Below are 115343 nucleotides of genomic sequence, written 5' to 3'. Positions count from 1 at the left end.
TTAACCAGCTTGAGGTGCATCTGCATAACGCGAAGGGCGACGAAGTCACTGAAGTGAAGCGCGATCTCAACGGCGGCGATCTGGCGCCTACGGCAAGCTAAAAGGCGGTGGGCCGCGCGCTTTATGAGTGCGCGCGGCGCCGCTAATGCGAAAGCGTAGAAAGCTCTTCCGGCGTAATGCCGGTGACGCTGGCGATGAGCCCAGGTTCCAGCCCGTTGGCAAGCATTTTGCGGGCAATAGCGCGCGCTTCGGCCTCACGGCCTTGTGCTAACCCTTGCTCAAGGCCTTTTCGCAACCCTTCCGTTCGGCCTTTTTCTTCCAGCCATTCCGCTATTGTCATCAGTTGTTCCTTATACTGCGGCGCGCCCTGCGCCAGTTGACGAATCAGCGCCCTGGGTTCTGTGGCGTTTCCTGCTTTCAACATATAGTTGATCAGCACACTGAGCTGTGTGTCCGTCAAATGATCCTGCGTTAAAAGCGTGATAAGGGGGTCGAGCAGTTCGCTTAAATCGCGTTGACGAATATGTTTTTGCAGGAGCTCTAACATCGCTATCCGCCGATGCTGCAAAAGCTGATTATCCGGCATTATCGTCAGGTCGACCAGCGCAAATTCGCAGCTGTATAAGGCCTTCGCCATATCCGGTTTCACAAACATATTATGCCAGTTAAGGCTATAGGGCCACGGGCTTTCCGGACCGTGATAAAAGAGGATTGGTACCACCAGCGGCAAGGTATCATGACCGGCATCCAGATGACGCTGCATGGCGGCAATGGCGTAACGCATCAGGCGAAAAGCCATCAGCCGGTCTGATTTGCTCTGATGTTCAATGAGCGCGTAAACATACCCGGGGCCGTGTTGGGTATGCAGAGAGTAGAGGATATCTGAATAGCGGCTGCGTAAATTGTCTTCAACAAAACTCCCTGACTCCAGCTTCAGTGAATCCAGATCGCAGATTGCAAGAAAGTCTTCTGGCAAGTGGATAGCCAGAAAGTCGCGGGCGACCTCTTTTTGCATCAGCATCTGTCGAAATACCGCATCGTGCGGCGTGGTGGGGAGACGTTCCATGACCCGTCCCTTGTTGCCTGACTGTAGCGACCACTCTGTCAGCGACAACGAGGACAAACCAGAGGGCAATTACTCTGTTTGCGAGTCGTCTTCCGTACTTTTTAACTTGTTTTCATAATCACGCATAACTATTTCCAGCGCGCGTAGCACCGTTCGTGCCGGTAAGCGATTCTCTTCAAGCAGCACAATTAAATCCACGGCCAGTTTGACTTCATCAGGGGCATTTTCAAGCGACATACTTTCTCCAGGATTAACGGGTTAAACGCGCCAGTACGTTTTCTATTTTCTCCAGCGCATGTCGGCAGCGCGCCAGCCGTCCTTCATAGATCTCGACTTCCTTTTGCAGCGTTTGTTGTTCGACAAGGCTGGTCGCCTGCGCCAGACGAATTTTGCGCTCCTGTGTCATCGCCAGTAGTCGACGTTCAAACTCCTGATGCTGTATTCGTCTGCGCTGCCAACGGCCAAGCCCTGGCGCGGCGGTGTCCCACTGGCGCAGCGACCAGGCGGCGGTTTCACGCGATATCGCCTCCAGTTGCGAAGCCAGATGTTCCGCCAGCCAGGCGACTTGCGGCAGTTGCTCATGTTTTACCGCCTGACGCAACGTGGCGAGATTGGCGTCAGCCTCTTCCAGATATCCCTGCAACAGAGTACTGCGGGTACGGAAAAGATGTCGGTCAAAGCGCGCGCTTAACGTCGCATGTTGCGCCAGCGGCGCGCAGCGTTGGCGTAGCGTCGCCAGCCTCTCTTCCAGCGTCTGTAACAGCATAGCGGTTTTCAATTCAACACCCCGATGAAAATAAGACAGGCTGTGCTACAGTAGCCTTCTGTTTGATAACGATTCGCATTATGCAACGTACTATTTTAATCATCATTGGCTGGCTGGCGGTAGTATTAGGGACATTGGGCGTGGTTTTGCCCCTGTTGCCGACTACGCCGTTCATTTTACTGGCGGCCTGGTGTTTCGCCCGCTCGTCGCCGCGTTTCCATGCCTGGTTGTTATACCGTTCATGGTTTGGCGGTTATCTGCGCCACTGGCAGCGCTATCGGGCCATGCCGCCGGGAGCGAAACCGCGAGCGATCGCGTTGATATTGCTGACCTTTGGTATATCGCTGTGGCTGGTGAATATGATGTGGGTGCGGGTGCTGCTGTTGGTTATTTTGGCCTGTCTGCTGATTTTTATGTGGCGGATACCGGTGATTGATGAAAAGCAACAAAAGCGCTGAAGCACACGAATCGCTGTTGCAATTGTCGTTCACAGCCAGTAAATTCGACCGTTTTCGAGCACAGGCGCAGGCGGTCAAAGAGTAACCGAGCGTTACCCCTGACCGAAAAGTATTGCGCCGTGAGTAACACCGTACTTAGCAGGCATATATCCATGACCGCGACTGCACAGCAGCTTGAGTTTCTCAAAAACAGCATCAAAAGCATTCAGGATTACCCGAAACCGGGCATTCTTTTCCGTGATGTCACCAGCTTACTGGAAGACCCGAAAGCCTACGCGCTCAGTATTGAACTGTTGGTTGAGCGTTATAAAAATGCGGGTATCACCAAAGTGGTCGGCACCGAAGCGCGTGGCTTCCTGTTTGGCGCGCCGGTTGCGCTTGGGCTGGGCGTTGGTTTTGTTCCGGTACGTAAACCGCGCAAATTACCGCGTGAAACTATTGCCGAGACCTATGAATTAGAGTACGGCACCGATCAGCTGGAAATCCATGTCGACGCGATTAAACCTGGCGACAACGTGCTGGTCGTGGATGATCTGCTGGCGACTGGCGGCACCATTGAGGCGACCGTGAAGCTGATCCGTCGTCTGGGCGGGAAAGTCACCGATGCGGCGTTCATCATCAATTTGTTCGATCTGGGCGGCGAGCAGCGTCTGGAAAAGCAGGGGATTACCTGTTATAGCCTGGTGCCGTTTCCAGGGCATTGATTCAGGCTATCCGCACTGCTATTTTAGCCAGAGAGACAACCTCGCTGTATCGGCGAGGTTGTGTTAGCATTACCCTTCTATGAATCCACCTTCCAGCGTTTCAGAGCCTGCCAATGAGTTATCAGGTCTTAGCCAGAAAATGGCGCCCACAAACCTTTGCTGACGTCGTCGGCCAGGAACATGTGCTGACCGCACTGGCGAACGGCTTGTCGTTAGGGCGCATTCATCACGCATATCTTTTTTCCGGCACGCGCGGCGTCGGTAAAACCTCTATCGCCCGACTGCTGGCGAAGGGGCTGAACTGCGAAACCGGTATTACCGCGACGCCGTGCGGCGTTTGCGATAATTGTCGGGAAATTGAGCAGGGGCGTTTTGTCGATCTCATTGAGATTGACGCCGCATCGCGTACCAAAGTCGAAGACACCCGCGACCTGCTGGATAACGTCCAGTACGCGCCTGCGCGCGGTCGCTTTAAAGTCTATCTGATCGATGAAGTCCACATGCTGTCGCGCCACAGCTTTAATGCGTTACTTAAAACGCTTGAAGAGCCGCCAGCGCATGTGAAATTTTTACTGGCGACCACCGATCCGCAGAAGCTGCCGGTGACCATTTTGTCGCGCTGCCTACAGTTTCATCTCAAAGCTCTGGATGTTGAACAGATTCGCCATCAGCTTGAGCATATTCTCAATGAGGAACATATCGCTCACGAACCCCGCGCGTTGCAGTTGTTATCACGTGCGGCTGACGGCAGCCTGCGCGATGCATTAAGTCTGACTGACCAGGCGATCGCCAGCGGCGACGGGCAGGTTTCGACGCAGGCGGTAAGCGCCATGCTCGGTACGCTGGACGACGACCAGGCTTTGTCATTAGTCGAGGCAGTGGTTGACGCTAACGGCGAACGCGTCATGTCGCTTATCAACGAGGCGGCGGCGCGCGGTATTGAATGGGAAGCGCTGCTGGTCGAAATGCTTAGCCTGCTGCACCGTATTGCGATGGTGCAACTTTCGCCTGCCGCGTTAGGCAGCGATATGGCGGCTATCGAGCAACGGATGCGCGAACTTGCCCGGACGGTGCCTCCCGGCGATCTTCAGCTCTATTATCAGACGTTGTTGATTGGTCGCAAAGAATTGCCCTGGGCGCCGGACCGGCGGATGGGCGTTGAAATGACGTTACTGCGTGCGCTGGCGTTTCACCCGCGTATGCCCTTGCCGGAGCCTGAAACGCCGCGGCAGTCTTTTGCGCCCGTGGCCCCAACGGCGGTAATGACGCCGCCACAGGTGCAGCAGCAGTCGGCGCCCGCGCCGCAGACATCGCCAGCGCCGCTGCCGGCGTCTACCAGTCAGGTGCTGGCGGCGCGCAATCAGCTACAGCGCGCGCAGGGAGTAACCAAAACAAAAAAGAGTGAACCGGCAGCCGCATCCCGCGCGCGGCCGGTGAATAACTCTGCGCTGGAGCGGCTGGCCTCGGTTTCGGAGCGCGTACAGGCGCGCCCGGCGCCGTCTGCGCTGGAAACGGCGCCAGTAAAGAAAGAGGCTTATCGCTGGAAGGCCACCACGCCGGTAGTACAAACCAAAGAAGTGGTGGCTACGCCAAAAGCGCTTAAGAAAGCTCTGGAGCATGAAAAAACGCCGGAGCTGGCGGCTAAACTGGCGGCGGAAGCGATTGAGCGCGATCCGTGGGCGGCGCAGGTAAGCCAGCTTTCTTTGCCTAAGCTGGTGGAGCAGGTGGCGCTCAATGCCTGGAAGGAGCAGAACGGCAACGCGGTTTGTCTGCATCTGCGCTCGACGCAGCGGCACCTCAATTCCAGCGGCGCGCAGCAAAAGCTGGCGCAAGCGCTCAGCGATCTGACGGGAGAGACGGTTGAACTGACCATCGTTGAAGATGATAATCCCGCGGTGCGTACGCCGCTGGAATGGCGTCAGGCTATTTATGAAGAGAAACTCGCGCAAGCGCGTGAGTCAATTATCGCGGATAATAACATTCAGACGCTGCGTCGATTCTTCGACGCCGAGCTGGATGAAGAGAGTATCCGCCCCATTTGATCGTAAGCCTGGCTTGCGATTGTGAACCATCAAGAGAGAGAGCTTATGTTTGGAAAAGGCGGTCTGGGCAATCTGATGAAACAGGCCCAGCAGATGCAGGAAAAAATGCAGAAAATGCAGGAAGAGATTGCGCAGCTGGAAGTGACCGGCGAATCCGGCGCGGGTCTGGTGAAGGTTACCATCAACGGCGCGCATAACTGCCGCCGCGTGGAAATTGACCCAAGCCTGCTGGAAGATGACAAAGAGATGCTGGAAGATCTGGTCGCTGCGGCCTTCAACGATGCGGCGCGCCGCATTGAAGAGACGCAAAAAGAGAAGATGGCTTCCGTCTCTTCCGGTATGCAACTGCCGCCAGGCTTTAAGATGCCATTCTGATGCAAACCAGTCCGCTGTTAACTCAGCTTATGGAAGCGTTGCGCTGCCTTCCGGGCGTCGGCCCTAAGTCGGCGCAGCGGATGGCGTTTACCCTGTTGCAGCGCGATCGCAGCGGCGGAATGCGCCTGGCGCAGGCGCTGACCCGGGCGATGTCGGAAATCGGCCACTGCGCCGACTGCCGCACCTTTACCGAGCAGGATGTTTGTAATATCTGCTCGAACCCGCGGCGTCAGGAAAACGGCCAGATTTGCGTGGTGGAGAGTCCTGCGGATATCTACGCCATTGAGCAGACCGGGCAATTTTCCGGGCGGTATTTCGTGCTGATGGGCCACCTGTCGCCGCTGGACGGCATCGGGCCGGATGATATCGGTCTCGATCGTCTGGAACAGCGGCTGGCGTCAGAAAAAATCAGTGAGCTGATCCTCGCGACCAACCCGACGGTTGAAGGGGAGGCTACCGCGAACTATATTGCCGAGCTGTGCGCGGAGGCCGGCGTCGAAGCCAGCCGTATCGCCCACGGCGTGCCGGTTGGCGGCGAACTGGAGATGGTCGACGGTACGACGCTGTCCCACTCGCTGGCGGGACGCCATAAGATTATTTTCTGAACAAACGGAGGCGGCATTCGCGGCCTCCGCTTGAAATCACACCCGCTTGTCCCCATCTCACCCTCAACGTATTTTTACCATTAAAAATGGCATTGTTGAGGTCTATCCACATGAAAGGACAAGAAACGCGTGGTTTTCAGTCAGAAGTTAAACAGCTTCTGCACCTGATGATCCATTCTCTTTATTCCAATAAAGAAATCTTCCTGCGTGAACTCATCTCTAACGCCTCAGATGCGGCGGATAAGCTGCGTTTCCGCGCTCTGTCAAACCCGGACCTGTATGAAGGAGATGGCGAGCTGCGTGTGCGCGTCTCTTTCGATAAAGATAAGCGTACGTTGACCATTGCCGATAACGGCGTGGGGATGAATCGTGATGAGGTGATTGACCACTTAGGCACCATTGCCAAGTCCGGCACCAAATCTTTCCTCGAATCAATGGGGTCCGATCAGGCGAAAGATAGCCAGCTCATCGGTCAGTTTGGCGTAGGCTTCTATTCCGCGTTTATTGTGGCCGATAAAGTGACCGTACGTACTCGTGCGGCAGGCGACAAGCCGGAAAATGGCGTGTTCTGGGAATCGGCAGGCGAAGGCGAATACACCGTTGCCGATATCACCAAAAATGACCGTGGTACGGAAATCACCTTACACCTGCGTGAAGGCGAAGATGAATTCCTCGATGACTGGCGCGTACGCTCGATTATCAGTAAATATTCCGATCACATCGCATTGCCGGTAGAGATTGAAAAACGGGAAGAAAAAGACGGCGAAACCGTGATTTCCTGGGAGAAAATCAACAAGGCCCAGGCGCTGTGGACCCGTAACAAGTCGGAAATTAAAGACGACGAGTACAACGAGTTTTACAAGCACATCGCGCATGATTTCACCGATCCGCTGACCTGGAGCCACAACCGCGTGGAAGGTAAGCAGGAGTACACTAGCCTGCTGTATATCCCGTCGCAGGCGCCGTGGGATCTGTGGAACCGCGATCACAAACATGGTCTGAAGCTGTACGTACAGCGCGTGTTCATTATGGACGATGCCGAGCAGTTCATGCCGAACTATCTGCGCTTCGTGCGCGGCCTGATTGATTCTAACGACCTGCCGTTGAACGTCTCCCGTGAAATCCTGCAGGACAGCACGGTAACGCGTAATCTGCGCAGCGCCCTGACCAAACGCGTTCTGCAAATGCTGGAAAAACTGGCGAAAGACGACGCGGAAAAATATCAAACCTTCTGGAAACAGTTCGGTCTGGTGCTGAAAGAAGGCCCGGCGGAAGATCACGCCAACCAGGAAGCGATCGCCAAACTGTTGCGCTTTGCCTCCACCCATACCGACTCTTCCGCCCAGACTGTGTCGCTGGAAGATTACGTCTCCCGGATGAAAGAAGGGCAGGAAAAAATCTACTACATCACCGCAGACAGCTATGCGGCGGCGAAAAACAGCCCGCACCTGGAGCTGCTGCGTAAGAAAGGCATCGAAGTGCTGCTGCTCTCCGATCGCATCGACGAGTGGATGATGAACTACCTGACCGAGTTTGACGGTAAAGCATTCCAGTCGGTCGCTAAAGCCGATGAGTCCATCGAAAAACTGGCGGATGAAGTCGACGAAAACGCGAAAGAAGCGGAAAAGGCGCTTGAGCCGTTCGTGGAGCGTGTCAAAACCCTGCTGGGCGATCGCGTGAAAGAGGTGCGTCTGACGCACCGTTTAACCGACACGCCGGCGATTGTCACCACCGATGCGGATGAAATGAGCACCCAGATGGCGAAACTGTTCGCCGCGGCCGGTCAGTCCGTGCCGGAAGTGAAATACATCTTTGAGCTCAACCCGGATCATGTGCTGGTCAAACGCACTGCCGATACCGAGGATGAAGCGCAGTTTAAAGAGTGGGTCGAGCTGCTGCTGGATCAGGCGCTGTTCGCTGAACGCGGTACGCTGGAAGATCCGAACCAGTTTATCCGCCGTATGAACCAGTTGCTGGTGTCCTGATAACGCTCATCTGATTGCCGGATAGCGACGCGAAACGTCTTATCCGGCCTACGGGCGAGTACTGTTTTGTGACTGCCGGATGGCGACGCGAAGCGTCTTATCCGGCCTACGGACGAGTACTGTTTGTAGGCCGGATAAGCGCCAGCGCCATCCGGCATTTTTTATAATACCTTCTCTTTTCTGGATTTCTCTTCGTTAACCGTTTCAGCATCAGGCGGCTTCCTTGAGCGAAATGCGTGATGGTGGTATCGTTTAGCGCTTTTTAAAAAATATCGACAACCTTTGAGGGGATTTTCGTAATGCGTATTATTCTGCTTGGCGCTCCGGGCGCGGGTAAAGGAACTCAGGCTCAGTTCATCATGGAGAAATATGGTATTCCGCAAATCTCCACTGGCGATATGCTGCGCGCCGCAGTGAAATCAGGCTCCGAGTTGGGCAAACAGGCGAAAGATATCATGGACGCCGGTAAACTGGTGACCGATGAACTGGTGATTGCGCTGGTTAAAGAGCGTATCGCCCAGGAAGACTGCCGTAACGGTTTTCTGCTGGACGGTTTCCCGCGCACGATCCCGCAGGCTGACGCGATGAAAGAAGCGGGTATTGTCGTGGATTACGTGCTGGAATTCGACGTACCGGACGAACTGATCGTTGACCGTATTGTGGGTCGTCGCGTACACGCCGCCTCTGGCCGCGTTTACCACGTAAAGTTTAATCCGCCGAAAGTGGAAGGCAAAGATGACGTCACCGGCGAAGATCTGACCACCCGTAAAGACGATCAGGAAGAGACCGTTCGCAAACGTCTGGTGGAATATCATCAGATGACCGCGCCGCTGATTGGCTACTACCAGAAAGAAGCGGAAGCGGGCAACACCAAATACGCTAAAGTTGATGGTACGCAGGCCGTTGCCGACGTGCGCGCAGCGCTGGAAAAAATCCTCGGTTAATTTTTTCGCGTAGTGAACCGCTTATCAGGCCTGCCATTATCCCGCAGGCCTGATAAGCGTAACGCCATCAGGCAATCGGTGCCGGATGCGGCCTGAACGCCTTATCCGGCCTACTGGTATCGTTAGCGCCATTCGGCAAATTCTCGTCTTACCTCTCGCAGCAATTAGTTCTTCTTTATCACTTTTCCGCTACAATTATCAACAATTTGAATAGATAAGAGGCGGCAATGCGTCAGACGAAAACCGGTATCCTGCTGGCTAACCTTGGCACGCCAGATGCCCCAACTCCCGAAGCGGTAAAGCGCTACCTGAAACAATTTTTAAGCGACAGACGCGTGGTGGATACTCCTCGTCTGCTGTGGTGGCCGCTGCTGCGTGGCGTTATTTTACCGCTGCGTTCGCCGCGCGTCGCGAAACTCTATCAATCTATCTGGATGGATGGCGGTTCGCCGCTCATGGTATATAGCCGCGAACAGCAACAGGCGCTGGCCGCGCGGTTGCCAGACACGCCCGTCGCGCTGGGGATGAGCTACGGCTCGCCCTCGCTGGAAAGCGCTGTCGATGAACTGTTAGCAAGCGACGTCGACCATATCGTCGTGCTGCCGTTGTACCCGCAATACTCTTGCTCAACGGTGGGCGCAGTCTGGGACGAACTGGGGCGGATACTGGCGCGTAAACGTCGTATTCCCGGTATCTCATTTATTCGCGATTACGCGGATGACGGCGCTTATATCGATGCGCTGGCGAAAAGCGCGCGTGAGTCGTTCGCCAGACACGGCGAGCCGGATGTGCTTCTGCTCTCCTATCACGGCATTCCACAACGTTATGCGGATGAAGGCGATGACTACCCGCAGCGCTGTCGCGATACCACGCGCGAACTGGTTTCCGCATTGGGACTGCCGCCGGAAAAGGTAATGATGACGTTCCAGTCACGCTTTGGCCGTGAACCGTGGCTGACGCCGTACACCGATGAAACGCTAAAAATGTTGGGTGAAAAGGGGACTGGTCATATTCAGGTTATGTGTCCGGGATTTGCCGCGGATTGTCTGGAGACGCTGGAAGAGATAGCGGAACAGAACCGCGAGATTTTCCTTGAAGCGGGCGGTAAAAAATATGCGTACATTCCGGCGCTGAACGCGACGCCGGAACATATTGATATGATGCTGAAACTCACGGCACCGTACCGTTAACGCGGCGTCTTCATCCTCGCCATAAAGAAGCGTGCGCCGTCCTGCAAGGCATCGTCGGCGATTGTCATCATTCGCGAATAGTGCAGAAAGGCGTGCAGCGTGCCGGGATACATTTTGTATTCGCAGGGCTGCTGGTGCGCCTGTAATGTCTGGTGCAGCAAGCGGCTGTCATCAATGAGCGGATCAAACTCCGCGCTGGCAATAAAGCAGGGCGGCACATCGTGCGTGAGATCGTTATTAAACAGACAATACCAGGGCGATTCCCGATCTTCATCGTTACGCAGATAGGCCTTTTCGTACGTGTCCAGATCTTCACGCGTCAGGCCGTCCCACGCGCCGCCGAACAGACGGCGGCTTACCGAGTCCTGCAACCCATACAGCCCATACCACAATAGAATCGCGATAACGTTACCGCAGCGAATGTGCTTATCACGTAACCAGAGCGCGCTGGCAAGCGCCAGCATGGCGCCTGCGGAATCCCCGGCGAAACCGATTTTCTCTACGTTGAGCGAGTATTCATCGGCATGTTGAGAGAAGTAGCTGCATACCGCGACGGTTTCTTCAATGGCCTGCGGATAACGCGCTTGCGGCGACAGCGAATAATCAATACCGATCACGGTGCAGCCGGTATAACGCGCCAGCAGACGCATTATCCGGTCATGCGTATCCAGGTTACCGAGGATAAATCCGCCGCCGTGCAGATAGTATAAGGTGGCCTGGCTGGTCGGCTGCGGCGAGTAGAGCCGAGTTGTTACATCGCCATAAGGCGTAGGGACGACGCAGGTGCGGGTGGTCATGGACGGCGCGTCGGCATTCCAGAAACGGCGCTCAAGAAGATAATACTGACGCTGGGTCTCAATATCGCCATCGGCAGGCCAGGGAGGAAGGTCTGGTTGCTGGAAGTTTACGACGGCTGTCATTTCGTCTGACAGTCGGGTGAGTACGGGAATTTTATTTTCCGGCTTCATAAAACGCTCCTTGTGAAAGTGAACCATTGTAAAAAACGCGGCTGGAGAAACTGCGATCTCGTCGTCCGATATTGAAACGCCATCGTCCGTCGCGCGCAGCAGGGGGAATGTGCTACCATGCAGCGCTCCGTTATTCATCCGTAAGCACAATCATGAAATTTCCCGGTAAACGTAAATCCAAACACTATTTTCCCGTCAATGCGCGTGACCCGTTGTTGCAACAAATTCAGCCAGAACAGGAAACTAACGCCTCCTGGGTCGTCGGTATCGACCAGACGTTGGTGGATATTGAGGCGAAAGTGGATGATGATTTTATTACACGCTATGGATTAAGCGCCGGGCATTCTCTGGTGATAGAAGACGAGGTGGCGGAGAAGCTGTATCAGGAACTGACGCGGGAAAATCTGATCACCCATCAGTTTGCTGGCGGTACCATAGGCAATACGATGCATAATTACTCGGTACTGGCGGATGACCGTTCGGTGTTACTGGGCGTGATGTGCAGCAACATTGAGATTGGCAGCTACGCTTATCGTTACCTGTGTAATACTTCCAGCCGTACCGACCTGAATTATCTGCAAGCGGTAGATGGCCCGATTGGCCGCTGTTTCACGCTGATTGGCGAATCCGGCGAGCGTACCTTCGCTATCAGCCCCGGCCATATGAATCAGTTACGGGCGGAAAGTATTCCGGAAGCGGTGATCGCTGGCGCTTCCGCGCTGGTGTTGACCTCATATCTGGTGCGCTGTAAGCCTGGCGAACCGATGCCTGACGCGACGATGAAAGCGATCGAATACGCGAAAAAGCATAACGTGCCGGTTGTCATGACGCTGGGCACCAAATTTGTGATCGCCGATAATCCGCAGTGGTGGCAGGCGTTTCTCAAAGAGAATGTCTCGATTCTGGCAATGAATGAAGAAGAAGCGGAAGCGCTGACCGGCGAAAACGACCCGCTGCTGGCGGCGGATAAGGCGCTGGACTGGGTCGACCTGGTGTTATGCACCGCCGGACCGATAGGGTTATATATGGCAGGCTTCACCGAAGAGGAAGCAAAACGTAAAACCCAGCATCCGCTGCTGCCGGGGGCTATTGCTGAATTTAACCAGTATGAATTTAGCCGGGCAATGCGCCATAAAGATTGTATTAATCCGCTGCGCGTTTATTCGCATATTGCGCCGTATATGGGCGGGCCGGAAAAAATCATGAACACCAACGGCGCGGGCGATGGCGCGCTGGCGGCGCTGCTGCACGATATTACGGCGAACAGTTACCATCGTAGCAACGTACCGAACTCCAGTAAGCACAAATTCACCTGGCTGACCTATTCGTCGCTGGCGCAGGTGTGTAAATATGCTAACCGTGTCAGTTATCAGGTACTGAACCAGCACTCTCCGCGTCTGACACGCGGGCTGCCGGAGCGTGAGGACAGCCTGGAAGAGTCATACTGGGATCGCTAATCTGGCTTGCCCGATGGCGCTGCGCGCATCGGGCCGTCCGGCAAACCCTTAACTGGCGACGACTTCACCCGCGGGCGGCGTTTCAAGCAGTTCCAGCATCGCCCGGGCAATTTCTCGCTCGCCCATCACTACCTGATTAGCTCCCCGCTCGGTAATATATTTCACTTCATCATCATAGTGCGCGCGGGCGATTATCTCGATATCAGGACTTTTTTCCCGCGCTGAGGCGACAATCTCACCGGCTTCGTAACCGTTGGGGATGGTCAACAACAGCCAGCGGGCGCAGTCCAGATGCGCCAGATTCATGATTTCTTCGTTAGCGGCGTTGCCCAGCACGGCGCGAATCCCGCGTTCGCGCAGTTCATCCACGCGGGTACGGGACGTTTCGATAACCACCAGCGGAATCCCCGCCGCCAGTAGTTTTTCTCCCAGCAGACTGCCTACGCGGCCAAAACCCACCAGCAGGGCATGATTACAGATATCCACCGGAATTTGCTTCTCTTCTTCGATAGCCTCTTCCAGAGTTTGCTCTTCCAGCGTTTCGGTTTTCGCCAGATACTTCTCCAGCAGGGTAAACAGTACGGGATTAAGCATAATCGACAAAATAGCGCCAGCCAGCACCAGGTTCTGTCCCGCTTGCGGCAGCAGGTTAAGCGCCATGCCGAGTCCGGCGAGAATAAAGGCGAACTCGCCGATTTGCGCCAGGCTGGCGGCAATGGTCAGCGCGGTTCGCGGCGAGTGGCCGAACATACGCACCAGGAAAAACGCAGCGATCGATTTACCAAAGACGATAATGGCAAGCGTCGCCAACACCGCCAGCGGCTGTTGGATCAAGACTAACGGATCGAACAACATGCCGACGGAAACAAAAAACAGGACGGCAAAGGCGTCGCGCAGCGGCAACGTATCGTGCGCCGCCCGGTGACTCAGTTCCGACTCATTAAGCACCATTCCAGCGAAGAACGCGCCCAGCGCAAAAGAGACGTCAAACAGTTCTACCGCGCCAAACGCAATGCCTAACGCCAGCGCCAGTACGGAAAGGGTAAATAATTCGCGCGAGCCGGTGGCGGCGCTGCGGGCCATAATCCACGGCACCAGGCGGCGTCCGACCAGCATCATGATGGCGATAAACGCCACCACTTTACCAATGGTTATCCCCATATCGACTGCCAGCGAGGCTATGCCGACATCGCCTTTTTCCACCATGCCGGCAACGGCGGGCAGCAAGACCAGCGTCAGCACCATCACCAGATCTTCGACAATCAGCCAGCCGATGGCGATTTGCCCGCGCTGGCTATCAAGGAGTTGTCGCTCCTCAAGCGCGCGCAGCAGGACGACGGTACTGGCGGTAGACAGACAGAGCCCAAAAACGATGCCGGTCATTAATGACCATCCCAGCACGGCGGAAAGCGCCATACCCAGCAGCGTCGCCACCGCTATCTGAGCGACAGCGCCGGGAATGGCGATAGACTTTACCGCCATCAAATCCTTCAGCGAAAAATGCAGCCCGACGCCGAACATCAATAGAATCACGCCGAGCTCCGCCAGCTCCGGCGCCAGTTTGGTATCCGCAACAAAACCAGGGGTAAAAGGTCCCGCCAGAACGCCCGCTAACAGATATCCCACCAGTGGAGAAATACGCAATTTGTTGGCAATCATGCCGAGAATAAAAGCGAGCACAAGGCCGCCGACAATGGTGGTGATAAGCGGGGTAGCGTGATGCATTCCGTCTCCTTTGGTTGCTGGACTCCAAAACTCCGGGTAATAGTTTATGACAATTTCAATCAGGATGTTTATAAAAAATGGTTGTGTTTTATAAAAAGATACGATCTGAAGGCAAAAAGAGCACGGAACGTAAAAGTGATAAGTATGGGATGGACAAAGCAAGATGGCATCAGGATGTACAGGCGGTTAAAGCGTACCTTTAACCGCCATAAAATCACGCTTTATGTCGATTATCAGGTAAGAATATGGTCAGTATCCCCAGAAGCGGCAGGAAAGCACAGATTTTATAAACTAAATAGATACTGGTATGGTCGGCAATCAGCCCCAACACCGCTGCGCCCAGGCCTCCCATTCCGAAGGCAAACCCGAAAAACAGGCCGGAAACCATACCGATGCGTCCTGGCAGCAGCTCCTGGGCATACACCAGAATGGCGGAAAACGCCGACGCGAGAATAAAGCCGATAATCACCGTTAAAATCCCCGTCCAGTACAGCGTGGCGTAGGGTAAAACAAGGGTAAACGGCGCGACGCCGAGAATAGAGCCCCAAATCACATATTTTCTGCCGATTTTATCGCCCACCGGCCCGCCGATTACCGTCCCGGCAGCCACCGCAAACAGGAAGGCAAACAGATGGAGCTGCGCGTTTTGTATTGATAATCCGAATTTTTGCATCAGATAAAAGGTGTAGTAGCTACTGATGCTCGCCATATAAAAATATTTCGAGAAAATGAGTAGCAATAATACGCTGACCGCCAGCACGACTTTATTGCGCGGCAGCGGGTTAGCGATTATCGCTTTTGGCTTGCCTTTCGCTATCCGGTGCTGGGCTGCATACCAGCGGCTGATCTGCGCCAGCACCACGATCGCCAGCAGCGCGGCCAGCACAAACCAGGCGACATTCCCTTTGCCATAGGGCGCGATAATCACGGCGGCCAGCAGCGGGCCCAATGAACTGCCGAAGTTACCTCCGACCTGGAAGATAGACTGCGCCAGACCATGACGTCCGCCGGAGGCCATGCGCGCCACGCGGGACGATTCCGGGTGAAAAACGGACGAGCCGGTACCCACCAGCGCCGCAGCGAGCAATACGCCGCCAAAACTTCCCGCCATTGCCAGCAGTACCAACCCGCTCAGGGTAAAACACATGCCGACAGGCAGCGACCACGGCATGGGATATTTATCCGTCCAGTAGCCGACGACCGGTTGCAGTAGCGATGAGGCGAGCTGGAACGTCAGGGTGATCAAACCTATCTGGACGAAAGTCAGTGAGAACTCCGCCTGCAACAGGGGATAAATGGCTAAGATTAGCGACTGAATCATATCGTTCAGCAGATGGGAAAGACTGATCGCGCCCAAAATACCAAACGAAGTACGTGCTTTAGCGGCCGCTGCGGGCGCGCCGGCTAACGGCTGGGTTGGTTCACTCATGGCCATAGAAAGTCACTTAAATTTTATGCGATGTTGGAGATAGTAGGATGTGTAATTATTACTTGCCTAACATACCTGTGAAATGTGTTTGAAGGAAGTCTCAATTCTGAAAACATATTTGTCTATTATTGCAAGGAAAGGTAATTTCTGCGGTTGATATTGAGTCAGGGAGAGAAAGATGAAATTTTTGAAACGGGGTGTGGCGCTAGCGTTACTGGCGGCGTTCGCGCTGACGACTCAGCCTGCACAGGCTTACGAAAAAGATAAAACCTATAAAATTACTATCCTGCATACCAACGATCACCACGGTCACTTCTGGCGCAGCGAATATGGCGAATATGGTCTGGCAGCGCAAAAAACGCTGGTGGACAGTATCCGTAAAGAGGTGGCGCAAGAGGGGGGAAGCGTCCTGTTGTTATCCGGCGGCGACATTAATACCGGGGTGCCGGAATCCGATCTCCAGGATGCGGAGCCCGATTTCCGCGGGATGAATCTGATTGGCTACGACGCTATGGCCGTCGGTAATCATGAATTTGATAACCCGCTCACCGTATTGCGCCAGCAGGAAAAGTGGGCGAAGTTTCCCTTTCTTTCCGCCAATATTTATCAAAAAAGTACCGGCGAGCGTCTGTTTAAGCCGTGGGCTATTTTTACACGCCAGGATATAAAAATCGCGGTAATTGGCTTAACCACCGATGACACGGCGAAAATAGGCAACCCGGAATATTTCACCGATATTGAGTTTCGTAAACCTGCTGAAGAAGCAAACGTGGTGATTCAGGAACTTAATATGAATGAAAAACCGGACGTGATTATCGCGACCACGCATATGGGACATTATGACAACGGCGATCACGGTTCGAATGCGCCGGGCGACGTCGAGATGGCGCGTAGCCTGCCTGCCGGTTCGCTGGCGATGATTGTGGGCGGTCACTCACAAGACCCGGTATGCATGGCGTCGGAAAATAAAAAACAGGTGAATTACGTACCGGGAACGCCCTGCGCGCCGGATAAGCAAAATGGTATCTGGATCGTGCAGGCGCATGAGTGGGGTAAATATGTGGGCCGCGCGGATTTCGAATTCCGTAACGGCGAGATGAAAATGGTTAACTACCAGCTTATTCCGGTAAATCTCAAGAAAAAAGTGACCTGGGATAACGGGAAAAGCGAGCGTGTACTTTACACGCCGGAAATCGCCGAAAATCCGCAAATGCTCTCGTTATTAACGCCGTTCCAGAATAAAGGTAAAGCGCAACTGGAGGTGAAAATTGGTAGCGTGAATGGCCTTCTTGAAGGCGATCGCAGTAAGGTCAGATTTGTCCAGACCAATATGGGACGGGTGATTCTGGCTGCGCAGATCGCGCGCACCGGCGCCGATTTTGGCGTGATGAGCGGCGGCGGTATTCGCGACTCGATTGAGGCGGGAGATATTACCTATAAAAGCGTGCTCAAGGTACAGCCGTTCGGCAACATTGTGGTGTATGCCGATATGAGCGGCAAAGAGGTGGTTGATTATCTCACCGCCGTAGCGCAGATGAAACCGGACTCCGGCGCTTATCCACAGTTCGCCAATGTGAGCTTTGTCGCCAAAGCGGGCAAGCTCACCGATCTGAAAATCAAAGGCGAGCCTGTTGATCCGGCCAAAACCTATCGCATGGCGACGCTGAGTTTCAACGCCACGGGCGGCGATGGTTATCCGCGCATCGATAACAAACCGGGATACGTGAATACCGGGTTTATTGACGCGGAAGTGCTGAAAGAGTTTATTCAGCAAAATTCACCGCTGGATGCGGCGGCGTTTACGCCAAAGGGTGAGGTGAGCTGGCTGTAGCGGTACGGATAGCCATTTCTGCCTGATGGCGCGCAGCCTTAAGGCCTACGGATTCTGTATGCTGTAGGCCGGATAAGGCGTTTGCGCCGCTATCCGGCAATGTATTTTACGCAGGCTTAATCCCGACGCGCGATATCAGCGAATTTAGCACCCAGTATGGCGGCCAAATCGTCAGCCGCCAGTTCAATATCCAGCCCGCGTTTACCACCGGAAACATAAATAGTGGCAAACGTGCGGGCTGGCGCGTCAATCAGCGTGGGCAGCCGTTTCTTCTGTCCCAGCGGACTGATCCCGCCGACCAGATATCCCGTGGTGCGTTGCGCCACCATCGGGTCGGCCATATCGACCTTTTTCGCGCCCAGAGCTTTGGCGACTTTTTTCAAATCCAGCTGCCCGGCTACAGGCGTCACGGCGACGGCCAGTTGCTTCATATCGCCATTCACGGCAACCAAAAGCGTTTTATACACCTGATCGGCGTTTAGCCCGAGCTTACGCACCACTTCATCGCCAAAGTTAGTTTCATTCGGATCGTGATCGTAGGTGTGAATGTTAAACGGAATCTTATTCTTTTCGAGTAACTTAACTGCGGGTGTCATAACGTTCCTTCTTACTACAGACGTGATTTGCCATCAGCATACGCCCGAAAGCGGACTAAAAAATAGTATAATCTTGTGCATTAGGTCTTGGCAGTTGCGGCAACTTTGAGCGACAATCTGAAGATCCGAAGCGAAAGCGTCGGGATAATAATAACGATGAAATTCCTCTTTGACGGGCCAATAGCGATATTGGCCATTTTTTTATTTCAATATTTGCGGTAGGTTGCCTTCGCCGTACAGATGTAGCGCCCCTACGGCTACCACGTAGCGTCCCGGCGGCAGTGCCAGCAGCGCGTCGCGCCAGGCTTCATTGCGTTTCACCATCAGTACATCATACAGCGGTTGGCTAAACGTTCTGGGGAGCGAAGCGCCGACGCTGGTCGGCGGCTGTTCAAGCCACCAGCCGATCATCACCTGCAAAAGCCGTGCGTTGGTGTGCCAGTGCGTCAGCGTGTCGTCGAGCAGCGCCATCCCGCCATCGGGCAGATCGCATAGTAGTTCGAGCTGGTGTTTCGCCCCTTCCAGCTCTTGCACCGGCAGCGACACTTCGCGGGCAGCCTGTAATAGCTGATAATCAATGCCATAGTCCGGGCGCAATCCCAGCCGTTGCGACTGCGTGGCCTGTAGCACCATAGCTATCTGCCATAAAGGTTGATTATCAAAATGGATCAGCGGCATACCCAACTCGCTGACCCGTTTTTCCAGTGCGCTTAGCTGCCCGGCGCTGAGACGTTCGACCAACGGCGGACATTTGGGGAGATTGCTGAATGGCGTTTCGTTACCGGAAATATCCGCTTCAACGACCAGCGCGTCGGCCTGGCGTAGCTTTTTCACCAGCTTTGCTGGAAGAGGAGCCATATCGCGCGTCCCCATATGAATACTGCCAACCAGATGCAGATGACGACCGCCGGGCAGGGAGAGATCGATAGCAGGCCAACTATTTGAGGTACCACGCAGCGCGCGCCATAAACGTTTAAGTTGATTTAATAGCTCCATACGCGCTCCCTTTGAAAAAGCTCATGCTAGCGCGTTGGAGAAAAGGGCGCAATGCGCCCTGACGGGACGTCAACGATCGGTCGGGTTATTCGCTGCCGTCGAGATAGGCCGTTCTGGCGATGGTCATTTCAAGCTGGCATTTATAAATACTGATGCGCTTTTCAGCAGGTAAGGCCTCGGATTTTGCATCGCTAAGTTTGCCGCACTGCTGCTCTTTTTTTGTCACCCAGACTCGCTGCTCTTGTTTTAATGCCGTTCGGGCAGAGGCGGGTAGTGAATTCCAGACCTGATTAAGCTCGCGATCTCTACTCTCAAATTTCTTTGCTGCGATTTCAATCAGTGAGCTATTTTTTTTCTTTATGAGGTTATCACCAGATACCGTCATTCTTGCCATTACATAAATAGACCACGTCAATTTATAAATTTTTTTCACAGGGGTGACGACAATATCTTTGTTGTTGTCAGCAAGCTGGATATTGTAGTTAACCTCTTTCCAGGTCATCGTATTATTTATTACCTGGCTGTTTTCTTGTGAAATATAGGATAGAGTATCTGGTAAGTCTTTCATTAATTTAAGAAATGGCTGAGGAATACCTATGGTGACGGTAGCCGAGCAAGTTCGTAGGTTAGCATTTTCTGGTTGAGGGTTCTGCGTTATTACATCACTGAATTGAACAGGAATAGCCCGGAGTTGCTGCTCGTACTGAGTCTGGGGGATATCGAAGAAAAGCGTGGAGGGCGCTTTAATATAGCTTTGCTGTAAACGACCTAATGCTTCATTATAGATCCACTCTTTTGCCGCCGTGACTGCATTATCGTTGCCGCATTTTAACTCTGGACTGGAATCAAATAATCCTGCATAACTAACTGCGGGAGAAAGCAGGAAAAGAAGAGTAACTGCTTTTCTAAACATAAATAACACATCCTTATGATTCAAAAAAACATTATAAAATGTTGTTTTTTATTTTTCTATAGGATGTGAGGTTAAATTTTTATATATTGATACGGTAAATTACTGATGGCTTAATAATATATCAGGCAGCTGATGCTGCCTGATATATACCCTTCATACTTCAAGTTGCTTATGTGTTGGCTACGCTCGCTCACCCCAGTCACATAGTTATCTATGCTCCTGGGGACTCACTCCCTTGCCGCCTTTAAGCAACTCGAATTATTTTGGGTATAGACTTTTTACGCTTTCGGTTTAAAGCGCAATAGCCGGTTGGCATTGCTCACGACGGTAATGGAAGACAGCGCCATTGCCGCACCCGCTACTACCGGGTTTAACAAGGTACCGGTAAACGGCCACAGAATACCGGCGGCCACCGGGATACCAATGCTGTTGTAGATAAATGCGCCAAGCAGGTTTTGCTTCATATTGCGCAACGTCGCGCGCGAAATGGCCAGCGCATCCGCCACGCCCATCAGACTATGGCGCATCAGCGTAATCGCCGCGGTTTCAATCGCCACATCGCTGCCGCCGCCCATCGCGATACCGACGTCCGCCTGCGCCAGCGCGGGCGCATCGTTGATACCATCGCCGACCATCGCAACCTGACGACCCTGGCTTTGCAGACGTTTAATCGCATCGGCTTTGCCATCCGGCAGAACGCCCGCAATGACTTCGTCAATACCCGCTTCTTTGGCAATCGCGTTAGCCGTCGTTGGGTTATCCCCGGTGAGCATTACCAGACGGTATCCGGCGTTGTGCAGGCGTTCAAGCGCGGCAATACTATCGCTGCGCAATGGATCGCGTACCGCCAGTAACGCCGCCGCTTTACCGTCAATCGCCAGCAGGACCGGAGTCGAGCCTTGCGAGGCCTGCGCGGTGATTTCCGCCGTCATATCATCCGTGGCGACGTGCTGTTCGTTCAGCAACGCCTGGTTCCCCAGAAGCAGTTGATGGCCTTCCGCTTCACCGCTGACGCCCAGTCCGCGCAGAGTTCTGAAACCGTTCACCTGCGGCAGTTTATCGTCGCCGGCTTTTTCCAGAATCGCATGGGCCAGCGGGTGGCTGGAGCCTTGTTCGAGCGCGGCTGCCAGACGTAATGCCTGAGCTTCCTCAACGCCGTTAAAGGTTTTTACCGCCACCACTTGCGGCTTGCCTTCCGTCAGCGTCCCGGTTTTATCAAAAACGAGGGTATCCAACGTACTGGCGCGTTGCAGGGCATCGGCGTCGCGTACCAGCACGCCGAATTCGGCAGCGCGGCCTACGCCGGAAATAATCGACATTGGCGTCGCCAGGCCTAATGCGCAAGGGCAGGCGATAATCAGTACGGTGGTGGCGATGACCAGCGTATAAACAATTTGCGGCGCCGGCCCGAAGAAATACCAGATAGCGGCGCTGAACAGCGCAATGGCCACGACTACGGGAACGAATACCGCAGAGATTTTATCGGCCAGTTGGCCAATTTCCGGTTTACTGCTTTGCGCCTGGCGTACCATGCGAATAATGCGTGACAGCGTGGTATGACTGCCCACCGCGCTGGCGCGGAACAGGACGCTGCCGTCCTGGACGACGGTACCGGCATGAACGCTGTCGCCTTCGCCTTTTTGCTGCGGAATGGGTTCGCCGGTCAGCATGGCTTCATCAAGCCAGGCTTCGCCCTGGGTAATTTCGCCATCCACCGGCACGCGATCGCCGGTAGTGAGCCGCAGTAGCATCCCTGGCTGAACGTCCGCCAACGGGACGCTTTTTTCGCCGTCTTCTGTCACGACGCGTGCGGTGGGCGGGGTGAGATCGAGTAATTTTTCCAGCGCTTTTGAGGAACGCTGACGGGCGCGCGCTTCCAGCATGTGTCCGAGATTAATCAGACCGATAATCATCGCGCTGGCTTCGTAATAAAGGTGCCGCGCTTCCATCGGGAACCACTGCGGCCACAGGTTGACGCTCATGGAGTAGAGCCAGGCGACCCCGGTGCCGAGCGCCACCAGCGTATCCATCGTCGCCGTGCCGTTCAGCAGGCTTTTCCACGCGTTACGGTAAAAATGACCGCCCGCAAAGACCATCACCGCAAGCGTGATCAGGCCAATAGCCAGCCACAGGCTGCGGTTGTCGCCGGTCACCATCATGTTATCGCCGATCATCCCCCAGACCATGACCGGTATACCGACCGACAGAGCGACGATGGCCTGCCAGCGAAAACGTTTCATGGTGGCGATGGCGGTTTCCTGCTGGCGCTCGCGGCGTTTGATGTCATCTTCAATCGCCTCTGCGCCGTAGCCGGCTTTTTCCACCGCCTGCACTAAATCAGCGGCGGACGCGCTGCCCATCACCAGCGCAGTGCGTTCCGCCAGGTTTACCCGTGCCTGCGTGACGCCCGGTACGCTTTGTAGCGCATGTTGTACGCGGGTGACACAACTGGCGCAGCTCATGCCGCTTAACAGCAACTGTTGGCTTTCTTCATCGGCCGTCGCTACCGGAAGCTCATGAGGAACCGCTGCCAGTGCTTCCGACGGGATTGATGACTCCGTCAGCGGTTTAGCCTTTGGGTGGCTTAACGTCGCGCCATACCCGGCTTGTTTGATGGTTTCAATTAACGCGTCCGCACTGGCGGTACCGGTAACGTGCGCTTCGGTTACGGTGACGTCCGCCAGCTCAACATCCGGACGTTGTTCAAGACTTTCTTTCACGCGTTTAACGCAATGACCGCAGGACAAACCGTCCAGGGTCAGGTCGATAGTTTGAGACATAGTAAAAACTCCTTTATGATTGGTCATCAATTCATTGACCTTAGTAATCGTAGTGACTCACTGTGATAAAGGTTAAACCTTCCAGCAAGGTTAAGGTCAAGGGGGAAATATGAATATTAGCGATGTGGCGAAAAAAACCGGTTTAACCAGCAAAGCCATTCGGTTTTATGAAGAGAAAGGGCTGGTGACGCCGCCATTACGTAGCGAAAATGGTTATCGCACCTACACGCAGAAGCATTTAAACGAGCTGACGTTGCTGCGACAGGCGAGGCAGGTGGGGTTTAATCTGGAAGAGTGTGGCGAACTGGTCAATCTGTTTAACGATCCGCGACGCCATAGCGCAGATGTGAAAAAGCGGACGCTGGAAAAGGTCGCGGAGATCGAGCGCCATATCAGCGAGCTGCAATCAATGCGCGATCAATTGCTGGCGCTGGCGGAGAGTTGTCCCGGCGATGACAGCGCCGACTGCCCGATTATTGATAATCTTTCCGGCTGCTGTCATCACAAGGCGCAAAAGCCACGTTGATTAAACGGCGCGAATGCGTAGGGTGATGCCTTCCACGGCGATCACTTCGACATGCGTACCTGCGCGCAGGTCTTCGTCAGCGCATACCGGCCACGAGCTGTCGCCGACACGCATATGACCCCGTCCGTTCACTAACGCGGCATCAAGCATAAACCGGCGGCCTACCAGTTGTTGTCCGCGTTGGTTAAGGCGGCTGTCGGTCGGCTTTTGTTCCCGCACGCGACGCGCCAGCCAGCGCCACCAAAGCCAGGCCGCCAGTAACGTTAAGGCCGCAAACAGCACGCCCTGCCATTCCCAGCCGAGCGGTAAGAGCCAGACGGTTAAGCCGGTAATCACTGCCGCCACGCCGCTCCACAGCAAATAGCCGTTACCGCCGAGCATTTCCGCAGCCAACAACAGGCCGCCGAGGCTAAGCCAGAAGATATGCGGATGCACCAGAATCATCGCTATCATGCTTTTTTCCGTTCGCTGGCGCTGTCCTTAACCAGCTCGCTGATCCCGGCGATAGCGCCCATCAGACTGCTGGCATCCAGCGGCATCATGACCACTTTGCTGTTATTCGCCGAGCCGATTTGCTGTAACGCTTCGGTGTATTTCTGCGCCACGAAGTAGTTTATCGCCTGAATATCCCCGGCGGCGATGGCTTCAGACACCATCTGCGTAGCGCGGGCTTCCGCTTCGGCGGAACGTTCGCGGGCTTCCGCCTGCAGGAAAGCGGACTGACGTTCGCCTTCGGCTTTCAGAATCTGCGACTGTTTTTCCCCCTCGGCTTTCAGTATTTCCGCCTGACGTACCCCTTCGGCCTCAAGGATATAGGCGCGTTTGGTACGTTCCGCTTTCATCTGGGCGTTCATCGAGGAGATCAATTCCGCGGGCGGGCGGACATCGCGAATTTCGATACGGGTAACTTTAATTCCCCACGGATTGGTGGCTTCATCGACAATATGCAGCAGCCGCGTGTTGATGCTGTCGCGCTGGGAGAGCATTTCATCCAGCTCCATCGAACCGAGCACCGTACGGATATTGGTCATGGTCAGGTTAATGATCGCCAGTTCCAGGTTACTGACTTCATAAGCGGCGCGCGGTGCATCGATAACCTGAATAAAACAGACCGCATCGATAGTGACGTTGGCGTTATCTTTTGAGATCACCTCCTGCGACGGAATATCCAGCACCTGCTCCATCATATTGATCTTGCGGCCAATTCTGTCCATAAATGGTACAACAAGGCTTAATCCCGGCTGCAGGGTTTTGGTGTAACGTCCAAAGCGCTCCACCGTCCACTGGTATCCCTGCGGAACGATTTTGACGCCCGCGCCGACGATCACCAGCGCGACGAAAATGAGAATAGGGATAAGAATGAGCATAGCTAAACCTCCTGTTGCGTTGTCCATAAACCGATTTTGCTGACGAATTAAGCGAATTATACCTGATTCAGTAAAGCATGTTCCCCCCTTATTAATTACAGGGATACACTATCGCTATAAAAATATGAACAACGGATGCGCAATAAATGACAGAACGTAGCATGTTGCTTGAGTTAAAGCAGGTCGGTTACCGGACTGCGACGACAAAAATAGTGAATAACATCAGTTTTACGCTGCAACGCGGCGAATTTAAGTTAATTACCGGTCCTTCTGGCTGCGGAAAAAGTACGTTGTTGAAAATGGTGGCCTCGTTAATAAGCCCTGATATCGGCGTGATTCTTTTTGAGGGGCAGGATATTACTACTCTGAGTCCGGAAGCCTATCGCCAGCAGGTTTCTTATTGCGCTCAGACGCCAGCGCTATTTGGCGATACGGTTTACGATAACCTGATTTTTCCCTGGCAAATTCGCCATCAGCGCCCGCAGCCGACAGCCTTCGCAGACGATCTGGCGCGTTTTGAACTGCCGGAGACGATTCTGCAAAAACCGATTGCCGCACTTTCCGGCGGGGAAAAACAGCGTATTGCTCTAATTCGTAATCTACAGTTTCTGCCGAAAATACTGTTACTCGACGAAATAACCAGCGCGCTGGATGAACATAACAAACGGAATGTGAATGATATTATTCATCGCTATGTTCGCGATAAGCAGGTCGCTGTCTTGTGGGTAACGCATGATAAAGATGAAATTCAACACGCGGATAAGGTGATAACGTTAACGCCATCTGCCGGAGAGATGCAGGAGGCGCGTTATGAACGAGCATAATATTACCAATACCTCGCTGGCGTTATCGATGCTGCTGGTGGTGGTCGCGATGCTCATCAGTCACAAGGAAAAGCTGGCGCTGGAAAAAGATATTCTGTGGAGCGTATGCCGGGCGGTGATACAGCTCATTATTGTCGGCTATGTACTGAAATACATCTTTGGCGTTAATCATGCCGCCCTGACGCTACTGATGGTGCTGTTCATCTGTTTTAACGCCGCATGGAACGCGCAAAAGCGCAGTAAATATATCGATAAGGCATTTCTCTCCTCGTTTATCGCCATCACCGTCGGCGCCGGACTAACGCTGACGGTACTGATGCTTACCGGTTCGATTGAATTTGCGCCGATGCAGGTGATTCCCATCGCTGGCATGGTCGCCGGCAATGCGATGGTGGCGGTAGGACTGTGCTACAACCAACTGGGGCTGCGTTTTCACAGCGAGCAGCAGCAAATCCAGGAAAAGTTAAGTTTGGGCGCAACGCCGAAAATGGCCTCCGCCGGGCTTATCCGCGATAGTATCCGCGCATCGCTTATCCCGACGATCGACTCGGCAAAGACCGTTGGGCTGGTGAGCCTGCCGGGGATGATGTCCGGGCTGATTTTTGCCGGGATCGATCCGGTAAAAGCGATTAAATATCAAATTATGGTAACGTTTATGCTGTTGTCGACAGCCAGCCTGTCTACCATCATTGCCTGCTATTTAACCTACCGGAAGTTCTATAATTCGCGTCATCAGTTGGTAGTGATGCCGCTCAAGAAATCATGATAGTGGCCGGATGATGGCGCAAGCGCCTTATCCGGCCTGAGGACGACAGGTAGGCCAGATAAGCGCGCCATCAGGCAAGAGAGGATTAATACAGTAGCGCGTACAACTGGCGGCGGTATTTCGACGCCAGCGCGTCGCCGGTGCCGAGCGCGGCAAGGATCTCCTGGAAGGTTTTGCGCGTTTGTCCCTCGGCGGCGGCAAGATCTTTTCTCAGATGGCTGAACAGCAATTCCAGCGCTTCTTCATTACGTCCGACCTGGTGCAACTGCAACGCCAGTTGCGTTGCCAAAGCCGCATCCTGCGGATTCTCCGCGACTTGCTGCTGAAGTTGCTGAATTTCCGGCGTATCCGCCGCCTGTTTAAGCAGTTCGATCTGCGCAACCAGCCCCTGATAACGGGTATCCTGATCCTGTAGCGGGATAGTTTTTAACACCGCTTCGGCCTCTTCAGAGCGGTTCAGCGCAATTTGCGCTTCCGCCAGTAACAGGCCAATCTCACTGTTCTGCGAAGAGAGCTGCCAGGCGTCTTTGAGCAACGGCAGCGCGTCAACATAGTTGCCCTCCTGCATTAACTGCATCGCTTGTTGCGCTTTTAGCTCTTCTTCACGCGGCAGTACTTTATCCAGCAGAGCGCGGATCGCCTCTTCCGGCTGCGGTCCCTGGAAACCATCGACCGGTTGGCCATTCTGGAACAGATAGACTGTCGGGATGGCGCGCAGACCAAACTGAGCGGCGATCATCTGTTCGGCGTCGCAGTCCAGCTTTGCCAGAATAAACTGACCGTGGTACTGGGCAGCCAGACTTTCCAGCACTGGCGTTAATTGCAGACAGTGTTGGCTGCGTTCAGACCAGAAATAGAACAGTACCGGCGTGGTCATGGACTGCTCTAAGGTCTGCTGCAGGTTGGATTCATTAATATTGACAATGTTCTGTACGGACATGGCGTCGCTCTCTTTTGTCTGTGTCACGTTTACATGGGGGCTGACGGGCGCGCTTCAACTCAGCTTTGTAAAATTTTATCCAGCATCCGGCCCGGCAATAGGCGTTTCAGCGCCATCACTGCCCAGGTGACCAGCGTAACGGGATAGCGCAGCCTGGGTTTATCGCTTGCAAAAGCATGACGCACTTTCGCTACTACCGCGTCAGGATCGCGGGTGAAACGTGCGGCGATGCCGGGATTTTCTACCGGTTTATCACGCTGCGTCTGGTTAACGTTATCCGTAAAACGGGTACGAATTGGTCCCGGTTCTATCAGACTCACTTTAATGCCTGTGTGCCGTAGCTCCATACGTAGCGCGTCAGACCAGGCTTCGAGCGCATATTTGCTGGCGGCGTAAGCGCCGCGCCCTGGGGTGGAAATCAGCCCCATCACCGATGAGGTCATCACAATGCGTCCTTCGCCATGCGGCAACATGGCGGGAAGTAAGCGCATAGTAAGCTGATGCGCGCCGAAGAAATTACTGGAAAACTGTTGCTCCATCTGCTCACGGCTGATGGTGGAAAGGGGGCCATACACGCCGTAGCCGGCATTGTTAAAGATCCCATACAGACGATTATCGGTCAGGGCGATCACTTCATCGGCGGCACGATCCACGCTTTCAGGGGAGTCGAGATCGATCAACACGCCGGTAAATCCCATACTGTTCATCCGGGCGACATCATCAGGTTTGCGGCAGCCCGCCAGGATTTGAAAGCCCTGGCGTTTAAGTTCAAGCGCGCTGTCCAGACCGATTCCGCTGGAACATCCTGTTATTAAGACCGATTTTTGCATAACTTTACCTGTCAGGATCTCCGTTGATTTAAGAGTCGTGGTTAACTATATCCGTCATACTTCAAGTTGCCTGTGCGTTCGTTTACTCCAGTCACATAGGTATCTATGCTCCTGGACATTCTCTTACGTGCCGCCTTCATGCAACTCGAATTATTCAGGAGAGAAAAGGGGTCAACTGCTTCGCCATCCAGTCGGCAATAAACGGCTGGGCGTCGCGGTTGGGATGAATGCCGTCATCCTGCATCCACTGCGGTTTCAGATATACCTCTTCCATAAAAAACGGTAACAGAGGAATATCGAACTCTTTGGCGAGCTTAGGATAAATGGCGCTAAAGGATTCATTATAACGGCGACCGTAGTTAGCGGGCAGATGAATTTGCATCAGTAACGGTTGGGCATCGGCGGCTTTCACCGTCTGAATGATTTTACGTAGCGTCTGTTCGGTTTGCGCAGGCGCAAAACCGCGTAGGCCATCGTTGCCGCCAAGCTCCACCACTACCCAGCGCGGGTGATGCTGTTGCAACAGTGCCGGCAAACGCGCCAGTCCCTGCTGCGAGGTATCTCCGCTTATACTGGCATTAACGACCGACGTTTTGTTTTGCCATTTATCATTAAGGAGCGACGGCCATGCCGCGCTGGCGGCCATACGGTAACCGGCGCTGAGGCTATCGCCCAGAATTAATAAGGTGTCTGCGGCGGCGGCACGGAAAGTTAACAGGATCAAAAACAGGAAGGGCAAATGCCAGCGGAAAACAGTGTTGAAGTTCATCGTCTCAGGAAGTCCGTCGGTCAGGGTGAGCATGAGCTTTCCATCCTTACCGGAGTTGAACTGGTTGTCAAACGCGGCGAAACCATTGCGCTGATTGGCGAATCAGGATCGGGAAAATCTACGCTGCTGGCGATTCTCGCCGGACTGGATGACGGCAGTAGCGGAGAGGTCAGTCTGGTCGGGAAACCGCTTCACCAGATGGACGAAGAGGCGCGGGCGCAGCTTCGCGCTCAGCATGTCGGTTTTGTTTTTCAATCCTTCATGCTTATTCCTACGCTTAACGCGCTGGAAAACGTTGAGCTACCGGCCCTGCTACGCGGTGAAAACAGCGGTCAGAGTAAGGCGGGGGCGAAAGCGCTGCTCGAACAACTGGGACTGGGAAAACGGCTTGACCACCTTCCGGCACAGCTTTCTGGCGGCGAACAGCAGCGCGTAGCGCTGGCGCGCGCGTTTAACGGGCGTCCTGATGTGCTGTTTGCCGATGAGCCGACGGGCAACCTTGACCGTCAGACCGGAGATAAAATCGCCGACCTGCTATTTTCGCTTAACCGCGAACACGGCACCACGCTGATTCTGGTGACGCACGACCCGGCGCTGGCGGCGCGCTGCGACCGGCGGCTGCGGTTGGTCAACGGTCAGTTACAGGAGGAGGCATGATAGCTCGCTGGTTCTGGCGCGAATGGCGCTCGCCGTCGCTGATTATTGTCTGGCTGGCGTTGAGCCTGGCGGTGGCCTGCGTACTGGCGCTCGGCAGTATCAGCGACCGGATGGAAAAAGGGTTAAGTCAGCAAAGCCGCGATTTTATGGCAGGCGATCGGACGCTGCAAAGTTCGCGGGAGGTACCGAAAGCCTGGCTTGAAGAGGCGCGTAAACGCGGTCTTAACGTGGGCGAGCAGTTAACCTTTGCGACCATGACGTTTGCCGGCGATACGCCGCAACTGGCCAGCGTGAAGGCGGTAGATAGCGTTTATCCGATGTACGGCGAATTGCAAACCCGTCCTGACGGAGTGAAACCGCAGCCGGGTAGCGTACTGCTGGCGCCGCGTCTGATGGCGCTGCTTAATTTGAAAACGGGCGATACCATTGATGTCGGCGACGTGACCTTGCGTATTGCCGGTGAAGTGGTGCAGGAGCCGGATTCCGGGTTTAACCCTTTTCAGATGGCGCCGCGTCTGATGATGAATATGGCCGATGTGGCAAAAACCGGTGCGATACAGCCGGGGAGTCGCGTGATGTGGAGGTATAAATTCGGCGGAACGCCGCAACAGCTTGCTGGCTATGAAAGCTGGCTGTTACCGCAGCTTAAACCGGAACATCGCTGGTACGGACTGGAGCAGGATGACGGGGCATTGGGGAAATCGCTCGAACGTTCGCAGCAGTTTTTGCTGCTTTCGGCGTTATTAACGCTACTGCTGGCGGTAGCTGCCGTCGCGGTGGCGATGAGCCATTACTGCCGTAGCCGCTACGATCTGGTAGCGATTTTAAAAACGTTGGGCGCGGGCCGGGCCCAGTTGCGTAAACTTATCATCGGACAGTGGTTGATGGTGCTGGGGCTTTCCGCCGTCACGGGAGGCGCGATTGGGTTACTGTTTGAAAACATATTGCTGGTGCTGCTAAAACCGGTATTGCCCGCCGATTTGCCGCCCGCCAGCCTGTGGCCCTGGCTGTGGGCGCTGGGTGCGATGACGGTCATCTCTCTGCTGGTCGGTTTACGACCTTATCGATTGTTGCTGGCGACCCAGCCGCTACGGGTGCTGCGCCGCGATGTTGTCGCTCGCGTCTGGCCGTTAAAAATTTATTTGCCTGTCGCCTGCGCCGTCGTGGTGGCGCTGCTCGCCGGATTGATGGGCGGAAGTATGCTGTTGTGGGCGGTTCTGGCGGGTGCAGTGATACTGGCGCTGCTGTGCGGTCTGGTGGGCTGGATGCTGCTTAACGTGCTGCGCGGCATGACGTTGACGTCGCTACCGCTGCGTCTGGCCGTCAGCCGACTTCTGCGTCAGCCGTGGTCAACGTTGAGTCAGCTTTCGGCGTTTTCGCTTTCGTTTATGCTGCTGGCGCTCTTGCTGGTGCTGCGCGGCGACCTCCTTGATCGCTGGCAACAGCAGCTCCCGCCGGAAAGCCCGAACTATTTCCTTATCAATATTGCTTCAGAGCAGGTCGCGCCGCTGAAAGCCTTTTTGGCGGAACATCAGGTGATTCCGCAGACGTTTTATCCGATTGTGCGGGCGCGGTTAACCAGGATAAATGGTAATCCGACGGAAGGTCAGCAGGATGAGTCGCTCAACCGTGAACTGAATTTGACCTGGCAGGATACGCGCCCGGCGCATAATCCGCTGGTCGCCGGTCACTGGCCGCCAAAACCGGGCGAAGTCTCTATGGAAGAGGGGCTGGCGAAGCGGTTGAACGTCAAACTCGGCGATAGCGTAACCTTTATGGGCGATACCCAGGCATTTAGCGCTAAAGTCACCAGCCTGCGTCAAGTGGACTGGGAAAGCCTGCGTCCCAACTTTTTCTTCATTTTTCCTTCCGGGGCGCTGGACGGGCAACCACAAAGCTGGTTGACCAGTTTTCGCTGGGAGAATGGCAACGGCATGTTAACGCAGCTTAACCGCGAGTTTCCTACCGTCAGCCTGTTAGATATCGGGGCGATCCTGAAACAGGTGGGACAGGTGCTGGAGCAGGTCAGCCGGGCGCTGGAGGTGATGGTTGTGCTAGTCACCCTCTGCGGCATGTTGCTATTACTGGCTCAGGTGCAGGTCGGGATGCGTCAGCGTCATCAGGAGCTGGTGGTGTGGCGCACGTTAGGAGCCGGAAAGAAACTGTTGCGTACCACACTCTGGTGCGAATTCGCCATGCTGGGATTAGTTGCCGGGCTGGTCGCCGCGATTGGCGCGGAAACGGCGCTGGCGATCTTACAAATCAACGTTTTTGATTTCCCCTGGGAGCCGGACTGGCGTTTATGGGGCGTACTGCCGTTTTGCGGCGCGCTGCTGCTTTCCGTATGCGGCGGCTGGCTTGGCGTTCGTTTGCTGAAAGGCAAAGCGCTATTCCGCCAGTTTAGCGGATGATTCATGATGTGAATAATTTCGCGCCGGTTTTTAAAACGGCGCGTACTTTTTTAGTCGCACAAATTGATAACTCCTTGATTTTTAGTAGCACAAATCATTAAAAAATACACAACACGTAAGGTTTTATAACAGTTATTATTTGCCTGCTAAATGATTTGGATTGGCTATCTATCAAGGAAAATATAATGACAATTAAAATAACAGCGTTGGCGGCATCGATCGGCGCGGCAGTGGCTTTCATGCCTTTCGCTACTCAGGCGGAAATCACCGTTTTAAAACAAGATCCCCAGGCGGGTAATCCACTCAGCCGACTCAATTTCACCGTTGGCGGGAGTATTCGTCCGCAGTTCCAGAATATGACCGGCAATGACGGCGCGAACGGTTATAAACGTAATGGTTTTGATGGCGGGACGCGTTTCCGCTTCGCCGCGGATTACTATCTGTTTGATGATATCAGTTGGATTAGCTATTACGAGCTGGGCGTCAATATCCCTGCGGTATTTGACTGGGATAACCATTATGCGAAGGGCGCGACTGATACCACTCGCCGTATGCTGTATACCGGCTTCAAGAGCGCGACGTGGGGAACGCTGACCTTCGGTCAACAGAACAGCATTTATTACGATGTGGTGGGCGCAAAAACCGATATCTGGGATTACGACATGATAGGTCAGGCGCCGGGCAACGGGATTAACGGCGACTACGATGGTTCTTATCGCACGCGTAAATCATTGAAGTATAAGAAAAGCATTGGTAATGTCGATCTCTACGCGTCTTATCTGTTCAGCGACGATTATAATGCCAATAACGGCCTGAATTACAAACGTAAAGGCGGCGGTTCTTTAGGCGCGGATTACCATCTCACCGACGATCTGACCTGGGGGACGGCATGGAACTATACCCGTGCGGAGATGCGCGGCAACGGCAATAAAACTTACGATCAAAATATTGTCGGTACCGCGTTAAGCTGGACGCCGGAAAACTGGACTATCGCCGCAGGCGGCGGTTGGTATCAGAACTTTATGACGACCAAAAAAGTGTCTGTGAATGATTACTTTGCCGGCGATGCGTGGGGTCTGGAATATTTTGTCGGTTACGCTTTCCCGATTGGTCAGTATGCCGTGAAAGCTATTCAACCGTACTTTATGGGCGACCGCATTGAATATGTGAATGGCCGCGACTATCTGCGCACCGATAACGGCGTGGGGATCACCTTCCAACTAGATTATGGTTTCCGCGTTGATTATGAACATGTTTTCACCTCCAGCACTGACAATCTGGGCGATATGAACCTGGTGCGTCTGCGTTACGATTTCTAAAGCGTTTTCCTCTGCCGGATGTTGGCGTTAAGACCTCTTATCCGGCATTTCCCTTTACGCCATTCCCGCCTGACACACGCCTGAGCGCCTGCCTCGTACATTTAACGACACACCAGGAAACATCATGAAATAATTTCAAGGACAGCAGGCTGTGATCTGTGTCATGTTAAGAAATAGCCTTTCGTTTGGGCCAAAACAGACGATGCCGCATGAACGGCATCCGGCACAGCATCACACTATTTAAAATGGAGAAATTATGGGATTGCGTCAGAGTTTACGCATTGCGGCCAGCACGCTATTACTGGCCTGCGGATTACAGTTTGCCCATGCCGATAGTTCCCCGCAAACGATCGTATTTGGCGTCGCGCCAGGGCCGTATGGCGACATGGTGAAGCAGGCGATTGCGCCGACATTAAAAGAAAAAGGGTATAAGGTCGTGGTGCGCGAGTTTAGCGACTATGTCCAGCCCAATATGGCGTTAGCTAACGGCAGCATTGACGCCAACCTCTTTCAACATACCCTCTATTTTGACAAATTCACCGCTGACAAAGGGTTGAAGCTCAGCAAACTTATTGTGGTACCGACCGCCGGGATGGGCTTCTATTCACGTAAAATCAACAGTCTGGATGCGCTTAAAAAAGGGGACATTATTACCCTCTCCAACGATCCGACCAACCTGGCGCGCGGCCTTCGCTTCCTGCAATCGTTGGGGCTGATCACGATTAAGGACAATATCGATCCGACCAAAGCCTCTGAACGAGATATCGCCAGCAATCCAAAAGGACTGGTTTTCAAACCGCTGGAAGCCGCACAGCTACCGCGCACGCTGGATGGCGTGACCGGCGCGCTGGTTAACGGGAACTTTGCGGTGGCGGCAGGACTCGATCTCTCCAGCGCGATTAAGCAGGAACACCTGGATGAGAATCTGAAAAATATCATTGCGGTACGCAGTGAAGATGCCGATAAGCCGTTTGCCAAAGATATTGTCGAGGCGGTGAAATCGCCGGCTTATCGCGCGGTCATCGACGATCCAAAGAATATTTATAGCGCCTTCCAGAAACCGGAATGGATGACCGCGACACCCTGATCGCAGCGGTGGCCATCCCCAATTTCTGAGGTGAATATGATTGAAATAGAAAAAGTCTGCGTCGATTTTACCGCCGGTCGCGGTACCCCCACGCGCGCGGTGGATGATGTGAGCCTGCATATCGCCGCGGGCGAGATTTTTGGCATTGTTGGTACCAGCGGCGCAGGAAAAAGCACTCTGCTGCGTACCCTGAACGCCTTAACGCGTCCCAGCCAGGGGCGCGTCAACGTCAACGGCGTGGAAATCTCGGCGCTGGACGGAAAAGCGTTACGCCAGGCGCGGCAGCGTATTGGTATGATTTTCCAGCATTTTAACTTAATGCATACCCGGACAGTGGCGCAAAACGTTGCGTTTAGCCTGAAAGCGGCTGGCTGGGAACGCAGCAAAATCGCGCCGCGGGTGGCGGAAATTTTAACGCTGGTGGGCCTTGCCGATAAAGCGAACCGTTTTCCGGTACAGCTCAGCGGCGGGCAAAAACAGCGGGTGGGGATAGCCCGCGCCATCGCTAACCATCCGGATGTGTTGCTATGTGACGAACCGACTTCCGCTCTGGATCTGGAAACTTCCGCCACGATTCTGGCCCTGCTCAGACAGATCAACGCACAGCTCGGGATTACTATTGTGCTGATCACCCATGAAATGAACGTGATCAAATCTATTTGCGATCGCGTGGCGGTGATGTCGGGCGGTAAGGTTGTGGAATCGGGCGAGGTGTTTGATGTGTTTGCCCACCCGCAACACGCTTTCACACAGCAACTGGTGTCTCATACCCTTAATTTGACCCTGCCGGAACGTTTACGGGAACACCTGCCCGGGCAGTTGCTGAAAATTTTGTTTATCGGCGATTCGGCGGAGCAGCCGGTACTGTCGGAGGTGGCGATCACGTTTGGCGTCGCGGTCAATATCCTGCATGGCAAGATTGAATATATCGGCGAACGCGCGTTGGGCATTCTGGTGGTGCAATTAACCGCGCCGCATAATCCAACGGCGGTGGCCGCCGCCGTGGAGCATATCCGTCAACGTACCGCACAGGTGGAGGTGATCCGTGGATGATTTATTGCCGGATTTAACGCTGGCGTTCAATGAAACTTTCCAGATGTTGAGTATTTCAACGGTGCTGGCGATTCTTGGCGGTCTACCGCTCGGTTTTCTGATTTTTGTCACCGATCGTCATCTGTTCTGGCAGAACCGTTTTATTTATCTCGTCGCCTCGGTTCTGGTGAATATTATCCGCTCGGTGCCATTTGTTATTTTACTGGTGCTGTTACTGCCGCTAACGCAGCTTTTGCTGGGTAATACGATTGGCCCGATTGCAGCCTCCGTCCCGCTGTCGGTGGCCGCAATCGCGTTTTATGCACGCCTGGTAGATAGCGCGCTCCGTGAAGTTGATAAAGGGATTATTGAGGCGGCGCTGGCATTCGGCGCTAGTCCGATGCGTATTATCTGTACCGTACTGTTGCCGGAAGCCAGCGCAGGGCTGCTGCGCGGCCTGACGATTACATTGGTAAGCTTAATCGGCTACTCGGCGATGGCCGGGATTGTCGGCGGCGGCGGGGTAGGCGACCTGGCGATTCGCTATGGCTACTACCGTTACGAAACCGAAGTGATGGTTGTTACCGTAGTGGCGCTGATTGTGCTGGTTCAGGTCGTTCAGATGCTGGGCGACTGGCTGGCAAAACGTGCCGACAAGCGCGACAGACACTAAGCCGGCTCAATGTAGCGTCAGCCGGCAATAAAAATAAGCTATTGCGCTTTTAGCCAGTTGGCAACGTCTTGCCATGTGCCGCGAAAAACGATATTCGCGGCTTTTTTCTCCAGTTGATAGCGATACATTGGGTCGTAATATTCGTTAAGTAGCGGAACCAGCCATGCCATATGGCCGCCGGTGCTGCCGCTGGATAATTGCTCCGCCAGCGCCCTATCCAGCGTGTCCGTCAGTTCGGCAAAGCGTTGCAACCCCAGACGGCGGCGAATAGCGAACAGTCCATGATGAAGATATTCACTATACGCCTGCCAACCGGCTTCATCGCCGTAGGCGTGGGTGAAGTCGTGATGCATACGGATGAAATACTCTTCACGCAGTCGTTCCAGACGAAGCGAAAACGGATCTTCCACTACCGCAATAGGGGCCTGCACCATTCTTTCGCGTAAACACTCAGGCAGATGGTTGGCGCCGATCGTTCGCCCTTCATCTTCCAGTACCCACCTTTTTAGCGTCTGACGCGCGTTAATTTTCAGCAATTCAACGGCAAGTTTGTTTTCAAAACTGGCCTGGCTGAGCTGGGGTTTCAGCGTGCGGCCAAAAGAGGAGCCGCGATGACGCGCGAGACCTTCCAGATCCACGCCGTTGGGCTGTTGTCGCACCAGTTGCGTTTTGCCGCTGCCCGTACAGCCGCCAATTAAAAGTATCGGTTTTTGCGCCAGTTGCCAGGTCGCCTGAATTGCTGTCTGACGCAGCGCTTTATAGCCGCCTTCAATAAGCGGGCAGTCAATCCCTGTTTCTTGCAGCCAACGTTGTACGATATGTGACCGCTGACCGCCGCGCGCGCAGCACAGATACCCATTGGGGAAACGTTGATACGCGGCTTTCCAGGCCTCAAGCCGCTGCTGGCGAATGTCGCCGCAAACCAGCCGATGCCCCAACGCTAACGCCGCATCCGCGCCCTGACGTTTGTAGCAGGTGCCGACGGCGGCTCGCTCGTCGTCCATCATCAATGGCAGGTTGATGGCGCCCGGCATGGCGCCCTGTTCAAACTCAATCGGCGCGCGTACATCAATTAAAGGCGTATCGGCAAGGAGGAGCGCGCGATAGTCCGTTCCATCGTTCATGTGTAATCCCGAAAAACAAAACAGCAATAGCGAGATTTTACGCGCTGAGGGAGGAGCCGGGAAAGGGGAAGATCATTCTCCCGGCATTTTATGTGTTATTTAAGCTTACTTTGCGCCCAGATAATGCCGCTGGCGTATTCGCCCGGCAGGAGCGGAGAGAGCGCTTCCAGGGTGGCGCTAAGACGTGACGTATCGCTGTCGGTCAGATTCAGATGGCCGACTTTTCGCCCCGGGCGTACCGCTTTATCATACCAGTGCAGATGTACCAGCGGCAGCTTCAGCCAGTCGTAATTCAGCTCGCTGCCGATCAGATTGATCATCACCGACGGGGCGTTAATCACTGGCGCGGGCAACGGCAGGCCGGTAATCGCGCGCAAATGCAATTCAAACTGACTGATGCTGGCGCCATTTTGCGTCCAGTGTCCGCTGTTATGCACGCGCGGCGCCAGTTCATTGATTAACAGGCCTTCCGGCGTGATAAAACATTCCATCGCCATTACGCCGACGTAGTTCAGCGCCTGCATAATTGCTGACAGCATTAATTCCGCCTGCTCCTGCTGTTCGGCGTTCGCCTGTGGGAACGCGACGCTGGTCCGCAAGATGCCGTCCTGATGCAAATTGTGCGTCAGCGGGTAAAACACGGTACTGCCGTCATGAGCGCGCGCGCCGACTAACGACACTTCGCCGGAAAAATGGATGCCGCGCTCAACAATACATTCGCCATAGCAGTCATCCGGCAGTTGCCCGGTTTCGTCCGCGCGTAGACGCCACTGCCCGCGACCGTCGTAGCCGCCAACGCGACGCTTAATAATCGCCAGTTCGCCCAGACGGTCAAAGATGCCGGACCACTCGTCGGCGCTGGTCAGCAGCTGCCACGGCGCGGTCGCGAGTCCCAGTTTATCGAAAAGCTGTTTTTGTGTCAGACGGTCGGCGATGATCGGAAATACATCGCGATTGACGAATGCCGGGTGGCGTGCCAGCTCGCGGGTAAGCGCGGTTTCCGGCCAGCGCTCAATCTCTGCGGTAATGACGCTCTGCTGTACCGGAACAGCAGTAGGCTCTGCATCCAGACCAACCGGCCAGACGGCGATACCCAGCGGTTCGCCCGCCTGGCGCAGCATTCGGCCCAGTTGTCCGTTGCCGAGAACGCAAACTTGCTTCATAGCGTCCCCCGCGGATCGGGGTTTTCCAGAACTTCATCGGTTTGCGCTTTGCGCCAGTCAGCGATGCGCTGATGCAGTTCCGCGTCGTGTTGCGCCAGAATCTGCGCGGCGAGCAGGGCGGCGTTAGCGGCACCGGCTTTACCGATCGCCAGTGTACCCACCGGAATGCCGCGCGGCATCTGCACAATGGAGTAAAGGCTATCCACGCCGCTTAGCGCAGCGCTTTGTACCGGCACGCCGAGTACCGGGACCAGCGTTTTTGCCGCAATCATTCCCGGCAGGTGCGCCGCGCCGCCCGCGCCGGCAATAATCACTTGATATCCGTTCTCTTCCGCCGTTTCGGCGAAGCTGAACAGCTTATCGGGGGTGCGATGAGCGGAAACCACTTCTACATGGTGCGGGACATCCAGAATTTCAAAAATTTCGGCGGTGAATTGCATGGTAGCCCAGTCGCTTTTGGACCCCATCACGATGGCGACACGCGCCGGATTATTGCGGGAAGACATGCGTCTTAAAACTCCTGTGGTGCGGGACACGCTGCTTTTGAGGTGTCAGAGAATAGCATGATAATCAGGCAAGGAAAACGGTTGCGTGTGCGCCGTAACGGACGATTCGACGAACATTTACAGGGGGAAGGCGATTAACTCCACGTTGTCCGGCGTGACTTTTACCATTGAACCTTCATGATGCCATGCGCCTAACACCACGCGGAATGCGGGCTGGTCGTTGGCGGAAAGTTCATGCACTGCCGGGCGGTGGGTGTGACCGTGAATCAGCCACTGTACGCGGTGTTTTTCCATTTCGGCGACGACGGTCTGCGCATTGACGTCCATAATATCCAGCGATTTGCTGCTGTTGGCGGCTTTACTGCCGGCGCGCATTCTGGCGGCGATACGGCGGCGGATAAACAGCGGCAGGGTAAGGAATAGTCGTTGAACCCACGGATTATGGACTTTGGCGCGAAACGCCTGATATCCGGCATCATCGGTACAAAGCGTATCGCCGTGCATAATCAACACGTTGCGGCCATACAGGTCGAGCACCTTTTCCTGCGGCAGTAGAATCATGCCGCTTTCGCGGGCAAATCGCTTGCCAATCAGGAAATCACGGTTACCGTGAATAAAGAAGCAGGGGACGCCGGAATCAACCAGCGATTTAATGGCAACGGCCATTTCACGATGTAGCGGGTTGGGGTCGTCGTCGCCAATCCAGGCTTCGAAGAGATCGCCAAGAATATACAGCGCGTCGGCCTGACGGGCTTCTACGGCTAAAAAACGCAGAAAACCGGCGACGATCGCCGGTTCTTCCGTTTGCAGATGCAAGTCTGCAATAAACAGTGTCGCCACGATTACTCGCTGACGGTCACGTTTTCAATGATGACGTCTTCTTTTGGTACGTCCTGGTGCATACCGCTACGCCCAGTGGCGACGCCTTTGATTTTATCTACTACGTCCATACCTTCTACGACTTCCGCAAAGACGCAGTAGCCCCAGCCTTGCAGACTTTCGCCGGAGAAGTTCAGGAAGTCGTTGTCTGCCACGTTGATGAAGAATTGCGCGGTAGCCGAGTGTGGCGCCTGAGTACGCGCCATTGCCAGCGTACCACGGGTATTTTTCAGACCATTGTTGGCTTCGTTTTTGATCGCCTCTTTGGTGGCTTTCTGTTTCATGCCCGGCTCAAAGCCGCCGCCCTGAATCATAAAACCGTTAATCACACGGTGGAAAATGGTGTTGTTGTAAAAACCTTCGCGGCAGTAGTCCAGGAAGTTTTTAACTGTTTCAGGCGCTTTATCATCAAAGGTTTTGATTACGATATCGCCGTGATTAGTGTGGAAAGTAACCATTTTTGCATCCTGTTCCAAGAGAGTGGTGCTTTAGCCCGCAATGGGGCACATATAGGGGCTTGTTATAGCATAACCGTAAGCTGCGATCACCTTGCAAAGTGTGCTGCTTCGATTACGAATAATATGTATCATACGGAGATTATTACCCACACACGTCTATACGGAATCTTCGATGTTAAAAATTTTTAATACACTGACGCGCCAAAAAGAGGAATTCAAACCCATTCATGCCGGGGAAGTCGGCATGTACGTGTGTGGTATCACCGTTTACGATCTCTGCCACATTGGCCACGGACGCACGTTTGTCGCTTTTGACGTTGTCGCGCGCTATTTGCGTTTTCTCGGTTATAAGCTGAAGTATGTGCGTAACATTACCGATATCGACGATAAAATTATTAAACGCGCCAATGAAAATGGCGAAAGTTTTGTCGCGCTGGTCGACAGAATGATTGCGGAAATGCATCAGGACTTTGACGCGCTGAATATTCTGCGTCCGGACAGCGAGCCGCGTGCGACGCACCATATTCAGGAAATTATCGAGCTCACCCGCACCTTAATCGAGAAAGGGCACGCCTATGTGGCGGATAACGGCGATGTGATGTTCGATGTACCGACCGATCCGACTTATGGGCAGCTTTCCCGTCAGGATCTTGAGCAGCTTCAGGCGGGCGCGCGCGTGGATGTCGTTGATGTGAAGCGTAACCCGATGGATTTCGTGCTGTGGAAAATGTCGAAAGAGGGCGAGCCGAGCTGGCCGTCGCCGTGGGGCGAAGGGCGTCCGGGCTGGCACATTGAATGTTCGGCAATGAACTGCAAGCAGTTGGGCAACCATTTTGATATTCACGGCGGCGGTTCTGATCTGATGTTCCCGCACCATGAAAACGAGATTGCCCAGTCTACCTGCGCGCATGACGGCGAATACGTCAACTACTGGATGCACTCCGGTATGGTGATGGTGGATCGCGAGAAGATGTCCAAATCGCTGGGCAACTTCTTTACCGTGCGCGACGTGCTGAAATACTACGATGCGGAAACCGTGCGCTACTTCCTGATGTCCGGGCATTACCGTAGCCAACTGAACTACAGCGAAGAGAACCTCAAGCAGGCGCGCGCCTCGCTGGAGCGGCTATACACTGCATTGCGTGGAACGGATAAATCAGCGGCCCCGGCGGGCGGCGAGGCGTTTGAAGCGCGTTTCGTGGAGGCGATGAATGACGATTTCAATACGCCGGAAGCCTACTCCGTCCTGTTTGATATGGCGCGTGAAGTCAACCGTCTGAAGGGCGAAGATATGGCCGCCGCGAATGCGATGGCGTCTCATCTGCGGAAGATTTCCGGCGTGCTGGGACTGCTGGAGCAGGAGCCGGATGTTTTCCTGCAAAGCGGCGCGCAGGCGGATGACGGTGAAGTTGCGGAAATTGAAGCCTTGATTCAACAGCGTCTGGATGCCCGTAAAGCGAAAGACTGGGCGGCGGCGGACGCGGCGCGCGATCGTCTCGCTGAAATGGGTATTATTCTGGAAGATGGCCCGCAGGGCACCACCTGGCGGCGTAAGTAAGCGCTTTTACAGGCCGCTCTATTTGCATAGAACGGCCTGTTTTTTATTTTTTCGCGCCGGGCGAAAGATAAACACACACTGACTCCCCCAGATTCTGATGTTCACACTTGGGTATTGCCCGGCTGTAACGGGCAATAAAGCGGATGACGCTGTCGCCGCTGTTTAGCCCCACATTTCCTTTTCGCAGCAATTCTGCTGGCTGATCGTCGGTGAAAACGTTAGGGGTGAACAGTTTTGCGCCTAATCGTTCAAAAGTGCCAGCACTAACGATAGAGGGTTGATAACCCTGAAGCTGCAACCAGCGGCGGGCATCATTACGTGACCAAATCTGCGCATCGTTTGCTCGCGCAAACACTTCGAGAAGCCAGCCATTCGAATTCTGATAAGGGCCGGAAAAAGGCCACGCAATCAGGTTGTAGCGGGGACTGTGGAAGAGATTGAGTTTGATAGCGCTATGTAAGAGCGTTTGTAATGCCGTCGCGATATCTGAACGCGGGCGCAAAACGGCAATGCTCTGATTCACCAGGTCATCAGCCAGAAACTCATACAGACCTTGTATATAGAGCGCTGATTCAGCGGTTCCGCAAGTATTCAGATTATGGTAAACCCGCCAGTCTCCGTTTGGCTGGCGCATGGCATAGCCAGCATGTGACCAGGTTAAATGTCGGCTCGACATATCTTGCCCCTGGCGAACCAGAATGACGACCGGATCGGGTTGACTGTTAAGCTGTTGTTTGAGTTGTAACGCCTGATCCATTGTCGCTGCGATGCTCTCCGGCGTGTTTGCTTTTTGGTGGCAGTTAGCACTGTCTGCATAAGCGTTGAGCGAGATTGCGCTGAGCCACAGGGCAAACGCGAATCGCTTCATTTGGCCGGTACCGTCTGGTTGCTGGAAAGTCCTGCGTCGTCCTGATTTACCATATGGGCAAGGACTTTGCCCTCTTTTTTCAAATAAGCGCCGGTGCCTTCCTGCGTTTTTTCCAGAGTGACTTTATCACCTGCTTTGAGGTTGCCTTCTTTGACGACATGTAGCGGAACTTGCATTTTAATGTCTTTGTTATCGGGAGACTTAGTGGTTATCAGCGCGGTTTTTTGCTTTTTATTTTCGACAACAGATCCAATGATCAGGTTGAGCGGCAGCAGTACGGGGGAGAGTATAATTCCGCTAACCAGTGCGGAACTGCCCACGCTGACAACCGCAGACGATGCCGCATACCAGCCAGTGGCAGACATTTCTTCGCTATAGCTGGCGTGGGAAAATGAGAAACAGACGACCGCGGCGGCGAATGTCATTTTATTCATATTGATTCCTTTTAATATGCGTTTTAAGTACCCATAGAAATAACACTAAAATACTTCCCGGCAACCACACCCACAGCAATTCTGAGAGAATGACCTGATGTCCATACGGCGTGATGTAGCTTGAAAGCGCGAACGGCGCGACTTTAATCACCTGCCAGGGCGCAAAAAAACGTTCATCTGACCACGGCCACAGCCAGCCGACGCCTTTACCACCCGTGGTTATCGAATCCAGCAGGCTGTGCGACAACAATGAAACGGTTAAAAACAGCCAGCAGCGCACCTGCCCAGCTCGAAACCATCGTCGTCCCGCGAGTACGCACAACAGGGGGAGGACGAATGCGAAAAGTAAAGAGTGGGTAAATCCGCGATGGCCGAAAACGTTGCCGTAGGCGATGCCAAATTTAAAGGCCAGCACGTCGGCATCGGGGAGCATCGCCAGCACAACACCGGCAAACAGCAGGCGAGGAGGGATAACTTTCAGGCCTAAGCCTGCGCCAAAACACAGGGGAACGGCGGCGTGGGTGATAACGGTAGGCATAGCGATGGTTCACAGGGAAATAGCCATGCTAGCAGTTGGAACGCAGAGGATTAAGTGGATGATTATCTGAAAAGACAGCGTAATCAGGCCGGATAAGACGCTTTGCGTCGCTATCCGGCACTCTGTATCAGGCCACGACGTTCACACTTTGGCCTTCAAAGCTAACGGTTTGCCCGGCGACAATTTTGCAGCGTTTACGCGTTTCAACCGCGCCATCAACCTTCACCAACCCGTCGGCAATGGCGATTTTCGCCTGTGCGCCGCTTTCGCTCCAGCCTTCCAGCTTGAGCAGATCGCACAGCTCGACGTGCGGGTGCTTGCCTAAAGAGAATGTCGCCATGTTATTTTCCTTGTGGATCGTGATATTCAATGCACGCCTGCAGCGTGTTTTCGATAAGCGTAGCGACCGTCATCGGGCCGACGCCGCCCGGAACTGGCGTGATGTATGACGCGCGCGCCGCGGCTTCGTCAAACACGACGTCGCCAACGACCTTGCCATTTTCCAGACGGTTAATACCGACATCAATCACAATTGCGCCTTCTTTAATCCATTCGCCGGGAATAAAGCCCGGTTTACCTACGGCGACAATGAGCAAATCAGCATGCTCGACATGGTGACGCAGATCTTTGGTAAAGCGGTGCGTAACGGTAGTCGTACAGCCAGCCAGCAGCAGCTCCATGCTCATTGGGCGTCCAACGATATTGGACGCGCCAATGACCACCGCATTCAGGCCGTAGGTATCAATGTTGTAACGCTCAAGCAGGGTCACAATACCGCGGGGCGTACAGGGACGCAGGCGCGGCGCACGCTGGCACAGACGACCGACATTATAAGGATGAAAACCGTCTACGTCTTTATCTGGCGCGATACGCTCCAGCACTTTAACGTTGTCGATGCCTGCCGGTAAAGGCAACTGCACCAGAATACCGTCGATCGTGTTATCTGCATTCAGAGTATCGATAAGCGCCAGCAGTTCGGCTTCGCTGGTGGTTTCTGGCAGGTCATAGGAGCGGGAGACGAATCCCACTTCGTCGCACGCTTTACGTTTGCTTGCGACATAAATCTGTGAGGCCGGATTGCTGCCGACCAGCACCACAGCCAGGCCGGGAGCGCGAAGACCTGCTGCGACGCGTGCCTGAACTTTTTGAGCAACCTCAGATCGCACCTGCTGCGCAATCGTTTTACCGTCAATAATCTTTGCTGCCATCAGAGAGAAGATTCCATCTGTTACTTCAAGTCAAAGGGGATGACGCTATTTTGTCAGAAGCGGGCCTCGCTGTCAGTTAACGTTTGTGTTTCCGATGCAAACGCGACGTCTCCCCCGTCTGTTGACGATACTGAGACGTGACCAGTAAGCGAGCCATGATTAACCAAAAAGAAACAATTCATCACCCTGGTTATGGTTACCGTAATCCCTCGCCGTTAATAGCATCGGGCGGCATAATGCGACATTTTATACAAAATAAGATTAGACCCTTCTTATATCCCAATAAGAATTAGCTTAGGTCATTAAAAGAGTTTGCGGCTATTTTTTATTTAGCGAAATGTTTAATTTATTACCGTGACGAAATGTCATATTCGCAAAGATTAATTACTGCGTCTGATACTCAGGGGAGAAACAGAAAACTAATTAATCCGCGATATCTATCTTTACAGGATGAAGAGATAACTTTTCTGACATGCTATGTCGATAATAATTCAAACGGAGCCGACAGGATGCCGAAACCGGGTGTGTGTAATTCAAGGGAAATCCATGAAACATAAATTAATGACCTCTACTATTGCGAGTCTGATGTTTGTCGCTGGCGCAGCGGTTGCGGCTGATCCTACTCCGGTGAGCGTGAGTGGCGGTACTATTCATTTCGAAGGTAAACTGGTTAATGCAGCCTGTGCCGTTAGCACTAAATCCGCCGATCAAACGGTGACGCTGGGTCAATACCGTACCGCCAGCTTTACGGCGATTGATGATACGACCGCGCAGGTGCCTTTCTCCATCGTCCTGAATGACTGCGATCCGAAAGTGGCGGCTACCGCTGCCGTGGCTTTCTCTGGTCAGGCAGATAACACCAACCCTAATTTGCTGGCTGTCTCCTCTGCGGACAATAGCACTACCGCAACCGGCGTCGGGATTGAGATTCTTGATAACACCTCCTCACCGTTGAAACCGGACGGCGCGACCTTCTCGGCGAAGCAGGCGCTGGTTGAAGGCACCAATACGCTGCGTTTTACCGCACGCTATAAGGCAACCGCCACCGCCACGACGCCAGGCCAGGCTAATGCCGACGCCACCTTTATCATGAAATACGAATAATCCCGTCTGGGAACGCCAGGGAAGGGAGGCGCCTCAACGGAAGAGGCTATCGGGGATAAAAGAGAACATAGCAGATGATAAGGAAAGGCGCGGCGCTAGTGGGGCTTATTTTGATGTCGCCCGTCATTGCGCAGCCGGTAATGGTAGAGAGTGGGCGTATTCACCTGCGCGGACAACTGGTCAATGGCGGCTGCGCTGTCGCCACTGAAAGCCAGGATTTGCGCGTACTGATGGGACAGTACCGCACGAATGCGTTTACCGGTCCTGGCAGCTTCGCTCCCGTCAGCGTTCCATTTTCGTTACGGTTAATCTCCTGTAGCGCGGAGGTCTGGCGTCATGTCGGCATTGCGTTTGCCGGCGTTACGCCTGCGGAAGATCCCCATGTTTTTCTGGCCAGCGGCGAGGGTATCGGTAATGCCGGAATCGGCCTGGCATTATTTGATGACCAGCAGCGGCAAATCATACCTAACACGTTACCGCTTCATTATACGCCCATTTTAACGTCAGAAATGACTTTGCATTTTACTGCCCGCTATCGGGCAATTTCAGAAAATATGACGCCGGGACGAATTCATTCAGAAGTGTGGTTTACGCTGGTTTACCCATGAATTTTCTTGCCGACGTGACTCAATGCAAAAGGTATTTTTTACCATGCTGAATAGTATAAAATTAGGCTTTATTGTTCTTCTCACGTTATTTACTTCGCTGAACGTACAGGCGGCGGGGGGGATTGCATTAGGCGCCACGCGCGTTATTTATCCCTCGGCGGCGAAACAGACTTCTCTGGCAATCAGTAATAGCGATACTCAAGAACGTTACCTCGTCAATTCATGGATCGAAAATAGCGCCGGGCAGAAAGAAAAAACGTTTATCGTTACGCCGCCTTTATTCGTCAGCGAACCCAAAAGCGAAAACACGCTGCGTATTATCTACGCCGGGCAACCGCTACCCGGGGATCGGGAGTCGTTGTTCTGGATGAACGTGAAAGCCATCCCGTCGGTCGATAAAAGTCATATTGAAGGAAAAAACGTTCTGCAACTGGCGATTCTGTCGCGCATCAAACTGTTCGTGCGTCCGGCGAATTTGCCGCAGACGCCGGAAGATGCGCCGACCTTGCTGAAATTTTCCCGTGTCGGCAACCATCTCAAGATAACCAACCCATCTGCTTATTACCTCACGCTGGTCAATATCAGCGTGGGCGCGAAAAAGATTGATAACGTGATGATCGCGCCAAAAAGCGACATGCAAATTCCCTTACCGACTGGCGCGCAGGGCAGCGTGACATTTCAGACCGTCAATGATTACGGCGCATTGACGTCGGCGACAACGGCCAGTCTCGGTTAAGCAGAGAGCGTGAAGCCACACGAGAACACGATGAAGAAGACAACCTGGTTTGCAGGGCGATTTCCCGGCTATGTATCACCGTTAAGCGGCGTGGCGCTGTCGGTGTTGGCGGCGCTGTGTCCGCTGACGAGCCGCGGCGAAAGTTATTTCAACCCTGCGTTTTTGTCGGCGGATACCGCGTCTGTGGCGGATTTATCTCGCTTTGAAAAAGGTAATCATCAGCCTCCCGGTATTTACCGGGTGGATATCTGGCGTAACGACGAATTCGTAGCGACGCAGGATATCCGTTTTGAGGCGGGCGCCGTGGGCGCCGGCGATAAATCCGGCGGCCTGATGCCTTGTTTTACACCGGAGTGGATTAAACGGCTGGGCGTGAATACCGCGGCGTTCCCTGTCTCAGATAAAGGCGTCGATACCACGTGTATTCACCTTCCTGAGAAAATCCCGGGCGCGGAGGTCGCGTTCGATTTCGCGTCGATGCGCTTAAATATTAGCTTGCCGCAGGCGTCATTGCTCAACAGCGCGCGTGGCTATATCCCGCCGGAAGAGTGGGATGAAGGGATACCCGCCGCACTCATTAATTACAGTTTTACCGGTAGCCGCGGAACAGACAGCGATAGCTATTTTTTGAGTCTGTTGAGTGGTTTGAACTATGGCCCCTGGCGGCTGCGTAATAACGGAGCCTGGAACTATTCGAAGGGGGACGGCTATCATTCGCAACGCTGGAACAACATTGGCACCTGGGTACAGCGCGCCATCATTCCGCTAAAAAGCGAACTGGTCATGGGGGACAGCAATACCGGGAACGATGTTTTCGATAGCGTCGGCTTTCGCGGAGCGCGGCTGTACTCTTCTGACAATATGTATCCCGATAGCCTGCAAGGCTACGCCCCCACGGTCAGAGGGATCGCCCGGACGGCGGCAAAGCTGACGATACGACAGAACGGGTATGTTATCTACCAAAGCTATGTGTCGCCGGGCGCGTTTGCGATTACCGATCTTAATCCTACCTCTTCCAGCGGCGACCTTGAGGTGACGGTAGATGAAAAAGACGGTAGCCAACAACGTTACACGGTGCCTTACTCTACCGTTCCGCTATTGCAGCGTGAGGGCAGGGTGAAGTATGACCTGGTGGCCGGGGATTTTCGCAGCGGCAATAGTCAGCAGTCTTCGCCATTCTTTTTCCAGGGAACGGTGATTGCCGGCCTGCCTGCGGGGCTGACGGCTTACGGCGGTACGCAACTTGCCGATCGTTACCGTGCCGTGGTGATCGGGGCGGGGCGAAATTTGGGCGGCTGGGGTGCCGTGTCGGTCGATGTCACACATGCGCGTAGCCAACTGGCAGATGACAGCACCCATCAGGGGCAATCGTTGCGTTTTCTGTACGCCAAATCGCTGAATAATTACGGGACTAATTTTCAATTGCTGGGTTACCGCTATTCCACACGCGGATTTTACACCCTGGATGATGTGGCATACCGCAGTATGGAAGGGTACGACTACGAATACGATAGCGACGGACGCCGCCATAAAGTGCCGGTGGCGCAGAGCTACCACAATCTCCGTTACAGCAAAAAAGGCCGCTTTCAGGTCAATATTTCGCAAAACCTGGGGGATTACGGGTCACTGTATCTTTCCGGCAGTCAACAAAATTACTGGAATACGGCGGATACCAATACCTGGTATCAACTGGGATACGCCAGTGGATGGCATGGCATAAGTTATTCGCTGTCATGGTCGTGGAGCGAGTCGGTGGGGATCTCAGGCGCCGACCGCATTCTGGCATTCAATATGTCCGTTCCGTTTAGCATTCTGACCGGACGGCGCTATGCGCGCGACACTCTTCTTGATCGTACTTATGCCACGTTTAACGCCAACCGCAACCGCGACGGCGACAATAGCTGGCAGACCGGCGTGGGCGGCACGCTTCTGGAAGGACGTAATCTGAGCTACAGCGTGACGCAGGGGCGTAGCAGTAGCAATGGTTATAGCGGCAGCGCCAGCGCTAGCTGGCAGGCGACGTATGGCACGCTGGGCGTGGGATATAACTACGATCGCGATCAGCATGACTATAACTGGCAACTTTCCGGCGGCGTGGTCGGTCATGCGGATGGTATTACGTTTAGCCAACCGTTGGGCGATACCAATGTCTTGATTAAAGCGCCGGGAGCGAAAGGCGTGCGCATCGAAAACCAGACCGGCGTGAAAACGGACTGGCGGGGCTATGCGGTAATGCCCTACGCCACGGTATATCGCTATAACCGCGTCGCGTTAGATACCAACACGATGGACAACCATACCGATGTCGAAAATAACGTCAGCAGCGTAGTGCCGACAGAGGGCGCGCTGGTGCGGGCCGCTTTTGATACGCGGATAGGCGTAAGGGCCATCATTACCGCGAGGCTTGGCGGACGTCCGTTACCGTTTGGCGCGATAGTACGAGAAACCGCCAGCGGCATTACCAGCATGGTCGGCGATGACGGACAAATTTATCTGAGCGGCTTGCCGCTAAAAGGTGAACTGTTCATCCAGTGGGGAGAGGGGAAAAACGCACGTTGTATCGCCCCTTACGCCCTGGCGGAGGATAGCCTGAAGCAGGCGATTACGATAGCCAGCGCGACTTGTATCCGTCCGTCGTCATAAAAGGAAAAATAGAGATGAAAATATACTCAGCGCTATTGCTGGCGGGGACCGCGCTCTTTTTCACCCATCCCGCGCTGGCGACGGTTTGCCGCAATTCAAACGGGACGGTGACCGATATCTTTTACGACCTGTCAGATGTTTTCACCAGCGGCAATAATCAGCCGGGACAGGTGGTTACGTTGCCGGAAAAATCAGGTTGGGTCGGCGTAAACGCGACGTGCCCGGCGGGGACAACGGTAAATTATACCTACCGAAGCTATGTATCAGAATTACCGGTACGAAGCACCGAAGGAAATTTTAAATACCTCAAACTGAATGACTACCTTCTGGGCGCGATGAGCATCACCGATAGTGTCGCTGGCGTATTTTATCCGCCCCGTAACTATATTCGCATGGGCGTCGACTCTAACGTGTCGCAGCAAATGCCGTTTGGCGTGCAGGACTCAAAGCTGGTTTTTAAATTAAAAGTGATACGGCCTTTTATTAATATGGTGACGATCCCTCGCCAGACAATGTTTACCGTCTATGTGACGACCTCTACCGGCGACGCGTTGAGCACGCCGGTATATACCATTAGCTACAGCGGCAAAGTGGAAGTGCCGCAAAACTGCGAAGTGAATGCCGGACAGGTCGTGGAGTTTGATTTCGGCGATATCGGCGCGTCGTTATTTAGTCAGGCGGGGGCGGGTAATCGTCCGCAAGGCGTCACGCCGCAAACGAAAACTATCGCTATCAAATGTACCAACGTCGCGGCGCAGGCCTATTTATCGATGCGGCTTGAAGCCGAAAAGGCCTCAGGGCAGGCGATGGTGTCCGATAATCCGGATTTAGGTTTTGTAGTTGCTAATAGCAACGGTACGCCGCTCACACCCAATAATTTGTCGAGTAAAATTCCGTTTCATCTTGATGATAACGCCGCCGCTCGCGTAGGTATTCGCGCCTGGCCGATCAGCGTGACGGGGAATAAACCGGCGGAAGGGCCGTTTACTGCGCGCGGCTATCTACGAGTCGATTATGATTAAGGAGGCATAATGATCTTTCGGCGCGTTTTCATCGCTATCGGTTGTGTTTTGTTCAGCCCGCTGAGTCAGGCCAACTCATCTCTGGGCGAAGTGAATATTGAACTGCGCGGTAACGTGGTGGATTTTACCTGCGCCGTGGTGGCGGGCGACAGTAACAAGTCGGTTAACCTCGGCACCTGGCCGACAAAACAGCTTCACGCCGTCGGTGACGCCACGCAACCGGTAGCCTTTAGCCTAAAACTTGAAGGTTGCCCGCCGGGGTCGGCGTCTATAACGTTTTCCGGGACGCCAGCGCCCGGCACGGCATTACTGGCGCTTGCTGATACGGAAATGGCGCAAAAACTGGCGATTGAAATTCGCGATGGCGATCAACGTCGATTGCCGCTTGAACAGGCCAGCAAGGCCGTCGATATTGACAACAACGGCAATGCTACCCTGAAATTCTATGCGAACTATATCGCCTTAGCCGATGGCGTGCAGCCCGGACTTGCTAACGCGGATGCGACCTTCCTGATCAATTACAATTAGTGTCCGTTATTGTGGCTCCCGAACGATAATTCGCCGGGAGTACATTTACAATAATTCGTGTGATTTGGCGTAATCGATAAGCTCAACGATAGAGTGAAGGCCAAGTTTAGAAAATATATTGGCCTTATGCGCGCTGATAGTCTTGTTACTCAATAAAAGTTGCTCGGCAATTTCTTTGTTAGACATTCCATTGGCCAGATAGCGCAGCACGGTGACTTCGCGGTTAGAAAGTGGCATATCATGGTGCCCGCCTTTGGGGGGACGGGTATTACTGATAAAGTTAAGCGTCTCAGATGGAAAAAAAGAATAGCCGGATAAAATCATTTTTACCGCATTATAAATATCATTGAGGTCTTTGCGTTTACTTACAAATCCGTTTGCGCCCGCTCTTATTGCTCTTCCGGCATAAAAAGCCTCTGATTTCGACGATAAAAAAAGTATCCGGGTATGTTCCTGGATAGATTTGATTCGTTTAAGTAAGGTAAAGCCGTCGGTGCCCGGTAATTCAATATCCAGAATGACAAGGTCAACAGGATAAGTGCGCAGATACTCTATCGCTGTTCGGCTATCATCCGTTTTCAGGACAACCTGAATATTGCTATTTTTACCGAGTAAAACTTCGATCGACATTCTTACAATAGGGTGTTCGTCCATAATGATAACAGATGCAGGTTTCATTGTTGTATGCCTCAGACTGTTATGCGTCCTTCGTTTTAGAATAAGCGTCAGACACCTTAAAGATTGTGAAATAGCCAGATCTACACACCACACAGTGGAGCAATAATAAAGAATGAGACTTCCCTGTTGACTGGCTATTTTGCGTAAGAGTAATAAATATGTGGAATGTCCATTTCGCACCAACAAAAAAGAAATTTCTGATTAAGTAAAAACAATATGGATTATACCTGGTCTGATTTCTCGGAAAAGTCTTGCGAAATGCGAATTATGGATAGCGGGTAGGATGTTCTGTGGCGTTATAGAAAATTTGTTCGTGGTGGAGCTATTTTCTTTGGAGTTGACATTGAGTAGTTTAAACTGTTGTTTTTAAGTATAAAAATAATATGAAAGACTAATTGTTTAGTATTTGTTATGTAATAACAGAAAGATGTTGACGCTGGAGACCTCAAAAAACGAGGAGGGACAGGGGACGATGTAAGAAAAAAATTTTTATCGCTTACCAGGACGAGTTGTAAATATTAATTTTATGTGAAATATTTACATTTAATGGAAGTGAAAATAAGTAATTTCTTAAAAAATCTTATTCGCCAAAACGTTACTCCGTTAAAAAATATCGTGGAAAGTAACGTTTAGCTGCTGGATCAGCCGAAGAAAGCTTTGCCTGTGGGGAAGGTTAAGGAGGGTGATAAGTTGTTTAAGCCGGTAAACTACACGATGATAAGATACGCTTTGCTGACGTGCTATTTCTTTTAAAGAGGCACCTTGCGCTAAAGTTTCAATCATCAACCAGTCAGTACGGCTAAAGCTTTCCGATAAGCGAGGTTCGGCGGCTGATAACAAGGCTTCGCGTACTGAAGCCAGATTTTGTCGTCGTGACAGAACAAAAAAACGCCCAGCCATACGGATAAACTGTGTTATAGCGGCGGTTTTATCTGATACCAGCAGGTAAATCTGGATATCGCTTTGTTGCCAACTGAGCGCGCGTAGCTGGTTAAGCGCCTCAATACAGGAGACAGGTAGCGCCTCCATATCTACAATCAGTTGTCTGAGCGACCCCTTTTCAATCCACAAAGAAATGTCATCTAATGAGCGGAATGCAGCGGTACGTTTTCCGGAAAATAAGTAGTGACTCAATGAATAGCCGAGGTAGTTATCAGTTGTAATTATTGCCTGGGAAATGATACCAACCGGCAAGGCATAATTAAGCTGTTGGTCCAGTAACTCAAGGCGATCAAATATCTGCGGCGTTGGAGAGTGATAACGGCAGGCGCAGTCTTTGGCATTTCTTAAACGGCGGTGTCTTTCCCTGCGTGGTACGCTGCGCATCCTGCTTTTTCCATTGCTCTAATATATATCTGGTAATATGGCTGGCCATAAATAACCTTGTCCCATCGTTGCACCAGCGTAAAAAGCAATGCCTCGTTGCTCTGATGTTTCAATGCCTTCCATCAGCATTAACTGCTGAAAAAAAACTTCGCTATCATGTTTTGACGGAAGTTGCGTCAGGACCTCATAGCCGATTAATTGCGCAGTTGAGAGATTAACGATTGGCTCAGATTTTAACAATCTGCTGTTGAGATATGAATGACGTGTGGGTGAAGACGCCAGGTGTGGGGGATTTATCCTTTCCTTTAATAAAGTACCCTGTGCCACCAAACACTCCTCCAGGCATTTATGATGCAGCCATATATTTTCGACCCCTGAATCTATCAGGATATTATGGGCATCATTGTGGCAGCGTTAAAAAAATGCCTGTAGGTATCGTTACTTAATTATTGGTGAGATATTTCGTAAGCCTTGTAAAAAGTTAAGTGAGTTTACTTACTGAGTAAGAAATGAAGGTTAACTCTAATATACTTTAAAAACTGCTGCTCCGTTTTAACATGTAATTTGCGCATAATGCTCCGGCGGAGTGACTTTGTCTGCTCTTCAGAAAGCGAAAGTAAAGCGGCCGTTTCGCTTAAATGATAACCGCTGGCGATCAGTTTTAATAAGTGACGTTCTGTTACTGAAAAATGACGAGTCGTGCAGTAGTGGCAAATGCCAGAAGGGACGCTATGTCGAAGCGCTCGCTTATGTAAGATCAATATCATTTTCCGGGTAATTTCTTCAACATCATCTTCCCGATAAATATGCGGCAGCATATACAGACATGGTCTGAACATGAGCTTTTCTTTATCGCATTTATTACAAATAATTACCCGTAGCTGATGTTGGGTATGCATCGGTATCTGGTAACAGCCTGCGCTGAACCAATCATCATCCAGGGCCAGGAAAGCGATATCGGCATTATCTATCTCTTCTGGCGGCAGAAAGTCAATTTTCTGCTGCCATTGATTCGCCAGACGCGTCATGATGATTTTCAAACCATGCTCAAAGTGACTGTTTTGTTCCTTAATAGCGATACTCAGCATAAAAAATATCCTACACGGCAGGTGAATCATGGTGAAATATTAAAGAAACTGATTGATTATCTAAATACTGGCGGCCTTAATTCCCACTTTATGCGTGCTGAGATGTGTCCAGGCGATTTCCTGGAACCTGGCATTGCGCCAGAAAAGACGATATTCGTACACTTAGTCAGCAACCAGAACAAAAGCCATTGACTCAGGAGTGCCTGACCGTATAATTCTCGCGTTTCGTCTACACGAAGTCTTCACTTCACAAGGCGCCCTTAGCTCAGTTGGATAGAGCAACGGCCTTCTAAGCCGTGGGTCGCAGGTTCGAATCCTGCAGGGCGCGCCATTATATATCAACTGGTTACGCCTCTTTAATTCCCTCCTTATTTTCCATATGGGACATATTTGGGACATCATCACTGAAAATCGAGTCAATTTGCTTCGCGTGTTCCGTTAAATGGTTCGGCGCAAGGTGAGCATATCTGTGAATCACCACGGATAACCTGGACATTTCTGAGTCGTTGATGATATAGGTTTTCATATTCAGCCGGTGGCATCTGCTCGCTCGAACCATGCCGGCGTCTACTGTTATAAAACATTTCTATGTAATCAAAAATATCGCTTCTGGCTTCGTCTCTCGTTCCGTAGATCTTTTCCTTTATCCGTTCACGCTTCAGTAGCTGGAAAAAGCTTTCTGCAACCGCATTGTCATGACAGTTGCCACGACGGCTCATTCTGCTCTCCAGTCCGTGCGATTTCAGGATCGACTGCCATTCATAGCGGGTGATTACGTCGCCACACGGCCATCAGAAGCGCATTCAGGACTCTATCTTTTGTCATTCATGGTTGCAGTGACCAATTGAATCTATTGCGGCTTTTTTTAATATGTCCCGTTCGTCAGTAACCCGCTTCAACTCTTTCGGGAGTCGGCGGATTTCGGTCTGATCATCTGACTGCTCTTTATTTCTTTATTGGTGGAGGAGTTCGACCCGTACTTCTTTATCCTGGCGTAAAGACTGTGGGTAGTAATATCGAGATGTGTTGCGACGCTGGAAACAGAATGGCCACGCTCAACAACTTGTCTTACCGCTTCAATTTTAAACTCTTCGGGATAACGTTTACCGCTCATAGGCACCTCTCTTTAAGTCATCTTAAATGGCTCTGAGGTGTCTGTTAAATCCGTGGCGATTCATAAATTGCTCCAGATGACACTCGATAAAAGCGCATTTAAATGTCAGGGCAAGAATATAACGTTGTCATTTATGATGATTAATGATAATCCATCAGTCTCTACGAAGGTGGCTGTAACGCTTATCCTCGCATTCTCACCGGGAGGTGGAGTAACAAGAGCATATTCATTTGGTGAGTTTACCGTTGGTCCCTCGTGGGGGCTTCAGAAGTTTACCTTGAATATACTATTCGAAGGTCTGTTATCAGACGATACTACTATTGCATATCTTTCAATTGATCTGCCAAAAAACCAGACGATTAATCTGCAATGAGCTAACGTTAATCCATGTGTTGGAAATGTTGCAGTACAAGGTCCATCAAATCTAAAGGATTTGGATGTGTTGTCTAGATCTAAAGCTTATTACGCTTCTTGAAATTTAGGGCGTAAATTACGCCCTGTCTTTTAAAGTGTAAAGTGTAATTGAGAATATCTTTTAGCTGGTGATGTTGAGTCAAATGACCCAAATGATACGCTTTTAATATACCATAATGGTATATTATCTAATTTTGCGTAAAGGAATACTCTATCATTTACGTAAGTATAGTTTGGGTCAAAGTCGAAATTGTGATAATTACCAGTTATGTCTGTAACATGGAAAAAGAAACGCTGATTAGGTTGAACGGATAGCCTTTCTTGATGCGTTAATTCAAATAAAAACACAGTATTCAATAAATATTTTTCTGAATATATATAAATACCCTTCAAACCATTTTTTGTTTGCATGTCGCTACTATCATGGATTTTATAATTATTATCATCTATGACTGAATAATCAAATATTGTACCGTATGCAACAATATTTTTTTTGTTGTAATATTTTGACATGGCATCAAAATTTGTCCAAGTGTCAAATTTATAAGTGGAACTGGGCATTGGTTTGAAATAAAACTCAGGTATTAATGTTTCTTTTTCATTATTGCTTTTTGCTATCAGTTTAATACGCATCGAGTTTTGTAAATTAATTGAGTGATATGAAGATATAACCGAAATTGACTCAGCTATAAAAGTTATAGATATTATAAAGTACAAGGTTTTAATTATGTAATTATTTAAAATTTCATACCTTAAGAAGTTTAATGAATATGCAATGGACATAATGCAGAATATAAATGATGGCGTCTTTGCCCTATCAGGAAACGCTGGAGAAAACACCATGACCAAAGAACAACCTATTGAGGCAAATAAAAGCACCGCGGATATTAATAAGTCAGTAGGCCCGCCATCTTTTGTGATTGGTTTTGATTTTTCAATACGCAGACATAATACAATTAACGCTATAGCTATAATATAAGCTAGTTTAGATGATTTAAAGACATCTGGCACTCTATGGAAAATGTGCAAGTCAATTTTTTCTATTAAAGAAAGTGAACGCCACTGTGCAAATGATGGATCCATCATTCGTGACTCATTGCCTGGTGTTGCCAATAAAAAAATCGCGCCTATTATTGTTAAAAATAAAATCGATAAAAGCTTAAAGTCAATTTTTTTTGTCTTTATTAATAAATATAAAACACTTAATATGATAATTCCTACTAATGTTAGACTTGCATTCTCATTTGTACATCCTGCTAATAATGATACTGGGTAGGCAATAGGATTAATTTTTTTATTTTGCACATAACCAATTACCTCTTTAGCTACAAAAACATATAAAACTGAAGTCCATAAATAGTTTGCACTACCAACAATCCATAAGTTTGATTGTCCAAAGCTTGGGTGTGAAAGGAAAAACACAATTGAAATTACTGATAATATATATAATCTTTTTGCTTTATTATCAAATTTTGAAATTAAAAGTAGAACCAACAATACACCAAGTGTTTGAATTGCTGCTATAAGGAACTTGTTATTTATCAGTAGCAATGTTGGGCTTATAAAATCTGCAACAATTCTTCCACTCCATGTAAGGTAATGATGTAAATGCGCTTCTAAATTATATCCAAGAATTGCATACCCATAATCATCTGACTGAAGTGGTGTGTAATAATTCAACACGTAAATCACAGAGAAAAATATTACGCATACAGAAAAATAAATGTATTTATTTGATATTTGATGTTTCACTTATCACCTCTGTGTTTTAAGATATATTTTGGTCTTTTCTTGGTCTCTATATATATCCTACCAATATATTCTCCCAGCACGCCTATCCCTATCAACTGCACCCCTCCAAGGAAAAGTATGGAGACGAGTAATGAAGGATATCCTCTTACTGGGTTTCCGAAGGCGAGCGTATCCAAAATCATCCACGCCCCGTAAATAAAAGCCATTCCTGCGACAACCAGACCGATATAGGTCCACATACGCAGAGGAAAAGTTGAGAAGCTAGTTATACCTTCGAGTGCCAGATTCCATAATTTCCAGCCGTTGAATTTCGAATCACCGGCCACGCGTTCGGCACGGGCATATTTAACAACATCCGTTTTTCCGCCAACCCAACTGAGCACCCCCTTCATGAACAAATTGCGTTCGGGCATTAATTTAATATTTTCGACAACCTCACGGCTCATTAACCGGAAATCACCGACGTTCTCTTCAATTTTCGGATTGCTGATTTTATTATGCAGCTTATAAAACCATTCAGCTGTCTTACGCTTCATGCGCCCGTCAGTTGAGCGGTCTGAGCGCTTAGCCAGCACCATATCCGCGCCAGCCTGCCACTTCTCAATGAGATGGGGGATAACTTCTATCGGATCCTGTAAATCGACATCAATAGGAATGACCGCATCCCCGGTTGCATGGTCGAGACCCGCGAAAAGAGCAGGTTCTTTACCGAAGTTTCGCGTAAACGAAAGCGGAATAACGAGCGGATCAGATGCAGCTATTTTGTTAATTATTGATTCAGTCGCATCTTTGCTTCCGTCGTTGATGAAAACAATCTCAACTTCATACGGTTTTAGCTCTTCAAACTCGCGAACCGTTTTATAGAAAATAGGTATTGTGGCTTCTTCATTGAAGACCGGAACGACTAACGAGATTTTCATTTCGCATCCCTAAAGACAATGAACTTTGAATAAATGAATCCGCATATCAGGCTGATAGCTGAAAAGGTGACAAGCGTAAGGAGTGGTGGCAGGGAGCATTTGTCAGCCATCCAGCCAACAACGGCGCTCAGTGTTCCCATAAATCCCACGTACATCATGTAGCGAAGCGTGGTGGTGCTGGCGTTAAAGGTGAAGCGCGCATTGGCATAGAAGCTGAACGATACGGCGATAACAAAACCGGAAAAGTTCGCCAGCGCCTGATGCGTATGCATCCCATACACACAAAAAGCAAATACGCTCCAATGAATAAGCGTGTTAAGAACACCGATCGATGTGTACTTAGCGAATAACTTCAACATTATGAAAATCAGCGGATTCGGAAAGGTCTGGAGTGTAGCACTACAAATTGCTTTGATCGATATAAACGATCAATAATGTGATATTTGATAGTTTAAACTTATTGTTATCTTATTAATTGATCGTTGTTACCGATCAATTGGGGCTACTGATTGCTAAGTGGTTTGGGACAAAAACGGGACACACAAAGCTTTGCATCGGCTTGCAAGGCTTTGCATGTTTTTCGAGGATGGGACGAGTGTGAGTGCCGTAGTAATGGGATAACTTGTTGTTAGCTCAGGTAGTTCCAGAAACATCTAAGCCGTGGGGCGCAGGTTCGAATCCTGCAGGGCGCGCCATTTAACCTCTCAAAATTATGTTAATCCGTAAGCTTCTGCGGCGGCGACGTTGCGCCATCCGCAGTACGTGACGCTAATATGCAAATAACTAATTGCGTTTAATCTGTTTATGGTGCTCCTCAGCCTGGATCTCGTGGGCGAAAGAATGGGCATTATTCATCGATTGATGGATGACCATTGCTTTTTCATAGTCGTCCATTTCAGAAAAGGGTGTCGCATTTTCCACAGTAGTCGGGGCGCTGGGTTTCTGTGTCTGAGCCATTTGCTGATGCGCGAAGGCGTCACCGTTATTCATCATCTCATGCGCCGTGGCGGATAATTGGCGGGATTCCATTTTCTCTGCGGCGTTTACGCCAGCTGAAATAAAAAAACGACAGCTAAAAGGGATGTAAACTTATTTATCTTATTTCTCCGGTGTGGGTTAATAAGAGAAATAATAAAACAGTCGTTGGGTCTGGCGCGTGACGGGATAATGACGATGATGTCAGATTATTTTGCTGGCTAGTGATAGCGCCTTTCACTATCGCTACAGTTCAACGGAGGTGTTTGGGTAATGTCAAAATAAAACGAGTAGCGCGCGTATCGGAGGTGACAGAAACTTTTCCCTGATGCGCAATGACGATGGATTTTACAATTGCCAGGCCTATACCGCTGCCTTCCCCTTTACGCTGGCGGGAGGGATCAACCCGATAAAAACGATCGAAAAGGCGCGGCAAATGTTCCGGCGCGATTGGCGTACCGGGGTTTTCAACAATAATATGTATCTGGTCGTCCGCTTCTTTTATCCGAAGAGTAATGGTTTTACCCGGCGGCGTATAGTGCATCGCATTAGAGAGTAAGTTACTGATCGCTCTGCGCAGCATGATGGGATCGCCGGTGATCCAGCAGGCGCGGCCTTCAAAGCGCAAGCTCCCAACACCTTTTCGGCAGAAAAACTCGATGAGACGCTTTACCACGGGGCGGTGCTCCGGGTGCGGCCAAAAGCCATGACGATAGCGGTGATTATCGCCGGTCTGCTGCCTTTTTTATGGGGGGCTGGCGCGGGTTCTGAGGTGATGAGCCGTATTGCCGCGCCGATGGTCGGCGGCATGATTACCGCGCCGCTGCTGTCGCTGTTCATCATTCCGGCAGCCTACAAGCTGATGTGGCTGCGCAGGCATCGTCGCCTTGCGGCATAACGTGTGCACCCCGCCTGCGGCGTCAAACTGCAGGCGGGTTCAGCCTACGTTTATCGTCCGAGTGCGTTGACCCGTTTGCGGTATTCGCCTGGTGTACAACCGAATTCACGGACAAAAGCTTTGTGAAAAGAAGATTCGCTCGCATAACCTACCGACTCGGCAATCACCATCACCGGCAGCGCTTCACGCGACAGGGTCTGGGCGGCGATTTGCAGGCGCAGCGTTGTTAACACGGCTAAGGGCGTCGTCGCGGACACGTCGCGAAATAGCTGGGCGAAGCTCGCCCGCGACATGTGTACCCGTTGCGCCAGCGTTTCGACCGTCCAGGGATGCGCCGGTGTTTCCAGCATGTGAAGGATCACGCGGCCCAGCCGGGGATGCAGCAATAAATTGAGCACGCTTTTCGCTGTGCCAGCCTGCGATAGCCAGTCGCGAACGGCGAGGGTAAACAGCGTGGCGCACTGCTGACTGTATAAGACCTCAGCGCCAGGTAAATGGCGTTCTGACTCCTGCTGTAACAGCAAAATGGCGGCGTTAAGCCAGATACTGGCGGGGCTATGCGGCGGCGGGGCAAGACATAACACTTCCGGCAACGCGGTAAGGAAATAACGTGACGTCGTGTGCAGACGTAGACTACCGCACACGATATGTGTCGGTGCTTCGCCAGACTGGCGCAAACGGTGGGCGGAGTTTTGCGGCAGAATCACCACCTTTCCCGGCGTAAGCGTCATGGCGTCGCCGGTAGGCATTTCCAGTTGCGCTTCGCCCTGCGTAACGGTATGCCAGCGAATCACCGATAGTTCGCCAGCGGCGTGCGGCAACTGCCAGTCGCCGCCTAACGGGCAATTCTTGTCGATTGAGCCCTGAGGGGCGTTAAGCGTCAATAGCCGACTAAGCGCATCCATATAGACTCCAGAACAGATTCTTTTTCAAAAATAGGGATAACCATTTCTGTCTATTTTCACTATATTTCGGACTTGATGTCATTTCTACTCTTGTTTTTGCTAACCGCCAATTTAGACGATAAGACAAAAAATGACGCGTTGCAGATAACCCTGTCTTTTTTGACGTTACTTATACTTGTCCTGACAAACAGATGGTGATTTGGCGGAGAAAGAAGATGACACAGTATCAGGCGCTCATTATTGGTTTTGGCAAGGCAGGAAAAACGTTGGCGGCAACTCTGGCGAAGACGGGATGGCGCGTGGCGATTATCGAACAGTCCGCCAGTATGTTCGGCGGAACCTGCATCAACATTGGCTGTATTCCAACGAAAACGCTGGTGCATGATGCGGAACGTGAGGGCGATTTTTCTGTCGCCATGCAACGCAAAGCGGCGGTCGTAAATTTTTTACGCGACAAAAATTTTCATAATCTTGCCGACCTGGACAATGTCGATGTGATTGAGGGAAGGGCGGAGTTTATTGATAACCATACCTTACGGGTATTTCAGGCGGACGGCGAGCGGGTGTTACGGGGAGAAAAGATCTTCATTAATACTGGCGCAGAGTCGGTGATCCCGGCTATTACGGGCTTAACAACGACGGCAGGGGTGTTCGATAGCACCGGGCTACTCAGCCTGAGCCAGCGTCCGGCGCGGCTGGGGATTTTAGGCGGCGGTTATATTGGCCTTGAATTTGCCTCAATGTTCGCCAACTTCGGTACGAAGGTCACTATCTTTGAAGCAGCGCCGCAATTCCTGCCTCGTGAAGATCGGGATATCGCGCAGGCAATTACCCGCATTTTACAGGAAAAGGGCGTCGAGCTGATTTTAAACGCCAACGTACAGGCCGTATCCTCAAGGGAGGGCGCGGTACAAGTAGAAACGCCGGAAGGCGCGCATCTTGTGGATGCCCTGCTGGTGGCGTCGGGGCGAAAACCGGCGACGGCTGGCTTACAGTTGCAGAACGCCGGCGTGGCGGTGAACGAACGCGGCGGGATCATCGTGGATGATTACCTGCGTACCACGGCGGACAATATCTGGGCGACGGGCGACGTTACCGGTGGGTTGCAGTTTACCTATATTTCACTGGATGATTTTCGTATTGTACGCGACGGATTATTGGGAGATGGCAAACGCAGTACCCGCGATCGCCAGAACGTTCCGTATTCCGTCTTTATGACGCCGCCGCTCTCTCGTGTCGGGCTGACGGAAGAACAAGCGCGGGCAAGCGGCGCAACGGTGCAGGTGGTGACATTACCGGTGGCGGCGATCCCTCGCGCCCGTGTTATGAACGATACCCGTGGCGTACTAAAAGCGGTAGTGGACGTGAATACGCAGCGTATTGTAGGGGTGTCATTGTTATGCGTCGATTCTCATGAAATGATTAATATCGTTAAAACCGTTATGGATGCAGATTTACCTTATACGGTGTTACGCGACCAGATATTTACCCATCCTACAATGAGTGAGTCTTTAAACGATCTCTTCTCTCTCATTAAGTAAAACATAAATAACGTAGCCCTGTTAATCAGGGCTTTTTTTTGCCTGTCAGGCTATAAAAATACGCCAGGACAAATATGCTGGCGTCTGAAAGAAAAGGCTTTAGTCAGGCGTAACGTATTATAACACCATTGAAATAACCCACGACTGGAAATCTCGATGTTAAAAGTTACCACACTTATTGCTTCATTATTGGCTGCGCCGCTGGCGTTTTCCGCCTCCGCCCAGCCGCTAACTGACGTTGAATATATCAGCGTTTCTGCGGTGTCAGCAACGCCGTCAATGCTTGAGGACGCTATTGCCAGACTGGCGCAAAGTAAACAGGCGTCGTCATGGAAAATTACGTCCATGCGTATTGATAATACGGGTTACGCCACTGCGATATTATATAAATAAGGAGAGCCTGAGATGGATAAATATCTTCGTCTGTTAAGTCAGGGGGATCGGCTGGGATTAACATTAATTCGCCTGAGTATCGCCATCGTTTTTATCTGGATTGGACTACTAAAATTTGTGCCCTATGAGGCAGACAGTATTACCCCGTTTGTGGCGAACAGCCCGTTTATGTCTTTTTTCTATGAACATCCTGAAGAATATCGTCAGCATCTGACTCATGAGGGCGAACTAAAACCGGAGGAACGCGCCTGGCAAACGGCCAATAATACGTATGCGTTTTCGGATGGTCTGGGCGTGGTGGAATTGATTATCGCGGCGCTGGTACTGGCTAACCCTGTTAGCCGCTGGTTAGGGCTGGCAGGCGGCGTGCTGGCATTCCTGACGCCATTTGTCACGCTGTCGTTTTTAATCACCACGCCGGAGGCCTGGGTTATGCCGCTGGGCGATGCGCATTATGGTTTTCCGTATTTATCGGGCGCCGGACGGCTGGTATTAAAAGATACGTTAATGCTGGCAGGTGCGGTGATGATCATGGCGGACTCCGCCCGTTCGTTACTTTTACAGCGACAGTAGCGACCCTCTTACCCTCTTTATGCCGCGATTCGTCGGATGGCGCTTGCGCCATCCGACAATGTGTTGATGAATGATGGACTACCCTGACAGAAGTTCCTGTTCCACCTGTTGAACCTGCGCCTCCAGCGTATTGCGAATTTCGGTTAGTGCCCGTTCCTGCTCGGAGAAATAGGCTTCCTTATCCGCAACGGAAGAGGCGAGCCGCCAGGCGTTTTCCGTTTCCAGTTGCGTTATCTCTTTCAACAGCGCGTCGATTTGTGTGCGGAGCTGGCGTATTTTATGGCGCAGATGTTCCAGGTTATTTAGCCTGTCGCTTGCCATCATCGGTTCCAGACCGCTTTGCAGCTGCGTCAATAACGCGCGAATTGCCGCCAGATCGGCATTCTGCCGCGCCTGATTAAGCTGTACCATCATCTGGTGCGCTTTTTCTTTCAATTCATCGGCGACCACATCCGGGTGACACAGGCGGCTGGCCTGACGCCACAAACGTTTTAATTCACTGCGTTCGTCTGCCGACAAACGTTGATCGCGGGCGTAGCGGAATTGCGCTTCCTGCTGCTGCTCCCGGTACTGGTGATAGTCCTGTTCCGCATTTTCCTGCGCCTGGCGGAATGCGCTGTCGTCCTGATGGGAAAAATCCGCTTCCAGCTCGCGAATTTCCGCCAGCAACGCGGTAATTAATTCCGTCTGCTGCTGGATTCGCTGACGGATGCCCACCGCTTCGCGCGAGGCGGCATTCAATCCTGTCCACTGCTGTTTTAGCGTTGCCAGTTGATCCACGGCCTGGGAAATAAATTGCAGGCAGGATTGATAATCCTTTTCCCGGCGTTTTATTTCGGCTTCTTGCTTACGCTGCATACTCACCGCGAGCTGTTTACGCAACTCCAGAATACGGCTCATCAACGGCCCGAGGCGCAGATGATAGAGGTCGTTGAAATCGTCGAGGATTTGTACCCGCGCATTTCGTTTGTCAATCAGATCGCGAAGCTGGGCTTCAAGCGCTTTCAGCTCCAGCTTACTGGCGGCAATAGAGGGATCTTGCCACGTCGAGAGCGCCCGTTGAGCCTGTAGCCAGGCGGCGATCTCTTGCATGGCGTCACTGAATCGACGAGCTTCAATCGCCTGGGCAATCGCGCTGATTACGGCATCCTGCGGCTCATTTTTCAGGTAGATGAGCTGCTGACGGATAATCTCTTCGTCCTCAAGTTCGATGGCGCTTTTGATGATCTCTAAACGTTTGATGATCTTATTCATGACGTTGATGCCTGGCGTGGCTCAAAAACGGATAACAGATACCAGGTCTGATTCACCTTTTTGAAAATACTGAAAAAATACTAAATGTATTCTGTAGGGTGTCGTACTTTTCGTCCAGAGTTATTCACATATTTTATACCCAGCGTCTGTCACCCGTAACGTTCTATATCGGCGCGCACTCTTTTCTTTTTACTCCCCGCGACATCTTTTTTTACACGATAACGTTAACGTCCGGAGTTGAGCCTTGACAAACGATTGCGCCTTGCGGCAGCGAGAGCGAAATGTTAAAAGGTGCCCCTCAATAAAAACGATACAGGGGTAGGACGTGAAAAACGCGTCAACTGCATCCGGCGCCAGCGTGTCGGATGCCGCGTCGAAGAATGAACCGACGCTTCAACGGGGGTTGCAAAACCGCCATATTCAGCTAATCGCGCTGGGCGGCGCCATTGGCACCGGACTGTTTTTGGGCATCGGCCCGGCGATTCAAATGGCGGGGCCGGCTGTTTTGTTGGGCTATGGCGTTGCCGGGATTATCGCTTTTCTCATTATGCGCCAGTTGGGTGAAATGGTCGTGGAAGAGCCGGTTTCCGGATCGTTTGCCCACTTCGCCTGGAAATATTGGGGGCCGTTTGCGGGCTTTTTGTCGGGCTGGAACTATTGGGTCATGTTTGTGCTGGTCGGGATGGCGGAGCTGACCGCGGCGGGCATCTATATGCAGTACTGGCTGCCTGACGTACCAACATGGATTTGGGCGGCGGCATTTTTTATTATCATTAATGCCGTAAATCTGGTGAACGTTCGTCTGTATGGCGAAACGGAATTCTGGTTCGCGCTCATTAAAGTGCTGGCGATTATCGGCATGATAGGTTTTGGTCTGTGGCTGCTGTTCTCCGGCCACGGCGGCGAACATGCCAGCATTGATAACCTCTGGCGTTATAACGGTTTCTTCGCTACCGGTTGGCATGGTTTGCTTCTGTCGCTGGCGGTGATTATGTTTTCTTTTGGCGGACTGGAGCTGATCGGCATTACTGCGGCGGAAGCGCGCGATCCGCAAAAAAGCATTCCGAAAGCGGTGAATCAGGTGGTATACCGTATTTTGCTGTTCTACATCGGTTCGCTGGTGGTGTTGCTGGCGCTCTATCCGTGGGTAGAGGTGAAATCCAATAGCAGCCCTTTTGTGATGATCTTCCATAACCTGGACAGTAATGTGGTGGCTTCGGCGCTGAATTTCGTTATTCTGGTCGCGTCGCTTTCGGTGTATAACAGCGGCGTTTATTCGAACAGCCGAATGCTGTTCGGCCTGTCCGTACAAGGCAATGCGCCGAAATTTTTAACCCGCGTCAGCCATCGCGGCGTGCCGGTGAACTCGCTGATACTTTCCGGAGCGATTACCTCGCTGGTGGTGCTGATCAACTATCTGTTGCCGCAAAAAGCGTTTAGCCTGTTGATGGCGCTGGTTGTCGCGACGCTATTGCTAAACTGGATAATGATTTGTCTCGCGCATTTACGTTTTCGCGCGGCGATGCGTCGTAAAGGGCGCGAGACGCAATTTAAGGCGCTGTTCTATCCCGCCGGAAACTATTTGTGCATTGCGTTTCTGGCGCTGATTCTGGTGTTAATGTGTACGATGGACGATATGCGATTGTCGGCGATTTTGCTGCCGGTATGGATTGTATTCCTGTTTATCGCGTTTACAGTTTTGCGCCGTAAGGCTCATTAACTTTTTTGCCCGATCCCATGCTCATGCGATCGGGCAATCCATTAATGCCGCAATGTCCCTGACAGCGCGCGAATATCGCTGCCGGTCGGCGTCTGATGAATACGCAAGCCGAACTCTTCCACCACGGCAAAAATATGGTCGAAAATATCGGCCTGGATGCTCTCATATTCCAGCCACACGACGGTATTGGTAAAGGCGTAGATCTCTATCGGCAAACCATGATCGTCAGGCGCCAGTTGGCGTACCATCAGCGTCATGTCTTTACGGATGCGCGGATGGTGGCGTAAATATTCGTTCAGATAGGCGCGAAATGTCCCGATATTGGTCATTCGGCGGTGATTTAAGGCTGATTCCGGCGCATCCAGTTGTTTATTCCATTCATCGATTTCCTGATGACGACTGGTAAGGTACGGCTTTAACAGTTGCGCGGTTAACAGCCGCTGTTTTTCATCATCATCCAGAAAATGGATACTGGTCGCGTCAATATTAATGCTGCGTTTAATCCGGCGTCCGCCGGACGCAGACATGCCGCTCCAGTTTTTGAACGAGTCGGAAACCAGCGACCAGGTGGGAATGGTGGTGATGGTATTATCCCAGTTGCGTACTTTTACCGTGGTTAAACCAATATCAATGACCGCGCCATCTGCGCCATATTTCGGCATTTCCAGCCAGTCGCCCAGTTTGAGCATATCGTTGGCGGAAAGCTGTATACCGGCAACCAGGCCAAGAATCGGGTCTTTAAAGACCAGCATTAATACCGCGGCCATCGCGCCCAGCCCGCTGATTAAAATTGCTGGTGACTGGCCAATCAGTAGTGAGATCATCAGAATGCCGACGATAATTGCGCCGATGAGCTTAATGCCCTGAAATATTCCTTTTAGCGGCAACTGAGAGGCGGCGGGCCATTTTTGCGATAGATTGAAAATCACGTCCAGCAGAGAAAATAACGACAGCAGGGCGTAGGTCATAATCCATAACTGCGCGCAGGTCGTCAGGATATCCGCAGCCTCACTGCCTTTTTGTAGCCAGAGCGCGGCCTGAATATTGACAATGATGCCTTGCAGCGTAAAAGCCAGACGATGGAATAATTTATTCTGGGTAATAATTTGCAGCCACAGGCGGGAACTGGCGTTGGCACGTTTTTCGAAAGCGCGCAGTACTATCCAGTGCAAAATAATATGCACGACAACTGCTGTCAGAAAAATAATACCAAATATCACCACCAGCGACGTGGTGTGATTCATTTCAATTCCCGCTAAATCTTCTACCTGGGATATCAATTTCTGCATAATCTCTCCTTTATAAACAGCAGCCTATGATGACTGCTGAATGGCATTTATGCAAATCAGGACGCCTGCGCTTCAGGCATAATCAGCAACAGACGGGTAAAAGCGCCTCTGGGGTTATCCATACGCTATATTTTATCCAGCGCCCTGTAAACGTCGTTATTTTACGCGGTTCCCTCTTTTTGAACAGGCGCCAGTCCGTCAACAATGAATGAAAACTTTTTAACCAGAATGTTTAAAACGATTGCAATATCTCTGTCAGATAATGATTAGCACCGTCGTACCTCTCAACAATAACATTAAGGAATATCGGATGACCCAAAAGCGTACCCTGCTAAAATACGGCATACTCTCGCTGGCGCTGGCCGCGCCATTATCTGCCTGTGCGTTTGACTCTCTTACGGTGATTGGCGATAGCCTTAGCGATACCGGAAATAACGGTCGCTGGACCTGGGATAGTGGTCAAAATAAGCTCTACGACGAACAGTTGGCCGAACTATATGGGCTGGCATTAAGCCCTTCCAGCAATGGCGGTTCTAATTATGCCGCCGGCGGCGCGACGGCGACCCCGGAATTAAACCCGCAGGATAATACCGCAGATCAGGTACGTCAGTGGCTTGCCAAAACAGGGGGAAAAGCCGACCACAACGGTTTGTATATTCACTGGGTCGGCGGAAACGATCTGGCGGCGGCCATCGCGCGACCTGCCATGGCACAGCAAATAGCCGGTAATAGCGCCACTAGCGCGGCGGCGCAGGTAGGGATGTTACTGGATGCCGGCGCCGGGCTGGTCGTGGTGCCAAACGTACCGGATATTAGTGCGACGCCAATGCTTCTGGAGGCGGTAATCACCGCCGGGCTGGGCGCAGCGGCGCCCCCGGCGCTAAAAGCGGCGTTAGAGGCGCTGGCGGAGGGCGCTACGCCCGATTTCGCCAGTCGGCAACAGGCGATCCGCAAGGCGTTGCTGGCGGCGGCTGCAACGGTAAGCAGCAATCCGTTTATTCAGCAACTGCTCGTTGAGCAACTGCTGGCGGGCTATGAAAAGGCGGCAGGGCAGGCGTCAGCTCTGACCGATTATTATAATCAGATGGAAGAGAAGGGGCTGGAGCAACACGGCGGCAATATAGCCCGTGCCGATATCAACGGCCTCTTTAAGGAAATTCTTGCCAACCCGCAGGCGTTTGGTCTGACAAATACCGTAGGTATGGCCTGCCCGCCAGGCGTATCCGCTTCGGCGTGCTCCTCGGCGATGCCTGGATTTAATGCGTCGCAGGACTATCTGTTTGCCGATCATTTACATCCCGGTCCGCAGGTCCATACCATTATTGCGCAATATATCCAGTCGATCATTGCCGCGCCGGTACAGGCGACATACCTGAACCAAAGCGTTCAGTCGATGGCGCAAGGCAGTCGTACCACGCTTGACAGCCGTTATCAGCAGCTTCGCCAGGGGGAAAATCCTGTTGGTTCACTGGGCATGTTCGGCGGATACAGCGGGGGATATCAACGTTATGATAATAATGAGGCCGACGGGAACGGTAATCATAATAATCTGACGGTTGGCGTCGATTATCAGCTTAACGAGCAGGTACTGCTGGGAGGGCTGATAGCCGGTTCTCTGGATAAGCAACATCCTGACGATAATTATCGTTATGATGCCCGCGGTTTTCAGGCCGCCGTATTCAGCCATTTGCGCGCTGGTCAGGCGTGGCTGGATAGCGATTTACACTATCTGTCCGCTAAATTCAGTAACATTCAGCGCAGTATAACGCTCGGTGCGTTAAGACGGGTGGAAGAGGGCGAAACCAACGGTCGGCTGTGGGGCGCGAGGTTAACCAGTGGTTATGATTTTGTCATGATGCCGTGGTTAACGACCGGACCGATGCTGCAATATGCATGGGATTACAGCCACGTTAATGGTTATAGCGAGAAGCTCAATACCAGTACATCAATGCGTTTTGGCGACCAAAACGCCCATTCGCAGGTGGGTAGCGCTGGTTGGCGTCTGGATCTCCGCCACAGCATCATTCACTCCTGGGCGCAGATTAATTATCGCCGTCAGTTTGGCGATGATACGTATGTGGCGAATGGCGGCCTTAAATCGACCGCGCTGACGTTTAGCCGCGACGGAAAAGCGCAGGATAAAAACTGGGTTGATATCGCGATTGGCGCAGATTTTCCGCTGTCGGCAACGGTGTCCGCTTTCGCCGGGCTGTCGCAAACGGCAGGGTTAAGCGATGGCAATCAAACCCATTATAACGTTGGGTTTAGCGCCCGATTTTGATGACACGCCAGGGAGGACCAACCCCGTGGTGACAATATCGCCATCGTAGGCGCAAACCGGTGTCACGCCGTTTTCTCCTTCATCCAGATAGGGGTATCCAGATATGGCAAACGGCGTGCCAGTTTTAAATATTATTTATTTTCAATAGGTTGAAAGAGGAAGTTAACACTAGCGATGTAAAACCTGGCACTTCGCGCCATTGATCATTGGGGAACCTGGCAGAAAGGTGAAAAAAGCCGGACGGGCGTCCGGCTTAGGCAGGGGATTAGACTTCCGTCAGTGTGGTTTCAAGCGGCAGACGTGATTTCGGCAGCCCGGCGTTGAAATCCTCGACGCTATGATGGCCGACCGGCACCACGACCAGACTGGTATAGCCTTTTTCTTTCAGACCAAATTCAGCGTCGAGCACCTCGGCGTCGAAACCTTCAATGGGGACGGCGTCGAGACCCATCGCGGCGACGCCCAGCAGAAAGTTGCCGACGTTCAGATAGACCTGTTTCGCCATCCACTGGTGGTCATCTTTTAGCGAGACGCGGTGCATATCGGCGAAAAAGCGGCGACCTTTATCATTTGCCGCTTTAGCTTCCGGCGTAGCGAAACGGCCATCGGCATCTTCCTGATCGACCACCCGTTGCAGCCAGGCGTCGTCCATCGCGGTTTTCGCGCAGAAGACCACCACATGGGAGGCGTCCAGCATTTTGCGTTCGTTGAACGTGTAGTTTCCGGCAGCGGATTTTGCTACGCGCGCTTTGCCTTCTTCCGTACTGGCGACAATAAAGTGCCACGGCTGGGAATTGGTGCTGGAGGGGCTGTACTGTAGTAGTGTTTTTATTTTATCCGGTTCTTCGGCGGTCAGTTTTTTGCTGGGATCGAACGCCTTAGTGGAGTAGCGCTTTAAGGCGACAGAAACGATATCCATAAATGCTCCTGGTTGGTTTAGTACCCTTTTGTATCAGCAGGGTACCGGGTTATCGGTAAAAAGATAAGGGAGGAAAATGCGGAAACGGTTATTGCATCAGCGCGGCCGCAGGCGCAGTTGCTCTCTTTTAGGCAGCCCGTCTACGACCAGATTCCATGAGTCATTTATCAAATCGTTGAGTAGCGAGACGGTGATATCCTCGCCCGCATAGACTGAAATCCAGTGTTTCTTATTCATGTGATAGCCAGGCGCAATGCTGGGGTAAATTTGTTGATTTACCAGGGATTTTTGGGGGGCCGATTTCAGGTTCACTACTGGGCGACAGTGATGTTCAGTGAACAGCATGAATATTTTGCCGCCGACTTTAAACACATCGTACTGTGGGCCGAAAGGCCAGCAGTGTTCGGTAAAAGGCAGTTCCAGCGCAAAGCGTTTTGCACAGGCGTGCAGTGTTTGACCGTCCATTATTGCTCCTCGCGAGTCAGCGCGCGCCACATGGCTTCGAATCCCAGCGCAATATATTCGCCAGCGCGAGCGGGATCGCGCGCGGCGAAATCCATTGTTGTTTCAGCCAGCGCCAGAAAAAGGCCGTCGCCGAAGGCGCGGTACTCATCCGACATAAACACCATCAAAACGGAACGATGACATAAATCGCGCAATTCGGGGAACATATCGTCGGCCCGTTGTTCCGTCTCTTTGGTGAGCTTTTCGCTGACGGCCAGTTGACGGATCGCCCGATGGCGCGCGGGATGGTTCAGACCCCAACTGATGTAACTGTTCCAGATAAAACGAGTCATCATTTTGGCATCGGTAATGGATCGATCCAGCTCCATTATCATTGACTGGCAGAGATCCTGCTTTAAATGCAAATACAACGTGTTAATCAGCTCATCTTTGGTCGCGAAATAGCGAAACAATGTTCCTTCTGCAACACCTGCGTTACGCGCAATCACCGCCGTTGAGGCAGCGATGCCGGATTGCGCTATCGCCTGGGTTGCCGCTTCCAGTAATGCTTGTTTTTTGTCTTCACTCTTCGGACGAGCCACTACACGTTACCCTTATGTCTGGAAAAACATGATTGAATCATGCCCGTTGTCGCGTCGCAACGGTGAATGTCAACCTTTGAAAAGTACCTTGACGGCGTATCTTTGCTTTCTATAATGAGTGCTTACTCACTCATAATCAAGGGCTGCCGCATGAAGTGGTAGAAAAGCATATTGCAGGCCATGCGATAAGCCGTCTCACAATTTGTGTGGTTATTACTATGCTTATTGCTGTTGCCGTAAATGTGCGGTGCGGGAGCCGCTGACGAGTTTGATAGAGGGGAGAGCACGATGACCATTTCCGCTCAGGTTATCGACACGATTGTCGAGTGGATTGATGATAATTTGAATCAGCCGTTACGTATTGATGATATTGCCCGTCATGCGGGGTATTCCAAGTGGCACCTGCAGCGCCTTTTTATGCAGTACAAAGGGGAGAGTCTGGGGCGCTACGTGCGTGAACGGAAGCTAAAACTGGCGGCGCGCGACCTGCGCGACACCGACCAGAAGGTGTATGATATTTGTCTAAAGTATGGTTTTGATTCGCAGCAAACCTTTACGCGCATTTTTACCCGCACGTTCAACCTGCCGCCAGGCGCTTATCGTAAAGAAAATCATGGCCGTACGCATTGAAATGTTTAATCGGCCAGTGAAAACCAGCGCCGCCAGATAAAGCGAATAACATAATATTCCAGCGCGCCGAGCAAAAGAAACCATAAACAAAACAACAAAGTATAAAGCTGGTTGAGATCCATAAGATGAAAGATCCCGACCAGTTTTTGCGCCAGCGCAAGGCCGAGCGAAGGGGCGGGCAGCAGCAGGCTGGAGAGCAACGCCATCAGCAAAATACCGGCAGCGGTCATCAATGATTCAAGCGGGTGTTTCATGGCTTTGTTAAACGTAAGTTAAAACGCCATTGTCCGGGATATCGCCTGGTAAGGCAAATATGCTGTCTATTGTCCCGCCCAGATTTCGCAATGTTTTTGTACCAGGCCTATCAGCGATCCGCCGTCGGCAATAAACTCCCGCATATATTGCGCTTCGTTACCGCCTTTTTTCACCTGCAGACGTAGTGCGTCAATGGCGCTGTCGGCGCCCAGCTTGCGCGCAGAGGGGGTAACGTTGTCCAGCAGACGCAGCGTATCATCTGCCAGGCGACGGCGGTCGCCGGTATAGGCATCGGTTAGCACGCCCTCCAGACCATAGCGGCAAGCCTGAAAACGGTTGAATTTATATAACAGATAGTCTTGTTCCTGCGGTTTAAAGGGACGCTCGGTCAGCAGCCAGTGCGCGGTCGCCTGAATCAACCCTGCCATATTGATGGCATGATCAAGGGTGAGCGGCGTATCCATCACCCGAACTTCTACCGTGCCAAAGGCCGGGCTGGGGCGGATATCCCAGTGCAAATCTTTGATGCTGTCGATCATCGTGGTGTAAGACAGACGACGAAATAGTCCGGCAAACTCTTGCCAGTTACTGACCCACGGCATGGGACCGTTATCGGGAAAAGCGGAAAAAATATTCAGGCGCGCGCAGGCAAAACGGGTGTCAGATCCTTGCATATAGGGAGACGCGGCGGAGAGCGCAATAAAGTGTGGCACAAAATGCGACAGCCCGTGTAAAAGATAAATCGCATCGTCGCCGTTCGCGCAGCCGACGTGGACATGCTGGCCGAAAACCGTCGCCTGTTGAATTAAGTAGCCGAAATTTTCCAGCGTGCGTTGATAGCGCTCATTATCACAGACCTCCTGACGCTGCCATTTTTGAAAAGGGTGCGTACCGCCGCCGCAAATGCCGAGATGGTGTTCCGACGCCGCCTGTAAAATAACGTGCTGCATGGCAGAAAGTTGGGCCGCCGCCTGGTCAATATCGCGGCAGACGCCCGTGGCCATCTCCAGCATACTTTCGGTGATATCGTGCTTAATTTCTCCCGCAGTAAGTTGGGGCTTAACGGCGTCGATCAGTGTAGAAGAGTCCTGACTTAAATCGTAGCCAGGTGGATTGATCACCTGCATCTCCAGCTCAATACCAAGCGTATAAGGTTCAGAAACGTGAAAATCATTCAGCGCCATAGTGATCTCATTTATCGGGGTATTGCGCTAAGTATAGAAGCGGGAGCGCTCCTGTCGTGGGGAAAGCGCGTTATTGCAGAAACAAGAGTAATAACGCTATTGCCACGTTGAAACCATTCTGTACGGACGGTACGTTCAGCCATCGTGGCGGCAAAGGCTGGCAGCAGATGTAACGAGATGTGCGTGGCGGTAAGCGAGGTAACTTTTGCGCTATCGAATCCCGGGAGCGTGACGCGGTCTGAAAAGGCTTTATAAACGCTCTCCTTGGCGGAGAAAGCCAGCGTCAGGGCAAGCGGAAAAGGGAGCGAGCTCGCCTGGAGAATTTGGCGCTCATCGCTATCAATAATGGACGGCGCCAGCTCTGTCGCCGTGTGCTGACTCATGATTTTTTCTATATCAATGCCGATACGCTGTCGGGATATGACGGCCAGCGCCGTTGACGCACAGTGGCTGATGCTGCCAAATAGGCCGTCCGGCCATAGCGGCTGTCGCTTGTCGCCAATACCGGGCACTGTCCTGACGCCCACCTCGCGTAGCGCATGAACGGCGGCGATGCGGCCTGCCAGATGTTCAGCTTTACGCTTGCGTCCGGCAGACCGGAGCCGATCGTGATGAGGCAGCCATAACAGGTCGTGCTCGTGAAAGCTGCTCGCATCAAAGTCGACGATATGCAGCCTGTGTCCGGCAAAGGGAAGGGGAAAATGAGATGTCCGCATCGTTTTTTGCTAATTCCCTCCCCGAATGAGGGAGGGAAGGTTGCCATCAGAAATGGGTATTAATGCTCATATACCACGTACGTCCCGGTTCGTTATAGGTGTACGCGCCAGCGCCCGCCATATAAGCGCCAGTTTGAGTATCCCTGACGGTTTGCGCGTTACCTTCACGCCACAGACGTTTGTCAAAGAGGTTATCCACGCCACCGGTCAGGCTGACATTTTTGGTCACGTCCCAGGTCGCGCTCAGGCCAACAATACTGTATGGGCTGACCGCTTGCTTATCTGTTCCGGTAACGGGGTTACCCTGATAATCATATTTCTTCGGCTCTTGTTTGCCGTACCAGGTGAAGGTCGATTGCAGAGAAACGTCCTGACGTACCTGCCAGCTCAGGGTTGAGTTAAGCGTGTACTGTGGAATAATCGACAGACGTTCGCCGGTCTCTTTGTTTTTACTCTGCAGCATATACGTAACGTTATTCGTCCAGTTGACGGTGTCGCTAACCGGTACGTTTAACGTGCCTTCCAGACCTTCAACGACCGCTTTCGGCACGTTCTCCCACTGATAGACATCCGTTTTGCCGTTGTTGATACGCTGCAACGGCACCGTACCCGCTTCGATCTTATTGCGGTAATCATTGCGGAACCAGGTGATGCCGGCCAGCCAGCCATCGCGTTTAAATTCCAGACCGATCTCTTTATTGATGCTGGTTTCGGCTTTCAGATCATCGTTACCCATCATATAGCAGCCGATGCCGGTACCCGCGCCAGTCGCGTAGCAACCCTGACCTTTGCTATACAAAATATAGTTTGGGTTAGTCTGGTACAGACTCGGGGCTTTATAAGCGCGGGCGATCCCCATTTTCAGGGTAAAGTCATCCCCCAGACCTTGCGACAGGTTCAGCGACGGGCTCCAGTTATCCCCCACAATACTGTGATGATCGAAACGTAGCCCCGGCGTCAGCATGGTGCTGTCGGTCAGTTCCATGTTGTTTTCAGCAAACAGAGAGAAAATTTCCGCTTTTGAATAGGGGCTACGATTGGTACTGCTGTAACCCGGGATATTTCCCCCCATAAAGGTTTGCGAGTTGGAGAGCTCGTCTTTCATACGCTGTTGGGCCCATTCGGTACCCAGCGTCAGGTTTTGATTGACCAGCAGATCGAAAGGAAGGCTCACTTCGCTGTGTAGGGTGACGTCATTCAAATCGGCATCGGCATATTTTTGCGATGCTTTGGGATCGAAAATTCCTTCGGTGCCGCCTGCCAGGCCTTCCGGCATTCGGGAGTTACGGGTATGTTCGTATTGCACCCAGTTACTGGTGGTTACGCCATTATCCCAGCCGCCGTTCCAGGTCAGAGAGTAGTTCTGCCGATAGAGGCGGTTCGTCTCTTTTCCGTAATTATCTTTCACCAGTTGGTTCGTATTGGTGTTCTGAGTATCACCGGCATAGAGATTGCCCTGGCGACTGTATCCGGCCTCCAGCTCCAGAGACTGAAGCGGAGCAAAATCCCAACGAACTACGCCGTTGATATCTTTGTTAATGACCCCCTCGCGTCCTGCCGGTAGCGTGTCGGCGTAACTCCCGGTACGTTCAGACTGATGCCCCTGGTTAATATTACGCGCATCCGCCTGCGTTTTGTCGAGGTTGCCATACAGACGGAAGCTGAAATCCCCGCCCAGCGGGCCGTTCAGGCTAAAGTTAGTGCGTTTGGTCGCGCCTTCGTCTTTATGTTCCGGCGCGTTGAAATAGGTATTCCAGGAACCGTGCCACTCGCTACCGCCTTTTTTGGTAATGATATTGACCACGCCACCCGCCGCGCCGTTACCGTAGCGTGCGGCGGCAGGGCCACGCAGCACTTCAATGCGTTCGATCATCTCCGGCGGCACCCACGCGGTATCGCCGCGGGTATCGCGTTCGCCGCGCCAGCCCAGGCGCACCGAGTTACGGCTGGTGACGGGTTTACCGTCTATCAGGATGAGGGTGTTTTCCGGCCCCATGCCGCGAATATCGATTTGGCGGTTATTCCCGCGCTGACCGCTGGTGGAGTTGCCGGTCAGGTTTACGCCTGGCATGGTGCGGATGATTTCTGACACGTCGCGCGCGGGCGGATTTTTGCGGATCTCATCGGCGGTGATGGTGGATACGCCTGGCGCCTGTAGGTTTTGCTGGGCAGCGGTCACCACGATGGTGTCTTCATTGGTGAGCGCAGCGCTATCGGTTTTTTCTTCCGCCATCACGGGCAGAGCGGCCCCGTAAATCCCTAAATTGACCAGTAAGGTCAGGGAATGAATCTTCTTGTTCATTGTATATCCTGCTTTTCTTTAGCCACATAAGCCAAAGCGCCCGTCAAAGGCATTGGCCGGGTGGTGAAATTGTGTTCGCGCGTCCCATAGCGCGACAATACGCTATTGCAAATGCAAATAGTTATCAATAATATTATCAATATATTTCACCTTTTATATACAAAATTCATAATAAACACAGGGTTATAATGAAAGAGGCGCTGGCAACGGGAAGTGAGGCCTGGTGGAGGACGAAAACCGGGCCGGAATGGATACGGGAAAAAGACGGAAATTATCGGGTCACTTTTTGGTGGCGCGACCCGCAGGGAAACGAAACACACTCCCCGATACGGCATGTCTGGGTCTACATCACTGGCGTAACCGATCATCATCAAAACGCGCAGCCTCAGACGATGGCGCGTATTGCCGGAACGGATGTCTGGCGCTGGAGCACGGCGCTTAGCGCTAACTGGCGCGGCAGCTACTGTTTTATTCCTACCGAGCGCGATGACGCTTTTGCCGCTTTTGCGCCGGGCGAAACGCCCGATCGGAACGCACTGCGTGAAGGCTGGCGACAGCTATTACCGCAGGCAATTGCCGACCCGCTTAATTCGCAAAGCTGGCGGGGAGGACGTGGTCATGCGGTTTCAGCGCTGGAAATGCCGGATGCGCCCCTTCAGCCGGGATGGGATCGTCCTGAAACGCCGTACTCGCCGCCTTTGATGATGCAGTGGCATAGCGCACGTCTGGGCAATTCCCGCCGCGTATGGATATTGACGACCGGAGACGAGGCGCCGGAGGAAAAACCGTTGGCTATTCTGCTGGACGGTCAATTCTGGGCGGAAAATATGCCCGTCTGGCCCGCGCTCGCCTCGCTGACTCATCAACGCCTGCTTCCTGGTGCCGTCTACCTGCTGATTGACGCGATTGATACTCAACACCGCAGCCAGGAGTTGACCTGCAATGCCGACTTCTGGCTGGCGGTGCAGCAGGAACTGTTGCCGCAAGTCAGAGCCGTGACGCCTTTTAGCGATGATGCCGGGCGAACGGTGGTCGCCGGACAGAGTTTTGGCGGCCTGTCGGCGCTGTATGCCGGCCTGAACTGGCCGACGCGTTTTGGCTGTGTACTAAGCCAGTCAGGATCGTTCTGGTGGCCCCATCGCATCACCCCGCCGGAGGGGGAAGTCATTACCCGGCTGAAAACCGGCGCATTATGCGCGCACGGACTGCGTATCGTACTGGAAGCCGGCGTGCGTGAGCCGATCGTGTTTCAGGCGAATCAGGCGCTTTATGCCCAACTGAATACCTCGCAGCAGTCCATTTTCTGGCGTCAGGTTGACGGCGGACACGATGCGCTTTGCTGGCGCGGCGGGCTAACGCAAGGGCTGATGCTGCTTTGGCAGCCGCTTATCGACACGCTTTAACCGGGCACATGTCCATGACAGGAGTTGAGTATGGAATTCAGTAATCCCTTCGATAATCCGCAGGGACAGTTTTACATCCTGCAAAATGCGCAGCGTCAATTCAGCCTTTGGCCAGCGGCGTGCGCGCTTCCCGCAGGCTGGGACGTGGTATGCGAACCGCAATCGCAGGACGCGTGCCAGCAGTGGCTTAATACGCGCTGGACAACACTGAATCCGGCCCATTATGCCGATAAGCAGGAGGCGAAATGACGCAGCGTTTACCGTTAGTCGCCGCTCAGCCGGGGATCTGGATGGCGGAAAAACTCTCTGATTTACCCTCCGCCTGGAGCGTGGCGCACTACGTGGAATTGAATGGCGAGCTGGATGCCCCCTTGCTGGCAAAAGCGGTAGCGGTAGGGATGCAACAGGCGGATACGCTACGGATGCGTTTTACCGAAGAGAACGGCGAGGTCTGGCAATGGATAGATCCTGAGCACACCTTCGGCGAGCCCCCGATTGCCGATTTACGCGACCAGCCCGATCCGCATCACGCGGCGCTGGCGTTAATGCAGGCGGATTTACGGCAAAACCTGCGCGCAGATAGCGGTAAGCCGCTGGCGTTTCACCAGTTAATCCGCATTGATGATACCCGCTGGTATTGGTATCAGCGCTATCACCATTTGCTGGTGGATGGCTTTAGCTTCCCGGCGATAACCCGCCAGATTGCGGCGATTTATCGCGCCTGGCAGAGCGACGCCCCTACGCCGGAGTCGCCTTTTACCCCCTTTGCGGATGTGGTCGAGGAATATCAGCGCTATCACCAGAGCGAGGCCTGGCAGCGTGACGGCGCCTTCTGGGCGCAGCAGCGCCGCGAGCTGCCGCCGCCGGCGTCAATGTCTGCCGCGCCGCTGCCGGGGCGGTCGGCGAGTGCGGGTATTCTGCGTATGAAATTGAGCGCGCCAGCGGGGGCGTTTCGCCAGCTGGCGGCGCACATGCCTGAGATACCGCGAGCGGATCTTGCCCTGGCGCTGGTGACGTTGTGGCTGGGACGATTATGCGGGCGAATGGATTATGCCGCTGGATTTATCTTTATGCGGCGGATGGGATCGGCGGCGTTAACGGCGACCGGGCCTGTCCTTAACGTGTTGCCGCTGGCGGTTAACCTTCATGCGACGGAAGATCTGCCAACGCTGGCGAAGCGTCTTGCGGCGCAGTTAAAGAAGATGCGCCGCCACCAGCGTTACGACGCCGAACAGATTGTACGCGATAGCGGGCGAGCCGCAGGGGATACGCCGCTATTTGGCCCAGTGCTCAACATAAAAGTGTTTGATTATCATCTGGATCTTCCTGGCATACAGGCGCAAACCCATACCCTGGCGACGGGGCCGGTTAACGATCTTGAACTGGCGCTTTTTCCGGATGAAAACGGCGGTCTGGATATTGAATTGCTGGCGAATGCACAGCGTTACGATGACGCCACGCTCTCCCGCCATGCCTTACGGTTGATGGCGCTTATCACACAGTTTGCGGATAACCCGGCGCTGCGCTGCGGCGATGCGCAAATGCTGCTGGCGGAAGAACAAACGCAATTAGCACACCTTAATAATACAGCGGTAACGATTCCCGCCGCCACGCTTAGCGATTTGGTGGCGCAGCAGGCGCAAAAAACGCCAGAGGCTGCCGCGTTGGCAGATGCGCATTATCACTTTACCTACCGTGAAATGCGCGAACAGGTTGTGGCGCTGGCATACGCGCTGCGGGAACGCGGCGTTCAGCCTGGCGATAGCGTGGCGGTGGCGTTGCCGCGGTCGGTTTTCCTGACCTTAGCGCTGCATGGCATTGTCGAGGCGGGCGCCGCCTGGCTGCCGCTGGATACCGGTTATCCTGACGATCGGCTGCGAATGATGCTGGAAGATGCGCAGCCGAAACTGTTAATTACGACTCAGGCGCAGCTGGCGCGCTTTCACGATATTCCGGGGATGGAATATTTGTGTTATAGCCAACCGCTACCGGTCAGTGACGCCACTCCGCTGGGGCTGTCGTTACCGCATCATACCGCTTACATCATTTTCACCTCTGGCTCGACGGGCAGGCCGAAAGGGGTGATGGTGGGACAAACGGCGATAGTCAACCGGCTGCTGTGGATGCAGGATCACTATCCGTTGACGGCGGATGATGTAGTAGCGCAAAAAACGCCGTGCAGTTTTGACGTCTCAGTATGGGAGTTTTTCTGGCCGTTTATCGCCGGGGCGAAACTGGTGATGGCTGAACCGGAAGCGCACCGCGATCCGCTCGCGATGCAGCGGTTCTTTGCGCAATACGGCGTCACGACCACCCATTTTGTGCCGTCGATGCTGGCGGCCTTTATTGCCTCGCTCACGCCAGCGTCGGCTGGTAAAAGCTGCGCTTCCTTAAAGCGGGTTTTCTGTAGCGGCGAGGCCCTGCCGACGGCGCTGTGCCGCGAATGGGAGACGTTAACCAACGCGCCGCTACACAATCTGTACGGGCCAACGGAGGCCGCGGTGGATGTGAGCTGGTATCCGGCCTGTGGCGATGAGCTGGCGGCTGTTGATGGCAACAGCATCCCGATTGGTTATCCCGTCTGGAATACCGGTTTACGTATTCTCGATGCGCATATGCAGCCGGTGCCGCCGGGCGTGGCTGGCGATCTCTATCTTACCGGTATCCAACTGGCGCAGGGCTATCTGGGGCGTCCGGATCTTACCGCCAGCCGTTTTATCGCCGATCCTTTTGCGCCAGGCGAACGGATGTACCGTACCGGAGATGTGGCGCGCTGGCTGGATTCCGGCGCGGTGGAGTACCTGGGGCGCAGCGACGATCAGCTCAAAATTCGGGGTCAACGTATTGAACTGGGCGAGATTGACCGCGTCATGCAAACGCTGCCGGATGTTGAACAGGCGGTAGCACATGCCTGCGTCTTTAATCAGGCGGCGGCGACGGGCGGGGATGCCCGGCAACTGGTCGGCTATCTGGTGTCGCACTCCGGTTTGCCGCTGGATTTACCGGCGCTGCAGGAAAAATTACGCCAAAAACTTCCCGCGCATATGGTGCCGGTTGTGTTGTTGCAACTTGCCGGTTTGCCGCTTAGCGCTAATGGCAAGCTGGATCGTAAAGCCCTGCCGCTGCCGGACCTGACGCCGCGCGTGAAAGGGCGTGCGCCGCAGTCCGCAACGGAGATTGCTGTCGCCGCGGCGTTTTCCCGCCTGCTGGGCTGTGAGATTAACGACGTTGAAAGTGATTTCTTTGCGCTGGGCGGACATTCGCTGCTGGCGATGAAACTGGCCGCGCAGCTAAGTCAGACGTTTAACCGCCAGGTGACGCCGGGGCAGGTGATGGTGGCGTCTGACGTGGCGCAGTTGAGTAAGCTGCTCGATACTGACGATGACGAACGCTCGCGCAATCTGGGGTTCGGGCCGCTGTTGCCGCTGCGTGAAAGCGATGGTCCAACGTTATTTTGTTTCCATCCGGCGTCGGGGTTCGCCTGGCAATTTAGCGTATTATCACGCTATCTCAGCCCGTCGTGGTCGATTATGGGGATTCAGTCGCCGCGCCCCGCTGGCCCTATGCAAACTGCAACCACCCTTGATGAGGTATGTGAACATCATCTGGCGACTTTGCTCGCCCGGCAGCCGCATGGCCCTTATTATTTATTAGGCTATTCGCTGGGCGGGACGCTGGCGCAAGGGATCGCCGCCCGGTTGCGCGCACGCGGCGAAACCGTGGCGTTTTTGGGGTTACTGGACACCTGGCCGCCGGAAACGCAAAACTGGCGGGAAAAAGAGGCGAATGGCCTCAATCCGGACGTATTGGCGGAAATTGAACGTGAACGCGCAGCGTTTGTCGCCGCTCAGCAGGGAAATGCCTCCGAAGCCTTATTTACCGCCATTGAAGGCAATTATGCGGATGCCGTCCGTTTGCTGACGACGGCGCATAGCGTACCGTTTGATGGACATGCTACGCTCTTTGTGGCGGATAAAACGGTGCCGGAAGGCGTATCGCCTGAACAGAGCTGGTCGCCGTGGATAGCGTCTTTGGCTATTTATCGCCAGCCGTGCGCGCATGTAGATATTATTTCTCCCTCCGCTTTTGAAACTATCGGGCCCATCATCAGCGAGCTCATTAATAAATAACGGGCGTTGTTTCTGCCTTTAACAAATTAAATCCTGAAACCCATAATAATTACTAATTATTATGGGTTTTTTATTGCAACGATTAATTCTTTTAACATAAGTGATACATGCTACAGGCAAGTTTAATTCCGAATATTTAGCTTTTCGGGCACTGGCGTGCAAAGAGTGTTTCGGATAATTCTGACTTGCTGTTAGAATCTCTGACAGGAATGTGTTCTTTCATTGGATAAAGTTTTCAGGTCATACGGCATGCCATCTCTTAATGTAAAACAAGAAAAACATCAGTCACTTGCAGGTTACTCACTGCCGCCCGCCAACAGTCATGAAATCGATTTGTTTAGCCTTATAGAGGTGTTATGGCAGGCGAAACGTCGTATTCTTGCTACCGTTTTCGCCTTTGCGTGCGTGGGGTTACTTCTGTCCTTTCTGCTGCCGCAAAAATGGACCAGCCAGGCGATTGTCACACCGGCGGAGTCGGTACAGTGGCAGGGGCTGGAGAGAACGTTGACCGCGCTGCGCGTGTTGGATATGGAGGTAAGCGTTGATCGGGCCAGCGTCTTTAATCTGTTTATTAAAAAGTTTAGCTCGCCCTCGCTGCTGGAAGAATATCTTCGTTCTTCTCCGTATGTCATGGATCAATTAAAAGGCGCGCAAATAGACGAGCAGGATCTTCACCGGGCGATTGTCGTGCTGAGCGAAAAAATGAAAGCGGTGGACAGTAATGTCGGCAAGAAAAATGAAACGTCATTATTCACGTCGTGGACGTTGAGTTTTACCGCGCCGACGCGGGAAGAAGCGCAAAAAGTGCTGGCTGGCTATATTCAGTACATCTCTGATATCGTCGTGAAAGAGACGCTGGAAAATATTCGTAACCAGCTGGAAATCAAAACCCGCTATGAGCAGGAAAAGCTGGCGATGGATCGGGTGCGTCTCAAAAACCAGCTTGATGCCAATATTCAACGTCTCCATTATTCGCTGGAAATCGCCAACGCCGCCGGCATTAAGAGACCGGTTTACAGTAATGGTCAGGCGGTAAAAGATGATCCGGATTTTTCTATTTCTCTCGGCGCGGATGGTATTTCCCGCAAACTGGAAATTGAAAAAGGGGTAACGGACGTGGCCGAGATCGACGGTGATTTGCGTAACCGTCAATACCATGTTGAACAACTGGCGGCAATGAATGTGAGCGACGTGAAGTTTACCCCGTTTAAATATCAACTGTCGCCGTCTCTGCCAGTGAAAAAAGATGGCCCGGGTAAAGCGATCATTATTATTCTGGCGGCGTTGATTGGCGGTATGATGGCCTGCGGCGGCGTATTACTGCGTCACGCGATGGTCTCGCGTAAAATGGAAAACGCGCTGGCGATAGATGAACGGTTAGTCTGATTTAAACGAAAAGCCGGATAGCGATTATCCGGCTTTGTCATCTGTGTGAACGACTATCGCCGCCCCAGCGGTACCACCAGCGGCGTCCCGGCAACCGGATCGTCGATAATCATACAGCGCAGCCCATAGATTTTTTCGATAAGCTCAGCGGTAACAATCTCTTTCGGCGCGCCCTGTGCGACAATGCTACCTTCGCGTAATGCAATCAAATGCGTGGCGTATCGGCAGGCTTGATTCAGGTCGTGCAGGACGGCGGCGAGCGTATAACCTTTTTCGCGGTTGAGATCGCTTAACAATTCCAGCAAATCAATTTGATGGCTAATATCCAGCCACGTTGTCGGCTCATCCAGCAGCATGATGGACGTTTCCTGCGCCAGCACCATGGCTATCCACGCCCGCTGACGTTGGCCGCCGGACAGAGTATCTACGCTTTGCGTCGCCAGTGAGGTGATACCTGTTGCACGCATGGCACTGGCGACGGCGTCGGCATCTTCCTTGCGCCAGCGGGTAAATAACGGCTGATGCGGATAACGCCCTCTGGCGACCAGCTCTTGTACGGTGATATCGCCCGGCGTAGTGGCGTTTTGCGCCAGCAATCCGATGCGCCGCGCCACCTCTTTACTGGCGTAACGCTGTATTTGTTCGCCATCCAGCCAGACATGGCCGTCAACAGGCGTCATCAGACGGCTTAGCGTGCGTAGCAACGTTGACTTGCCGCAGCCGTTAGGGCCGATGATGGCGGTAAAATGGCCGTCCGGAATCGAAACATTAAGGTTTTTTGCGACGGTATAGCTGCCATAACCCAGCGTTAACTGGTCGCCGCGCAAACGGGCTACGGATTCGGTCATTTTTTGCGGGACTCCTGAATTAACAAGACGATAAGATAAATACCGCCGAGGCTGACGGTGACCACGCCCACTGGAAGCTGATAAGGCATAAACAGTTGCTGCGCGCATGCATCGGCGGCCAGTAGTAACAACGCGCCGCACAGCGCCGACTGGGTTAATCCCCAGCGCGCTGTGCCGCTAAGACGGCGGGCGATGTGCGGCGCGACAAGGGCAATAAACGAGATGGGGCCTGCTAGTGCCGTTGCCGCAGCGGTGAGCGACACCGCCACCAGCATCAGCATCAGGCGTGACCGCTCCACGCTAACACCCAGCGCGCAGGCGCTGTCATCGCCCATCTCCAGCAGCCGCATACGACGCACCAGTAGCGCGGCGCCTGTCAGCATCACAATAATCAGCGGCGCCGAAGGCCAGGTTTTTGCCCATGTCAGACCGTTGAGCGACCCGGCGTTCCATAAGCCGGCGGTGAGCGCCGTTTCCAGCGACGCCTGCAACAGAAGCCAGGTATTAAAGGCGACTAACATCGCGCGGATGCCGATACCGATGATAATCAGCCGGAAAGTTTCAATCCCGTTACGCCAGGCGAGCAGCCAGACAATCAATGACGTGACGATACCGCCCGCCATTGCTGCCAGCGCGATCGCGGTAAGATGCTGGCCAAACAGGACCATTGCGACCAGTACGCCGCTCCAGGCGCCGGTATTAAAGCCCATCACATCAGGGCTGCCTAGCGGGTTACGCATCAGCGACTGAAAAATCGCGCCACTGACGCCAAGCGCAGCGCCAATCAGCAGCGCCATTAATACGCGCGGTAGTCGCCATTCGGTTACGACAAGGGTGATGTTACGCGGCGCGTCGCCCAGCAGCGCGGCAATAATCTGCCCGGTCTCAAGAGGCACGGCGCCGCTTTGCAGGCTCCATAAACCAATGGCGAAGCAGCCAGCCGCCAGAAGCAGGCAGCTTACGATAAGCCGACGAGAAAGAAACATCACAGGCCGCCTCCGTTCGATTTACGGCGTACCAGAAAAATAAGTACCGGCGCGCCGATAAATGCACTGACAACCGATACGCGGAGTTCGCCCGGCACCAACAGACGACCAATAATATCGGCAAAAAGCAGCAGAGCAGGGGTTGCCAGTAGCGTCACTGGCAGCGACCAGCGGTGGTCTGCGCCCACCAGCCAACGCGCCATATGTGGCATCATCAGACCAATAAAGGCGATAGGGCCGACCAGCGCCGTTGCGCTGCCGCACAAGACGGTAATCGCCAGTAAACCGATAAGTTGGGTGCGCGCCACTTTACTCCCCAGCGCCGTCGCGGTATCGCTGCCGAGGCTCAGGCTGTTCAGCGCACGGCTCAGAAATAGCGCCACGATCCCTGCGATAACCACGGGCGCAAGCGCGACTTTCAACGTTTGCAGGCTGCGAATGTCCAGCGATCCCGCCTGCCAGAAGCGAAGCTGGTCATAGACCTCTGGATTTAACAGTGCGATGCCGCTGGTCAGCCCTTCCAGTACCGCGCCAAGCGCCACGCCCGCCAGTGTCAGGCGGACCGGGCTTAGCTGGCCGCCGCCCTGACTACCGGTGAAGGCGACAATCAGCGATGCGATAAGCGCGCCGCTAAATGCCATGAAAAGCTGTTCCAGCGGCGTGGAGAAACCAAACAGCGCCGCGCCTAGTACAATGGCGAAGCTGGCGCCGTTGTTAACGCCCAGAATCCCCGGGTCGGCGAGCGGGTTGCGAGTAAGTGTTTGCATGAGCGCCCCGGCGAGACCCAACGCGCCGCCTGCCAGTAATCCGGCCAGCGTACGCGGCAAACGCGCATCCAGGACGATGGTGCAATCGGCGCTTTGGCACACGCCGGTGAACGCCTCCAGCACGACGGCGGCGGGCAGCGGTTTCGCGCCAATGACCAGGCTTAAAACCGCGGCGAGACTCAGTAATAACAACAATCCGGGCACGGCAAACGCGCGCGTCACGGAAAATGAGCATGACATAGTAACTTCCCTGATAATGATAGTAATTATCGTTATCTATCTTATTTGGTTATGTTAGCATGTGCAGCCATTGAATGGATATTTAAAAAAACTCGCATTAAGGCGTTGTAATGAATCGACAATCCTGGCTGCTCAATCTCAGCCTGTTGAAGACGCACCCTGCATTTCGCGCAGTATTTCTGGCCCGTTTTATCTCTATTGTCTCGCTGGGGCTGCTTGGCGTGGCGGTTCCGGTACAGATCCAAATGATGACGCACTCCACCTGGCAGGTAGGGCTGTCGGTAACGTTAACCGGCGGCGCCATGTTTATTGGTTTAATGGTGGGTGGTGTACTGGCCGATCGCTACGAACGTAAGAAGGTGATTCTGCTGGCGCGCGGTACTTGCGGTATTGGCTTTATTGGCCTGTGCGTGAACGCGCTGTTGCCGGAACCGTCATTGCTGGCGATATATCTCCTTGGCCTGTGGGACGGCTTTTTCGCGTCTCTGGGGGTGACCGCGTTACTGGCGGCGACGCCAGCGCTGGTCGGAAGAGAAAATCTGATGCAGGCCGGCGCGATTACCATGCTGACGGTACGTCTGGGATCGGTTATTTCGCCGATGTTGGGGGGCATATTGCTTGCCAGCGGCGGCGTAGCCTGGAACTATGGGCTGGCGGCCGCCGGGACGTTTATTACTCTATTGCCGTTACTGACGCTGCCGCGACTGCCTGTCCCTCCGCAGCTGCGGGAAAATCCATTTATCGCGTTACTGGCGGCATTTCGTTTTTTGCTCGCCAGTCCGCTTATCGGCGGTATTGCGCTGCTTGGCGGTCTGGTGACGATGGCAAGCGCGGTACGCGTCCTCTATCCGGCGCTGGCGATGAGCTGGCAGATGTCGGCGGCGCAAATCGGTTTACTGTATGCGGCAATTCCGCTGGGGGCGGCCATTGGCGCGCTGACCAGCGGACAACTGGCGCATAGCGTTCGTCCGGGGCTCATTATGCTGGTTTCGACAGTCGGTTCTTTTCTGGCGGTGGGGCTGTTCGCCATCATGCCGGTCTGGATCGCAGGTGTTATCTGTCTGGCGCTGTTTGGCTGGCTTAGCGCCATCAGTTCGTTATTACAATATACCCTGCTGCAAACCCAGACGCCGGAAAATATGCTGGGGCGAATGAACGGCCTGTGGACCGCGCAAAACGTCACGGGAGACGCTATCGGCGCGGCGCTGTTAGGCGGTCTTGGCGCAATGATGACGCCGGTCGCTTCCGCAAGCGTGAGTGGATTCGGGCTGGTGATTATCGGTTTGCTGCTGTTGTTAGTGCTGGGCGAGCTACGTCGTTTTCGCCAGACGCCGCCGGTTAGCGATGCTGGCTGATAAAGAGGCGTTTATCCGACTGACCAAATCGTTCTGGTCAGTCGGATAAGACTCCGATAAGGCTAAAACAGGGCGGCCAGCCGGTTAAGCAGCAACGTTGCGCTGTAATAATCCAGACGGAACGTCTCCGTGCCCAGGGCATAGACGCGCTTATTTTGCACCGCTGGCAGGTGCGCCAGCAGCGGATTGGCGTAAAGGGCCGCGACATCTTTGTTGTCGCCGGCAAACAGGAAAAGAGATTGGCCGTTTAACCCAGCGGCCAGATTTTCACCGCCAAGCTGAATGATATCGTGGCGCTTACCCTGGCTTTTGCTGGTTTGCAGCCCTCGGGGCAATGTCGCCAGCGTAAAGCCTAACTGCGTCAATAGCTTGCCTTGTGCTGATTCTGGCGTCCACAAATTGGCGCTATGCGCGGCAGGGGTATACACCAGCGCGCTAACCGGTTGCGGCGGCAGGGCGATTCGCTGTTTAACCGTCGTCAGTTGCGCCTCAAATTCCGCTATTCGCGCGGCGGCCTGTTTCTCCTGGCCGGTGATCTCGCCAAGCTGCGTGAGCAAACTCTGCCAGCTTTTATCGTCATAATTGATGACGAGCGTCGGCGCGATAGCGGAGAGCTGATCGTAAAGCGCCAGCGCGGAGTCGCCGCCGGTGGCGCTAATCAAAATGAGATCCGGCATTTGCGCGGCGACCGTTTCGGCATTCGGTTCGCCGATATACAGCCGGGCGACATGGCGAGCCTTTGCTACGTCGCTCCACTGGCGCATAAACCCTTGATCGTCGGCAAAGCGGTTATTCGGCGTAGTGGCCCCGCTGGCGACGACGGGCGCATCAATCGCCAGCAGCGAGCCTGTTAACGTCACGCTGGTAGAGACGATACGCGCGGGCTTGTGGTCCAGAGTATGAACGCCGCGGCTGTCCTGGATTTGCCGGGGCCAACCGGCGTCCTGGGCTAAGGATATTCCTGAAATTGATAAACCAACCACTAAAAGCAGCCAACGATAAAAGGCGGGGAGTCTCACAATAGCGTCCTGTTATTAATAAAGTTAATGCTTCTCATTTTCATGTCAGCGGCAGCGAGATGCAAGCCTTAGTGCCATTTAACTCATGACCAGAGTTGACAGAGCGACGTTTTACTCTTAGGTTAGCGCACTAAAAATAGAAATAATAATCATTATTATACACAAAATCATTCAAGAAGCATCGCAACGGCAAGGGAAGAAATCCCCGCGAGCATAGATAACTGTGTGACCGGGGTTTCTGAGCGCAGCCAACAAAGAGGCAGCTTGAAAGATGAAGTGTATATAAGCCTTTATCATTGGAGGATGATATGGATATGTCACTGGCCGAGGACGCTCAGGAGACAATGGCAACGCTTGCTCCCGATCGCTTTTTCTTCATGTCGCCGTATCGCAGTTTTACCACTTCCGGGTGCTTCGCCCGTTATACCGAGCCTGCGGTTGCCGGAGATTCGCCGGATAGCCCTTTCCAGCAGAAATTGCGCCAGCAGTTTGCCGAGGCCAAATCGCAGGGCATCGCCAACCCTATCCTGGTGGGGGCGATCCCCTTTGATACCCGTCAGCCGTCGTCGCTATTTATCCCGATGGCGTGGCAGTCCTTTTCCCGCCAGCAAAAGCAGCGCACGGCGCGTTATTTTACTGACCATCAGCCACTGACGGTGACGGCGCGAAAGGCGATTCCGGAGCAGGATGCTTTTGAAGCAATGGTCGCACGCGCGGCTATGCTGACCGCCACGCCAGACGTCGATAAAGTGGTGCTTTCCCGGCTAATAGATATCACCACTGATGTGGCGGTGGATAGCGGAGCATTGCTGGAGCGGCTGGTTGCGCAGAATCCAGTTAGTTACAACTTCCATGTGCCACTGGCGGATGGCGGCGTTCTGCTGGGCGCCAGCCCCGAATTGTTGCTACGCAAAGAGGGCGAGCGGTTTAGTTCGCTGCCGTTAGCAGGCTCGGCACGCCGACAGCCGGATGACGTTCTGGATCGCGAGGCGGGAAACCGACTGCTGGCTTCACAAAAAGATCGCCATGAACATGAGCTGGTGACGCAGGCGATGAAGCAGATCCTGCGCGATCGCAGCACGGAACTGCAATTACCTTCCTCTCCGCAGTTGATCACCACGCCGACGCTATGGCATCTCGGTACGCCGTTTGAGGGCAAGGCCAACGCCGGAGAAAACGCGCTGACGCTGGCCTGTCTGCTGCATCCGACCCCTGCGTTAAGCGGTTTCCCCCATCAGGTCGCGAAAAAGCTGATTGCTGAACTGGAACCGTTCGATCGTGAACTGTTTGGCGGCATTGTCGGCTGGTGCGACGCCGAAGGAAACGGCGAGTGGGTAGTGACGATTCGTTGTGCGAAATTGCAAGGTAATCAGGTGCGCCTGTTCGCCGGCGCCGGGATTGTCCCTGCCTCTTCGCCAGTCGGCGAGTGGCGGGAAACCGGCGTCAAGCTCTCTACGATGTTGAACGTTTTTGGACTGCATTAAGGAACGATGATGCGTATACCTTTCACCCGTTGGCCGGATGAATTTGCCCGCCGTTATCGTGAAAAAGGCTACTGGCAAGACGTGCCGTTGACCGATATTCTGACCCGCCACGCTGACAGCGATAAGACGGCGGTCATTGAAGGCGAGCGCGCATTCAGCTATCGCCAGCTCAACCAGGCCGTGGATAATCTGGCCTGCAGTTTACGCCGTCAGGGCATCAAACCTGGCGAAACCGCTCTGGTGCAACTGGGGAATGTACCGGAACTGTATATCACCTTTTTCGCCCTGTTGAAGCTTGGCGTAGCGCCCGTTCTGGCGCTGTTTAGCCATCAACGTACCGAACTTAACGCCTATGCGATGCAGATCGCGCCGACGCTGGTGATTGCCGATCGCCAACATACGCTGTTCGCCGGGGAGGACTTTCTCAACACGTTTGTGGCTGAACACCGCTCTGTGCGGGTGGTGTTATTGCGTAACGACGACGGCGATCACAGCCTGGACGCGGCGATGCGGCAGGCGGCGGAAGATTTCACCGCCACGCCATCACCTGCTGACGAAGTGGCCTACTTTCAGCTTTCCGGCGGTACTACCGGCACGCCAAAGCTTATTCCCCGTACCCATAACGACTATTACTACAGCGTGCGCCGCAGCAATGAGATTTGCGGTTTCAACGAGGAGACGCGTTTTCTGTGCGCGATTCCCGCCGCGCATAACTACGCCATGAGTTCGCCGGGCGCGCTGGGCGTTTTTCTCGCCAAAGGAACGGTAGTGCTGGCGACCGATCCCAGCGCCACGCTCTGTTTCCCGCTGATCGAAAAACACCAGATTAATGCCACGGCGCTGGTGCCGCCCGCGGTCAGTCTATGGCTACAGGCTATCCAGGAGTGGGGCGGCAATGCGCCGCTGGCGTCATTAAGGTTATTGCAGGTTGGCGGCGCGCGGCTTTCTGCGACGCTGGCCGCCCGTATTCCGGTTGAAATTGGCTGTCAGTTGCAGCAGGTCTTCGGTATGGCGGAAGGGTTAGTGAACTATACCCGGCTGGACGATAGTCCGGAACGGATTATCAATACCCAGGGAAGACCCATGTGTCCGGACGACGAAGTGTGGGTGGCGGATGCCGACGGGAATCCACTGCCGCCGGGCGAGATTGGTCGTCTGATGACGCGCGGCCCCTATACTTTTCGCGGCTATTTCAACAGTCCGCAACACAATGCCAGCGCCTTTGACGCCAACGGTTTTTACTGCTCCGGCGATCTGATCTCCATTGATCAAGACGGCTACATCACCGTTCACGGGCGTGAAAAAGATCAGATCAATCGGGGCGGCGAGAAGATAGCCGCCGAAGAGATAGAAAACCTGTTACTGCGCCACCCGGCGGTGATCCATGCGGCGCTGGTCAGCATGGAAGATGAACTGCTGGGGGAAAAAAGTTGCGCATATCTGGTGGTAAAAGAGCCGCTGCGAGCGGTACAGGTACGCCGTTTCCTGCGAGAGCAGGGCGTGGCGGAATTTAAATTACCGGATCGCGTGGAGTGCGTTGCGTCACTGCCACTGACGCCGGTTGGTAAAGTCGATAAAAAACAATTACGCCAGCGGTTGGCGTCACGTTCACCGCTCTGAAGGAGAAAGAGAGATGGCCATTCCGAAACTACAGTCTTACGCGCTGCCCACCGCACTGGATATCCCGACCAACAAAGTGAACTGGGCATTTGAGCCGGAGCGCGCGGCGCTGCTCATCCACGATATGCAGGATTACTTTGTCAGCTTTTGGGGCCGCAACTGCCCAATGATGGACCAGGTGATTGCCAATATCGCCGCTCTGCGCCAGTACTGTAAGGAACATCATATCCCGGTCTATTACACCGCTCAGCCGAAAGAGCAAAGCGATGAAGATCGCGCGTTACTCAATGATATGTGGGGACCGGGACTGACGCGCTCTCCGGAACAGCAGAAGGTGGTAGAAGCCTTAACGCCGGATGAGGCGGATACGGTGCTGGTGAAGTGGCGTTATAGCGCGTTTCACCGCTCGCCGCTGGAACAGATGTTAAAAGATACCGGACGCAATCAGCTCATCATTACCGGTGTGTATGCGCATATTGGCTGTATGACCACCGCTACCGATGCGTTTATGCGCGACATTAAGCCGTTTATGGTGGCGGATGCGCTGGCGGATTTCAGCCGGAAAGAGCATCTGATGGCGCTAAACTATGTGGCGGGGCGTTCCGGTCGCGTCGTCATGACTGAATCGCTGCTGCCGACGCCGGTTCCTGCCAGTAAAGCGGCGCTGCGGGCGTTGATTCTGCCGTTGCTGGATGAGACTGACGAGCCGCTGGATGATGAAAACCTGATTGATTATGGCCTGGATTCAGTACGCATGATGGGGCTGGCGGCGCGCTGGCGTAAAGTACACGGCGATATCGACTTCGTGATGCTGGCGAAAAATCCGACCATTGACGCCTGGTGGGCGCTGCTTTCTCGCGGGGTAGAGTAATGGCCAGCTTTGATTTTTCAGACAAAACGGTATGGGTGACCGGGGCGGGGAAAGGGATCGGTTACGCGACGGCGCTGGCGTTTGTTGACGCCGGGGCGCGGGTGTTCGGCTTCGATCGTGAATTTACGCAAGAGAATTATCCCTTTGCTACCGAAGTCATGGATGTGGCGGATGCCGCACAGGTTGCGCAGGTGTGTCAGCGTGTGTTGCAAAAAACGCTGCGGCTGGATGTGCTGGTCAACGCCGCCGGTATTTTGCGTATGGGAGCGACCGATGCGCTTAGCGTCGACGACTGGCAGCAGACATTTGCGGTCAATGTGGGCGGGGCATTTAACCTGTTTTCACAGACGATGGCGCAGTTTCGCCGTCAGCAGGGAGGGGCGATTGTTACCGTAGCCTCAGATGCGGCGCATACGCCACGTATCGGTATGAGCGCCTACGGCGCCTCTAAAGCGGCGCTGAAAAGCCTGGCGCTAACCGTAGGGCTAGAGCTGGCGGGCTGCGGGGTGCGCTGTAATGTGGTGTCGCCCGGTTCGACTGACACCGATATGCAGCGCACTTTATGGGTGAGTGAAGATGCCGAACAGCAGCGTATCCGCGGTTTCGGCGAACAGTTTAAGCTCGGTATTCCGCTCGGTAAAATCGCCCGTCCGCAGGAGATAGCCAATACCATTTTGTTTCTTGCCTCCGATCTGGCCAGCCACATTACCTTGCAGGATATCGTGGTGGACGGTGGTTCAACATTGGGAGCCTGACGATGATCTGGAAACGGCATTTAACGCTGGATGAATTGAACGCTACCAGTCAGAACACGCTGGTGGCGCATCTGGGCATTGTTTACACCCGTCTGGGCGATGACGTGCTGGAGGCGGAAATGCCCGTCGATGTCCGCACTCATCAACCGTTTGGTCTGCTACACGGCGGCGCATCGGCAGCGCTGGCGGAGACGTTAGGATCAATGGCGGGTTATCTGATGACCCGCGACGGGCAGTGCGTGGTCGGGACCGAGTTAAACGCCACCCACCACCGCGCCGTCTCGCAGGGGAAAGTACGCGGCGTTTGCCTGCCGCTGCATCTGGGGCGGCAGAATCAAAGCTGGGAAATTACGCTCTTTGACGAGCAGGGGAGGCGCTGCTGCACCTGTCGCCTGGGAACGGCGGTAATGGGATAGTTCTGGCAAAGTAAAATGCAATTGCAGCGTTAACGAAGAAAGGAAGTGATCTGGTTAACACTGTAATGTAAAAAATGGGTAACTATCCGGTTTTATCATGTTGTTGTGTTGTTAATTACGGTAAAGGTGTTATAGAAACAAAATGTAACATCTCTCTGGAACACCCAAACGGACAACAACTATGAATAAATCAGGGAAATACCTCGTCTGGACAGCGCTCTCAGTATTGGGTGCGTTTGCCCTGGGCTATATTGCGTTAAATCGTGGGGAACAGATCAACGCGCTATGGATCGTGGTGGCGTCGGTCTGTGTCTATCTTATTGCGTATCGTTTTTATGGGCTCTATATCGCCAAAAAAGTGCTGGCGGTTGACCCAACGCGTATGACGCCCGCGGTACGTCATAATGATGGTCTGGATTATGTCCCGACCGATAAAAAAGTGCTTTTTGGTCACCATTTTGCGGCCATTGCTGGCGCAGGTCCGCTGGTCGGGCCGGTACTGGCCGCGCAGATGGGCTATCTGCCGGGGATGATCTGGCTGCTGGCGGGCGTTGTGCTGGCGGGAGCGGTGCAGGACTTTATGGTGCTGTTCGTCTCGACCCGGCGTGATGGGCGTTCGCTTGGCGAGCTGGTTAAAGAGGAGATGGGCGCGACGGCCGGGGTGATCGCGCTGGTGGCCTGCTTTATGATCATGGTGATCATTCTGGCCGTCCTGGCGATGATCGTGGTGAAAGCGCTGACCCATAGCCCGTGGGGAACGTACACTGTCGCGTTCACCATTCCACTGGCGATTTTTATGGGCATCTACCTGCGTTATCTGCGTCCGGGGCGCATCGGCGAGGTGTCGGTCATTGGGCTGGTATTTCTTATTTTCGCTATTATTTCCGGCGGATGGGTGGCGGCAAGCCCAACCTGGGCGCCGTACTTTGATTTTACTGGCGTGCAGCTTACCTGGATGCTGGTGGGGTATGGTTTTGTCGCGGCGGTACTGCCGGTCTGGCTGCTGCTCGCGCCGCGTGATTACCTCTCTACCTTCCTGAAAATTGGTACGATTGTCGGTCTGGCGGTCGGGATTCTGATCATGCGTCCGACGCTGACTATGCCGGCGCTGACCAAATTTGTTGATGGTACAGGACCGGTCTGGACAGGCGACCTGTTCCCGTTCCTGTTTATCACCATCGCCTGCGGCGCGGTATCCGGTTTCCATGCGCTCATCTCCTCCGGCACGACGCCGAAGATGTTGGCCAACGAAGGCCAGGCCTGCTTTATCGGCTACGGCGGGATGTTAATGGAATCTTTCGTCGCCATTATGGCGCTGGTCTCGGCCTGTATTATCGATCCGGGCGTTTACTTTGCGATGAATAGCCCGATGGCGGTACTGGCGCCAGCGGGGACAGCGGATGTCGTGGCTTCTGCCGCGCAGGTGGTCAGTAGTTGGGGTTTCGCTATCACGCCGGATACGTTACACCAGATTGCCAATGAAGTCGGCGAACAATCCATTATCTCCCGCGCAGGCGGTGCGCCAACGCTGGCGGTAGGGATGGCCTACATTTTACATGGCGCGTTGGGCGGCATGATGGATGTGGCGTTCTGGTATCACTTTGCCATTCTGTTTGAAGCGCTGTTTATTCTGACGGCGGTGGATGCGGGTACCCGTGCGGCGCGCTTTATGTTGCAGGATTTGTTGGGCGTAGTGTCGCCAGGGCTGAAACGTACCGATTCGCTGCCAGCGAACCTGCTTGCTACGGCATTGTGCGTGCTGGCGTGGGGGTATTTCCTCCATCAGGGCGTGGTCGATCCGTTGGGCGGTATTAACACCCTGTGGCCGCTGTTTGGCATCGCTAACCAGATGCTGGCGGGGATGGCGCTGATGCTTTGCGCCGTGGTACTGTTCAAAATGAAGCGTCAGCGTTATGCGTGGGTCGCGCTGGTGCCAACGGCCTGGCTGCTGATTTGTACGCTGACGGCGGGCTGGCAGAAAGCGTTTAGTCCGGATGCGAAAATCGGCTTCCTGGCCATTGCCAATAAGTTCCAGGCGATGATCGACAGCGGCAATATTCCGCCGCAGTACACCGAATCGCAGCTCGCGCAGTTGGTATTCAATAACCGTCTGGATGCCGGGCTAACCATCTTCTTTATGGTGGTGGTCGTGGTGCTGGCGGTCTTCTCTATTAAGACGGCGCTGGCCGCTCTGAAGATTGATAAACCGACGGCGAATGAAACGCCGTATGAGCCGATGCCGGAAAATGTGGATGAGATCGTGACGCAGGCGAAAGGCGCGCACTAATCTTTTTACATCAATAGCCCTCTCCAGAATAAGGAGAGGGCATTTGGATGACAGGTGACAACGATGTTCGATACGCTTTCGAAAGCCGGAAAATATCTGGGACAGGCCGCAAAAATGATGATTGGCGTGCCAGACTACGACAACTATGTGGAACATATGCGCATAACGCATCCGGATCAGACGCCGATGACCTATGAAGAATTTTTCCGCGAGCGGCAGGATGCGCGCTATGGTGGAAAAGGCGGCGCGCGTTGCTGCTGAGTGTTGCCAGGCCTGATAAGCGCAACGTCACCAGGCTATATTCTGAAAAATTCAACTTTTTCAAACGCCGCACGCAGGGTGTCAGGCGTTAACGTCACCGGTAAATAGTGGATGGATTCGACCGGGCGCAGGGTATGTGCGATTACCCTATCGATCTCGGCGGTGTTATGAATATCCACGTCCAGTTCGCTAAGTCGGGCCGGCAGATGAAATCGCCGGTACGCTGCAATCAATTGCGCCAGCACGTCATCTTGTCCCAGTAGCGTGCTTTGCACCAGAATGCCATAAGCCACTTTCGTTCCGTGCAGGAATTTTTCCGTTTGCGGCAGGACGGTCAGACCGTTGTGTACCGCATGGGCGGCGGCGACACGGGTATAGCGTTCCCCGAGGCCGCCGACCATACCGCCGCCAGCGATAATCGCATCCACCACGTCGCAAAATGCCTGGGTCAGCCGACGCTGCTGTTTATCCGCTAATGCTTGTTCGCTGCTGGTCAGCAGGAGATCGCGAATAGCGCACGCGCTGTTAATGCCCAGTCTTACGGTCAAAGGCAACGTTTCAGGCTGCGGCGCAAGCACAACGGCTTCATACCATTTCGCCAGCGTATCGCCAATGCCAGCTAACAGATAGTCATCGGGCGCCTGCAGAATAATGCGCGGTTCGACCAGCACCAGAAAATTGGCATCATCAAAAATTTCGAACTGTAACGCCTGTCCCGCGTCGTTATACCAGACGGAAAGCGGTGTCCAGGCGGCGCAGGTCGCCGCGATGGTCGGGATAGCGACAAACGGCAGCGCCAGACGGCGGGCGAGCGCTTTGGCGGTATCGAGCAGCGCGCCGCCGCCGACGCCTATCACCACCTGACGATCGTCGTTGCAGGCGTGCGCCAGTTGGGCAACATGGCGTTCGCTACAATGGCCGGTAAACTGCAGATGTTTTGCGCCAGCACGTTCAAACGCTTCCGGCAGGTAAGGCCGGGCGGCGGCAATCGCGCGTTCGCCGTACACCCAAACGGCGTGGGAAAGCTGTTCCGGCGTGAAAAAGTCTGTCAGTCTTCCGAGGCTTCCTGCATGGGAAAAATAATTCGCCGGGCCGGTAACGACGCGGATTTCAGTGTGGTTCATGTTGTGTTGTCCTTAGGGTCTTCTCACCGTTGTTATTATATTTAGACATCTAAACGTCTTGATTGCCAAATACTAACACCCTGTGATAGTGTGTCAACAACCACATCACTGGCGGGTATGAAGATAATGAGAAATAACCCACTGATTCCAAAAAGCAAATTGCCCAATCTTGGCACCACGATTTTTACGCAAATGAGCGCGCTGGCGCAGAAACATCAGGCAATAAATTTATCGCAGGGCTTCCCTGATTTTGATGGTCCTCGTTATTTGCACGAGCGGTTGGCTTATCATGTCGCGCAGGGCGCGAATCAATATGCGCCGATGACGGGCGCGCAGGCGCTGCGGGAGGCCATTGCCGATAAAACGGCGGAAATATATGGTTATCGACCCGATGACGTCAGTGATATCACCGTCACGGCGGGCGCGACAGAAGCGCTGTATGCGGCGATTACCGCGCTGGTGCGGGCAGGGGATGAGGTTATCTGTTTCGATCCCAGTTATGACAGCTATGCCCCGGCCGTGGCGCTTTCCGGCGGCGTGTTAAAACGCATAGCGCTCACGCCGCCGCATTTTCGCGTCGACTGGCAGGCGTTTTCGGCGTTGCTTAGCGAGCGCACGCGGCTGGTGATCCTCAATACGCCGCATAATCCCACCGCTACCGTCTGGCGTCAGGCGGATATCGAGGCGCTGTGGCAGGCTATCGGCGAGCGGGAAATTTATGTGTTAAGCGATGAAGTGTACGAACATATTTGTTTTGCCGTCGAAGGTCATGCCAGCGTATTGGCGCACCCTCAGTTACGAGAGCGGGCGGTTGCCGTTTCATCGTTTGGTAAAACCTTTCATATGACAGGATGGAAGATTGGTTACTGCGTTGCGCCTGCGGCCATTAGCGCCGAAATACGCAAAGTTCACCAGTACCTGACGTTTTGCGTCAATACGCCGGCGCAGCTGGCGCTGGCGGATATGCTGCGCGCCGCGCCGGAACACTATCGCGCGTTACCCGATTTTTACCGGAAAAAACGCGATGTGCTGGTTAACGCGCTGGCGCAAAGCCGATTAAAAGTGCTGCCCTGTGAAGGTACCTATTTTCTTTTAATCGATTACAGCGCAGTGTCGACGCTAAATGACGTTGAGTTTTGTCAGTGGCTAACCGAAGAAGTCGGCGTCGCCGCTATTCCGCTCTCTGTCTTTTGCGCCGCCCCTTTCCCGCATCAGCTTATACGTTTATGTTTCGCTAAACAGGAATCAACGCTGCTGGCCGCCGCAGAGCGCCTGTGTAAACTGTAGTTATTTAACCGTCCACGCTCTGGAGAATCGACGGTCTGCAAAAAGCTCCTGCAGGCCGTTGATCTGTTTCAGGCGCAGGACTTCATCGGCGTCCATACCTAACTCCTGGCCGATTTTGCTTTCGTCCCAGCCTAGCAGAGAAAGTTCGCGCACGATTTCTGACATGGCGTGGATCTGGTGGCGTCCGCGCGCACGGTTATGCCGAATGGTTGCCGCCATGCGTTCGTGACGTTCTCTGTCCAGACACGTTATCGGCAGGTAGCCTTTCAGACGCCTTTTCAGGACCGTTTTTCCTTTGCCCAGCTCATGACGGTGAAAACCGTCCACAATCTCGTACTCCTCCGCATCGGCCTTTACCACCACTATCGGCTGAGTAAACCCATCTTGTTCAATCGATTTAAGCAGCAGTTTTTTCTCCGGCGGCGCAACGTTATTCGGGTTGTAGTCATTAGGCGAAATATGATCGTTTTTCACCCACAGGACACAATCGACAGGCTCATCGCGAAAAGGACTAACGTTATGTATCGCCATTCTAAATTCATTAATGGCGGCGATTCTCTCTTCTTCAGGCAGTTCAGAGAGAAAGTGAGTTATTTCGGTTGTGAGTCGGTGTTGCATAAGATCCCCCATTCCTGGCGTTTAGCTTTCATACGTTCGTTATAACGCTGGTAATTCTTAGGTTTTGTCGGACTGAATGACAGCGCCCGGCACCAGTAATCATTGTTCAGTAAAACTTTGCAGATCCGTCGCCACGACGGAATATCGCGCGATCCGATATCGCCCTGCTGCGTCTGTGGGATGGTGTTCATGCCTTTTTTCTTATACCACTGCAAATAAACGGCGATTTTATTACGGTAATGTTCGGCAGTGACTTCAGGCATACTGTGTAGCAGGAGCAGCGCGTACTCTTCCCAGTTAAGGTGATCGGGTTTTAAAATTTTCCGGTGGCCATAAAAATGGTTGTCTTGTCCGGCGTAAATACCTCCGCTGAGCACGCCGCTGACTCTGGCGCACATGGCCGCCCAGCGCTCAGGTTCGATAACATGATACAGCCATAACCCCTGTCGTTGTTCCGGGCCGAACGGTTCGCAAATACGCATGTAACGGGGCGGTACGCCAGCCTGATACATCAAATTATACAAAGGGTTACATGGTTTACCTGTTTTGGCGAACCAGGTCCAGATATCTGCGGTTTTCCAGTCATAGATGGGGTAGATATACCAGGTGTGACCCTTAGGGGCTAACGTGGTCCAGGGCTTGTCGTCGGCAAAGCGCAGCTTATGCGAGTTAGCGATAGCGGCAAATCGGTTATAGGATTCGTCGGAACGAATACCGACCAGCATAGCGGCAGGACGCTTTTCTGAAAACCAGTCGGCAAAATCGCGAACGAACTGTTCAAAGGTCATGCCGTGTTGATAAAAGGAAAAAAAGGCCGGATCGGTAATCGCATCTTCTGGCGGTTGTCGTACCCAGTCGGCACCCGGCTGCCAACACTGCCACTCCGGCTGGTATTGTGAAAGGGAATTTTGTGTGGTTAAGGGTAATGCGATCCAATAAAAACGCTCGATAACGTCCGCGTAGTATTCACGTAATGATTCAATATAGGCGATGGTACAGGAGAATTGCGCTTCCCAGTCAATGAAGAGAACGTGGATCTTTTTATTCATTTTGCGCGCCAACGTTGCCGTCAGGTGCAGCATAAGTCCTGAATCTTTACCACCGGAAAATGAGACGCAGACCCGGGGTAAGGTTTCCAGGGTCCACATTATACGCTCTTGAGCCGCTTCCAGAACATTTTGCTCAAGCGGAACTTTATAAACCGACATCTCTGGATAGTCTCCGATGTGTTAACTACAGTATATTCGAAATAATTAACATAAAGGATAAGCAGATTAGATGAACTTGCAATGCTTTATTATATTTACTAAATAAATGCATTCTATAAATATATAGATTGAATTTATGTTAATGCCCGTTACCTGACCTTTTTATTCATGCTTTTTTGTAATGTACTCAATGAGCTCAGTAAATCCGCTATTATTCATCGAAGCTCTATTATACATAAGATAGAGTTGTACAGGAGCAATGGTAAAAGGTATGGAGACTTTTTTAAGTTTGATAGTGGATGAGTAATAGTCAACAAGTGATTGTGGTAAAAAACCAATAAGCTCCGTGGCGCTGATGGCGTTGGCGATGGTTATCAGCGATTTGCTTCTGAAACCAATTATTCTTTCCCCCAGCATATCATGGATAACTGAATGATGATCTTTTATATCGTTTTTCCGGGCGACGAATTGCGTAAATGACTCTTGTAGAATTTCGTCGATAGTTGCGGTTTCACCTAGCCGGGGATGGTTTTCACTGCAAGCCAGGATACATTCCACCTTATTAAAGTGAGTACAAACAATAGAACGATTATTGAGTGGGGCCATTGAAACCACAATATCTGCTTTGCGGTAGGCAAGAAGATCTTCAGGCTGTTCGTCAGTGGTCAAAATGTCGTGATGTTCAATTTCAACCTGTGAATCTTTGCGAATATATTCAACTAATTTCATCACATATTGGGTGATCAACAGCTGTGGGCTATAGATAATAAACTTTTTCTTCAGACTGGACTGATTCATTATATTAATAGTTTGTTCCAGGCTGTTAAGGTTATTTTCTAAATGATAATGTAAATTAATGCCTGTTACGGTAGGCGTAATTCCTTTACCTGAACGAATAAATAAAGGGTCATTGAATTGCGTGCGCAGGCGTTGCAATGACTGGCTTACGGCAGAAGGTGTAATATAGAGAGTTTCTGCCGCTTTGCTAATGCTTAAATGTTGATAAATACATTCAAATATAACCAACAAGTTAAGATCAAATTTTTTAAGGTCGTAAAGGTTAGCCATAGTATCTTCCAGGCATAATCATGGTATCTTCCATGATTATGACTTAATCTCAATAATTTACCAGAATTATGTTTATTAAACTTAATGTAGAGTTTATTTAAACTAAAATACCACAGTTATGAATATTTTAGCGAGTAAATAATCACAGTAAAGACGAACATAACTTACACTTTTATAATCACGCCGTTAGTCTAAAAAAGCTGTGCTGGATGATATGCTGGTCTGGCGTCGCGTTAATGCCTGGAGGAGGTTGGCCCGACAAACGCAGCGCTATCGGGCGTGGTACGGTTAAGCTTCTGCCTTGCTAATTTCTGCGTTAAGGCTGCCCCATCATGGCGTCCAGTTGCGCTTTTTCCGGTAAACCCACAACCTGTTGCAACGTCTTATCTTTATTCATGTAATAAATTGCTGGCGTCGCGTTAGCGCCAAGATCGTCCATTAACTGCTGATTCTGATTAATGACTTTCATCTGCGCCGGGGGGATGGACGCCGGAACCTCCAGCTTCATCTTTCCTGCGGAGGCTTCATAGTCATGCCATGTTTTCGCCGGGTCTTTCGCGCCTAAAATCGCTGCGGCTGTGGCCGGGCTTTCCGGTTTAATCACGCCGACCAGTAACGTACGTAATTGTACCTTGCCGGATTCGACCCACGGGCGAGCTTGCTGCCAAAACTGCTTACAATAGGGGCAGAAAGGGTCGGCGAAGACATACAGCACCACCGGCGCGTCTTTTTTACCGTCGAGTATCCATGACGCCTTTTCCATTTTCTGCCACATTTCTCGTCCGGCCGGCGCATAGATCTCTTTTTCTATCAGGGCGTTGCTAAGATTTTCACCTTTTTCATTATACATATAGCCGGAAATCGCGTGTTTGCCGTCCGGCGTCAGGTAAATCGTGACGCCCATATCCTGATACTTTCCGAGATAGCCCTTCATGCCCCCCGGCGCCTCGAAGGATTTCAGGATTGTTATGCCCTGTTTTTCAATGGCTTTAACCGGCGCAGGCAGTTCTTCCGCGTGGGCGAGAATGGGCAGCATAGCAAGCAGCAATGTACGTTTAATCATATTTTTTCCTTTTAAGATCAAAGCGAAAAGAGTATTAATGATGATGCCTATCACAGACATAGGTAAGAGCTGGCGTGCCGGGATTGCCCTTTCTATGCTGGGGTGATGTAATCCTTTTCGCTGTTACAGCCTTTGTTAAGGTAATGTAGAGCGCAACACTTAGCCAGCATATACGCTATGGATTTCGAGTTGCAGACAATACGTCTGTAATTTGCAAGACGAGTCGTACTGGCTCTGAAGTTACCTACGGGTAGTTCAGGTAATGGGGCCGCCTGTCAGGCGGCCTTTTTACTTTAGATGGCTGACAGGGCGCAGTGTTCACAATGTCGCCCGAATCGGGTTGTTAGTTAACGCTTATTGATTTGATAATGGAAACGCATTAGCCGAATCAGCAAAATTTCGTTAACTTACTCCTCAACGAAAACACGGAGGAAGTATAGATGTCCTTAATTAACACCAAAATCAAACCTTTCAAAAACCAGGCGTTCAAAAACGGTGAATTCATTGAAGTCACCGAGAAAGATACCGAAGGCCGCTGGAGCGTCTTCTTCTTCTACCCGGCCGATTTTACCTTTGTTTGCCCGACTGAACTGGGTGACGTTGCCGACCATTACGAAGAACTGCAGAAGCTGGGCGTAGACGTTTATTCCGTCTCAACCGATACTCACTTCACGCACAAAGCATGGCACAGCAGCTCTGAAACTATCGCAAAAATCAAATATGCGATGATCGGCGACCCGACTGGCGCCCTGACCCGTAACTTCGACAACATGCGTGAAGATGAAGGTCTGGCAGACCGTGCGACCTTTGTTGTTGACCCGCAGGGTATCATCCAGGCGATCGAAGTTACCGCTGAAGGTATCGGCCGTGACGCGTCTGACCTGCTGCGTAAAATTAAAGCAGCACAGTATGTTGCCGCTCACCCAGGCGAAGTATGCCCGGCGAAATGGAAAGAAGGTGAAGCGACTCTGGCTCCATCTTTAGACCTGGTCGGTAAAATTTAAATTTCCGTCGTCTTTCACGCCATAGCTGCGTTGGCGTCGCCTGCTCACCCCGGTCACTTACTTCAGTAAGCTCCCGGGGATTCTCAGGCTAGCCGCCTTACTCTGACGTGAAATACTTTGGAAATTGTTTCAGTCATGGGCGCACCCGCGCCCATTTCATTTCAGCACCATGACGCAAGTTGTATTAATGCAGTCCCGCGAAGTCGGCTTGCATGATGATGTTTTCAGAGAGGGAAGAAGAATGCTCGACACAAATATGAAAACCCAGCTCAGGGCTTACCTTGAGAAACTGACCAAACCTGTTGAGCTGATTGCCACGCTGGATGACAGCGCTAAATCGGCGGAAATCAAGGAACTGCTGGCTGAAATCGCCGAGCTGTCCGACAAAGTCACATTTAAAGAAGACAATACTCTGCCGGTGCGCAAGCCGTCTTTCCTGATTACGAATCCAGGTTCTCAGCAGGGGCCGCGCTTTGCCGGTTCTCCGCTGGGCCACGAATTTACCTCGCTGGTTTTGGCGCTGCTGTGGACCGGCGGTCATCCGTCAAAAGAAGCGCAGTCGCTGCTGGAGCAGATTCGCGATATTGATGGCGATTTTGAATTCGAAACTTATTATTCACTCTCCTGCCATAACTGCCCGGATGTCGTGCAGGCGCTGAACCTGATGGCGGTGCTGAACCCGCGTATTAAACATACGGCAATTGATGGCGGCACCTTCCAGAACGAAATTACCGAACGTAACGTGATGGGCGTTCCGGCGGTGTTTGTCAACGGTAAAGAGTTCGGCCAGGGACGTATGACTCTGACCGAGATTGTCGCTAAAGTAGATACTGGCGCAGAAAAACGTGCGGCGGAAGCGCTGAACAAACGCGATGCGTATGACGTGCTGATTGTTGGCTCCGGCCCGGCGGGCGCGGCGGCGGCGGTCTACTCGGCGCGCAAAGGTATCCGTACCGGTCTGATGGGCGAGCGCTTCGGCGGTCAGGTGCTGGATACCGTGGATATCGAAAACTATATCTCGGTGCCGAAAACCGAAGGCCAGAAACTGGCGGGCGCGCTGAAAGCGCATGTCAGCGATTACGACGTTGACGTTATCGACAGCCAGAGCGCAAGTAAACTGGTTCCGGCAGCGACAGAAGGCGGCCTGCATCAGATTGAAACGGCGTCCGGCGCAGTCTTGAAAGCGCGCAGTATCATCATCGCCACCGGCGCGAAATGGCGCAATATGAATGTGCCGGGCGAGGATCAGTATCGCACCAAAGGCGTCACCTATTGTCCGCACTGCGACGGTCCGTTATTTAAAGGGAAGCGTGTGGCGGTCATCGGCGGCGGCAACTCCGGCGTTGAGGCGGCTATCGATCTGGCAGGTATTGTAGAACACGTTACGTTGCTGGAGTTCGCGCCGGAGATGAAGGCGGATCAGGTGCTACAGGACAAAGTGCGTAGCCTGAAAAATGTCGATATCATTTTGAATGCGCAAACGACAGAAGTGAAGGGCGACGGTTCGAAAGTGGTGGGGCTGGAGTATCGTGACCGTGTCAGCGGCGATATTCATAGCGTCGCGCTGGCAGGGATTTTTGTGCAGATTGGTCTGTTGCCGAATACCCACTGGCTGGAAGGCGCGCTTGAGCGTAACCGCATGGGCGAGATCATTATTGACGCCAAATGTGAAACCAGTGTTAAGGGCGTCTTCGCCGCAGGCGATTGTACCACCGTTCCTTACAAACAGATTATCATCGCCACAGGCGAAGGGGCGAAAGCCTCGTTGAGCGCCTTTGATTATCTGATTCGCACCAAAATCGCATAAAAAGAAGTAAGCACACCTGCAAGGTCAGTTAACTGGCCATCGTAAATGGCCCGATAGTGTAAGCTATTCGGGCCTGCGCTGTTTATGCCTGGGGCTCGCCGCCAGCTAAAACACATTCTTCATTATCAATACTCTGAAACCGTCTGTTAATAACAGACGGTTTTTTATTTCAACGGTCTTCTGTTTTTAAACTTTGAAACAATAAAAACCTCTTCTACGGATTTAACGGGAATTTTTCTGTTTTTTTATCAAAGAAAGATTAAGCGCTTCCGTTAACATGCCCATTCTTTTTTCTTGATTTATATTGCATTTGTATGTGAGGTTATTTATTCATGGATTCAATCTATGAATCACTGACGGAATTAGAAAAAACAGGGCTTACATTGCGTGATTTTTTTAATTCTCATGATAGTCGTTCACTGAAATCTGCCTACGTGAGATTAAATCCCACTGCTGCGGTAAACCTTACCGATCGGGCGTGGCTGGAGGCGGAGTATGACTTTAATGCGCTATTCGTCGGTCCTGGCAAGCTGCTGGCTGCGCCTTTCGCTTCAGTGTATCTGGAGGACGATGCGCTGGTGATGGGAAAGGCGACGCTGGAGATACGGGATTTTATGGCAGCGTTGGGATTATCGGTTAATCAGGAGAGCAATATCCCTGACGATCATATTTCCTGCGTGCTGGAATTGACCACACTATTACTGGCTAATATCCGGCAAACGTCACAATACCGAACTACTCTCACTCAATATATCAATAACTATTTAACAAAGTGGGTGCCATTATATATCGAAAAAATAAAAACTCATGCGCAAACGACCACGTTATATACGGTGGCGGACATCTTATTTTATTGGCTTGATGAATTAAAACGAGAGTATCAATATGAGTAATGAGACAGGACATCTGAACAGACGTTCTTTTTTAAAGGGGATAGTGGCACTGGGCGCCGTTGCGGCTTTACCCGGAGGATTACTGACCTCCCGATGCGCGCTTGCGCAGCCGCCTGTTCCCTTTAACCCTAAAACGTACAAAATTTATCGTAACGCGTGTCCGCGTAACTGCTATGACACCTGTAGCCTCAAGACATGGGTAAAGGACGGGGTCATTACTTTCGTGGAAGGCGCGCCGGAATCAACATTTACTCACGGTACCCCTTGCGTCAAAGGGTTAAGCTATCCGCGCCAGGTTTATAGCCCCGATCGTATTAAATATCCCATGGCGCAGGACGTTCGCGGTAGCGGCAACTGGCGTCGCATCTCATGGGAAGAGGCGATGCAGCGCATTGCCGCCAGGATGCTGGAGATTAAGAAAAAAGACGGTTCTATGCTCGGTCTGGCGCTGACCAAATATTCCGGTAAGTTTGGCGTGCTGAACTATGCCGTTGAAGGGATGATGTCCTCGCTTGGCTACACCACCCGTTTCGCCGGTACGCCGTGCTGGCCTGCCGGTATCGACGCGCAAAACTACGACATGGGCGACATGTGGTGTAACGACCCGGAAGATATGGTGAAAGCGAAATACATCATTATCTGGGGCGCCAACCCGGCCTGGTGCTCAATGCACAGCATGAAGTACATCTATCAGGCGCGCGAGAAAGGGGCGAAGGTCGTGGTTATCGACCCGCTGCTGTCGCAGACTGCCGCCAAAGCCGATCTCTACCTGCGCGTGCGGCCTGGCTCAGACGGCGCGCTGGCGCTGGGAATGGTGCGCCACCTGGTGGATAAAGGGCTGGTGGATCAAGATTTTGTCAACAACGATGCTCACGGCTATCCGGAATTTGAAGCCTATCTGCGTAACCATGTGACCGTGGAGTGGGCATCAGAAATCTGCGGCCTGTCTGCGGATGTCATTCGCCAGCTGGCGGAAGAGTTTACGGCGGTTAAGCCGGCCACGGTCTGGATTGGTTACGGGATGCAGCGTCATGTCAACGGCGGCGCCAACGTTCGCGCTATCGATGCCTTTGTCGCTATGTCCGGCAACATCGGTGTCGAAGGCGGCGGCGCGCGTTATGGTCATCTGCACACCTGGGGCTTTAACTACAGCGCCATGCTGCAGAAGCCGCCGGAGGGCGCTATTGGTATACCGGGAGCGGCGGGCACCACCAGTGAATTCGGGGCTGCCGCTGGCAGCGACGCCGTGCAGTACTCCGATCGCTCTCTGAATATCAACCAAACGGCGCAGGGGATTCTGGAGGCCAACGATCCGCCGGTTCGTATGCTGTGGGTCGCCTGTAAAAACCCGTTTGCCCAGGATTTCGATCGCAGCAAGATGAAAAAAGCGTTTGAAAAACTGGAAATGGTGGTCTGCGCCGATCAGTTCTTCAACGAAACGGTGCAACACGCTGATATCGTGCTGCCCGTTACCACCGCGTTTGAAGAGTGGAACGTGGATGCTTCTTACTGGCACTACTGGCTTTCCATTAATCAGCCGGCGATTAAGCCGATGTATGAAGCAAAATGCGACCTTGAAATCGCTACCATGCTGTCGCGCGCCATTAATAAGATGGCGCCGGGTTCCTGTACTTTCCCGCAAGAGTTCGATCATAAGCGCTGGCTGGATCAGGAGTTCAACGACGGTATGGCGAAAATGTTCGGCATCTCTTCCTGGGACGATCTGCTGGACGGGCCGAAAAAAGCGATCCTGCCAAGCTCTGCCGCCTGGTATGACCGCAAGTTCAAAACGCCGTCAGGCAAGTATGAATTTAAATCTGAACTGGCGGAGAAAAACGGCCACACCGCGCTGCCGGAATACAAACCGGAAGCCGAGAGCAAACTGCCGTTCCATCTGTTTACGCCGCACGTGCAGTTTGGCCTGCACTCGCAGTTTATCAACCTGGACTGGATGCAGGTGTTCTACCCGGAACCGTTCGTTTATATCCATCCTTCTTCCGCACAGAAAAAAGGCATCAGCGAGAACGATCTGGTCAAAGTTTTCAATGGCACCGGTGAAGTTGAGCTGCGGGCAAAAGTCACCACCAACGTGCCGGAAGATTTTCTGGTGATGTATGAAGCCTGGTTCCCGAAACGGCAGTACAACGTGCAAAACGTCGTGGCTGATACGCCTGCTGATATGGGGCTGATGAAAACTGGCGCGCCGGGCGCCGCTATCCACAGTCAGTTTGCTGACGTTGTATTGATCGGTAAAGGGGAGTCCGTAGCATGAGACGTGCGTTTTTAGTGAATAGCGATAAGTGCATCGGCTGCCGCGGCTGTGCTATGGCGTGTAAAAGCTTTAACCAACTGGAGCCGGATCGCTTCTGGCGCTACGTTTATCCGTTGGATAAAGACATCTATCCACATGAAGAGCGGGCGTTTTACTCGCTGGCCTGTAACCACTGCGAACATCCGGCCTGTGTCGCCGCCTGTCCGGTCGAAGCCTATACCAAACGTGAAGATGGCGTGGTGGTGCATAACCCTGAGCGCTGCATCGGCTGTAAAAACTGTATTCGTAACTGTCCTTATGGCGCGCCGCGTTTTAATGAAGAGACGCGTAAAGCGGAAAAATGCAGTATGTGCTACGAGCGTCTTGATATCGGTATGAATCCGGCGTGCGTGAACGCCTGTCCGGTGGGCGCCTTGTCGATTATCGATTTGGATGTCGATCCTGTGCCCGATAATGCGGTGCAGTATCCGCCAGGGTTCCCGCATATGCCACAGCTCAATCCAGGAACGCGCTTTATTCTGGCGCGCCAGCCTAAGCAGCCGGAGGACAAGTAATGGAAAAATATGAACTGCCGCTGGTGTTTTTTACGGTATTAAGCCAGATGTCTGTCGGGATGGCTTTGGTACTGACATGGCGTACGCTGCGTGGTGAAGTGGAAGGCCAGCGTTTCTATTGGTTGGTCACTGGGCTGGTGCTGGCACTGGCGTCTATTGCCGCGATTCTGCATCTGGCGCATCCCGATCGCGCTTATAATGCGCTGATTAATCTGCGACATGCCTGGTTAAGTCGGGAAATCCTTGGTGCTACGTTGTTTGGCGCAGCGGTCGGCGTAACGTTCCTGGCAAAGGGACATAAAGCGATGACTCTTATCGCCTCCGTGTTCGGCGTGTTACTGGTGGCGGTGCAGGGGATGACCTACGCCGCGCCAGCGATGGTGGCTATCGCTAATGGATTTACCATGCTGTTATTTTTTATTACGGTATGGGTCATGGGTTGCGCGGCGATTCCGCTGTTAAAACTCAGGCCTGCCGTTCCTGCGTTACGCCAGGGAATTGTGGTGTGTATCGCGGTACTTATCGCGGCGCCGCTGGTGTGGTTAAGCGGGGGAACGATAATGCAGATGACGGCGCATTCATGGCTGGCTTCACCGTTTTATCTGGCAAGCCTGGTTTGCCTTGCGCTCGCTTTTGTCGCCAGCCGTCACGGTGATTCGCGCCCGAAACTCCTGTTCGTCTTGTTATTCGTTGGCGTATTTCTGAGTCGGCTGGTCTTTTTTGGCGACACGGTGAGTACTATTGTGAATATCGGGCATTTGTACTAACGATGATGCAATAAAAAGCCCTGCCAGGCGCGACCTGGCAGGGCGTGTCAGTTTTTAGCCACCAGAGTTAACGCACAACCAATACCGGCAGCGTCGCATGGCGCACCACGCTTGAGGCGTTAGACCCCAACAGGTGTGTCGTGATGGACGGATTACGCGAACCGATTACCACGACATCCGCATCCAGTTCTTCGCCCATCTCATTGACGACATCGCGCACGCTACCAAAGCGAACATGTGTTTTAATTCGTGAAGGATCGATACTGAAGTGTCCCACCATCGTTTGCAGACGCGTTTCCGCCTCATGCTGTAAATGTTCTTCAAAGCGACGCACGTCGGCGGCAAAGCGGTGCAGACTCATGCTCGCGGACCCAGGCAGTACATGCAACAGATGAATGACGCCATCCTGTTGCGCCAGAAACTCAGCGTGGCGAATAGCTTTATCGCTAAGTTCCATTTCAAAAACATCAACCGGCATAATGATTGTCTTATACATACCCGTTACTCCCTGTTAATCAATACTGAATTTATTCAAGCATATAATAATGTTTCTTTCTGCTATTTGTCTGGCAATTTTAAATATTGCGACAACCTGGCGCTAAAAAATCGTGTATTTTCCAGGAAAAATCCTAAAGCCGCCTGTTTTGCCGGCAGTCTCTCCGGGATAGCTACCCTTTTATAGTCGAACGCAACATTCACCGTTACCCCGGAGGCTGCATGAAAGCATTGACGTATCACGGTCCACATCACGTAAAGGTTGAAAACGTACCCGATCCCGGCATTGAGCAGCCTGACGATATCATTTTGCGTGTTACCGCCACCGCGATTTGCGGATCTGATTTGCATCTCTATCGCGGCAAGATCCCACAGGTAAAACATGGCGATATTTTCGGCCATGAGTTTATGGGCGAGGTGGTGGAAACCGGACATGATGTAAAGAATATTCGGAAAGGGGATCGGGTCGTTATCCCGTTTGTCATTGCCTGTGGTGACTGCTTTTTCTGTCGGCTACAGCAGTATTCAGCGTGTGAAAACACTAACGACGGACACGGCGCGGCGATGAATAAAAAACAGATCCCGCCACCGGCGGCGCTGTTTGGGTATAGCCATCTGTATGGCGGCGTTCCCGGCGGACAGGCCGAATATGTTCGCGTGCCAAAAGGTAATGTCGGTCCATTTAAGGTGCCGCCGCTGTTATCTGACGATAAGGCGCTGTTTCTTTCTGATATTTTGCCTACCGCCTGGCAGGCGGCAAAAAATGCCCAGATTCAGCAAGGTTCCAGCGTGGCGGTTTTTGGCGCAGGGCCGGTAGGATTACTGACCATCGCCTGTGCGCGACTGCTGGGCGCGGAGCAGATCTTCGTCGTTGATCACCACGCCTGGCGCTTGCGTTTCGCCGAAGAACGTTATGGCGCGATACCGATCAACTTCGATGATGAGAACGATCCGGCGGAAAAAATCATCGAGCAGACGGCAGGACACCGCGGCGTGGACGCGGTAATTGATGCCGTAGGCTTTGAAGCGAAAGGCAGTTTGACGGAGACGGTGCTGACGAACCTTAAACTGGAAGGCAGTAGCGGCAAAGCGCTGCGACAATGTATCGCGGCGGTCAGACGCGGCGGCGTGGTCAGCGTACCCGGCGTGTATGCCGGTTTTATTCACGGCTTTTTATTCGGCGACGCCTTTGATAAGGGGCTAACTTTTAAAATGGGTCAAACCCATGTTCACGCGTGGCTGGGGGAGTTATTACCGCTTATTGAAAAAGGGTTGCTGAAGCCGGAGGAGATTGTCACGCACTATATGCCGTTTGAAGAGGCGGCGCGCGGCTACGAAATTTTCGAAAAACGCGAAGAAGAGTGCCGGAAGGTTATCCTGGTGCCAGGAGCGACGTCGGCACAAGCGGCGCAGAAACAGGCGACGGGAGTAATCAACCCGATGCCAGGCGGCGTTGTCTGAAACAGGCAGAAATGAAAGGGCTAACGGAAAGAGGATGCGTAGGCATCCTCTGTGTAAACGCATTAACGCTTATGCAGATGGGGTTTAACGCAGGAAGTCGCCCGCGGCTTCAGGCTGATATTCGAGTTCCAGCACTTCGAGATGGGTGGAGGCGCCGCCCGGCAGTTCCCAGTGAATAGTGTCGCCGACGCGCAGTCCCAGCAACGCCGCGCCGACGGGCGCCATTACCGAAAGCTGGGTACTGCTGTCCGTCATATTGGCGGGGTACACCAGCGTCCGCACGCGTGTTTCACCATCGCTCAAATTGCGGAATTTAACGCGGCTGTTCATGGTGACGACATCGTTCGGCATCTCTTGTGGCGAACACATTTGCGCGCGATCCAGTTCGGCGTTGAGCGCGTCGGCAATCGGCAGATCCGCATACGCAGGCTGTTCCAGAAGACGATCAATACGTTCGGCGTCAAGGTCGTTAATGATAATAGTGGGTCTGGACATTTCTTACTCCATGTCATCGATACTGCGAGTAGTGCAGGTAAATGGTCCCAAAAGAAAACCCTCACCGTCTGGCGGCGAGGGTTTAACTCTCATGATGATACTGAGACTTCCCCCGTCTTTGAAGTGATTTAGTTCACATTCGGGTAAATCCTCAAACGTCATAGCCTTGAGTGAATTTTAGTCTACATTCGGGCGTGTTCTCAAATGTGGCTACGGTTTTAAACCTCTGCTTCGTCAATAACCGGCTTTATCGATAATAAACTGTTTCCCGCAGTTGCCGGGATGCGGCTGCGGCAAGAATGAGGCAGAGGAGAGCGGGGCGTTAATCATCGACGCCTTTAGTGAAAACTGAATCTCTGTTAAATAGGCGGGATTGCCATGGCAGTTTACTTTAACGGCTTTGACATTATCCTGGCCCCACATTTGTGCGACGACGCTATCAAACTCAGCGCGGCTAACGGTCTTGCCGTAATTATCCGCCAGAAACTGCCCCAGCGCGCTGTCTTTTATCGCCTTATCCAGCCGTATCATGGTGCCGAAATAGGCATTGGGATCAAACCCGAAACAGGCGCCATGTTTGGCATATTCGTAGCGCTCCAGACAGGAATTTCCCCCCGCGCCGGGCATCACTTCCTTAAGCGCTGCCGCGATGTCAGGCGAAAGTCCGGGGGCGGGGGCGGAGCATTTCCGGCTGGCCTTGACTTCAGGCAGATTCGGGATTGGCCGCGTCGCACAACCAAAGCGCTGCCAGCGTCGCTGGTCAACACCGCGTGCGGCGATAGATTTGGGTAATCCAGGCCATAGGCCGTGGACGGTCAGAAAGTCTGCTTTGTTGGCTGGCTCTTTTTGCAGACGGCACTCATCGGGCTCCCGATGGCGGCGTTCATGCTGGCTTTGACAAAAACCGGTTTGCCAGGAAAGCGCCAGCACATAGTCAGTGAAATCACCGTACTGTTGCGCCTGAAGTTCGTCGGCGTTGGCGGCAAAAATCGGGGTTAAGAGGACAGCCAGCAGCGGACTGTAATGCCATATTGTGTTCATGATGAATTCGATAATTTATACACATTATGAATGTTACCCATTTAATCATAAAAAATGCCGCTCAGGTGAACCTGAACGGCATCATTTTTAACCTACGTTGGCGTAATGTTTAATTCCACATTGCCAGAATCGGCCAGCCCACCAGCAACAGCATCGCGATATAGATAACGCCAAAGATTGCGCCAAGCCGCCAGTAGTCTTTGGATTTCACGTAACCGCAGCCGTAGATAATCACACCAGGGCCGGTGGCATACGGCGTCAGACAGCCCATGATACCGATAGACAGCACCAGCAGAATACACAGTTGTTCCATCGGAACGCCCGGAATGCCTTTACCCACCGCCAGAATAACCGGCAGCATGGTCGCGGTGTGAGCGGAAAGACTGGCGAACAGATAGTGTGCGAAATAGAACACCAGTACCAGTACAATGACGGTTGCATCCGGCGAGAAACCTTCCAGATGCGTACTCATGGTATTGGCGAACCAGTCAATAAAGCCGGAGCGGGTTAAGCCATTGGCCATGACCACCAGCGTAGCGAGGTTCACCAGGGTGTTCCAGGCGCTGTTGTAGCGCGTAATGTCTTTCCACGGCACAACATGCAACGCCAGCATCAGCGAGACGGCCAGCAGACCCACGGCAGTGGCGTTGATGATTTTTCCACCAAAAACCCACAATCCTAAGCTAAGCAGCACCAGGCCAATCAGCGTCCACTCTTTGCGGGACAGACGCCCCATGTTTTTTAACTCGCCGCCAGCCCAGGCTGCGACTTCCGCAC

General features: G+C 52.9%; 110 protein-coding genes, 1 tRNA gene, 5 pseudogenes and 1 other annotated feature (2 of these 117 running past the window's edge). Of the genes and pseudogenes, 56 read left to right on the top strand and 60 right to left on the bottom strand.

Translation table 11 applies throughout. The features are described 5' to 3' along the window. Positions 1-101, top strand: partial view of a mechanosensitive channel MscK gene (mscK, locus tag NA389_RS08310; RefSeq protein ID WP_000178238.1) — the end only. The gene continues 3262 nt to the left of window position 1, outside the view; the window shows 101 of its 3363 coding nt (coding positions 3263-3363); its start codon lies off the left edge, out of view; the stop codon is at positions 99-101. A 41-nt stretch (positions 102-142) separates the two neighbouring features. On the opposite strand, the gene NA389_RS08305 is transcribed toward mscK, so the two are convergent. The 3 genes from NA389_RS08305 to priC all read right to left on the bottom strand — a co-directional run bounded on the left by NA389_RS08305 (position 143) and on the right by priC (position 1844). Continuing rightward, positions 143-1066 carry an Rpn family recombination-promoting nuclease/putative transposase gene (locus NA389_RS08305; RefSeq protein WP_000440514.1) on the bottom strand — a complete coding sequence of 308 codons (924 nt, stop codon included), beginning with the start codon at positions 1064-1066 and terminating at the stop codon, positions 143-145. A 69-nt stretch (positions 1067-1135) separates the two neighbouring features. Then, entirely contained in the window at positions 1136-1303 is a 168-nt protein-coding gene (rsmS, locus tag NA389_RS08300; RefSeq protein ID WP_000051161.1) for a pleiotropic regulatory protein RsmS, read from the bottom strand. Between the two features lie 13 nt (positions 1304-1316). Then, positions 1317-1844: a primosomal replication protein N'' gene (gene priC / locus NA389_RS08295; RefSeq protein ID WP_024134631.1), complete on the bottom strand. Its 528-nt coding sequence runs from the start codon at positions 1842-1844 to the stop codon at positions 1317-1319. Between the two features lie 68 nt (positions 1845-1912). Between priC and NA389_RS08290 the strand changes: the two genes are divergently transcribed. The 8 genes from NA389_RS08290 to hemH all read left to right on the top strand — a co-directional run bounded on the left by NA389_RS08290 (position 1913) and on the right by hemH (position 10135). Beyond that, entirely contained in the window at positions 1913-2290 is a 378-nt protein-coding gene (locus NA389_RS08290) for a DUF454 family protein (protein ID WP_001189860.1), read from the top strand. 152 nt (positions 2291-2442) lie between these two features. Further along, positions 2443-2994 (top strand): adenine phosphoribosyltransferase, encoded by a 552-nt coding sequence (apt, locus tag NA389_RS08285; protein WP_000127350.1) that lies wholly within the window; start codon positions 2443-2445, stop codon positions 2992-2994. A 113-nt stretch (positions 2995-3107) separates the two neighbouring features. Then, positions 3108-5036, top strand: coding sequence for a DNA polymerase III subunit gamma/tau (gene dnaX / locus NA389_RS08280; RefSeq protein WP_000121971.1), 1929 nt, complete (start codon positions 3108-3110; stop codon positions 5034-5036). Next, positions 4369-4433, top strand: a sequence feature (DnaX frameshifting element). (Overlaps the previous gene by 65 nt.) A gap of 45 nt (positions 5037-5081) precedes the next feature. Further along, positions 5082-5411, top strand: a complete 330-nt coding sequence (locus NA389_RS08275; RefSeq protein ID WP_000467098.1) for a YbaB/EbfC family nucleoid-associated protein — start codon at positions 5082-5084, stop codon at positions 5409-5411. Continuing rightward, on the top strand, positions 5411-6016 hold the full coding sequence (recR, locus tag NA389_RS08270) for a recombination mediator RecR (RefSeq protein ID WP_001195023.1): 606 nt from the start codon (positions 5411-5413) through the stop codon (positions 6014-6016). The genes NA389_RS08275 and recR overlap by 1 nt, the downstream gene beginning before the upstream one ends. Positions 6017-6126: 110 nt before the next feature. Continuing rightward, on the top strand, positions 6127-8001 hold the full coding sequence (gene htpG / locus NA389_RS08265; protein ID WP_001523272.1) for a molecular chaperone HtpG: 1875 nt from the start codon (positions 6127-6129) through the stop codon (positions 7999-8001). A gap of 299 nt (positions 8002-8300) precedes the next feature. Beyond that, on the top strand, positions 8301-8945 hold the full coding sequence (gene adk / locus NA389_RS08260) for an adenylate kinase (protein WP_001220237.1): 645 nt from the start codon (positions 8301-8303) through the stop codon (positions 8943-8945). A gap of 227 nt (positions 8946-9172) precedes the next feature. Then, positions 9173-10135, top strand: coding sequence for a ferrochelatase (hemH, locus tag NA389_RS08255; RefSeq protein WP_001250078.1), 963 nt, complete (start codon positions 9173-9175; stop codon positions 10133-10135). Here hemH and aes read toward each other — a convergent pair. After that, entirely contained in the window at positions 10132-11103 is a 972-nt protein-coding gene (gene aes / locus NA389_RS08250) for an acetyl esterase (RefSeq protein WP_000801783.1), read from the bottom strand. The genes hemH and aes overlap by 4 nt on opposite strands. Before the next feature lie 152 nt (positions 11104-11255). Here aes and gsk point away from each other — a divergent pair, with 152 nt between their 5' ends. Beyond that, entirely contained in the window at positions 11256-12560 is a 1305-nt protein-coding gene (gsk, locus tag NA389_RS08245) for an inosine/guanosine kinase (RefSeq protein WP_000671592.1), read from the top strand. 48 nt (positions 12561-12608) lie between these two features. On the opposite strand, the gene ybaL is transcribed toward gsk, so the two are convergent. Beyond that, positions 12609-14285 carry a YbaL family putative K(+) efflux transporter gene (ybaL, locus tag NA389_RS08240; protein WP_000546202.1) on the bottom strand — a complete coding sequence of 559 codons (1677 nt, stop codon included), beginning with the start codon at positions 14283-14285 and terminating at the stop codon, positions 12609-12611. Between the two features lie 214 nt (positions 14286-14499). Then, a complete protein-coding gene (locus NA389_RS08235; protein WP_001251593.1) occupies positions 14500-15720 on the bottom strand; it encodes an MFS transporter in 1221 nt (406 codons plus the stop codon). Positions 15721-15892: 172 nt separating this feature from the next. Here NA389_RS08235 and ushA point away from each other — a divergent pair, with 172 nt between their 5' ends. Beyond that, positions 15893-17545 carry a bifunctional UDP-sugar hydrolase/5'-nucleotidase UshA gene (gene ushA / locus NA389_RS08230; RefSeq protein ID WP_000670401.1) on the top strand — a complete coding sequence of 551 codons (1653 nt, stop codon included), beginning with the start codon at positions 15893-15895 and terminating at the stop codon, positions 17543-17545. A 116-nt stretch (positions 17546-17661) separates the two neighbouring features. Here ushA and ybaK read toward each other — a convergent pair whose 3' ends face one another. The 4 genes from ybaK to copA form a co-directional block, all read right to left on the bottom strand. Further along, the gene (gene ybaK / locus NA389_RS08225; RefSeq protein WP_000186618.1) at positions 17662-18141 is read right to left on the bottom strand and encodes a Cys-tRNA(Pro)/Cys-tRNA(Cys) deacylase YbaK; all 480 of its coding nucleotides are present in this window, start codon (positions 18139-18141) and stop codon (positions 17662-17664) included. A 201-nt stretch (positions 18142-18342) separates the two neighbouring features. Beyond that, positions 18343-19137, bottom strand: coding sequence for a TraB/GumN family protein (locus tag NA389_RS08220; RefSeq protein WP_000421868.1), 795 nt, complete (start codon positions 19135-19137; stop codon positions 18343-18345). Between the two features lie 85 nt (positions 19138-19222). Next, positions 19223-20050, bottom strand: a complete 828-nt coding sequence (locus tag NA389_RS08215; RefSeq protein ID WP_000488535.1) for a lysozyme inhibitor LprI family protein — start codon at positions 20048-20050, stop codon at positions 19223-19225. A 278-nt stretch (positions 20051-20328) separates the two neighbouring features. After that, positions 20329-22830, bottom strand: a complete 2502-nt coding sequence (gene copA, locus NA389_RS08210; RefSeq protein ID WP_000083921.1) for a copper-exporting P-type ATPase CopA — start codon at positions 22828-22830, stop codon at positions 20329-20331. Positions 22831-22939: 109 nt separating this feature from the next. Here copA and cueR point away from each other — a divergent pair, with 109 nt between their 5' ends. Beyond that, positions 22940-23356 carry a Cu(I)-responsive transcriptional regulator gene (gene cueR / locus NA389_RS08205; protein ID WP_001026760.1) on the top strand — a complete coding sequence of 139 codons (417 nt, stop codon included), beginning with the start codon at positions 22940-22942 and terminating at the stop codon, positions 23354-23356. Here cueR and NA389_RS08200 read toward each other — a convergent pair whose 3' ends face one another. Both NA389_RS08200 and NA389_RS08195 read right to left on the bottom strand, forming a co-directional pair. Beyond that, positions 23357-23809 (bottom strand): NfeD family protein, encoded by a 453-nt coding sequence (locus NA389_RS08200; RefSeq protein ID WP_000561177.1) that lies wholly within the window; start codon positions 23807-23809, stop codon positions 23357-23359. Further along, positions 23806-24723, bottom strand: coding sequence for an SPFH domain-containing protein (locus NA389_RS08195; RefSeq protein WP_000906146.1), 918 nt, complete (start codon positions 24721-24723; stop codon positions 23806-23808). The genes NA389_RS08200 and NA389_RS08195 overlap by 4 nt, the downstream gene beginning before the upstream one ends. Before the next feature lie 146 nt (positions 24724-24869). On the opposite strand from NA389_RS08195, the gene fetA reads away from it, so the two are divergent. Continuing rightward, complete coding sequence (fetA, locus tag NA389_RS08190) at positions 24870-25547, top strand: iron efflux ABC transporter ATP-binding subunit FetA (RefSeq protein ID WP_000140192.1); 678 nt, start codon at positions 24870-24872, stop codon at positions 25545-25547. After that, positions 25534-26313, top strand: a complete 780-nt coding sequence (gene fetB, locus NA389_RS08185) for an iron efflux ABC transporter permease subunit FetB (RefSeq protein WP_001002123.1) — start codon at positions 25534-25536, stop codon at positions 26311-26313. Before fetA ends, fetB begins: the two co-directional genes overlap by 14 nt. Positions 26314-26398: 85 nt before the next feature. Here the strand turns inward: fetB and cnoX are convergent, their stop codons facing one another. From cnoX to tesA, 3 genes are all read right to left on the bottom strand, one after another. Continuing rightward, complete coding sequence (gene cnoX, locus NA389_RS08180; protein ID WP_000116066.1) at positions 26399-27253, bottom strand: chaperedoxin; 855 nt, start codon at positions 27251-27253, stop codon at positions 26399-26401. A gap of 59 nt (positions 27254-27312) precedes the next feature. Further along, on the bottom strand, positions 27313-28083 hold the full coding sequence (locus tag NA389_RS08175) for an SDR family oxidoreductase (protein WP_001172804.1): 771 nt from the start codon (positions 28081-28083) through the stop codon (positions 27313-27315). Between the two features lie 154 nt (positions 28084-28237). Beyond that, on the bottom strand, positions 28238-28852 hold the full coding sequence (gene tesA / locus NA389_RS08170; RefSeq protein WP_001010574.1) for a multifunctional acyl-CoA thioesterase I/protease I/lysophospholipase L1: 615 nt from the start codon (positions 28850-28852) through the stop codon (positions 28238-28240). Here tesA and ybbA point away from each other — a divergent pair. The 6 genes from ybbA to NA389_RS08140 all read left to right on the top strand — a co-directional run bounded on the left by ybbA (position 28823) and on the right by NA389_RS08140 (position 36031). Next, a complete protein-coding gene (ybbA, locus tag NA389_RS08165) occupies positions 28823-29509 on the top strand; it encodes a putative ABC transporter ATP-binding protein YbbA (RefSeq protein WP_001110598.1) in 687 nt (228 codons plus the stop codon). The genes tesA and ybbA overlap by 30 nt on opposite strands. Continuing rightward, on the top strand, positions 29506-31920 hold the full coding sequence (ybbP, locus tag NA389_RS08160) for a putative ABC transporter permease subunit YbbP (RefSeq protein WP_000561754.1): 2415 nt from the start codon (positions 29506-29508) through the stop codon (positions 31918-31920). The genes ybbA and ybbP overlap by 4 nt, the downstream gene beginning before the upstream one ends. 185 nt (positions 31921-32105) lie before the next feature. Then, complete coding sequence (locus NA389_RS08155) at positions 32106-33239, top strand: porin (RefSeq protein WP_000152866.1); 1134 nt, start codon at positions 32106-32108, stop codon at positions 33237-33239. Between the two features lie 256 nt (positions 33240-33495). Further along, a complete protein-coding gene (locus tag NA389_RS08150) occupies positions 33496-34326 on the top strand; it encodes a MetQ/NlpA family ABC transporter substrate-binding protein (protein ID WP_000524317.1) in 831 nt (276 codons plus the stop codon). A 36-nt stretch (positions 34327-34362) separates the two neighbouring features. After that, complete coding sequence (gene sfbB / locus NA389_RS08145) at positions 34363-35379, top strand: virulence-associated ABC transporter ATP-binding protein SfbB (RefSeq protein ID WP_000569662.1); 1017 nt, start codon at positions 34363-34365, stop codon at positions 35377-35379. Then, positions 35372-36031, top strand: a complete 660-nt coding sequence (locus NA389_RS08140) for a methionine ABC transporter permease (protein WP_000342247.1) — start codon at positions 35372-35374, stop codon at positions 36029-36031. The genes sfbB and NA389_RS08140 overlap by 8 nt, the downstream gene beginning before the upstream one ends. Positions 36032-36069: 38 nt before the next feature. Here the strand turns inward: NA389_RS08140 and mnmH are convergent, their stop codons facing one another. From mnmH to ppiB, 5 genes are all read right to left on the bottom strand, one after another. After that, positions 36070-37155, bottom strand: coding sequence for a tRNA 2-selenouridine(34) synthase MnmH (mnmH, locus tag NA389_RS08135; protein ID WP_000997744.1), 1086 nt, complete (start codon positions 37153-37155; stop codon positions 36070-36072). Between the two features lie 95 nt (positions 37156-37250). Further along, on the bottom strand, positions 37251-38318 hold the full coding sequence (gene purK, locus NA389_RS08130; RefSeq protein WP_000815600.1) for a 5-(carboxyamino)imidazole ribonucleotide synthase: 1068 nt from the start codon (positions 38316-38318) through the stop codon (positions 37251-37253). After that, on the bottom strand, positions 38315-38824 hold the full coding sequence (gene purE / locus NA389_RS08125; protein WP_000098742.1) for a 5-(carboxyamino)imidazole ribonucleotide mutase: 510 nt from the start codon (positions 38822-38824) through the stop codon (positions 38315-38317). The genes purK and purE overlap by 4 nt, the downstream gene beginning before the upstream one ends. Positions 38825-38941: 117 nt before the next feature. After that, positions 38942-39664: a UDP-2,3-diacylglucosamine diphosphatase gene (lpxH, locus tag NA389_RS08120; RefSeq protein ID WP_000212284.1), complete on the bottom strand. Its 723-nt coding sequence runs from the start codon at positions 39662-39664 to the stop codon at positions 38942-38944. 2 nt (positions 39665-39666) lie between these two features. Next, the gene (gene ppiB, locus NA389_RS08115) at positions 39667-40161 is read right to left on the bottom strand and encodes a peptidylprolyl isomerase B (protein WP_000255991.1); all 495 of its coding nucleotides are present in this window, start codon (positions 40159-40161) and stop codon (positions 39667-39669) included. 172 nt (positions 40162-40333) lie between these two features. Here ppiB and cysS point away from each other — a divergent pair, with 172 nt between their 5' ends. Next, complete coding sequence (gene cysS, locus NA389_RS08110) at positions 40334-41719, top strand: cysteine--tRNA ligase (protein WP_000912375.1); 1386 nt, start codon at positions 40334-40336, stop codon at positions 41717-41719. Positions 41720-41762: 43 nt separating this feature from the next. On the opposite strand, the gene NA389_RS08105 is transcribed toward cysS, so the two are convergent. The 5 genes from NA389_RS08105 to folD all read right to left on the bottom strand — a co-directional run bounded on the left by NA389_RS08105 (position 41763) and on the right by folD (position 44767). Then, entirely contained in the window at positions 41763-42587 is an 825-nt protein-coding gene (locus tag NA389_RS08105) for a DUF2145 domain-containing protein (protein WP_000819112.1), read from the bottom strand. Continuing rightward, positions 42584-43021: an STM0539 family protein gene (locus NA389_RS08100; protein ID WP_001038576.1), complete on the bottom strand. Its 438-nt coding sequence runs from the start codon at positions 43019-43021 to the stop codon at positions 42584-42586. The genes NA389_RS08105 and NA389_RS08100 overlap by 4 nt, the downstream gene beginning before the upstream one ends. Continuing rightward, positions 43014-43559: a metal-dependent hydrolase gene (locus tag NA389_RS08095; protein ID WP_001143505.1), complete on the bottom strand. Its 546-nt coding sequence runs from the start codon at positions 43557-43559 to the stop codon at positions 43014-43016. Before NA389_RS08095 ends, NA389_RS08100 begins: the two co-directional genes overlap by 8 nt. A 127-nt stretch (positions 43560-43686) precedes the next feature. Continuing rightward, on the bottom strand, positions 43687-43899 hold the full coding sequence (gene ybcJ, locus NA389_RS08090; RefSeq protein WP_000190278.1) for a ribosome-associated protein YbcJ: 213 nt from the start codon (positions 43897-43899) through the stop codon (positions 43687-43689). A 1-nt stretch (position 43900) separates the two neighbouring features. Continuing rightward, entirely contained in the window at positions 43901-44767 is an 867-nt protein-coding gene (gene folD, locus NA389_RS08085; RefSeq protein WP_000729165.1) for a bifunctional methylenetetrahydrofolate dehydrogenase/methenyltetrahydrofolate cyclohydrolase FolD, read from the bottom strand. Positions 44768-45313: 546 nt separating this feature from the next. Between folD and fimA the strand changes: the two genes are divergently transcribed. The 6 genes from fimA (at position 45314) to sfmF (ending at position 51408) form a co-directional block, all read left to right on the top strand. Further along, a complete protein-coding gene (gene fimA / locus NA389_RS08080) occupies positions 45314-45871 on the top strand; it encodes a type 1 fimbrial protein subunit FimA (RefSeq protein WP_000681026.1) in 558 nt (185 codons plus the stop codon). 74 nt (positions 45872-45945) lie between these two features. Continuing rightward, positions 45946-46479: a type 1 fimbrial protein subunit FimI gene (fimI, locus tag NA389_RS08075; protein WP_000619610.1), complete on the top strand. Its 534-nt coding sequence runs from the start codon at positions 45946-45948 to the stop codon at positions 46477-46479. A gap of 43 nt (positions 46480-46522) precedes the next feature. Then, entirely contained in the window at positions 46523-47215 is a 693-nt protein-coding gene (fimC, locus tag NA389_RS08070; protein ID WP_001519112.1) for a type 1 fimbria chaperone FimC, read from the top strand. A gap of 30 nt (positions 47216-47245) precedes the next feature. After that, entirely contained in the window at positions 47246-49858 is a 2613-nt protein-coding gene (locus NA389_RS08065; RefSeq protein WP_000754219.1) for a fimbrial biogenesis usher protein, read from the top strand. A 14-nt stretch (positions 49859-49872) separates the two neighbouring features. Then, the gene (gene fimH, locus NA389_RS08060; protein ID WP_000708670.1) at positions 49873-50880 is read left to right on the top strand and encodes a type 1 fimbria D-mannose specific adhesin FimH; all 1008 of its coding nucleotides are present in this window, start codon (positions 49873-49875) and stop codon (positions 50878-50880) included. A 9-nt stretch (positions 50881-50889) separates the two neighbouring features. Beyond that, positions 50890-51408: a fimbria assembly protein gene (gene sfmF, locus NA389_RS08055; protein ID WP_001642932.1), complete on the top strand. Its 519-nt coding sequence runs from the start codon at positions 50890-50892 to the stop codon at positions 51406-51408. Positions 51409-51453: 45 nt separating this feature from the next. On the opposite strand, the gene fimZ is transcribed toward sfmF, so the two are convergent. From fimZ to fimW, 4 genes are all read right to left on the bottom strand, one after another. Beyond that, positions 51454-52086 carry a fimbria biosynthesis transcriptional regulator FimZ gene (fimZ, locus tag NA389_RS08050; protein WP_000801272.1) on the bottom strand — a complete coding sequence of 211 codons (633 nt, stop codon included), beginning with the start codon at positions 52084-52086 and terminating at the stop codon, positions 51454-51456. A gap of 603 nt (positions 52087-52689) precedes the next feature. Next, positions 52690-53412, bottom strand: a complete 723-nt coding sequence (fimY, locus tag NA389_RS08045; RefSeq protein ID WP_001258106.1) for a fimbria biosynthesis regulator FimY — start codon at positions 53410-53412, stop codon at positions 52690-52692. 18 nt (positions 53413-53430) lie between these two features. Then, entirely contained in the window at positions 53431-53742 is a 312-nt protein-coding gene (locus NA389_RS08040; protein WP_000226500.1) for a hypothetical protein, read from the bottom strand. A gap of 161 nt (positions 53743-53903) precedes the next feature. Next, positions 53904-54500: a fimbria biosynthesis transcriptional regulator FimW gene (gene fimW / locus NA389_RS08035; protein ID WP_000948629.1), complete on the bottom strand. Its 597-nt coding sequence runs from the start codon at positions 54498-54500 to the stop codon at positions 53904-53906. A gap of 254 nt (positions 54501-54754) precedes the next feature. Between fimW and NA389_RS08030 the strand changes: the two genes are divergently transcribed. Then, positions 54755-54831, top strand: a tRNA-Arg gene (locus NA389_RS08030). A gap of 15 nt (positions 54832-54846) precedes the next feature. Here NA389_RS08030 and NA389_RS08025 read toward each other — a convergent pair. The 3 pseudogenes from NA389_RS08025 to NA389_RS08015 all read right to left on the bottom strand — a co-directional run. Next, positions 54847-54978, bottom strand: a pseudogene (locus tag NA389_RS08025) (integrase); the annotation flags it as partial. Positions 54979-54994: 16 nt separating this feature from the next. Next, positions 54995-55325: pseudogene (locus NA389_RS08020) on the bottom strand (IS3 family transposase); the annotation flags it as partial. Positions 55326-55357: 32 nt separating this feature from the next. After that, positions 55358-55614: pseudogene (locus NA389_RS08015) on the bottom strand (transposase); the annotation flags it as partial. A gap of 37 nt (positions 55615-55651) precedes the next feature. On the opposite strand from NA389_RS08015, the gene NA389_RS08010 reads away from it, so the two are divergent. Continuing rightward, positions 55652-55987 (top strand): hypothetical protein, encoded by a 336-nt coding sequence (locus tag NA389_RS08010; protein ID WP_000114216.1) that lies wholly within the window; start codon positions 55652-55654, stop codon positions 55985-55987. 131 nt (positions 55988-56118) lie between these two features. On the opposite strand, the gene NA389_RS08005 is transcribed toward NA389_RS08010, so the two are convergent. The 5 genes and pseudogenes from NA389_RS08005 to NA389_RS07985 form a co-directional block, all read right to left on the bottom strand. After that, entirely contained in the window at positions 56119-57780 is a 1662-nt protein-coding gene (locus NA389_RS08005) for a DUF6056 family protein (RefSeq protein WP_125872184.1), read from the bottom strand. Continuing rightward, positions 57777-58700 carry a glycosyltransferase family 2 protein gene (locus NA389_RS08000; RefSeq protein ID WP_000703609.1) on the bottom strand — a complete coding sequence of 308 codons (924 nt, stop codon included), beginning with the start codon at positions 58698-58700 and terminating at the stop codon, positions 57777-57779. Before NA389_RS08000 ends, NA389_RS08005 begins: the two co-directional genes overlap by 4 nt. Then, positions 58697-59059 carry a GtrA family protein gene (locus NA389_RS07995; RefSeq protein ID WP_000915531.1) on the bottom strand — a complete coding sequence of 121 codons (363 nt, stop codon included), beginning with the start codon at positions 59057-59059 and terminating at the stop codon, positions 58697-58699. The genes NA389_RS08000 and NA389_RS07995 overlap by 4 nt, the downstream gene beginning before the upstream one ends. A 424-nt stretch (positions 59060-59483) precedes the next feature. Further along, positions 59484-59729, bottom strand: a complete 246-nt coding sequence (locus NA389_RS07990) for a copper-binding protein (protein ID WP_000445905.1) — start codon at positions 59727-59729, stop codon at positions 59484-59486. Positions 59730-59928: 199 nt separating this feature from the next. Then, positions 59929-60303: pseudogene (locus tag NA389_RS07985) on the bottom strand (ATP-binding protein); the annotation flags it as partial. Between the two features lie 3 nt (positions 60304-60306). Between NA389_RS07985 and NA389_RS07980 the strand changes: the two are divergent. Continuing rightward, positions 60307-60573: pseudogene (locus NA389_RS07980) on the top strand (efflux RND transporter permease subunit); the annotation flags it as partial. Between the two features lie 50 nt (positions 60574-60623). Here the strand turns inward: NA389_RS07980 and rclR are convergent. Then, complete coding sequence (gene rclR / locus NA389_RS07975) at positions 60624-61478, bottom strand: reactive chlorine-specific transcriptional regulator RclR (RefSeq protein ID WP_000339627.1); 855 nt, start codon at positions 61476-61478, stop codon at positions 60624-60626. Positions 61479-61693: 215 nt separating this feature from the next. On the opposite strand from rclR, the gene rclA reads away from it, so the two are divergent. The 3 genes from rclA (at position 61694) to rclC (ending at position 63985) form a co-directional block, all read left to right on the top strand. Then, complete coding sequence (gene rclA / locus NA389_RS07970) at positions 61694-63019, top strand: reactive chlorine resistance oxidoreductase RclA (protein WP_000195934.1); 1326 nt, start codon at positions 61694-61696, stop codon at positions 63017-63019. A gap of 156 nt (positions 63020-63175) precedes the next feature. Then, positions 63176-63412, top strand: a complete 237-nt coding sequence (rclB, locus tag NA389_RS07965; protein WP_000922170.1) for a reactive chlorine resistance periplasmic protein RclB — start codon at positions 63176-63178, stop codon at positions 63410-63412. Between the two features lie 12 nt (positions 63413-63424). Beyond that, a complete protein-coding gene (gene rclC / locus NA389_RS07960) occupies positions 63425-63985 on the top strand; it encodes a reactive chlorine resistance membrane protein RclC (RefSeq protein ID WP_000362177.1) in 561 nt (186 codons plus the stop codon). Between the two features lie 78 nt (positions 63986-64063). Here the strand turns inward: rclC and NA389_RS07955 are convergent, their stop codons facing one another. Further along, a complete protein-coding gene (locus NA389_RS07955; protein ID WP_001033457.1) occupies positions 64064-65239 on the bottom strand; it encodes a DnaJ family molecular chaperone in 1176 nt (391 codons plus the stop codon). Between the two features lie 325 nt (positions 65240-65564). On the opposite strand from NA389_RS07955, the gene pheP reads away from it, so the two are divergent. Then, positions 65565-66959, top strand: a complete 1395-nt coding sequence (gene pheP, locus NA389_RS07950) for a phenylalanine transporter (RefSeq protein WP_000786283.1) — start codon at positions 65565-65567, stop codon at positions 66957-66959. Between the two features lie 41 nt (positions 66960-67000). Here pheP and NA389_RS07945 read toward each other — a convergent pair whose 3' ends face one another. Beyond that, positions 67001-68248 (bottom strand): mechanosensitive ion channel family protein, encoded by a 1248-nt coding sequence (locus NA389_RS07945; RefSeq protein WP_001170704.1) that lies wholly within the window; start codon positions 68246-68248, stop codon positions 67001-67003. Between the two features lie 310 nt (positions 68249-68558). Here NA389_RS07945 and NA389_RS07940 point away from each other — a divergent pair, with 310 nt between their 5' ends. Next, positions 68559-70529, top strand: a complete 1971-nt coding sequence (locus tag NA389_RS07940; RefSeq protein ID WP_000192417.1) for an autotransporter domain-containing esterase — start codon at positions 68559-68561, stop codon at positions 70527-70529. A 265-nt stretch (positions 70530-70794) separates the two neighbouring features. Here NA389_RS07940 and nfsB read toward each other — a convergent pair whose 3' ends face one another. The 3 genes from nfsB to NA389_RS07925 all read right to left on the bottom strand — a co-directional run bounded on the left by nfsB (position 70795) and on the right by NA389_RS07925 (position 72494). Further along, entirely contained in the window at positions 70795-71448 is a 654-nt protein-coding gene (gene nfsB / locus NA389_RS07935; protein ID WP_000355876.1) for an oxygen-insensitive NAD(P)H nitroreductase, read from the bottom strand. A 96-nt stretch (positions 71449-71544) separates the two neighbouring features. Then, on the bottom strand, positions 71545-71913 hold the full coding sequence (locus NA389_RS07930; RefSeq protein WP_000348987.1) for an MmcQ/YjbR family DNA-binding protein: 369 nt from the start codon (positions 71911-71913) through the stop codon (positions 71545-71547). Then, positions 71913-72494, bottom strand: coding sequence for a TetR/AcrR family transcriptional regulator (locus NA389_RS07925; protein WP_000113609.1), 582 nt, complete (start codon positions 72492-72494; stop codon positions 71913-71915). The genes NA389_RS07930 and NA389_RS07925 overlap by 1 nt, the downstream gene beginning before the upstream one ends. Before the next feature lie 288 nt (positions 72495-72782). On the opposite strand from NA389_RS07925, the gene NA389_RS07920 reads away from it, so the two are divergent. Further along, positions 72783-73124 carry a RamA family antibiotic efflux transcriptional regulator gene (locus tag NA389_RS07920; RefSeq protein WP_000155635.1) on the top strand — a complete coding sequence of 114 codons (342 nt, stop codon included), beginning with the start codon at positions 72783-72785 and terminating at the stop codon, positions 73122-73124. Positions 73125-73129: 5 nt separating this feature from the next. Here the strand turns inward: NA389_RS07920 and NA389_RS07915 are convergent, their stop codons facing one another. From NA389_RS07915 to NA389_RS07900, 4 genes are all read right to left on the bottom strand, one after another. Next, entirely contained in the window at positions 73130-73378 is a 249-nt protein-coding gene (locus NA389_RS07915; protein ID WP_000682497.1) for a DUF1158 family protein, read from the bottom strand. A 66-nt stretch (positions 73379-73444) separates the two neighbouring features. Further along, entirely contained in the window at positions 73445-74563 is a 1119-nt protein-coding gene (locus NA389_RS07910; RefSeq protein WP_001196908.1) for a YbdK family carboxylate-amine ligase, read from the bottom strand. 11 nt (positions 74564-74574) lie between these two features. After that, the gene (gene entD, locus NA389_RS07905; RefSeq protein WP_001260564.1) at positions 74575-75279 is read right to left on the bottom strand and encodes an enterobactin synthase subunit EntD; all 705 of its coding nucleotides are present in this window, start codon (positions 75277-75279) and stop codon (positions 74575-74577) included. Positions 75280-75325: 46 nt separating this feature from the next. Beyond that, positions 75326-77581, bottom strand: coding sequence for a TonB-dependent siderophore receptor (locus tag NA389_RS07900; protein ID WP_001034966.1), 2256 nt, complete (start codon positions 77579-77581; stop codon positions 75326-75328). A 188-nt stretch (positions 77582-77769) separates the two neighbouring features. Here NA389_RS07900 and fes point away from each other — a divergent pair, with 188 nt between their 5' ends. The 4 genes from fes to wzz(fepE) all read left to right on the top strand — a co-directional run bounded on the left by fes (position 77770) and on the right by wzz(fepE) (position 84500). Continuing rightward, the gene (gene fes / locus NA389_RS07895; protein WP_000656586.1) at positions 77770-78984 is read left to right on the top strand and encodes an enterochelin esterase; all 1215 of its coding nucleotides are present in this window, start codon (positions 77770-77772) and stop codon (positions 78982-78984) included. A gap of 30 nt (positions 78985-79014) precedes the next feature. Next, a complete protein-coding gene (locus NA389_RS07890; protein WP_000396006.1) occupies positions 79015-79233 on the top strand; it encodes an MbtH family protein in 219 nt (72 codons plus the stop codon). Then, on the top strand, positions 79230-83114 hold the full coding sequence (entF, locus tag NA389_RS07885) for an enterobactin non-ribosomal peptide synthetase EntF (protein ID WP_000194145.1): 3885 nt from the start codon (positions 79230-79232) through the stop codon (positions 83112-83114). The genes NA389_RS07890 and entF overlap by 4 nt, the downstream gene beginning before the upstream one ends. Positions 83115-83363: 249 nt before the next feature. Beyond that, a complete protein-coding gene (wzz(fepE), locus tag NA389_RS07880; RefSeq protein ID WP_001139571.1) occupies positions 83364-84500 on the top strand; it encodes an LPS O-antigen length regulator Wzz(fepE) in 1137 nt (378 codons plus the stop codon). A gap of 53 nt (positions 84501-84553) precedes the next feature. Here wzz(fepE) and fepC read toward each other — a convergent pair whose 3' ends face one another. Genes fepC through fepD form a run of 3 tightly spaced genes read right to left on the bottom strand, consistent with a single transcriptional unit; the run spans position 84554 to position 87341 of the window. Beyond that, entirely contained in the window at positions 84554-85348 is a 795-nt protein-coding gene (gene fepC, locus NA389_RS07875) for an iron-enterobactin ABC transporter ATP-binding protein (protein WP_000140623.1), read from the bottom strand. Continuing rightward, positions 85345-86334: an iron-enterobactin ABC transporter permease gene (gene fepG / locus NA389_RS07870; RefSeq protein WP_000480064.1), complete on the bottom strand. Its 990-nt coding sequence runs from the start codon at positions 86332-86334 to the stop codon at positions 85345-85347. The genes fepC and fepG overlap by 4 nt, the downstream gene beginning before the upstream one ends. Beyond that, positions 86334-87341 (bottom strand): Fe(3+)-siderophore ABC transporter permease, encoded by a 1008-nt coding sequence (fepD, locus tag NA389_RS07865; protein ID WP_001277879.1) that lies wholly within the window; start codon positions 87339-87341, stop codon positions 86334-86336. Before fepD ends, fepG begins: the two co-directional genes overlap by 1 nt. Positions 87342-87451: 110 nt before the next feature. On the opposite strand from fepD, the gene entS reads away from it, so the two are divergent. After that, positions 87452-88696 (top strand): enterobactin transporter EntS, encoded by a 1245-nt coding sequence (gene entS, locus NA389_RS07860; RefSeq protein ID WP_001081654.1) that lies wholly within the window; start codon positions 87452-87454, stop codon positions 88694-88696. Between the two features lie 62 nt (positions 88697-88758). Here entS and fepB read toward each other — a convergent pair whose 3' ends face one another. Further along, entirely contained in the window at positions 88759-89715 is a 957-nt protein-coding gene (gene fepB, locus NA389_RS07855; RefSeq protein ID WP_001238994.1) for a Fe2+-enterobactin ABC transporter substrate-binding protein, read from the bottom strand. 308 nt (positions 89716-90023) lie between these two features. Here fepB and entC point away from each other — a divergent pair, with 308 nt between their 5' ends. The 7 genes from entC to NA389_RS07820 all read left to right on the top strand — a co-directional run bounded on the left by entC (position 90024) and on the right by NA389_RS07820 (position 97409). Continuing rightward, on the top strand, positions 90024-91199 hold the full coding sequence (gene entC, locus NA389_RS07850; RefSeq protein WP_000367597.1) for an isochorismate synthase EntC: 1176 nt from the start codon (positions 90024-90026) through the stop codon (positions 91197-91199). 9 nt (positions 91200-91208) lie between these two features. Then, positions 91209-92819, top strand: coding sequence for a (2,3-dihydroxybenzoyl)adenylate synthase EntE (gene entE, locus NA389_RS07845; RefSeq protein WP_001222461.1), 1611 nt, complete (start codon positions 91209-91211; stop codon positions 92817-92819). Between the two features lie 13 nt (positions 92820-92832). Beyond that, positions 92833-93690 (top strand): isochorismatase, encoded by an 858-nt coding sequence (locus NA389_RS07840; RefSeq protein ID WP_001007169.1) that lies wholly within the window; start codon positions 92833-92835, stop codon positions 93688-93690. Then, positions 93690-94445 carry a 2,3-dihydro-2,3-dihydroxybenzoate dehydrogenase EntA gene (entA, locus tag NA389_RS07835; protein WP_000135721.1) on the top strand — a complete coding sequence of 252 codons (756 nt, stop codon included), beginning with the start codon at positions 93690-93692 and terminating at the stop codon, positions 94443-94445. The genes NA389_RS07840 and entA overlap by 1 nt, the downstream gene beginning before the upstream one ends. Before the next feature lie 2 nt (positions 94446-94447). Further along, positions 94448-94861 carry a proofreading thioesterase EntH gene (gene entH, locus NA389_RS07830; RefSeq protein ID WP_000637968.1) on the top strand — a complete coding sequence of 138 codons (414 nt, stop codon included), beginning with the start codon at positions 94448-94450 and terminating at the stop codon, positions 94859-94861. A gap of 181 nt (positions 94862-95042) precedes the next feature. After that, positions 95043-97148 carry a pyruvate/proton symporter CstA gene (gene cstA, locus NA389_RS07825; RefSeq protein WP_001043108.1) on the top strand — a complete coding sequence of 702 codons (2106 nt, stop codon included), beginning with the start codon at positions 95043-95045 and terminating at the stop codon, positions 97146-97148. A 63-nt stretch (positions 97149-97211) separates the two neighbouring features. After that, positions 97212-97409, top strand: coding sequence for a YbdD/YjiX family protein (locus tag NA389_RS07820; protein ID WP_000460619.1), 198 nt, complete (start codon positions 97212-97214; stop codon positions 97407-97409). 35 nt (positions 97410-97444) lie between these two features. On the opposite strand, the gene NA389_RS07815 is transcribed toward NA389_RS07820, so the two are convergent. Then, positions 97445-98533 carry an oxidoreductase gene (locus NA389_RS07815; protein WP_001016873.1) on the bottom strand — a complete coding sequence of 363 codons (1089 nt, stop codon included), beginning with the start codon at positions 98531-98533 and terminating at the stop codon, positions 97445-97447. 126 nt (positions 98534-98659) lie between these two features. Between NA389_RS07815 and NA389_RS07810 the strand changes: the two genes are divergently transcribed. Continuing rightward, complete coding sequence (locus tag NA389_RS07810; RefSeq protein WP_001245597.1) at positions 98660-99820, top strand: pyridoxal phosphate-dependent aminotransferase; 1161 nt, start codon at positions 98660-98662, stop codon at positions 99818-99820. Here NA389_RS07810 and NA389_RS07805 read toward each other — a convergent pair whose 3' ends face one another. The 4 genes from NA389_RS07805 to dsbG form a co-directional block, all read right to left on the bottom strand. Then, the gene (locus NA389_RS07805) at positions 99821-100438 is read right to left on the bottom strand and encodes an IbrB-like domain-containing protein (protein ID WP_001164754.1); all 618 of its coding nucleotides are present in this window, start codon (positions 100436-100438) and stop codon (positions 99821-99823) included. Continuing rightward, a complete protein-coding gene (locus NA389_RS07800) occupies positions 100411-101646 on the bottom strand; it encodes a phosphoadenosine phosphosulfate reductase (protein WP_000118132.1) in 1236 nt (411 codons plus the stop codon). Before NA389_RS07800 ends, NA389_RS07805 begins: the two co-directional genes overlap by 28 nt. A gap of 162 nt (positions 101647-101808) precedes the next feature. Beyond that, on the bottom strand, positions 101809-102714 hold the full coding sequence (citR, locus tag NA389_RS07795; protein ID WP_000002491.1) for a DNA-binding transcriptional repressor CitR: 906 nt from the start codon (positions 102712-102714) through the stop codon (positions 101809-101811). 316 nt (positions 102715-103030) lie between these two features. Continuing rightward, the gene (dsbG, locus tag NA389_RS07790) at positions 103031-103777 is read right to left on the bottom strand and encodes a thiol:disulfide interchange protein DsbG (protein ID WP_000597129.1); all 747 of its coding nucleotides are present in this window, start codon (positions 103775-103777) and stop codon (positions 103031-103033) included. A 440-nt stretch (positions 103778-104217) separates the two neighbouring features. On the opposite strand from dsbG, the gene ahpC reads away from it, so the two are divergent. From ahpC to NA389_RS07760, 6 genes are all read left to right on the top strand, one after another. Next, on the top strand, positions 104218-104781 hold the full coding sequence (gene ahpC / locus NA389_RS07785; protein WP_000052802.1) for an alkyl hydroperoxide reductase subunit C: 564 nt from the start codon (positions 104218-104220) through the stop codon (positions 104779-104781). 241 nt (positions 104782-105022) lie between these two features. Next, a complete protein-coding gene (gene ahpF, locus NA389_RS07780; protein ID WP_000887644.1) occupies positions 105023-106588 on the top strand; it encodes an alkyl hydroperoxide reductase subunit F in 1566 nt (521 codons plus the stop codon). Positions 106589-106920: 332 nt separating this feature from the next. Then, positions 106921-107481: a TorD/DmsD family molecular chaperone gene (locus tag NA389_RS07775; RefSeq protein WP_000377437.1), complete on the top strand. Its 561-nt coding sequence runs from the start codon at positions 106921-106923 to the stop codon at positions 107479-107481. Beyond that, positions 107474-109753 (top strand): molybdopterin-dependent oxidoreductase, encoded by a 2280-nt coding sequence (locus NA389_RS07770; RefSeq protein ID WP_000064307.1) that lies wholly within the window; start codon positions 107474-107476, stop codon positions 109751-109753. The genes NA389_RS07775 and NA389_RS07770 overlap by 8 nt, the downstream gene beginning before the upstream one ends. Beyond that, a complete protein-coding gene (locus tag NA389_RS07765) occupies positions 109750-110307 on the top strand; it encodes a 4Fe-4S dicluster domain-containing protein (RefSeq protein ID WP_001250387.1) in 558 nt (185 codons plus the stop codon). The genes NA389_RS07770 and NA389_RS07765 overlap by 4 nt, the downstream gene beginning before the upstream one ends. Continuing rightward, positions 110307-111074 carry a dimethyl sulfoxide reductase anchor subunit family protein gene (locus tag NA389_RS07760; protein ID WP_000417106.1) on the top strand — a complete coding sequence of 256 codons (768 nt, stop codon included), beginning with the start codon at positions 110307-110309 and terminating at the stop codon, positions 111072-111074. The genes NA389_RS07765 and NA389_RS07760 overlap by 1 nt, the downstream gene beginning before the upstream one ends. 67 nt (positions 111075-111141) lie before the next feature. On the opposite strand, the gene uspG is transcribed toward NA389_RS07760, so the two are convergent. After that, the gene (gene uspG / locus NA389_RS07755; protein WP_000278499.1) at positions 111142-111570 is read right to left on the bottom strand and encodes a universal stress protein UspG; all 429 of its coding nucleotides are present in this window, start codon (positions 111568-111570) and stop codon (positions 111142-111144) included. A 221-nt stretch (positions 111571-111791) separates the two neighbouring features. Between uspG and NA389_RS07750 the strand changes: the two genes are divergently transcribed. Further along, a complete protein-coding gene (locus tag NA389_RS07750; protein ID WP_000646115.1) occupies positions 111792-113030 on the top strand; it encodes a zinc-dependent alcohol dehydrogenase in 1239 nt (412 codons plus the stop codon). A gap of 84 nt (positions 113031-113114) precedes the next feature. On the opposite strand, the gene rnk is transcribed toward NA389_RS07750, so the two are convergent. From rnk to citT, 3 genes are all read right to left on the bottom strand, one after another. Further along, the gene (gene rnk / locus NA389_RS07745) at positions 113115-113525 is read right to left on the bottom strand and encodes a nucleoside diphosphate kinase regulator (protein ID WP_000089748.1); all 411 of its coding nucleotides are present in this window, start codon (positions 113523-113525) and stop codon (positions 113115-113117) included. Between the two features lie 234 nt (positions 113526-113759). Then, positions 113760-114566 (bottom strand): ribonuclease I, encoded by an 807-nt coding sequence (gene rna / locus NA389_RS07740; RefSeq protein ID WP_001092585.1) that lies wholly within the window; start codon positions 114564-114566, stop codon positions 113760-113762. A gap of 109 nt (positions 114567-114675) precedes the next feature. Further along, on the bottom strand, positions 114676-115343 hold the end of the coding sequence (gene citT / locus NA389_RS07735; protein ID WP_000059039.1) for a citrate/succinate antiporter CitT. 796 nt of this gene lie beyond the right edge of the window; 668 of the gene's 1464 nt are visible here — the last part of the coding sequence; its start codon lies off the right edge, out of view; the stop codon is at positions 114676-114678.

Origin of the sequence: Salmonella sp. NW645 (genome assembly GCF_051703725.1) — a bacterium.
GTDB classification, from domain to species: domain Bacteria; phylum Pseudomonadota; class Gammaproteobacteria; order Enterobacterales; family Enterobacteriaceae; genus Salmonella; species Salmonella enterica.
This window is presented reverse-complemented; position numbering and strand designations above follow the sequence as displayed.

Bases quoted from the DNA above. Each gene is read 5' to 3' on its own strand.
- fimW (WP_000948629.1), bottom strand. From the start codon at position 54,500: ATGCTGAGTATCGCTATTAAGGAACAAAACAGTCACTTTGAGCATGGT.
- gsk (WP_000671592.1), top strand. From the start codon at position 11,256: ATGAAATTTCCCGGTAAACGTAAATCCAAACACTATTTTCCCGTCAAT.
- NA389_RS08065 (WP_000754219.1), top strand. From the start codon at position 47,246: ATGAAGAAGACAACCTGGTTTGCAGGGCGATTTCCCGGCTATGTATCA.
- NA389_RS07750 (WP_000646115.1), top strand. From the start codon at position 111,792: ATGAAAGCATTGACGTATCACGGTCCACATCACGTAAAGGTTGAAAAC.
- ybbA (WP_001110598.1), top strand. From the start codon at position 28,823: ATGCCAGCGGAAAACAGTGTTGAAGTTCATCGTCTCAGGAAGTCCGTC.
- NA389_RS07990 (WP_000445905.1), bottom strand. From the start codon at position 59,729: ATGGAATCCCGCCAATTATCCGCCACGGCGCATGAGATGATGAATAAC.
- sfmF (WP_001642932.1), top strand. From the start codon at position 50,890: ATGATCTTTCGGCGCGTTTTCATCGCTATCGGTTGTGTTTTGTTCAGC.
- NA389_RS07760 (WP_000417106.1), top strand. From the start codon at position 110,307: ATGGAAAAATATGAACTGCCGCTGGTGTTTTTTACGGTATTAAGCCAG.
- cstA (WP_001043108.1), top strand. From the start codon at position 95,043: ATGAATAAATCAGGGAAATACCTCGTCTGGACAGCGCTCTCAGTATTG.
- rclC (WP_000362177.1), top strand. From the start codon at position 63,425: ATGGATAAATATCTTCGTCTGTTAAGTCAGGGGGATCGGCTGGGATTA.
- ushA (WP_000670401.1), top strand. From the start codon at position 15,893: ATGAAATTTTTGAAACGGGGTGTGGCGCTAGCGTTACTGGCGGCGTTC.
- fimA (WP_000681026.1), top strand. From the start codon at position 45,314: ATGAAACATAAATTAATGACCTCTACTATTGCGAGTCTGATGTTTGTC.
- entS (WP_001081654.1), top strand. From the start codon at position 87,452: ATGAATCGACAATCCTGGCTGCTCAATCTCAGCCTGTTGAAGACGCAC.
- recR (WP_001195023.1), top strand. From the start codon at position 5,411: ATGCAAACCAGTCCGCTGTTAACTCAGCTTATGGAAGCGTTGCGCTGC.
- citR (WP_000002491.1), bottom strand. From the start codon at position 102,714: ATGGCTAACCTTTACGACCTTAAAAAATTTGATCTTAACTTGTTGGTT.
- fepG (WP_000480064.1), bottom strand. From the start codon at position 86,334: ATGTTTCTTTCTCGTCGGCTTATCGTAAGCTGCCTGCTTCTGGCGGCT.
- ppiB (WP_000255991.1), bottom strand. From the start codon at position 40,161: ATGGTTACTTTCCACACTAATCACGGCGATATCGTAATCAAAACCTTT.
- purK (WP_000815600.1), bottom strand. From the start codon at position 38,318: ATGAAGCAAGTTTGCGTTCTCGGCAACGGACAACTGGGCCGAATGCTG.
- folD (WP_000729165.1), bottom strand. From the start codon at position 44,767: ATGGCAGCAAAGATTATTGACGGTAAAACGATTGCGCAGCAGGTGCGA.
- NA389_RS08105 (WP_000819112.1), bottom strand. From the start codon at position 42,587: ATGAAGCGATTCGCGTTTGCCCTGTGGCTCAGCGCAATCTCGCTCAAC.
- NA389_RS07930 (WP_000348987.1), bottom strand. From the start codon at position 71,913: ATGGACGGTCAAACACTGCACGCCTGTGCAAAACGCTTTGCGCTGGAA.
- rclB (WP_000922170.1), top strand. From the start codon at position 63,176: ATGTTAAAAGTTACCACACTTATTGCTTCATTATTGGCTGCGCCGCTG.
- NA389_RS07800 (WP_000118132.1), bottom strand. From the start codon at position 101,646: ATGTCGGTTTATAAAGTTCCGCTTGAGCAAAATGTTCTGGAAGCGGCT.
- entE (WP_001222461.1), top strand. From the start codon at position 91,209: ATGCGTATACCTTTCACCCGTTGGCCGGATGAATTTGCCCGCCGTTAT.
- entH (WP_000637968.1), top strand. From the start codon at position 94,448: ATGATCTGGAAACGGCATTTAACGCTGGATGAATTGAACGCTACCAGT.
- NA389_RS08150 (WP_000524317.1), top strand. From the start codon at position 33,496: ATGGGATTGCGTCAGAGTTTACGCATTGCGGCCAGCACGCTATTACTG.
- purE (WP_000098742.1), bottom strand. From the start codon at position 38,824: ATGTCTTCCCGCAATAATCCGGCGCGTGTCGCCATCGTGATGGGGTCC.
- NA389_RS08095 (WP_001143505.1), bottom strand. From the start codon at position 43,559: ATGCCTACCGTTATCACCCACGCCGCCGTTCCCCTGTGTTTTGGCGCA.
- nfsB (WP_000355876.1), bottom strand. From the start codon at position 71,448: ATGGATATCGTTTCTGTCGCCTTAAAGCGCTACTCCACTAAGGCGTTC.
- fes (WP_000656586.1), top strand. From the start codon at position 77,770: ATGAAAGAGGCGCTGGCAACGGGAAGTGAGGCCTGGTGGAGGACGAAA.
- fimI (WP_000619610.1), top strand. From the start codon at position 45,946: ATGATAAGGAAAGGCGCGGCGCTAGTGGGGCTTATTTTGATGTCGCCC.
- cueR (WP_001026760.1), top strand. From the start codon at position 22,940: ATGAATATTAGCGATGTGGCGAAAAAAACCGGTTTAACCAGCAAAGCC.
- NA389_RS08195 (WP_000906146.1), bottom strand. From the start codon at position 24,723: ATGCTCATTCTTATCCCTATTCTCATTTTCGTCGCGCTGGTGATCGTC.
- dsbG (WP_000597129.1), bottom strand. From the start codon at position 103,777: ATGATTAAACGTACATTGCTGCTTGCTATGCTGCCCATTCTCGCCCAC.
- NA389_RS07820 (WP_000460619.1), top strand. From the start codon at position 97,212: ATGTTCGATACGCTTTCGAAAGCCGGAAAATATCTGGGACAGGCCGCA.
- fepD (WP_001277879.1), bottom strand. From the start codon at position 87,341: ATGTCATGCTCATTTTCCGTGACGCGCGCGTTTGCCGTGCCCGGATTG.
- NA389_RS07910 (WP_001196908.1), bottom strand. From the start codon at position 74,563: ATGGCGCTGAATGATTTTCACGTTTCTGAACCTTATACGCTTGGTATT.
- NA389_RS08215 (WP_000488535.1), bottom strand. From the start codon at position 20,050: ATGTTTAGAAAAGCAGTTACTCTTCTTTTCCTGCTTTCTCCCGCAGTT.
- fepC (WP_000140623.1), bottom strand. From the start codon at position 85,348: ATGACCGAATCCGTAGCCCGTTTGCGCGGCGACCAGTTAACGCTGGGT.
- rnk (WP_000089748.1), bottom strand. From the start codon at position 113,525: ATGTCCAGACCCACTATTATCATTAACGACCTTGACGCCGAACGTATT.
- ahpF (WP_000887644.1), top strand. From the start codon at position 105,023: ATGCTCGACACAAATATGAAAACCCAGCTCAGGGCTTACCTTGAGAAA.
- NA389_RS07890 (WP_000396006.1), top strand. From the start codon at position 79,015: ATGGAATTCAGTAATCCCTTCGATAATCCGCAGGGACAGTTTTACATC.
- rna (WP_001092585.1), bottom strand. From the start codon at position 114,566: ATGAACACAATATGGCATTACAGTCCGCTGCTGGCTGTCCTCTTAACC.
- cnoX (WP_000116066.1), bottom strand. From the start codon at position 27,253: ATGTCCGTACAGAACATTGTCAATATTAATGAATCCAACCTGCAGCAG.
- ybaL (WP_000546202.1), bottom strand. From the start codon at position 14,285: ATGCATCACGCTACCCCGCTTATCACCACCATTGTCGGCGGCCTTGTG.
- hemH (WP_001250078.1), top strand. From the start codon at position 9,173: ATGCGTCAGACGAAAACCGGTATCCTGCTGGCTAACCTTGGCACGCCA.
- sfbB (WP_000569662.1), top strand. From the start codon at position 34,363: ATGATTGAAATAGAAAAAGTCTGCGTCGATTTTACCGCCGGTCGCGGT.
- NA389_RS07995 (WP_000915531.1), bottom strand. From the start codon at position 59,059: ATGTTGAAGTTATTCGCTAAGTACACATCGATCGGTGTTCTTAACACG.
- fetB (WP_001002123.1), top strand. From the start codon at position 25,534: ATGAACGAGCATAATATTACCAATACCTCGCTGGCGTTATCGATGCTG.
- rclA (WP_000195934.1), top strand. From the start codon at position 61,694: ATGACACAGTATCAGGCGCTCATTATTGGTTTTGGCAAGGCAGGAAAA.
- NA389_RS08220 (WP_000421868.1), bottom strand. From the start codon at position 19,137: ATGGAGCTATTAAATCAACTTAAACGTTTATGGCGCGCGCTGCGTGGT.
- NA389_RS07805 (WP_001164754.1), bottom strand. From the start codon at position 100,438: ATGCAACACCGACTCACAACCGAAATAACTCACTTTCTCTCTGAACTG.
- ahpC (WP_000052802.1), top strand. From the start codon at position 104,218: ATGTCCTTAATTAACACCAAAATCAAACCTTTCAAAAACCAGGCGTTC.
- entD (WP_001260564.1), bottom strand. From the start codon at position 75,279: ATGCGGACATCTCATTTTCCCCTTCCCTTTGCCGGACACAGGCTGCAT.
- NA389_RS07810 (WP_001245597.1), top strand. From the start codon at position 98,660: ATGAGAAATAACCCACTGATTCCAAAAAGCAAATTGCCCAATCTTGGC.
- entA (WP_000135721.1), top strand. From the start codon at position 93,690: ATGGCCAGCTTTGATTTTTCAGACAAAACGGTATGGGTGACCGGGGCG.
- NA389_RS08155 (WP_000152866.1), top strand. From the start codon at position 32,106: ATGACAATTAAAATAACAGCGTTGGCGGCATCGATCGGCGCGGCAGTG.
- uspG (WP_000278499.1), bottom strand. From the start codon at position 111,570: ATGTATAAGACAATCATTATGCCGGTTGATGTTTTTGAAATGGAACTT.
- NA389_RS07955 (WP_001033457.1), bottom strand. From the start codon at position 65,239: ATGAATAAGATCATCAAACGTTTAGAGATCATCAAAAGCGCCATCGAA.
- NA389_RS07840 (WP_001007169.1), top strand. From the start codon at position 92,833: ATGGCCATTCCGAAACTACAGTCTTACGCGCTGCCCACCGCACTGGAT.
- ybcJ (WP_000190278.1), bottom strand. From the start codon at position 43,899: ATGGCGACATTCTCTTTAGGCAAGCACCCGCACGTCGAGCTGTGCGAT.
- fimC (WP_001519112.1), top strand. From the start codon at position 46,523: ATGCTGAATAGTATAAAATTAGGCTTTATTGTTCTTCTCACGTTATTT.
- aes (WP_000801783.1), bottom strand. From the start codon at position 11,103: ATGAAGCCGGAAAATAAAATTCCCGTACTCACCCGACTGTCAGACGAA.
- rsmS (WP_000051161.1), bottom strand. From the start codon at position 1,303: ATGTCGCTTGAAAATGCCCCTGATGAAGTCAAACTGGCCGTGGATTTA.
- tesA (WP_001010574.1), bottom strand. From the start codon at position 28,852: ATGAACTTCAACACTGTTTTCCGCTGGCATTTGCCCTTCCTGTTTTTG.
- mnmH (WP_000997744.1), bottom strand. From the start codon at position 37,155: ATGAACGATGGAACGGACTATCGCGCGCTCCTCCTTGCCGATACGCCT.
- NA389_RS07915 (WP_000682497.1), bottom strand. From the start codon at position 73,378: ATGAAACACCCGCTTGAATCATTGATGACCGCTGCCGGTATTTTGCTG.
- fimZ (WP_000801272.1), bottom strand. From the start codon at position 52,086: ATGAAACCTGCATCTGTTATCATTATGGACGAACACCCTATTGTAAGA.
- NA389_RS07770 (WP_000064307.1), top strand. From the start codon at position 107,474: ATGAGTAATGAGACAGGACATCTGAACAGACGTTCTTTTTTAAAGGGG.
- cysS (WP_000912375.1), top strand. From the start codon at position 40,334: ATGTTAAAAATTTTTAATACACTGACGCGCCAAAAAGAGGAATTCAAA.
- entC (WP_000367597.1), top strand. From the start codon at position 90,024: ATGGATATGTCACTGGCCGAGGACGCTCAGGAGACAATGGCAACGCTT.
- fetA (WP_000140192.1), top strand. From the start codon at position 24,870: ATGACAGAACGTAGCATGTTGCTTGAGTTAAAGCAGGTCGGTTACCGG.
- NA389_RS07815 (WP_001016873.1), bottom strand. From the start codon at position 98,533: ATGAACCACACTGAAATCCGCGTCGTTACCGGCCCGGCGAATTATTTT.
- NA389_RS08000 (WP_000703609.1), bottom strand. From the start codon at position 58,700: ATGAAAATCTCGTTAGTCGTTCCGGTCTTCAATGAAGAAGCCACAATA.
- htpG (WP_001523272.1), top strand. From the start codon at position 6,127: ATGAAAGGACAAGAAACGCGTGGTTTTCAGTCAGAAGTTAAACAGCTT.
- NA389_RS07775 (WP_000377437.1), top strand. From the start codon at position 106,921: ATGGATTCAATCTATGAATCACTGACGGAATTAGAAAAAACAGGGCTT.
- NA389_RS07900 (WP_001034966.1), bottom strand. From the start codon at position 77,581: ATGAACAAGAAGATTCATTCCCTGACCTTACTGGTCAATTTAGGGATT.
- NA389_RS08200 (WP_000561177.1), bottom strand. From the start codon at position 23,809: ATGATAGCGATGATTCTGGTGCATCCGCATATCTTCTGGCTTAGCCTC.
- NA389_RS08275 (WP_000467098.1), top strand. From the start codon at position 5,082: ATGTTTGGAAAAGGCGGTCTGGGCAATCTGATGAAACAGGCCCAGCAG.
- NA389_RS08175 (WP_001172804.1), bottom strand. From the start codon at position 28,083: ATGCAAAAATCGGTCTTAATAACAGGATGTTCCAGCGGAATCGGTCTG.
- NA389_RS08100 (WP_001038576.1), bottom strand. From the start codon at position 43,021: ATGAATAAAATGACATTCGCCGCCGCGGTCGTCTGTTTCTCATTTTCC.
- dnaX (WP_000121971.1), top strand. From the start codon at position 3,108: ATGAGTTATCAGGTCTTAGCCAGAAAATGGCGCCCACAAACCTTTGCT.
- adk (WP_001220237.1), top strand. From the start codon at position 8,301: ATGCGTATTATTCTGCTTGGCGCTCCGGGCGCGGGTAAAGGAACTCAG.
- NA389_RS08305 (WP_000440514.1), bottom strand. From the start codon at position 1,066: ATGGAACGTCTCCCCACCACGCCGCACGATGCGGTATTTCGACAGATG.
- fimY (WP_001258106.1), bottom strand. From the start codon at position 53,412: ATGCGCAGCGTACCACGCAGGGAAAGACACCGCCGTTTAAGAAATGCC.
- fimH (WP_000708670.1), top strand. From the start codon at position 49,873: ATGAAAATATACTCAGCGCTATTGCTGGCGGGGACCGCGCTCTTTTTC.
- ybaK (WP_000186618.1), bottom strand. From the start codon at position 18,141: ATGACACCCGCAGTTAAGTTACTCGAAAAGAATAAGATTCCGTTTAAC.
- NA389_RS07920 (WP_000155635.1), top strand. From the start codon at position 72,783: ATGACCATTTCCGCTCAGGTTATCGACACGATTGTCGAGTGGATTGAT.
- NA389_RS07945 (WP_001170704.1), bottom strand. From the start codon at position 68,248: ATGCAGAAATTGATATCCCAGGTAGAAGATTTAGCGGGAATTGAAATG.
- copA (WP_000083921.1), bottom strand. From the start codon at position 22,830: ATGTCTCAAACTATCGACCTGACCCTGGACGGTTTGTCCTGCGGTCAT.
- NA389_RS08290 (WP_001189860.1), top strand. From the start codon at position 1,913: ATGCAACGTACTATTTTAATCATCATTGGCTGGCTGGCGGTAGTATTA.
- apt (WP_000127350.1), top strand. From the start codon at position 2,443: ATGACCGCGACTGCACAGCAGCTTGAGTTTCTCAAAAACAGCATCAAA.
- ybbP (WP_000561754.1), top strand. From the start codon at position 29,506: ATGATAGCTCGCTGGTTCTGGCGCGAATGGCGCTCGCCGTCGCTGATT.
- NA389_RS08235 (WP_001251593.1), bottom strand. From the start codon at position 15,720: ATGGCCATGAGTGAACCAACCCAGCCGTTAGCCGGCGCGCCCGCAGCG.
- NA389_RS07765 (WP_001250387.1), top strand. From the start codon at position 109,750: ATGAGACGTGCGTTTTTAGTGAATAGCGATAAGTGCATCGGCTGCCGC.
- entF (WP_000194145.1), top strand. From the start codon at position 79,230: ATGACGCAGCGTTTACCGTTAGTCGCCGCTCAGCCGGGGATCTGGATG.
- NA389_RS07940 (WP_000192417.1), top strand. From the start codon at position 68,559: ATGACCCAAAAGCGTACCCTGCTAAAATACGGCATACTCTCGCTGGCG.
- rclR (WP_000339627.1), bottom strand. From the start codon at position 61,478: ATGGATGCGCTTAGTCGGCTATTGACGCTTAACGCCCCTCAGGGCTCA.